The 115,343-nt window shown below is 50.4% G+C and carries 114 protein-coding genes, 1 riboswitch and 1 other annotated feature (1 of these 116 running past the window's edge); of the genes, 21 read left to right on the top strand and 93 right to left on the bottom strand.

Going from position 1 to position 115,343, the window contains the following annotated elements:
- From AC0LWM_RS00005 to AC0LWM_RS00015, 3 genes are all read right to left on the bottom strand, one after another.
- A partial coding sequence (locus tag AC0LWM_RS00005; protein ID WP_474672842.1) for an AAA family ATPase occupies window positions 1-1,638 on the bottom strand: 1,638 nt, incomplete at its 3' end.
- Complete coding sequence (locus tag AC0LWM_RS00010; RefSeq protein ID WP_474672843.1) at window positions 1,635-2,948, bottom strand: metallophosphoesterase family protein; 1,314 nt, start codon at window positions 2,946-2,948, stop codon at window positions 1,635-1,637. The genes AC0LWM_RS00010 and AC0LWM_RS00005, both read right to left, overlap by 4 nt.
- Before the next feature lie 38 nt (window positions 2,949-2,986).
- Window positions 2,987-4,111: a glycosyltransferase family 4 protein gene (locus tag AC0LWM_RS00015; RefSeq protein ID WP_474672844.1), complete on the bottom strand. Its 1,125-nt coding sequence runs from the start codon at window positions 4,109-4,111 to the stop codon at window positions 2,987-2,989.
- Window positions 4,112-4,294: 183 nt separating this feature from the next.
- Between AC0LWM_RS00015 and AC0LWM_RS00020 the strand changes: the two genes are divergently transcribed.
- Entirely contained in the window at window positions 4,295-5,443 is a 1,149-nt protein-coding gene (locus tag AC0LWM_RS00020; protein ID WP_474672845.1) for a GGDEF domain-containing protein, read from the top strand.
- An 11-nt stretch (window positions 5,444-5,454) separates the two neighbouring features.
- Here AC0LWM_RS00020 and AC0LWM_RS00025 read toward each other — a convergent pair whose 3' ends face one another.
- Window positions 5,455-5,658 (bottom strand): helix-turn-helix domain-containing protein, encoded by a 204-nt coding sequence (locus AC0LWM_RS00025; protein ID WP_474672846.1) that lies wholly within the window; start codon window positions 5,656-5,658, stop codon window positions 5,455-5,457.
- Between the two features lie 202 nt (window positions 5,659-5,860).
- Between AC0LWM_RS00025 and AC0LWM_RS00030 the strand changes: the two genes are divergently transcribed.
- Entirely contained in the window at window positions 5,861-6,250 is a 390-nt protein-coding gene (locus AC0LWM_RS00030) for a helix-turn-helix domain-containing protein (protein WP_474672847.1), read from the top strand.
- Window positions 6,251-6,309: 59 nt separating this feature from the next.
- Here AC0LWM_RS00030 and AC0LWM_RS00035 read toward each other — a convergent pair whose 3' ends face one another.
- A complete protein-coding gene (locus AC0LWM_RS00035) occupies window positions 6,310-7,188 on the bottom strand; it encodes a C40 family peptidase (RefSeq protein ID WP_474672848.1) in 879 nt (292 codons plus the stop codon).
- Window positions 7,189-7,343, bottom strand: a riboswitch (cyclic di-AMP (ydaO/yuaA leader). It abuts the gene before it with no gap.
- Between the two features lie 66 nt (window positions 7,344-7,409).
- Window positions 7,410-8,387, bottom strand: coding sequence for a CapA family protein (locus AC0LWM_RS00040; protein ID WP_474672849.1), 978 nt, complete (start codon window positions 8,385-8,387; stop codon window positions 7,410-7,412).
- Window positions 8,388-8,592: 205 nt separating this feature from the next.
- Here AC0LWM_RS00040 and AC0LWM_RS00045 point away from each other — a divergent pair, with 205 nt between their 5' ends.
- The 3 genes from AC0LWM_RS00045 to AC0LWM_RS00055 are packed head-to-tail and all read left to right on the top strand — an operon-like array spanning window position 8,593 to window position 11,569.
- Window positions 8,593-9,465 carry an ABC transporter ATP-binding protein gene (locus AC0LWM_RS00045; RefSeq protein WP_474672850.1) on the top strand — a complete coding sequence of 291 codons (873 nt, stop codon included), beginning with the start codon at window positions 8,593-8,595 and terminating at the stop codon, window positions 9,463-9,465.
- Window positions 9,462-10,178 (top strand): hypothetical protein, encoded by a 717-nt coding sequence (locus AC0LWM_RS00050; RefSeq protein ID WP_474672851.1) that lies wholly within the window; start codon window positions 9,462-9,464, stop codon window positions 10,176-10,178. The genes AC0LWM_RS00045 and AC0LWM_RS00050 overlap by 4 nt, the downstream gene beginning before the upstream one ends.
- 41 nt (window positions 10,179-10,219) lie before the next feature.
- A complete protein-coding gene (locus AC0LWM_RS00055) occupies window positions 10,220-11,569 on the top strand; it encodes an RsmB/NOP family class I SAM-dependent RNA methyltransferase (RefSeq protein ID WP_474672852.1) in 1,350 nt (449 codons plus the stop codon).
- Window positions 11,570-11,713: 144 nt separating this feature from the next.
- Here the strand turns inward: AC0LWM_RS00055 and AC0LWM_RS00060 are convergent, their stop codons facing one another.
- Window positions 11,714-12,802 carry a hypothetical protein gene (locus AC0LWM_RS00060; protein WP_474672853.1) on the bottom strand — a complete coding sequence of 363 codons (1,089 nt, stop codon included), beginning with the start codon at window positions 12,800-12,802 and terminating at the stop codon, window positions 11,714-11,716.
- Window positions 12,803-13,034: 232 nt separating this feature from the next.
- Between AC0LWM_RS00060 and AC0LWM_RS00065 the strand changes: the two genes are divergently transcribed.
- The gene (locus AC0LWM_RS00065) at window positions 13,035-13,130 is read left to right on the top strand and encodes a YjcZ family sporulation protein (protein ID WP_474672854.1); all 96 of its coding nucleotides are present in this window, start codon (window positions 13,035-13,037) and stop codon (window positions 13,128-13,130) included.
- Window positions 13,131-13,193: 63 nt separating this feature from the next.
- Here AC0LWM_RS00065 and AC0LWM_RS00070 read toward each other — a convergent pair whose 3' ends face one another.
- The 4 genes from AC0LWM_RS00070 to AC0LWM_RS00085 form a co-directional block, all read right to left on the bottom strand.
- On the bottom strand, window positions 13,194-13,985 hold the full coding sequence (locus AC0LWM_RS00070) for a Cof-type HAD-IIB family hydrolase (protein ID WP_474672855.1): 792 nt from the start codon (window positions 13,983-13,985) through the stop codon (window positions 13,194-13,196).
- A 34-nt stretch (window positions 13,986-14,019) separates the two neighbouring features.
- Window positions 14,020-14,766: a pseudouridine synthase gene (locus tag AC0LWM_RS00075; protein ID WP_474672856.1), complete on the bottom strand. Its 747-nt coding sequence runs from the start codon at window positions 14,764-14,766 to the stop codon at window positions 14,020-14,022.
- A gap of 3 nt (window positions 14,767-14,769) precedes the next feature.
- Entirely contained in the window at window positions 14,770-16,344 is a 1,575-nt protein-coding gene (locus AC0LWM_RS00080; RefSeq protein ID WP_474672857.1) for an RsmF rRNA methyltransferase first C-terminal domain-containing protein, read from the bottom strand.
- An 89-nt stretch (window positions 16,345-16,433) separates the two neighbouring features.
- Complete coding sequence (locus tag AC0LWM_RS00085; RefSeq protein ID WP_474672858.1) at window positions 16,434-17,279, bottom strand: helix-turn-helix transcriptional regulator; 846 nt, start codon at window positions 17,277-17,279, stop codon at window positions 16,434-16,436.
- Window positions 17,280-17,482: 203 nt separating this feature from the next.
- Between AC0LWM_RS00085 and AC0LWM_RS00090 the strand changes: the two genes are divergently transcribed.
- Both AC0LWM_RS00090 and AC0LWM_RS00095 read left to right on the top strand, forming a co-directional pair.
- Window positions 17,483-18,994: a sulfatase family protein gene (locus tag AC0LWM_RS00090; RefSeq protein WP_474672859.1), complete on the top strand. Its 1,512-nt coding sequence runs from the start codon at window positions 17,483-17,485 to the stop codon at window positions 18,992-18,994.
- Between the two features lie 151 nt (window positions 18,995-19,145).
- Window positions 19,146-20,138 carry a formylglycine-generating enzyme family protein gene (locus AC0LWM_RS00095; RefSeq protein ID WP_474672860.1) on the top strand — a complete coding sequence of 331 codons (993 nt, stop codon included), beginning with the start codon at window positions 19,146-19,148 and terminating at the stop codon, window positions 20,136-20,138.
- A 92-nt stretch (window positions 20,139-20,230) separates the two neighbouring features.
- Here the strand turns inward: AC0LWM_RS00095 and AC0LWM_RS00100 are convergent, their stop codons facing one another.
- Genes AC0LWM_RS00100 through AC0LWM_RS00110 form a run of 3 tightly spaced genes read right to left on the bottom strand, consistent with a single transcriptional unit; the run spans window position 20,231 to window position 22,566 of the window.
- The gene (locus AC0LWM_RS00100; RefSeq protein ID WP_474672861.1) at window positions 20,231-20,641 is read right to left on the bottom strand and encodes a DUF309 domain-containing protein; all 411 of its coding nucleotides are present in this window, start codon (window positions 20,639-20,641) and stop codon (window positions 20,231-20,233) included.
- Entirely contained in the window at window positions 20,638-21,444 is an 807-nt protein-coding gene (yjbM, locus tag AC0LWM_RS00105; RefSeq protein WP_474672862.1) for a GTP diphosphokinase, read from the bottom strand. Before yjbM ends, AC0LWM_RS00100 begins: the two co-directional genes overlap by 4 nt.
- Window positions 21,445-21,462: 18 nt before the next feature.
- A complete protein-coding gene (locus tag AC0LWM_RS00110) occupies window positions 21,463-22,566 on the bottom strand; it encodes a quinone-dependent dihydroorotate dehydrogenase (RefSeq protein ID WP_474672863.1) in 1,104 nt (367 codons plus the stop codon).
- Window positions 22,567-22,746: 180 nt separating this feature from the next.
- Here AC0LWM_RS00110 and AC0LWM_RS00115 point away from each other — a divergent pair, with 180 nt between their 5' ends.
- Window positions 22,747-22,887, top strand: coding sequence for a hypothetical protein (locus AC0LWM_RS00115; protein WP_474672864.1), 141 nt, complete (start codon window positions 22,747-22,749; stop codon window positions 22,885-22,887).
- 2 nt (window positions 22,888-22,889) lie between these two features.
- Here the strand turns inward: AC0LWM_RS00115 and AC0LWM_RS00120 are convergent, their stop codons facing one another.
- The 6 genes from AC0LWM_RS00120 to AC0LWM_RS00145 form a co-directional block, all read right to left on the bottom strand.
- The gene (locus tag AC0LWM_RS00120; protein WP_474672865.1) at window positions 22,890-24,395 is read right to left on the bottom strand and encodes a L,D-transpeptidase; all 1,506 of its coding nucleotides are present in this window, start codon (window positions 24,393-24,395) and stop codon (window positions 22,890-22,892) included.
- Window positions 24,396-24,653: 258 nt separating this feature from the next.
- Window positions 24,654-26,264 (bottom strand): NHL domain-containing protein, encoded by a 1,611-nt coding sequence (locus AC0LWM_RS00125; RefSeq protein ID WP_474672866.1) that lies wholly within the window; start codon window positions 26,262-26,264, stop codon window positions 24,654-24,656.
- A 25-nt stretch (window positions 26,265-26,289) separates the two neighbouring features.
- A complete protein-coding gene (locus tag AC0LWM_RS00130; protein ID WP_474672867.1) occupies window positions 26,290-28,173 on the bottom strand; it encodes a FecR family protein in 1,884 nt (627 codons plus the stop codon).
- A gap of 29 nt (window positions 28,174-28,202) precedes the next feature.
- Window positions 28,203-30,080: a CHASE2 domain-containing protein gene (locus AC0LWM_RS00135; RefSeq protein WP_474672868.1), complete on the bottom strand. Its 1,878-nt coding sequence runs from the start codon at window positions 30,078-30,080 to the stop codon at window positions 28,203-28,205.
- 185 nt (window positions 30,081-30,265) lie between these two features.
- On the bottom strand, window positions 30,266-30,502 hold the full coding sequence (locus tag AC0LWM_RS00140; RefSeq protein WP_474672869.1) for a ferredoxin: 237 nt from the start codon (window positions 30,500-30,502) through the stop codon (window positions 30,266-30,268).
- Between the two features lie 97 nt (window positions 30,503-30,599).
- Window positions 30,600-31,907 (bottom strand): DNA polymerase IV, encoded by a 1,308-nt coding sequence (locus tag AC0LWM_RS00145; protein ID WP_474672870.1) that lies wholly within the window; start codon window positions 31,905-31,907, stop codon window positions 30,600-30,602.
- 146 nt (window positions 31,908-32,053) lie between these two features.
- On the opposite strand from AC0LWM_RS00145, the gene cimA reads away from it, so the two are divergent.
- Window positions 32,054-33,670 carry a citramalate synthase gene (gene cimA / locus AC0LWM_RS00150; protein ID WP_474672871.1) on the top strand — a complete coding sequence of 539 codons (1,617 nt, stop codon included), beginning with the start codon at window positions 32,054-32,056 and terminating at the stop codon, window positions 33,668-33,670.
- A gap of 655 nt (window positions 33,671-34,325) precedes the next feature.
- On the opposite strand, the gene AC0LWM_RS00155 is transcribed toward cimA, so the two are convergent.
- The gene (locus AC0LWM_RS00155) at window positions 34,326-35,012 is read right to left on the bottom strand and encodes an MOSC domain-containing protein (protein ID WP_474672872.1); all 687 of its coding nucleotides are present in this window, start codon (window positions 35,010-35,012) and stop codon (window positions 34,326-34,328) included.
- A gap of 108 nt (window positions 35,013-35,120) precedes the next feature.
- Window positions 35,121-36,116: a cation diffusion facilitator family transporter gene (locus AC0LWM_RS00160; RefSeq protein ID WP_474672873.1), complete on the bottom strand. Its 996-nt coding sequence runs from the start codon at window positions 36,114-36,116 to the stop codon at window positions 35,121-35,123.
- 290 nt (window positions 36,117-36,406) lie between these two features.
- Between AC0LWM_RS00160 and AC0LWM_RS00165 the strand changes: the two genes are divergently transcribed.
- Window positions 36,407-36,556 (top strand): hypothetical protein, encoded by a 150-nt coding sequence (locus AC0LWM_RS00165; RefSeq protein ID WP_474672874.1) that lies wholly within the window; start codon window positions 36,407-36,409, stop codon window positions 36,554-36,556.
- 167 nt (window positions 36,557-36,723) lie between these two features.
- Here the strand turns inward: AC0LWM_RS00165 and AC0LWM_RS00170 are convergent, their stop codons facing one another.
- The 10 genes from AC0LWM_RS00170 to AC0LWM_RS00215 form a co-directional block, all read right to left on the bottom strand.
- Window positions 36,724-37,131, bottom strand: a complete 408-nt coding sequence (locus AC0LWM_RS00170) for a hypothetical protein (RefSeq protein ID WP_474672875.1) — start codon at window positions 37,129-37,131, stop codon at window positions 36,724-36,726.
- Between the two features lie 20 nt (window positions 37,132-37,151).
- Window positions 37,152-37,973, bottom strand: a complete 822-nt coding sequence (locus AC0LWM_RS00175) for a carbohydrate ABC transporter permease (RefSeq protein ID WP_474672876.1) — start codon at window positions 37,971-37,973, stop codon at window positions 37,152-37,154.
- 73 nt (window positions 37,974-38,046) lie between these two features.
- On the bottom strand, window positions 38,047-38,904 hold the full coding sequence (locus AC0LWM_RS00180) for a carbohydrate ABC transporter permease (protein WP_474672877.1): 858 nt from the start codon (window positions 38,902-38,904) through the stop codon (window positions 38,047-38,049).
- The gene (locus AC0LWM_RS00185; RefSeq protein WP_474672878.1) at window positions 38,891-41,191 is read right to left on the bottom strand and encodes an extracellular solute-binding protein; all 2,301 of its coding nucleotides are present in this window, start codon (window positions 41,189-41,191) and stop codon (window positions 38,891-38,893) included. The genes AC0LWM_RS00180 and AC0LWM_RS00185 overlap by 14 nt, the downstream gene beginning before the upstream one ends.
- Before the next feature lie 781 nt (window positions 41,192-41,972).
- On the bottom strand, window positions 41,973-42,467 hold the full coding sequence (gene fur / locus AC0LWM_RS00190) for a ferric iron uptake transcriptional regulator (protein ID WP_474672879.1): 495 nt from the start codon (window positions 42,465-42,467) through the stop codon (window positions 41,973-41,975).
- A gap of 105 nt (window positions 42,468-42,572) precedes the next feature.
- Window positions 42,573-43,529 carry a class 1b ribonucleoside-diphosphate reductase subunit beta gene (nrdF, locus tag AC0LWM_RS00195; RefSeq protein WP_474672880.1) on the bottom strand — a complete coding sequence of 319 codons (957 nt, stop codon included), beginning with the start codon at window positions 43,527-43,529 and terminating at the stop codon, window positions 42,573-42,575.
- 35 nt (window positions 43,530-43,564) lie between these two features.
- Complete coding sequence (gene nrdE / locus AC0LWM_RS00200) at window positions 43,565-45,649, bottom strand: class 1b ribonucleoside-diphosphate reductase subunit alpha (protein WP_474672881.1); 2,085 nt, start codon at window positions 45,647-45,649, stop codon at window positions 43,565-43,567.
- Window positions 45,636-45,995, bottom strand: a complete 360-nt coding sequence (gene nrdI, locus AC0LWM_RS00205; protein WP_474672882.1) for a class Ib ribonucleoside-diphosphate reductase assembly flavoprotein NrdI — start codon at window positions 45,993-45,995, stop codon at window positions 45,636-45,638. The genes nrdE and nrdI overlap by 14 nt, the downstream gene beginning before the upstream one ends.
- A 466-nt stretch (window positions 45,996-46,461) precedes the next feature.
- Window positions 46,462-46,965 carry a riboflavin biosynthesis intermediates N-glycosidase gene (gene ybiA / locus AC0LWM_RS00210; RefSeq protein ID WP_474672883.1) on the bottom strand — a complete coding sequence of 168 codons (504 nt, stop codon included), beginning with the start codon at window positions 46,963-46,965 and terminating at the stop codon, window positions 46,462-46,464.
- A gap of 222 nt (window positions 46,966-47,187) precedes the next feature.
- A complete protein-coding gene (locus AC0LWM_RS00215; RefSeq protein WP_474672884.1) occupies window positions 47,188-47,988 on the bottom strand; it encodes a hypothetical protein in 801 nt (266 codons plus the stop codon).
- Window positions 47,989-48,231: 243 nt separating this feature from the next.
- Between AC0LWM_RS00215 and AC0LWM_RS00220 the strand changes: the two genes are divergently transcribed.
- Window positions 48,232-48,948, top strand: coding sequence for a MerR family DNA-binding transcriptional regulator (locus AC0LWM_RS00220; protein WP_474672885.1), 717 nt, complete (start codon window positions 48,232-48,234; stop codon window positions 48,946-48,948).
- A 22-nt stretch (window positions 48,949-48,970) separates the two neighbouring features.
- Here the strand turns inward: AC0LWM_RS00220 and AC0LWM_RS00225 are convergent, their stop codons facing one another.
- The 10 genes from AC0LWM_RS00225 to AC0LWM_RS00270 all read right to left on the bottom strand — a co-directional run bounded on the left by AC0LWM_RS00225 (window position 48,971) and on the right by AC0LWM_RS00270 (window position 58,625).
- Window positions 48,971-49,513, bottom strand: a complete 543-nt coding sequence (locus AC0LWM_RS00225; protein ID WP_474672886.1) for a DUF1697 domain-containing protein — start codon at window positions 49,511-49,513, stop codon at window positions 48,971-48,973.
- A gap of 15 nt (window positions 49,514-49,528) precedes the next feature.
- Window positions 49,529-50,419 (bottom strand): class D beta-lactamase, encoded by an 891-nt coding sequence (gene blaOXA / locus AC0LWM_RS00230; protein WP_474672887.1) that lies wholly within the window; start codon window positions 50,417-50,419, stop codon window positions 49,529-49,531.
- A 39-nt stretch (window positions 50,420-50,458) separates the two neighbouring features.
- Entirely contained in the window at window positions 50,459-51,634 is a 1,176-nt protein-coding gene (locus tag AC0LWM_RS00235) for an aminotransferase class I/II-fold pyridoxal phosphate-dependent enzyme (RefSeq protein WP_474672888.1), read from the bottom strand.
- Window positions 51,635-51,677: 43 nt separating this feature from the next.
- Window positions 51,678-51,918, bottom strand: a binding site (T-box leader).
- Between the two features lie 58 nt (window positions 51,919-51,976).
- On the bottom strand, window positions 51,977-53,320 hold the full coding sequence (locus tag AC0LWM_RS00240) for an aspartate aminotransferase family protein (RefSeq protein WP_474672889.1): 1,344 nt from the start codon (window positions 53,318-53,320) through the stop codon (window positions 51,977-51,979).
- 31 nt (window positions 53,321-53,351) lie between these two features.
- Window positions 53,352-54,815: a M81 family metallopeptidase gene (locus tag AC0LWM_RS00245; RefSeq protein ID WP_474672890.1), complete on the bottom strand. Its 1,464-nt coding sequence runs from the start codon at window positions 54,813-54,815 to the stop codon at window positions 53,352-53,354.
- Window positions 54,816-54,964: 149 nt separating this feature from the next.
- Window positions 54,965-55,906: a phosphotransferase family protein gene (locus tag AC0LWM_RS00250; protein ID WP_474672891.1), complete on the bottom strand. Its 942-nt coding sequence runs from the start codon at window positions 55,904-55,906 to the stop codon at window positions 54,965-54,967.
- 171 nt (window positions 55,907-56,077) lie between these two features.
- Entirely contained in the window at window positions 56,078-56,776 is a 699-nt protein-coding gene (locus tag AC0LWM_RS00255) for a hypothetical protein (protein WP_474672892.1), read from the bottom strand.
- A 39-nt stretch (window positions 56,777-56,815) separates the two neighbouring features.
- Window positions 56,816-57,511 (bottom strand): HAD family hydrolase, encoded by a 696-nt coding sequence (locus AC0LWM_RS00260; protein ID WP_474672893.1) that lies wholly within the window; start codon window positions 57,509-57,511, stop codon window positions 56,816-56,818.
- A gap of 24 nt (window positions 57,512-57,535) precedes the next feature.
- Window positions 57,536-58,171 carry an NUDIX hydrolase gene (locus tag AC0LWM_RS00265; protein ID WP_474672894.1) on the bottom strand — a complete coding sequence of 212 codons (636 nt, stop codon included), beginning with the start codon at window positions 58,169-58,171 and terminating at the stop codon, window positions 57,536-57,538.
- Window positions 58,149-58,625, bottom strand: a complete 477-nt coding sequence (locus AC0LWM_RS00270; RefSeq protein ID WP_474672895.1) for a GNAT family N-acetyltransferase — start codon at window positions 58,623-58,625, stop codon at window positions 58,149-58,151. Before AC0LWM_RS00270 ends, AC0LWM_RS00265 begins: the two co-directional genes overlap by 23 nt.
- 313 nt (window positions 58,626-58,938) lie before the next feature.
- Between AC0LWM_RS00270 and trhO the strand changes: the two genes are divergently transcribed.
- Together trhO and AC0LWM_RS00280 are read left to right on the top strand one after the other, a co-directional pair.
- Entirely contained in the window at window positions 58,939-59,847 is a 909-nt protein-coding gene (trhO, locus tag AC0LWM_RS00275; protein WP_474672896.1) for an oxygen-dependent tRNA uridine(34) hydroxylase TrhO, read from the top strand.
- Window positions 59,848-59,868: 21 nt separating this feature from the next.
- A complete protein-coding gene (locus AC0LWM_RS00280; RefSeq protein WP_474672897.1) occupies window positions 59,869-60,507 on the top strand; it encodes a helix-turn-helix transcriptional regulator in 639 nt (212 codons plus the stop codon).
- A 35-nt stretch (window positions 60,508-60,542) separates the two neighbouring features.
- On the opposite strand, the gene AC0LWM_RS00285 is transcribed toward AC0LWM_RS00280, so the two are convergent.
- Complete coding sequence (locus tag AC0LWM_RS00285) at window positions 60,543-61,382, bottom strand: phosphotransferase (RefSeq protein ID WP_474672898.1); 840 nt, start codon at window positions 61,380-61,382, stop codon at window positions 60,543-60,545.
- 96 nt (window positions 61,383-61,478) lie between these two features.
- Here AC0LWM_RS00285 and AC0LWM_RS00290 point away from each other — a divergent pair, with 96 nt between their 5' ends.
- Window positions 61,479-62,636 carry a WD40/YVTN/BNR-like repeat-containing protein gene (locus tag AC0LWM_RS00290; RefSeq protein ID WP_474672899.1) on the top strand — a complete coding sequence of 386 codons (1,158 nt, stop codon included), beginning with the start codon at window positions 61,479-61,481 and terminating at the stop codon, window positions 62,634-62,636.
- A 131-nt stretch (window positions 62,637-62,767) separates the two neighbouring features.
- Window positions 62,768-63,196 carry a PH domain-containing protein gene (locus AC0LWM_RS00295; protein WP_474672900.1) on the top strand — a complete coding sequence of 143 codons (429 nt, stop codon included), beginning with the start codon at window positions 62,768-62,770 and terminating at the stop codon, window positions 63,194-63,196.
- 43 nt (window positions 63,197-63,239) lie between these two features.
- On the opposite strand, the gene AC0LWM_RS00300 is transcribed toward AC0LWM_RS00295, so the two are convergent.
- The 8 genes from AC0LWM_RS00300 to AC0LWM_RS00335 form a co-directional block, all read right to left on the bottom strand.
- A complete protein-coding gene (locus AC0LWM_RS00300; RefSeq protein ID WP_474672901.1) occupies window positions 63,240-63,938 on the bottom strand; it encodes a nucleotidyltransferase domain-containing protein in 699 nt (232 codons plus the stop codon).
- A gap of 109 nt (window positions 63,939-64,047) precedes the next feature.
- Window positions 64,048-64,686, bottom strand: coding sequence for a hypothetical protein (locus tag AC0LWM_RS00305; RefSeq protein WP_474672902.1), 639 nt, complete (start codon window positions 64,684-64,686; stop codon window positions 64,048-64,050).
- Between the two features lie 8 nt (window positions 64,687-64,694).
- Entirely contained in the window at window positions 64,695-65,330 is a 636-nt protein-coding gene (locus AC0LWM_RS00310) for a histidine phosphatase family protein (RefSeq protein ID WP_474672903.1), read from the bottom strand.
- 24 nt (window positions 65,331-65,354) lie between these two features.
- Window positions 65,355-66,065: a class I SAM-dependent methyltransferase gene (locus AC0LWM_RS00315; RefSeq protein WP_474672904.1), complete on the bottom strand. Its 711-nt coding sequence runs from the start codon at window positions 66,063-66,065 to the stop codon at window positions 65,355-65,357.
- A 30-nt stretch (window positions 66,066-66,095) separates the two neighbouring features.
- Window positions 66,096-66,635, bottom strand: coding sequence for a GNAT family N-acetyltransferase (locus AC0LWM_RS00320; RefSeq protein ID WP_474672905.1), 540 nt, complete (start codon window positions 66,633-66,635; stop codon window positions 66,096-66,098).
- A 74-nt stretch (window positions 66,636-66,709) separates the two neighbouring features.
- The gene (locus tag AC0LWM_RS00325; RefSeq protein WP_474672906.1) at window positions 66,710-67,291 is read right to left on the bottom strand and encodes a histidine phosphatase family protein; all 582 of its coding nucleotides are present in this window, start codon (window positions 67,289-67,291) and stop codon (window positions 66,710-66,712) included.
- A 108-nt stretch (window positions 67,292-67,399) separates the two neighbouring features.
- Window positions 67,400-68,014, bottom strand: coding sequence for a hypothetical protein (locus tag AC0LWM_RS00330; protein ID WP_474672907.1), 615 nt, complete (start codon window positions 68,012-68,014; stop codon window positions 67,400-67,402).
- A 10-nt stretch (window positions 68,015-68,024) separates the two neighbouring features.
- On the bottom strand, window positions 68,025-68,612 hold the full coding sequence (locus AC0LWM_RS00335) for a hypothetical protein (protein WP_474672908.1): 588 nt from the start codon (window positions 68,610-68,612) through the stop codon (window positions 68,025-68,027).
- 208 nt (window positions 68,613-68,820) lie between these two features.
- Here AC0LWM_RS00335 and AC0LWM_RS00340 point away from each other — a divergent pair, with 208 nt between their 5' ends.
- From AC0LWM_RS00340 to AC0LWM_RS00350, 3 genes are all read left to right on the top strand, one after another.
- Window positions 68,821-70,053 (top strand): sensor histidine kinase, encoded by a 1,233-nt coding sequence (locus tag AC0LWM_RS00340; protein ID WP_474672909.1) that lies wholly within the window; start codon window positions 68,821-68,823, stop codon window positions 70,051-70,053.
- Complete coding sequence (locus tag AC0LWM_RS00345) at window positions 70,043-70,684, top strand: response regulator (protein WP_474672910.1); 642 nt, start codon at window positions 70,043-70,045, stop codon at window positions 70,682-70,684. The genes AC0LWM_RS00340 and AC0LWM_RS00345 overlap by 11 nt, the downstream gene beginning before the upstream one ends.
- A 111-nt stretch (window positions 70,685-70,795) precedes the next feature.
- The gene (locus AC0LWM_RS00350; RefSeq protein ID WP_474672911.1) at window positions 70,796-73,015 is read left to right on the top strand and encodes an MMPL family transporter; all 2,220 of its coding nucleotides are present in this window, start codon (window positions 70,796-70,798) and stop codon (window positions 73,013-73,015) included.
- Window positions 73,016-73,279: 264 nt separating this feature from the next.
- On the opposite strand, the gene AC0LWM_RS00355 is transcribed toward AC0LWM_RS00350, so the two are convergent.
- The 28 genes from AC0LWM_RS00355 to AC0LWM_RS00490 all read right to left on the bottom strand — a co-directional run bounded on the left by AC0LWM_RS00355 (window position 73,280) and on the right by AC0LWM_RS00490 (window position 93,077).
- On the bottom strand, window positions 73,280-73,798 hold the full coding sequence (locus AC0LWM_RS00355; RefSeq protein ID WP_474672912.1) for a GNAT family N-acetyltransferase: 519 nt from the start codon (window positions 73,796-73,798) through the stop codon (window positions 73,280-73,282).
- Between the two features lie 21 nt (window positions 73,799-73,819).
- On the bottom strand, window positions 73,820-74,215 hold the full coding sequence (locus AC0LWM_RS00360; protein WP_474672913.1) for a hypothetical protein: 396 nt from the start codon (window positions 74,213-74,215) through the stop codon (window positions 73,820-73,822).
- 113 nt (window positions 74,216-74,328) lie between these two features.
- The gene (gene mnmH / locus AC0LWM_RS00365) at window positions 74,329-75,363 is read right to left on the bottom strand and encodes a tRNA 2-selenouridine(34) synthase MnmH (protein ID WP_474672914.1); all 1,035 of its coding nucleotides are present in this window, start codon (window positions 75,361-75,363) and stop codon (window positions 74,329-74,331) included.
- 19 nt (window positions 75,364-75,382) lie between these two features.
- On the bottom strand, window positions 75,383-76,435 hold the full coding sequence (gene selD / locus AC0LWM_RS00370; protein ID WP_474672915.1) for a selenide, water dikinase SelD: 1,053 nt from the start codon (window positions 76,433-76,435) through the stop codon (window positions 75,383-75,385).
- An 81-nt stretch (window positions 76,436-76,516) separates the two neighbouring features.
- Window positions 76,517-77,446, bottom strand: a complete 930-nt coding sequence (locus tag AC0LWM_RS00375; RefSeq protein WP_474672916.1) for an ankyrin repeat domain-containing protein — start codon at window positions 77,444-77,446, stop codon at window positions 76,517-76,519.
- Between the two features lie 142 nt (window positions 77,447-77,588).
- Window positions 77,589-77,774: a sporulation protein Cse60 gene (locus AC0LWM_RS00380; RefSeq protein ID WP_474672917.1), complete on the bottom strand. Its 186-nt coding sequence runs from the start codon at window positions 77,772-77,774 to the stop codon at window positions 77,589-77,591.
- Between the two features lie 39 nt (window positions 77,775-77,813).
- On the bottom strand, window positions 77,814-78,011 hold the full coding sequence (locus AC0LWM_RS00385) for a cold-inducible protein YdjO-related protein (RefSeq protein WP_474672918.1): 198 nt from the start codon (window positions 78,009-78,011) through the stop codon (window positions 77,814-77,816).
- 258 nt (window positions 78,012-78,269) lie between these two features.
- Window positions 78,270-78,614 carry a hypothetical protein gene (locus AC0LWM_RS00390; protein ID WP_474672919.1) on the bottom strand — a complete coding sequence of 115 codons (345 nt, stop codon included), beginning with the start codon at window positions 78,612-78,614 and terminating at the stop codon, window positions 78,270-78,272.
- Window positions 78,615-78,714: 100 nt separating this feature from the next.
- The gene (locus AC0LWM_RS00395; RefSeq protein WP_474672920.1) at window positions 78,715-79,146 is read right to left on the bottom strand and encodes a GNAT family N-acetyltransferase; all 432 of its coding nucleotides are present in this window, start codon (window positions 79,144-79,146) and stop codon (window positions 78,715-78,717) included.
- 118 nt (window positions 79,147-79,264) lie between these two features.
- On the bottom strand, window positions 79,265-79,804 hold the full coding sequence (locus tag AC0LWM_RS00400) for an NUDIX hydrolase (protein ID WP_474672921.1): 540 nt from the start codon (window positions 79,802-79,804) through the stop codon (window positions 79,265-79,267).
- Between the two features lie 4 nt (window positions 79,805-79,808).
- Window positions 79,809-80,393 (bottom strand): class I SAM-dependent methyltransferase, encoded by a 585-nt coding sequence (locus AC0LWM_RS00405; RefSeq protein WP_474672922.1) that lies wholly within the window; start codon window positions 80,391-80,393, stop codon window positions 79,809-79,811.
- Window positions 80,394-80,512: 119 nt separating this feature from the next.
- A complete protein-coding gene (locus AC0LWM_RS00410) occupies window positions 80,513-81,043 on the bottom strand; it encodes a GNAT family N-acetyltransferase (protein WP_474672923.1) in 531 nt (176 codons plus the stop codon).
- Between the two features lie 12 nt (window positions 81,044-81,055).
- Entirely contained in the window at window positions 81,056-81,577 is a 522-nt protein-coding gene (locus AC0LWM_RS00415) for a nucleoside deaminase (protein ID WP_474672924.1), read from the bottom strand.
- A 29-nt stretch (window positions 81,578-81,606) separates the two neighbouring features.
- The gene (locus AC0LWM_RS00420; RefSeq protein ID WP_474672925.1) at window positions 81,607-82,167 is read right to left on the bottom strand and encodes a VanZ family protein; all 561 of its coding nucleotides are present in this window, start codon (window positions 82,165-82,167) and stop codon (window positions 81,607-81,609) included.
- Between the two features lie 51 nt (window positions 82,168-82,218).
- Complete coding sequence (locus AC0LWM_RS00425; RefSeq protein ID WP_474672926.1) at window positions 82,219-82,938, bottom strand: metallophosphoesterase family protein; 720 nt, start codon at window positions 82,936-82,938, stop codon at window positions 82,219-82,221.
- A gap of 46 nt (window positions 82,939-82,984) precedes the next feature.
- The gene (locus AC0LWM_RS00430; protein ID WP_474672927.1) at window positions 82,985-83,638 is read right to left on the bottom strand and encodes an adenylate kinase; all 654 of its coding nucleotides are present in this window, start codon (window positions 83,636-83,638) and stop codon (window positions 82,985-82,987) included.
- A 331-nt stretch (window positions 83,639-83,969) separates the two neighbouring features.
- Window positions 83,970-84,863 (bottom strand): TIGR01777 family oxidoreductase, encoded by an 894-nt coding sequence (locus AC0LWM_RS00435; RefSeq protein ID WP_474672928.1) that lies wholly within the window; start codon window positions 84,861-84,863, stop codon window positions 83,970-83,972.
- Window positions 84,864-84,893: 30 nt separating this feature from the next.
- Entirely contained in the window at window positions 84,894-86,144 is a 1,251-nt protein-coding gene (locus tag AC0LWM_RS00440; protein WP_474672929.1) for a copper amine oxidase N-terminal domain-containing protein, read from the bottom strand.
- Between the two features lie 206 nt (window positions 86,145-86,350).
- On the bottom strand, window positions 86,351-86,947 hold the full coding sequence (locus AC0LWM_RS00445) for a hypothetical protein (protein WP_474672930.1): 597 nt from the start codon (window positions 86,945-86,947) through the stop codon (window positions 86,351-86,353).
- 35 nt (window positions 86,948-86,982) lie between these two features.
- The gene (locus AC0LWM_RS00450; protein WP_474672931.1) at window positions 86,983-87,465 is read right to left on the bottom strand and encodes an NUDIX hydrolase; all 483 of its coding nucleotides are present in this window, start codon (window positions 87,463-87,465) and stop codon (window positions 86,983-86,985) included.
- 23 nt (window positions 87,466-87,488) lie between these two features.
- Entirely contained in the window at window positions 87,489-87,713 is a 225-nt protein-coding gene (locus AC0LWM_RS00455; protein ID WP_474672932.1) for a helix-hairpin-helix domain-containing protein, read from the bottom strand.
- Window positions 87,714-88,050: 337 nt separating this feature from the next.
- Window positions 88,051-88,533 (bottom strand): pentapeptide repeat-containing protein, encoded by a 483-nt coding sequence (locus tag AC0LWM_RS00460; RefSeq protein ID WP_474672933.1) that lies wholly within the window; start codon window positions 88,531-88,533, stop codon window positions 88,051-88,053.
- Window positions 88,534-88,626: 93 nt separating this feature from the next.
- Window positions 88,627-89,010 carry a hypothetical protein gene (locus AC0LWM_RS00465; RefSeq protein ID WP_474672934.1) on the bottom strand — a complete coding sequence of 128 codons (384 nt, stop codon included), beginning with the start codon at window positions 89,008-89,010 and terminating at the stop codon, window positions 88,627-88,629.
- Complete coding sequence (locus AC0LWM_RS00470; protein WP_474672935.1) at window positions 88,997-89,587, bottom strand: hypothetical protein; 591 nt, start codon at window positions 89,585-89,587, stop codon at window positions 88,997-88,999. Before AC0LWM_RS00470 ends, AC0LWM_RS00465 begins: the two co-directional genes overlap by 14 nt.
- Before the next feature lie 45 nt (window positions 89,588-89,632).
- A complete protein-coding gene (locus AC0LWM_RS00475) occupies window positions 89,633-90,031 on the bottom strand; it encodes a DUF1801 domain-containing protein (RefSeq protein ID WP_474672936.1) in 399 nt (132 codons plus the stop codon).
- Between the two features lie 84 nt (window positions 90,032-90,115).
- Entirely contained in the window at window positions 90,116-90,643 is a 528-nt protein-coding gene (locus AC0LWM_RS00480; RefSeq protein WP_474672937.1) for a DinB family protein, read from the bottom strand.
- Between the two features lie 195 nt (window positions 90,644-90,838).
- Entirely contained in the window at window positions 90,839-91,936 is a 1,098-nt protein-coding gene (locus tag AC0LWM_RS00485; RefSeq protein WP_474672938.1) for an SGNH/GDSL hydrolase family protein, read from the bottom strand.
- A 13-nt stretch (window positions 91,937-91,949) separates the two neighbouring features.
- Window positions 91,950-93,077: a LacI family DNA-binding transcriptional regulator gene (locus AC0LWM_RS00490; protein ID WP_474672939.1), complete on the bottom strand. Its 1,128-nt coding sequence runs from the start codon at window positions 93,075-93,077 to the stop codon at window positions 91,950-91,952.
- Between the two features lie 106 nt (window positions 93,078-93,183).
- Between AC0LWM_RS00490 and AC0LWM_RS00495 the strand changes: the two genes are divergently transcribed.
- Both AC0LWM_RS00495 and AC0LWM_RS00500 read left to right on the top strand, forming a co-directional pair.
- Complete coding sequence (locus tag AC0LWM_RS00495) at window positions 93,184-94,530, top strand: FAD-dependent oxidoreductase (protein ID WP_474672940.1); 1,347 nt, start codon at window positions 93,184-93,186, stop codon at window positions 94,528-94,530.
- An 11-nt stretch (window positions 94,531-94,541) separates the two neighbouring features.
- A complete protein-coding gene (locus tag AC0LWM_RS00500) occupies window positions 94,542-95,348 on the top strand; it encodes a helix-turn-helix domain-containing protein (protein WP_474672941.1) in 807 nt (268 codons plus the stop codon).
- A gap of 142 nt (window positions 95,349-95,490) precedes the next feature.
- Here AC0LWM_RS00500 and AC0LWM_RS00505 read toward each other — a convergent pair whose 3' ends face one another.
- The 14 genes from AC0LWM_RS00505 to AC0LWM_RS00570 form a co-directional block, all read right to left on the bottom strand.
- On the bottom strand, window positions 95,491-97,485 hold the full coding sequence (locus tag AC0LWM_RS00505; protein WP_474672942.1) for a 3-keto-alpha-glucoside-1,2-lyase-like domain-containing protein: 1,995 nt from the start codon (window positions 97,483-97,485) through the stop codon (window positions 95,491-95,493).
- Between the two features lie 122 nt (window positions 97,486-97,607).
- Entirely contained in the window at window positions 97,608-98,591 is a 984-nt protein-coding gene (locus AC0LWM_RS00510) for a carbohydrate ABC transporter permease (protein WP_474672943.1), read from the bottom strand.
- An 18-nt stretch (window positions 98,592-98,609) separates the two neighbouring features.
- Window positions 98,610-99,515, bottom strand: coding sequence for a carbohydrate ABC transporter permease (locus AC0LWM_RS00515; protein ID WP_474672944.1), 906 nt, complete (start codon window positions 99,513-99,515; stop codon window positions 98,610-98,612).
- A gap of 4 nt (window positions 99,516-99,519) precedes the next feature.
- A complete protein-coding gene (locus AC0LWM_RS00520; protein WP_474672945.1) occupies window positions 99,520-102,087 on the bottom strand; it encodes a DUF5696 domain-containing protein in 2,568 nt (855 codons plus the stop codon).
- 4 nt (window positions 102,088-102,091) lie between these two features.
- The gene (locus tag AC0LWM_RS00525; protein ID WP_474673517.1) at window positions 102,092-104,146 is read right to left on the bottom strand and encodes a YIP1 family protein; all 2,055 of its coding nucleotides are present in this window, start codon (window positions 104,144-104,146) and stop codon (window positions 102,092-102,094) included.
- A gap of 44 nt (window positions 104,147-104,190) precedes the next feature.
- Window positions 104,191-105,048 (bottom strand): carbohydrate ABC transporter permease, encoded by an 858-nt coding sequence (locus tag AC0LWM_RS00530; RefSeq protein WP_474672946.1) that lies wholly within the window; start codon window positions 105,046-105,048, stop codon window positions 104,191-104,193.
- A 19-nt stretch (window positions 105,049-105,067) separates the two neighbouring features.
- Window positions 105,068-105,949 (bottom strand): carbohydrate ABC transporter permease, encoded by an 882-nt coding sequence (locus AC0LWM_RS00535; protein WP_474673518.1) that lies wholly within the window; start codon window positions 105,947-105,949, stop codon window positions 105,068-105,070.
- A gap of 91 nt (window positions 105,950-106,040) precedes the next feature.
- Complete coding sequence (locus AC0LWM_RS00540) at window positions 106,041-108,914, bottom strand: extracellular solute-binding protein (protein WP_474672947.1); 2,874 nt, start codon at window positions 108,912-108,914, stop codon at window positions 106,041-106,043.
- A 112-nt stretch (window positions 108,915-109,026) separates the two neighbouring features.
- Complete coding sequence (locus AC0LWM_RS00545; RefSeq protein ID WP_474672948.1) at window positions 109,027-110,433, bottom strand: extracellular solute-binding protein; 1,407 nt, start codon at window positions 110,431-110,433, stop codon at window positions 109,027-109,029.
- Between the two features lie 33 nt (window positions 110,434-110,466).
- Window positions 110,467-111,909: an N-acyl-D-glucosamine 2-epimerase gene (locus AC0LWM_RS00550; RefSeq protein WP_474672949.1), complete on the bottom strand. Its 1,443-nt coding sequence runs from the start codon at window positions 111,907-111,909 to the stop codon at window positions 110,467-110,469.
- Window positions 111,910-112,012: 103 nt separating this feature from the next.
- Entirely contained in the window at window positions 112,013-112,864 is an 852-nt protein-coding gene (locus AC0LWM_RS00555; protein WP_474672950.1) for a 3-keto-alpha-glucoside-1,2-lyase-like domain-containing protein, read from the bottom strand.
- A 355-nt stretch (window positions 112,865-113,219) separates the two neighbouring features.
- On the bottom strand, window positions 113,220-114,026 hold the full coding sequence (locus tag AC0LWM_RS00560; protein WP_474672951.1) for a helix-turn-helix domain-containing protein: 807 nt from the start codon (window positions 114,024-114,026) through the stop codon (window positions 113,220-113,222).
- A 50-nt stretch (window positions 114,027-114,076) separates the two neighbouring features.
- On the bottom strand, window positions 114,077-114,811 hold the full coding sequence (locus AC0LWM_RS00565; protein ID WP_474672952.1) for a phytanoyl-CoA dioxygenase family protein: 735 nt from the start codon (window positions 114,809-114,811) through the stop codon (window positions 114,077-114,079).
- A gap of 34 nt (window positions 114,812-114,845) precedes the next feature.
- On the bottom strand, window positions 114,846-115,343 hold the 3' portion of the coding sequence (locus AC0LWM_RS00570; RefSeq protein ID WP_474672953.1) for a phytanoyl-CoA dioxygenase family protein. The gene runs 246 nt beyond the window's last position; 498 of the gene's 744 nt are visible here — the last part of the coding sequence; its start codon lies off the right edge, out of view; the stop codon is at window positions 114,846-114,848.

Consider the following 115,343-nt stretch of genomic DNA (forward strand, 5'->3'; position numbering starts at 1 on the left):
GAGCAGCAGCGCGAAGCTGACGGCGGCCGGCACCGCTTGGCCCGTCGCCGCAAGCGCAAGCGGCACGGCTACCGCCGCCGCCGCGCTCAGCCAAACGACCTTGCGCAGTAAGCCGTCCGCCTGCTTCCGCCCCGCTTCCTCCGCTTGCCTGACATCGGCCCGGCGCCGCTGTTCGAATTCGGCCGCATCCCGCTCCCGCCGCCATGCCTCAACCTCGCTGCGCAGCGCGGACCAGAGCTGCTCAAGCTGCGCCTTCGTGTCCGGGATCAGCTCCGCGAACTGCGCCCTTCTGCTCGCTTCCTGATTCCGCAGCGCACCTTCCGCTTCACGATACAGCTGTTCCGCCGCCGCTGCCTGCAACGCCCGCCGGTCGCACTCGCCCTGCACCAGTTCTACTTTCCGCTCCGCCGCGGCAAGCCGGTCCCGAAAGCTTCGCGTCAGCTCCCGATCGGCTACCGTCGCCGAGAAACGGCGCAGCGCCGCATCGTCCCATTCCTGGTTAATTTGCCGAAGCGTGTGCGCGAGACGATTCCCAAGCATGTCCTGCTCATGCAGCAAATCGCGGCATGCGGCTTGACCCGCTTGGTACAGCTCCAATCGCTCAATCAAGGCGGCTGCCGCCGGTTCGGCGGCAAGCAGCGCTTCATCTACGATGATCGCTTCAATCTCCGCCTCGGCCTTGCGCAGCGCATCTTCCAACCGTTGCAATTGCAGTTCGGCAAGTTCTTCTTCCTGCAGCATCGCATCCTGCCTCGCCGCTCCGTCTTCGGGAAAGCTCGCGAACACAGGCAGCTGTTCCAGCTCGCTTATCAGCTCAAGCCGCTGTACCCAATGCTCCCGGACAGCCACCGCCTTGCCGAACAAGACGGCAGCTTCCCGCAGCGCCTCAAGACGGTTCCTGGCCTCGGCGATCGATTGTTCAACCTCGGCAAGCGACCCGCTCTGCTCATTGAAACGTCCAAGCTTCTCCTTGCTGCGCCGGATGTCGGCTTCGGTTTCTTCGATCAGCCGCAGCGTTTGGTTGATATCCTGGTTTTTGCCGCGCGGCTTGAACAGCTGATCGAGCTCTGCCGCAAGCTTCTTCTCCGCATCGGCGATGGGAGCGCCCCCACCGATACCGGCGCTGTACAAATAACCGCTGATCTGCTCCGTCTGCAGCGTGCGGATCCCTTGCAGCTCGCTTAAGCCGATCGCGAACAATTGGCGGTACAGCTCCGGGGAAACGCCTCCCAGAAGATGCTCCAGAAGTTCGCGGCCGCCTATAGCGGCAGACGAGCGATCGACGGCGCCGCCGCCTCGTACGATCGACTCATCGTCCAACCGGGTAACGCGAACATCGCCGCCGGTTTTCCTACTCGAAGCACCGTCGTTCCTGTCGTACCTTTCGATCCGATACAAAGCTCCGTCCTGATCCTCAATATGGATGTATCCGCCGTGCACGCCGCCGCGGACGGGCTCGTACCGCTCCGTTACGTTCGCCCGTGTCGGGAACCCGAACAGCATCGTCCGGATGAAAGCCATCGTTGTGCTTTTGCCGGCCTCATTCCGGCCATAGAACAGCGTCACCGGCGCGCGGAGCTCTTGCTCCTGGTCGCGCAGCGCGCCAAAACCGCCGATATGCAGCTTGCGAATGTTCATCGTTCGTCACCGCCTCCGCCGAGCAGCAGGCCAACCGCGATTTCGGCCGCTTCGTTCAGCCATTCGCGATATTCCTCCGACTCTGGAACCGGCACGAATTTGTTCGTTTTCGGCTGCTGCAGCAATCCCTCCATCGCGGTTTCGACCAAGCTGCGAAGACGCGCGGGCTCGTCCGGCGCCGCCGTTCGCCGCGCCACGCGCAGCAGCTCGCCGATGAAGCTGTCCTGTTCCAGCAGCTCGTCCATCTCGATCGGATAACCGGTCTTGGCCTCGATGGATTCCAGCCACACGAACGGAGCTTTGCCGTCCGTTTCACGCAGCGCCGCCTGATCATCGCGGTGTGTCGAAGCGAGCTCGTGCAGGAACGCAGGCTGTCGCAAACGCTCGTGGAGTTCGCCGCGTCCCGTTAACGTCAATCGGACGACCACAGGTCGACCCTCCGCCGATTCTTTGACAAGCTCCAGCCTATCCTCAAGGGCATTCTTCAACGCTTGTTCGCTAACCAAATCTTCGATCGGCATTTCTTCATGAAACCAGCGAATATCGTCGGTCGCATGGAAAGTCAGCTCCGTCCGGCCCGATTCGTACACATCGACGACGTAGCAGCCTTTAGCCCCGGTCTCGCGAACGCTTCGGCCTTGCGTATTGCCGGGATATACGATCCACGGCCCGTCATGCACGATCACGCGCGTATGAATATGCCCGAGCGCCCAATAATCGATCGGGCCGACCGCAAGCTCCTGCTTCGTGCATGGCGCATAGTTGTCATGGTTCGGATCGCCGGTTGCGTTCGCATGCAGCAGCCCGATCCGGTACAACGATCCGTCCGCTACTCCCGCCTTATCCAGGATGCGCTTCGCCAAGTTGTTCGTCACCGCCGCGGTCGGGTATGAAATCCCGTAAACGCGCGCGAGCGGCGTTCCGTCCTTGCGGCGGACGATACGCTCCTCGGCTTCCGCGGAACCGAAAAAATGCACCGCCGCTGGCCAATCGAGATGCGCCCGCGTCCCGCTTTCGGGATCATGGTTTCCGCATACGACGAAGGCCTGTATGCCGTTTGCGGCAAGCCGCTCCATCCCGCGCTGAAACCGAAGCTGCGCGCGCAGCGAACGGTCCGCGAGATCGTACACGTCGCCGCTGACGAGAACAAAATCGACCTGCTCCCGTATCGCGAGCTCGATCACGTTCCCGAAAGCGGCGAAGGTCGACTCGCGGATACAATCACGAATCGTGGGCGGCACGTGGGCCATTCCGCGGAACGGGCTGTCCAAATGCAGGTCCGCGGTATGTAAAAAACGAAAACGGTTCAAGCGTGCTCCCCTCTTTCACCTGAACGCCGTGGCATCGTTTATTCCCGGTATTCGATGTAAATTTTTTTCAATTGTTGAATCACCCGATTGAGCGAATAGGCTTTCTTCGCTTTGTCGGAGGCGGCGCGCGCCAAATGATAGCGGTAAGCCGGGTCGGCGATCAGCTGCTCCAGCGCATCGCACAGGGCATGTTCGTCCTCCGGCGGCACAAGCAGGCCGTTGATGCCGTTTTCGATTTGCTCGGAGACGCCGCCTACGTTCGTTCCGACGAGCGCGAGCAGGCATAACGCCGCTTCCGCGAACACCGAGCCGAACGCCTCCGCGCGGGAAGGCAAAACGAAAATATCGAAGAACGGCATGAATTCTTCGGGGTGCAGCATGTATCCGTAAAAAATCGTGTCCTCGTACACATTCAGGTCGCTTGCCAGCTTCTCCAGCTCTTCCCGGATCGGCCCGTCGCCGATAATGTGCAGCACATATGGAACGCCGCGGCGTTTCAGCTCCGCGCACGCTTTGATCAGAACGTCAAGACCTTTCGCAGGGACAAGCCGGCACACTGTAATCAACTGGGCCACTTCATTGTCGTGCGGGATCGGCCGAAACCGCTTTTCGTCGTAACCGTTCGGTATGACCGTGACTTCGCCTGGAGCCCGCAGATGCTGGGACAAATAATCCTTGAACGAGTTAGAGACCGTAACGATCCGGTCGACCTTGGCTTCGATTTCGCCGTAAATCGCGGATAAAAAACGATGCTCCGGTCCGCCAGGCGCGATTTTGTTATTCAGTATCAATTCGCGCTCGTAGCTGGAGTGAATCGTAATCAATACCGGCGTATCCGGAAATACTTCCTTGATCGCCAGAGCGGCAATGGGATGGTGCGCATGAATGAGATCGTAGCTCTTCTTGAGCCGGAGCTTCGTCCACCATACATAGTCGCGGTAGGTCTGTATATATTTGTCGACCGTCGCATTTCCGGCGAACGGCCGCCAGTCGAACGTTGAGAATTGTACTTCTTCGGTTCCTTTGCCGCGCACGCGTTTGGGCAGGGAGAACAGCTCCATGTCCCAGCCCAGCTTCAGGAACCTTTCTTGAATATAGGGAACCATGGAGGAAACGCCGCCCGGCTGCTCGGGCGGAAAAAATAACGCCTGTAAAATGTTCAAAGGAATCGGTCCTCCTCGAAGGATTAAAAGTCTGAAATTTCCGGAGGCAACTGCAAAAAGTTCATACGGAAGCACTAGCTTCGCTTCTTTTCGCGCCGTAGGTTTTATGATACACTAGAACATATGTTTCTGCAAAATTTTCCGAATATGTACAACATCCCGTATTCATCAGGAGATTAACCTATGAACATTGCGCAACTGCTGGCAGGATCGCATGGGCAAATGTTTGCGTCTTCCTGCATCATCGTCATTTTGCTGCTCATGCTGATGATGTCGCTCAGGCTTTATTTCAACCGGCGCAAGAAGGCTTATTTGTCATTGATTATCGCCCTCATGCTTATTATCGCACAGCACGGACTCAACATCTACATGGCGATCGGGAGCGAGCCCGCCGGCCTGTTGATCGGCGAGATCAGCCAATTCATCAAGAGCGTATCCTTCATTATGATGAATATGGCGATCTACCAGCTGTATAACCCGACAAAAAGGCGCGCCACCTCATATTTCGTTTTATTCATGTTCGTAGCGCTTATTATCGGCGCCGCGCATTATATCGACGCGATTCGAACCGAAACAAGCTATAGCGGCATCGGCCAGAGCTTATATCTTTTCGTTCTGATCGGCATCGCTTACATGATCGTTACGCCGTTTATCGGACAGCACGGCAAATACCGTACCGCCTTGGTTCTCTATACTGCGGCGCACGGTGCGTACGTTGCCAATATGCAAATGTACCACGCCGATAACCAGGCGTTGTCCGTTGCCGAGCATGTTTTGCCGATACTGTACTATACGTTCATGTTTCTTATTTTGTTCGACCGCGTTGTGGAGCTCATGCAGGCCGTTTACCGGTCTTCCATAACGGACGGGCTGACAAGCCTGTACAATCGGCGATTCTTCTATAATCGGACGGCACATCACATTTCGCAGCAGGGCAAAACTTCGGTCATCTTCTGCGATATCGACAATTTCAAGAAGCTGAACGATACGCAGGGCCATCACAAAGCCGACGGTGTTCTAAAGCAGGTCGCGGCTATCATCGCGGAGGAAACGGAGGGCATCGGCATTCCCGGCCGTTACGGCGGGGAGGAGCTGGTGGCGCTTCTGACTGATCCGAAGGCCGATGCGGCTAAAGTAGCGGAATCGATACGCAGTCGCGTTGAATCCGAATCGATCGTCACGATCAGCGTCGGATACAGCACGTACAAGGCAGGGTTAACTGCCGAGGAATTGATCAAGCAAGCGGACGCCGCAATGTACGAGTCCAAGACAACCGGCAAGAACAAAGTAACCGGGTATTCCGCAAGGAAGAAGAAAGAACATGCAGGCTAACAGCATTTGCATTAACGAAGAACAAATATTTGTTCGAGGTCGGCTTCCAGCGCATGACACAACCGTTTCGCGGCGGCCGGCCCCACTGACTTCGCGGCACGCTCCAGCAAGCTGATATACCCCCGGCTAAGCCCCGTTCGTTCGGCCAGCTCCCGCTGCGTCATTCCTCGGATCAATCGGGTTTTGACAAACTCGTCGTTTACGTAAATTTTCATCTACACCGCCCCTGTTCCCATGCTGTTCCCATTATAACCCACTTTGTTTGCTTTTGCAATCATTTTTGTTCGCATTTGCAATCGACGAGAGAATGCTGGCATTCGGTTCTATGGCGGCATTGTTTCGTGCATGACATCGTGGTATGATGAGGATGTTTACGAATGTTTACTTTTGTATACTCTGGCATACGGAGGGATGTCCATGTACTTTTATAACCAATTGAAAGACATCCGCAAACAAAAGGGTTTCACGATACGCGAGGTCGCTCACCGTTCCGGCGTTTCCGCCGCTTATATTTCGCAGCTCGAAAACGGCAATCGAGGCATTCCGTCACCCGACATTATTCAGAAGCTATCCGACGGATTGAATGTTTCCTATACCGAACTGATGAAAGCCGCAGGTTACCTGGAGGATCGACCTTCTGCCCCTTCATCGTCCGAACCGATTAATTTGCGCCGGTTTATTATGAATAACAATATGATGCTGGACGGGATCGTTTTGACGGATGAGGACAAGGAATGGATCGGCCACATGCTCACCGCGTTATTCTGGAAAAAACAGCAAAGCGAAGATAATAAGAAGGGCTATTAAAAAACCTCTCGTTCCCGGCATAACCGGTTTCGAGAGGTTTTGTTTGATCTTGCTTACGTTTACAAAACACGCTTCGCACCTATGTATTTGGGGCCCCAATAACCGCCGGACAAGCTTTTGATCGCTACTCCGTCGTCCGTTGCCGATATAAATTGATTGTTGCCGACAAAGATGCCGACATGTGAAATGGTGCTGCCCGCGGCGAAAAATACAAGATCGCCTTGTTTCAATTCGGATACGGATTGGCTCAGCTCCGCGTACATTTGTCTCGATGTTCTTGGCAGGCTGATACCATGCTTCTGATAAACGAATTGCACAAAACCGGAGCAATCGAAGCCGTTCGGGCTCGTTCCGCCCCATACGTAACGTGTTCCCAAGTAATTGCTTGCCAATTGTAGCAACTGCTGCTGCTTGCTTACTTCCGCCTTCTGCACCAGCTTCTTCTTGTCCGCTTCCGTCCATAACGGCTTATGTTCCCCGCCGTCGGTAGAAATCATCGCGAGTTCGCTGTTTTCGTTCCACTTGATGTCCACGCCGCCGATCTGCGAGAAGAAGCGAACCGGAATGTACACTACTTTTTGCGTTAGGTCGATGCGGTAGTCGAACGTCACTTTGCTGTCGTTCACAAGGGCATAGTTATCGCCCGTTTTCATGATGACGGATTGGTCGTCCTTCTTCATGATCACTCGTTTTGCGCCGCTGTCGTCCGCTTCCCATTGAATCGTATAACCGAGACTCTCCGCCGTAATTCGGAAAGGCACCTGCAATTTTTCGCTGCTGTCGATATACGCCTCGGTGTCGGACGTATTCATGAGCGAATCGTTGACCTGTACCTTGACGCCGTAAATCGGCTCCGCTGCGTACGATTCGGATGTGGCAAACAAGCCGCCTGCAAAAATTGCGCACGACAAAACAACTGCTTTGGAAAAAGTATTCAATTTGTTCCTCCTTGGTGCCTCCGAGGTTAGTTGACGGATTCGGGAAGAGGTATTCCCTAGCCTGCCGCTTGAACATAAACGGCAAACATTCACCCCAATAAAGAAGTCCCCCGTACCAGAACTTGTGCTGCTCATGGATTCGGCAATTTTTTTGACACTTCGATATTTTAGCACTATATTCCTTCTCGATCAACGCCTAATGATGTGACAATTGCTTACAATCATTTGGCAGGTCTATCGTTTAAGCCTTTGGGCATAAACCGGTTGCCATCCCGCTCTACCCCGTACGATATCGTCTGAAGGTGGCGAAGTCGGTTGTCCACCGCGGTTTTCCCAAGCTTGACCACTTGATTGTCACGGATTTCATATGGCGAAAACTGGATTCCGATGCTGCCGCGATCCAGGACTAATGATAGCAAACCTGTCTCGGCCTTCGCCTTCCGAACATAATTCGGGAACAAAAAGTTGCCGATGGAATATGCAATCGGTTTGCCGCGATAATATTCGAAGCCCTGCAGCGCATGCGGATGGCTGCCGATGACGGCATCCGCGCCTGCATCAATGATCTCCTTGGCGAATTGCCGCTGCCATGTCTCCGGCCGATGATGTCCGGCAACGCCCCAATGAATGTACAATAACAAATAATCGCAGCCTTCCCGTTCCCTGCGAACGGCTTGGATGACTTTATGCTGCTCGTAAGCATTGGCAATGCCTGCCCGATTAGGCCCCGCAAACCACTCCCCTGTCGGCAGAAAGCGGGAGACAGCCATAAATTTAACCTGATATCCGCCGATCGCAAATGTTTTTCCCGCATAAGCTTCCGCTTCGTTATGCCCTCCGCCTACATACGGCAAACCATAATGGTCCAGATGTGCGAGCGTATCGGAGAACCCTTGCTGCAGAAAGTCCATCGTATGATTGTTCGCGATCGATACCAGGTCGAAGCCGGCATCCTTTACGCCTTGCAGCGCGATCGGATCCGCGCTGTAGTTGTATATTTGATTCGTATCCTTGCGGGTGCGATTCGTCACCGAGGTTTCGAGATTCATAAAGGCAAAATCCGCCTGCTGCACTTCGCTCCTTACTTGAGTGAACGGAAATTGCGGCCCATTCTTGCGAATAGCTTCTTTAACGGAGCCGTCCATCATGGCGTCTCCGGCAAAGACGATGCGAACAGGGCGATCATTGCTTGCAGCCATGGCGGCATCAGACTGTACCTGGTACCACCCGCTGAATAACACTCCAATCAGTATGCCGATTCGGATCCCAATAATGAACGAGAGCCCCCTTTCGTAAAAACTTTATATAGCATCTGCACTGGCCGAACATATCATACGATTTTTTGCTGCAAACCTCAGTATGGTATAATAAGCCACATTGGAGATGAGAAGAAAGGCGGACGCTATGAAGGAAATCGTTTCATTAACGGGAATTAGCAAATCGTATCAAGGCACAATCGTGCTCGACGATATTTCACTCACGTTGCTTCGCCATGATACGATCGCGCTGCTTGGCGCTAACGGCTCCGGGAAAAGCACGCTGCTCCGCATCGTCGCAGGATTAACCGCAGCGTCCCGAGGGTCGCGACGTGTCTTCGACGCTTCCGCCATCATCCGGTATGTCCCCGATCGATTTCCGAAAATGAGATTTACCCCTGCGGAATATTTGTACCGATTGGGCCGGATCCAGGGCATGCAGCAGCATGCGCTGGATGAACGGATTGGCGAGCTTTTGCGGTTATTTCGCCTGGAAGGGACCGGCCGGACGTGGATTCGCGACTTTTCCAAAGGCATGCTCCAGAAGGTGGGTATCATGCAGTCCATATTGCTTAAACCCGATCTGCTCATATTGGACGAGCCGTTGTCGGGTCTGGATATCGCCGCTCAAGGTGAATTCATCGAGCTTCTGCGCGAGTTGAAGCTTCAAGGCATCGCGATGATCTTCACTTGCCATGAACCTGAGCTAGCGGAGGCGATCGCCACGAGGCGGCTGACCTTAAGCCAAGGCAAGCTGCATGAAGCAGACCGGCCGATAATCCATATGGCACAGCATCGTTCGATTTTCGAACCGTATGCCGTCATACACGCCAAACTGCCGGACCAAGCCGCCGAGATCGCCTTAAAATCGATGCCGCATATGCGGAGTTGGGAATACCTTGACGGCTTGGCGATCATGCATGTCCTAGCGGATTATAGCGATGCGACGATTGCAGCCATTCTGCAGATGAAAGGCTCAATCATATATATGAGCAAGCAAAGCGAGGAATCGGCATCATGATGAAGCTATGGCGCATCATTCCGCTATTGGCCGTCGATTACGTTCGTTCCTACCGTTATTTCGCATCGTATCTGTTCTATGTCGTCATCGTTCCTATATTGTATACGTATAAGCCGAATCCGGTATTAAGTTCTTATGCGATAAGTTCCGCCTTATTGTTCGTGGTAGCGGCTTGGCTCGGGTTCGGCTATGTACGTAACGAAGACGAAACGCAGGAACAAGTGACGTATTTGCATGTGCAAAATCCAATCTTCTATTTTATAAGCAAAATATTATTTTTGTGGCTCGTATCGTTCCCGCTTGCGCTCTATGCGATCGTGTATCCGATCGTATTCCAAATGTTCGACCGGCCGGTCAGGGCTGGCGATCTGTTCGTGGCGCTGTCAAGCCATGCCGGCCTCGGACTGCTCGGCATCGCCCTCGCCCTGCTGCTTCATCCGCGGCTTATCGCAAAAACCAGCACGGCCGTCAGTTTGTTGTTCTTGATCTTGATTGTATCGTTGGCGCAAAAAGGCATTACGGATGCTTGGCTGCCGGAAGCGTTCCAGGCGGCAGGATTGCTCATCCCGCCTGTCGGCAGCTTGATGCATGCGCTAAACAGCGACACCGAGCTGACCGGCAGTACGTTTGCCCTCATCATGACTAGCCCTTTCATATACGCCACGATCGTATGTGCCTATTATGTGAAACGGATGAAAGACAAATTGTTTTAATTGTTCAAAAATGAATTCCCGCAACACGAAGGAGCCTGTACATGATCTTATTGCCCGAACCTTATGTTGAACGAATCAAAAATCAGCTTCATGAAGAAGCCGAACAATTTTTGCAGAGCTACCGCGAACCGAGGACGTATGGATTGCGGATCAATTCGCTCAAAATATCCGAAAGCGACCAGGCAACCGAAGAGCTGAAACAGCTTTTTGACTTAACCCCGGTGTCCTGGTGTCCGACCGGTTTCTATTACGACGAGGCGGCCAGACCCGGCAAGCACCCGTATCATGCCGCGGGCTTATATTACATCCAAGAGCCTTCCGCCATGTCGGCTGCCGAGCTGCTTGACCCGCAGCCGGGCGAAGTCGTTCTGGATTTGGCCGGAGCGCCCGGCGGCAAATCGACGCAAATCGCCGCCAAGCTGCAAGGCCGCGGCCTGTTGATCGCCAATGAAATTCATCCGGCTCGGGCCAAAATTTTATCCGAAAATATCGAACGGATCGGCGTGCCCAATTGTATCGTGACGAGCGCAACGCCCGATGCCCTGGCGAAGAAGTTCCCGCAATTTTTCGATCGGATCATGCTGGATGCCCCTTGCTCGGGGGAAGGCATGTTCCGCAAAGACCCGGATGCCATAGCGGAATGGTCGCCGGCCCATGTAACGATGTGCGCCGCCCGTCAAACCGATATTTTGAATCAGGCTGCGCTGATGCTTAAACCGAACGGCACGTTAGCCTATTCCACTTGCACCTTCAATGAAGAGGAGAATGAACGGACAATTCAAGCGTTTCTGGAAAATCACCCTTCATTTTCTCTCTTGCGGACGGAACGGATATGGCCGCATCGGGAGCGCGGGGAAGGCCATTTTGTCGCCGTCTTGAGAAACAACGACGTGAATGCTTGGGAATCCACTCGTTCAAATCGGAAAATAGGTCGAGACAAACCGAAAAAAACGAATGAACTCGCTTTGTTCCAAGCTTTCGCCGAGCAGTATTTGAACAACTTTGCTCTCCCTCCGGGCGAACCCGTTCTATTCGGCGAACAACTGTACTGGCTGCCTCATGCCGATGACGGCTCGCTCGGCGCTGCCGATCTGGACGGCCTGCGAACGCTGCGTCCCGGCCTGCATTTGGCCGCCGTCAAGAAGGGACGCAGCGAGCCCGCCCATGCTTTAGCTCTGGCGCTTCGTCAGGACAATGCACTGCAAACCGTATCGTATGCCCCCGGCTCACCGGAGCTTCATGCCTATTTGCAGGGCGAAACGTTGTCCTGCCCGGAATCGCTTAAGGGCTGGGTCGTCGTTTGCGCAGGACAATTCCCGATCGGCTGGGGCAAAGCAAGCCTCGGCCAATTGAAAAATCATTATCCGAAAGGACTTCGTACGTTCGGATAACCGGCCATGCACCCTTACGATCCGGAAAACAAAGAAACGGTATCGCCTCTTCGTCCGAAGATGGGATACCGTTTCTTTACATTTTGGGCCCTTCGCAAAGTACCTGAATCTGCTTCGGAGATATACTCCACTTTGTGGGGCTACTCAGTGGATCCGTTCGACTTCAAACAGCATCTCGTCGATCAGTTCATTTTTATACATGACCGATAGGTTAAAGCTTTCGTAATCACGCTCTTTGTCCAGCTCTCGCATGAGCAGTGATGCGATCCAATCCCGATCGTCGTCCGTGCCCGGGTCGCGGAAATCGATAAACCCCGTCATCTGCCTGCTGCCGATATCGATTGTCGCCGTGCCGATCGGCAATCCGCCGTAAGCTTGTTTGTAGATTTCATAGGTCAACGTATCCCCATCGTCGCGGGCAAGGATGACGGAATATTCGTTATGCCGGCTATCATAAGAGTCTTGATCCTGCAGACCCACCCGTTCTTCTTCGAGCAGATCCAAAATATCTTCATGATCCAATTCGATCGTTTCGATAATTTCGCCTTCGAACTCGTTTTCAATCGTAAAGGAGTCGATTTCATTCTCGTCAAAATCCGATACGAGCAAATCGGTGATCTGCTCGATTTCATCTTCCGTTGGATGCAATCTCCAGTTTATATGCCCAACGACGTAAGACCCGTGCAGGTCCATAAACGCTTCGCACCATAAGAGCTGACGCTCGTCGTAAATATGGTAATGGAGCCGTTCATCAGCTTCGCCAACCAGCACGAGTTCGAAATAGGCGTCCGCTTCGTTCTCCAGCACGTCGTAATCGTTAGGATCCACATCGTTGAATTGGATTTCCTCCCGCTCCGGATATATAACATCCTCATCCTCATTGAAAAGGAATCCTGGGGTTTCCAAAATGGGGTCTTCCATAATTTCATCGATCGTACCTACGTTATTCGAAGTTACAATGACACGTTCGTAGTCGCTGTAAGTAACGAAGATATCGCATTGCTCGGCATTTAACGCCGCGACAACCGACTGCACGTAGTTCTGAAGATGCTCGATCGCAAGTTCCTTCTCATGCGCCGACAGTGACATTTTTTCCAATTGAATCGAACCCGTAACTCTGTCCCATTCCCGGTATACGAGCGTAACGGTGCCCGCATGCCGATCGTTTACGACGATGTCGAGCACTTCTCCGCCAGCTGTTTTCAGATCCGGTCTCAGTACAATATTGGCCATCTGGGCACTCCTTCGCAACCATATTTCAGTTCCATCCTTATCGTGTCCCAACGATTTAGAACTATCCCCCTGAATATGCCTAATTCTTTAAAAATGGGGTAAATGTCCAATCCATCTTCGCCTTGCTTCATACTATACACTATACCGAAAGCAAGAATAGCAACCACGAAGGACGGTTCAAAAATAGGCGATTACATCGCTTTCGGAATTCATTACCGAAGGAGGAATTGGAATGTCTGGTTGTGTAGGTGGAGCTTTCACATCGGTAGGTGTTATTCTTGTACTGTTCATCCTGCTGGTGATTGTATTGAGAGGTTGCTTTATTTAATCATGCATCCCAGCCAAAAAAGCATCGACGCGAAGTCGATGCTTTTTCCTTAGTCCTTTTCTTTTAGGACAAGCAATATTTCTGAAGCGCATGATGTACGCCGTCCTCGTTGTTCGTCGCCGTCGTATCGTCTGCAGCTTGCTTCACCGGTTCCGGCGAATTCGCCATCGCGATGCCGAGTCCTGCAAATTCCAACATAGCGAGATCGTTATAATAGTTGCCGATCGCGAGCACTTCGCTGCGGTCGATGCCCCGGCTGCCTGCCAGAAGCTTCAAGGCGCTTCCCTTCGACGCGAGGGGGTGCATGACATCGATAAAATAATCGCCGCTGCGGATTCGGTTCAGCGGAAGGTGAAGCTCCCGCCAGTCTTGTTCGACGCGATCCATCGTTTCCTTGGTGCCGAAGGCCGTCATTTTCACAAGAGGCTCGCGCAAGTCCGTTACCGAGCTCAATAAAATCGGCTCGGCCAAATACTGCTCGTACATCGCTTTTTCAGTGTCCGAGATTCGTTCCAGGTACATATCGAACGGCGTATTCAGGTCAAAATGGATTTTGTTCTCCCGGCAATAGCGGATCAGCGGCATCGCTTCTTCAACCGTAAACGGGAAATGATGAAGCAGCCGCCGGCCGGCCGATTCGATGGTCGCCGCCCCGTTATGCGTGATCACCGTTCCTTCCAAGCCGAGCATTGCAAGGATGGGCAGCGTGCTGCTTGGGTTTCGCCCGGTGCACAGCACGATTTCCGCTCCGCGCTTCGCCACGGCTTGAACGGTTTCCTTCGTTGACTCGGTTAGTTCATGATGATCGTTAATTAGCGTTCCGTCGACATCCAGCGCTATCAGTTTGTACTTCATCTCTGTCTCCACTCCGCCTTCGTTTGATATACGGTTAAAGCTGACCGTGCTGCTGAAGCTCCGAAAGCTCGGTTTCGGTTAACTCCCGGTATTGCCCCGGGGACAAATACTCATCCAGCAGCAGAGTCCCCATCGTCATCCGTTTCAGGAAAGTCACCTTCTTGCCGACCGATTCGAACATCCGCTTCACCTGATGGAATTTGCCCTCCATAATCGTCAGCTCGATTTTGGATACTGCCTGGCCGCCTTCACCTTGTACCGACAAAATGTTCAGCTTCGCCGGCATCGTTACATAACCGTCATCCAGCGTTACGCCTGCTTCGAAAGCAGCGGCGTCGCTTGCATCCACCATCCCGGCAACTTCGGCAAAATACATTTTGGGCACATGCTTGCGCGGCGACAGCAGATTATGCGCCAGCTTGCCGTCGTTTGTCAGCAGCAGCAGTCCCTCCGTGTCTTTATCCAGCCTGCCGACCGGAAAGGGATTGTAGATCCGATACTCACGCGACAGCAGGTCGATCACGGTGCGGTCGCGCAAATCCTCGGTAGCCGAAATGACGCCTTGCGGCTTGTTCATCATCAAATAAACGAATTCGCGGTAAACGACCCGTTCGCCGTCCAGCTCGAGATGGTCCTCATACGGCTTTACCTGCACGCCGCTGTCGGCGACGGTTTTGCCGTTAACGGATACGCGCCCTTGTTTGACGATTTTTTTAATCTCGCTGCGCGATCCGAAACCCATTTTGCTTAATATTTTATCCAGTCTTTCCGTTGTTTTCATTGATCAAGTCCACCTCCATCCAGCTGGATATTCGTTTTTGATCATGCCGTCGAGCCATTTTCCCCATCCAACCGGAAAACCGTCGATACAGACAAGTCCATATCCTTTCACATTGACGGCATCACTTGTCCTTTCCACCCGCTCCGCCTCATAGGCGACCGTTTCGCCTTTCAAATAGCGAATCGCATCCGCATCGCCTGACGTCAAGTTGAACTTGCGCCGGACTTCATCGCCGCGCAAGCCCATGGCAAGCGCCTGAGAAGGCTCGAACCGATTTTTTTTGAGCGTTCCGAGGTGCCAGCCCGGCCGGACAACCTTCAAGCCGTCCAGCGGAGGGACGTCCGTCGGGGAGATATACAGCTGCTGCCCGTAAACGATCAGCTTGCCTGAATCATGAGGGGCGAACAATAGATGCTCGGCTGCGAATTGTTCATAGGCCTCCAGTTCGTCGCCGGACGATGACGGCTGCGACTTGCCGCCGCCGCGTCCCTGCGGCGCAGCCCCTCCCTTGGCCGTCCGGTTGCCGGATCTGCCCGCTGCCGGCGCGGCACCGGCGGCCATCGTCTGGCCGCGAGAGGCGACGATTGGCCTCGGTTGTTCGCCCGGCATCTCGTCCGGGCTCGCGAGTTCTCCATTATGCCGGAGTACTGCCATAAAGTGGCCTTCGCCCTCGACATGGTGCGGCCACAGCCGCCCTGTCCCCCGTACCGCCTCGACAGCGGAGGCCGAAAAATGCCGGCCGCGCCAAGCCTCGCCCGAGATCCAGTCCGGGCGGCCCGGACGAAACCAACGGCCGGACGGTACCGGAACGATCGTGAACTGCGGATGCCTGTCCAGAAATTCGGCGATCATCGCTTCGTTCTCCTCCGGCGAAAACGTACAGGTCGAATATACGATCGTGCCTCCCGGGGCAAGCAGCCTGGCAGCATGCTTCAGGATGTCCCGCTGCATGATCGAGCATTTTTCGACGGTATGCCTCTCCCATTGGCGCGCCATATCTTCATCCTTGCGGAACATGCCTTCTCCGGAGCATGGGGCGTCGATCAATATTTTATCGAACGCATGGACGAATACTTGCGCGATCGAGCGGGGCTCTTCGTTCAAAATGACGGCGTTGCGGATGCCGGCAAGCTCGATGTTCTTCGCAAGCGCCTTGACCCGATCGGAGTGGTTGTCGTTCGTGACGAGAAGTCCCTGCTGCCGGAGCTTGGCGGCGATTTGCGTCGATTTGCCTCCAGGGGCCGCGCATAAGTCAAGAACCCAATCTCCCGGCTGAACGTCAAGCAGCTCCACCGGCGACATTGCGCTCGGCTCCTGTATATAATACAAGCCGGCATGGTAATAAGGGTGCTTGCCCGGCCGTTCCGATTCCTCGTAATAATAACCTTCGCGGACCCAATGTATCGGTTTAAGCCGGAAGGGCGATTCAGCCGCAAAACGCTCGGCCTCCACCTTCAATGTATTGACGCGCAGCCCATAATACCGGGGGGCGTCATAGGATGCCATAAAGGCATCGAATTCGTCGCCTAACAATCGTTTCATTTGATCGACAAAAGCAATCGGCAGCTGGTTGCCCATTCATGTTCTCCTTGTGCGCCAATTTTTTTCCCTAACTATCAGAATATCATGTTGTATGTCTTGTTGAAAATTATAATTCCATCGAATGCTCATTTCCGATCCCGGAATTGGGTCGGCGATTTCCCGTAATAATGGCCGAACGCCCTCGTGAAGGCGTACAAATCCGAATAACCGATGGACATCGCGATTTCCGTCACCGAATAAGCCGTACCGAGCAGCATCTCCGCCGCTTTGTTCATCTTGAGCCGCTGCAAGTAGCTATGCGGTGTCATGCCGACTTGTTTCGTAAATATCGTCGTAAAATGCGAGCGGCTGACGCCTACATAATCGGCGATATCTTGGATCGACAAGTTTTCCGTATAGTGCGTGTCCATCAAATCGATGCTAAGGCTCACCCAAGCGGTTCTGGCCGGTTCCGCAGATTTTCCTTCCGATTTCGCCATTAGCGAAATCATCTCATAAAGAACGGACATCAGCCGATAATAAGCATCCGTGCGGGGAAGCCTCTGAAAATCCCGAAAAAGCTCTGATCTCAGGTTGAACGCGCCGGAATCCGGCGACTTCAAGTAAGGCTCCGTTTGCCGTACGCCGGCAGCTTGCAGCAACGATTCCGCCTGCCGGCCATCGAATGCGAGCCACATCATGCGCAATGGCGTGTCCGCTGGGACTGCGACGTACGTATACGTAACCTGCGGGAACAAGACGAACATGCCGCCCCGTTCCAATACGACCGAACGGTCGCCGTAATGCACTTGCACCCGACCTTCTTCGATAAAATGAATGCTGTAATATTCTATGATTTTCGGACCCGAACGATAGGTTGGTTTGGCTACGTTTCTCCCCATCCGAAGCGGCCAAATCCCGCCGAGCTTGTCCCGATCGGTTGGCGTATGGAACAAATTCTCCGCAAACTCCTGATCGTATTCCTTCATCATCCGGATAACGTCCTCCGTTTCCAGTAAACACGCAATTCACCGTAATACGAACAAAATGACAACGAATCGAACATCGTGACATTTCGCTGCCGTCCGTTTTATTTTATGATCATCATAACACAATTCATCACAAAGTGGTGCATTGCCTGGAAGCTGATTCAGATACTTTGCGGGGACCGAAATTTAAAAAAGGAGTTGCTTTTGTGAAAAAACCAAACATTCTGCTAATTACAAGCGATCAGCAGCATTGGGATACGATCGGCGCATTCAACAAGGAGCTTCGGACGCCGAACCTCGATCGGCTCGTACGGGAAGGGACGACGTTTACGCGCGCATATTGCCCGAACCCGACCTGCACGCCTACGCGGGCTTCGATCATCACCGGCAGCTACCCGAGTCAGCACGGCGCTTGGACGCTCGGCACCAAGCTGCTTGAGGACAAGCATACGGTTGGTGAAGATTTTCAGGCTGCCGGTTATCGGACCGCGTTGATCGGCAAAGCGCATTTTCAACAGCTGCAAGGAACCGAGCAATACCCTTCCCTGGAGTCTTACCCGTATTTGAAGGATCTGGATTTCTGGAAGCAGTTTAACGAACCGTTCTACGGCTTCGAGCATATCGAGCTGCTCCGCAACCATACGAACGAATTTTTGGTCGGACAGCATTATGCCTTATGGATGGAGGAGAAAGGCTGCGATAACTGGCGAGATTATTTTACCCCGCCCGTCGGCAATATGGATCCGTCCATCCAATATAGTTGGCCGATTCCCGAAGAGTACCACTACAATACTTGGATCGCGGAACGAACGAACGCGAAGCTCGAACAATACAAGGAGAACGACGAATCGTTTTTCCTATGGGCCAGCTTCCCCGACCCGCATCCGCCATATTTGGTTCCTGAGCCTTGGAATAGCATGTACGATCCGGACAAATTGACGATTCCAAGCGTAACGCCCGGCGAACACGATAAAAATCCGCCGCATTTCGGCATGACGCAGCTGGAGAACCCGGATTTTTCGGCATGGCGCGAATCGGGCATGTCGATTCACGGCTATCACTCCCATATCGGCCTGAGCGAGCAAGACCGCAAACAGCTTGTTGCCACTTACTACGGGATGGTCAGCATGATGGACGAATATATCGGACGAATTCTCGATAAGCTGGATGCGCTCGGTTTAGCCGAGGATACGATCGTCGTGTTCTCGACCGACCACGGACACTTCTTCGGACAACACGGACTGCAGGCTAAAGGCGGCTTCCATTACGAAGACTTGATCAAGCTGCCGTTTATCGTCCGTTATCCGAAGCAGGTGCCTGCTGGACGTGTAACCGATGCGATGCAATCGCTCGTCGATCTGGCTCCTACCTTCCTCAGCTTCATCGGCGAAAAAGCGCCGCTGTCGATGACCGGCGTCGATCAAAGCGACGTGTGGCGCGGCGTAAGATCACAAGCGAGAGACCATGTTATTTGCGAATTCCGGCATGAGCCAACGACCATCCATCAGAAAACGTATGTTGACGCCCGGTACAAAATTACGGTTTACTACAATCAAACATACGGCGAAATCTTCGATTTGCAGGAGGACCCCGGCGAACTGAACAACTTGTGGGACGATCCCGGCAGCCGCGACCTCAAATCCGAGCTGCTGCTGAAATACGCCTGGGCGGAGCTCGGCAAAGAACCGCTGGCAATGCCGAGAGTATGGGGAGCCTAATACGCCGCTGAATGTTTCTGCGTTGCCTAGCGGTACCGATCGATCGGACTCGAAGTTTTACCACCGCATTCTATTTTGTTCGCGGCAGCGGCATGGTATGATGGGTTCACTGAGCAAAGGAATTAAGGAGGGAAGGCGAAGCCCGAAGGTTATGTCCGAACATCAATCCAAACCGCCTTGCTGCGCTGCTCCAAGACCGATTGCGATCAAACCGGCCGCAGCAGGACCAATACACACTATCGAACAAGAGTTCAAAGATACGATTGACTCGCACCCCGTTTCGAAAGCTGCCGACGGAATGATTCTGCTTCAAGGCGGCAAATTCCTGATGGGTACGGACGACAGCGAGGGTTTTCCGGCGGACGGCGAAGGTCCGGTTCGCGAAGTCGAACTCAAGCCGTTCTACATGGATCCTTATGCGGTAACGAACGCCAAGTTCGCCGAGTTCGTGCAAGCGACCGGTTATGTGACCGAAGCCGAGCGATTCGGCTGGTCGTTCGTCTTTCATTTGCTTGCTTCCGATTCGGTCCGTTCCGCCGTCACGTCCGTGCCGCGCGAAACGCCATGGTGGCTTGTTGTCGAAGGAGCCAGCTGGCGTTATCCCGAAGGCCGGGATTCCGACGTTGAGGACCGGATGGACCACCCGGCGATACACATCTCCTGGAATGATGCGAACGCCTATTGCAGATGGGCCGGCAAACGTCTGCCGACGGAGGCGGAATGGGAGTACGCGGCACGAGGCGGTCTGGTGCAGAAGCGTTACCCGTGGGGAGACGAACTGAAGCCGGACGGCGAACATCGCTGCAACATATGGCAAGGAAAATTCCCGGTCAAAAATAATGCCAGCGACGGGTATATCGGAACCGCTCCGGTGGATGCTTTTCAGCCGAACGGTTATGGCTTGTACAACGTCGCGGGCAATGTATGGGAATGGTGTGCCGACTGGTTCAGCGCGACCGAGCACGTTAAAGGTTCCTGCATCAACCCGCAAGGACCGCTTGGCGGACAAGCCAAAGTGATCCGCGGCGGCTCGTATTTGTGCCACAAATCGTACTGCAACCGGTATCGGGTTGCGGCGCGCAGCTCCAATACGCCTGACAGCTCCTCCGGCAACATGGGATTCCGCTGCGCAGCCGACGTTTAGGATCTAAGAAGAGCATCTAAACAAAGAAGCTTCCAGACCATTGTGCAACTACACAATGACTGGAAGCTTCTTTTAGTTGAACGGTATTGCGGCTATTCCGTTTGATGATCGCCAGCAAGCAACATCGCCTGAACCGCCGACTCTAATTCCGGATCGAGAATCCTGATATCTAGATCGTAAAACTCAAACGGCGCGGCGTTATATCGCTCCAGCTTCATCGCGTACGCGCCGACCTCCCGCCGGAGCCGCTCCAAATCGATGCCCAGCGCATCGGACGGATATTGCTCCAGCTTCGCCGTTGCCGCCTTCATCAGCTTGATCGCCCCGGCCACGTTTCCGTTCCGAAAATGATACAACCCTACAGCGACCTGCAGCAGCCCTTGATAAAGCTTGCTGCGTCCTTCCTCGAGCCACAGTTCTTCCAACACTTCATGGCATTCGAAATAGTCGCGCTCGATATTAAAATAATAGACGAACTGCACATACAACCGGTCGTAGCTCATTCGCCGCCGTTCGCTTTTTTGGCGCGCTGCAGCGCTTGCTGGATTTGCTGCGACAGCTCGCTAAGCTCCCACGCGTTTTCCTTCTCCCATATTTCGTTGAAGCGAAGCTGGAATTGCACCGCTTCCCTTACTTTATGGAAAAAATACAGCTCCTGAATATCGCTAAGCACTTTGGACACGACATTCGATTTGTCCTCGAACGATTTTTGCGCCTCTACGATGTCGCTGCGAATGCTGGACATTTCATTATCCAGCTGAAACGCCGCCTCGGCCGCTTTTTTGAGCCGCTGCTGAACGTCCTCCGGCAGCCGTTCCTTATATTTGTAATTGAGCGAATGCTCGATCGTCGCCCAGAAGTTCATCGCGAGCGTACGGATTTGAATTTCGGCCAGCACGTTTTTGGAGCCAAGAGCCGTCTGTACCGGATATTCCACGATAAGATGAAAGCTGCGATAGCCGCTCTCCTTGTAGTTCGTAATATAATCCTTCTCGTATAAAACCGTTAAGTCTTTGCGTGCCCGAATCATCGCCGCCACGCGATGAATGTCTTCGACGAACTGGCACATGATCCGGATGCCCGCGATATCCTCGATGCCGGTCTGAATTTGCTCCATCGGTACGTTCAGACGCTTCGCTTTTTCAATTATGCTTGAAATTCGCTTGACCCGGCCGGTCACGAACTCGATCGGCGCATATTCCTCGCGCGCTTTCAATTCCGTCCGCATCGTCTTGAATTTCACTTTCATCTCTTCTACGGCTTGTTCGTAAGGAAACAGAAATTTGTTCCAATCTCTTCCGTCCATACGTTTCATGCCTCCTTATTAAGGCCGATGATCCGCTCCGACCGCTTCGGAAATATGAGTAAATCCGTCGCGTCTTAACCGTTCCCTCAGCCCTTCATGAATTTCCCGGATTAATCCCGGACCTTTATAAATCAAGCCCGAATACACTTCCACCAAGCTCGCGCCGGCCCGTATTTTTTCGTAAGCGTCATCCGCCGAGAAAATACCGCCGGAGCCGATGATCGGCAATTTGCCCGCGGTTTGCTTATAGATTTGCCGGATGACGGCCGTCGAACGCTCGCGCAGCGGCACTCCGCTAAGCCCGCCCGTCTCCTTGGAATTGCCGTGGGTCAGCCCGTCCCGGCTAAGTGTCGTATTCGTGGCGATAATGCCCGAAACGCCGCTTTGATATATAGTATCTACCATATATTCCAATTCAATATCGCTTGAATCGGGAGCAATTTTCACGAGCACCGGCTTAACCTCTCCTGCTCCCGTTTTCGCTTGTTGGATTGCCATTTCGTCTTTCACTGCGGCCAGCAAGCTCCGCAGCTCTTCGCCATGCTGCAAATTGCGCAAGCCCGGCGTATTCGGCGAACTGATATTGACGACAAAAAAATCGCCGTACGGATAAAGCACGCGAATACATTCCCGGTAATCCTGCTCGGCGTCTTCGTTCGCCGTCGCTTTATTTTTCCCGATATTGACCGCAACCGGAATCCGCCGCTCCTTAAGCGACTTCAGCTGCTCGGCCATCGCGTGCGCGCCTTCGTTATTGAAGCCCATCCGGTTAATCAAGGCGAGATCGGGCGGCAAGCGGAACAATCTTGGCTGCTCGTTGCCGGGCTGCCCCTTAGGCGTTACCGTACCAACCTCAAGAAAGCCAAAGCCGATGGATGAGAAGCCGGGCACGGCTTTCCCGTTTTTGTCTAAGCCTGCAGCGAGGCCAATAGGGTTGCCGAATTGGATGCCGAACAAGTCCACGGCCAAGTCCGCCGTCTCCTGCACGCCGTACATGCCGCGAAGCATCGGTAGAAGACCTGGAATTTTGCCTGCTGCGTGCATGCCTCCGATCGTCAGGTGATGCGCTTTTTCGGCGTCCATTCGAAATAAAACAGGTTTTGCTAATGATTTGTATAACATGTTCCACACTCCGGTTCTTCTGTAGACTCTAACGAACAGTTTAACTTTTTCCCGCGCAAAAGAAAAGTGCCTCGCGGCAACTTGCTTGCCGGAGGCCGGGCGTTTCTATAGCAATTTCGAAATAAAACGGTTACAATAAAGTTATATTTCGATATTTTCCGATAGAAAGGTTGATCGCCGATGTCCACCAAAAGAATGCCGCCTTCACACCGTCAAAAACCGAAAGAAGAAGTCAACAAAAAAGCGATCGTATGGATCGTTGCCGTCTTTGCGGTCCTCGTGATCGGCATGACGCTTCTTCTCGTATTAAGTAACGGTTAATTTTAATCCAGCCACTTGTATACTTTATTCGGGTTCGTCTCGTCCTTGACGGGCTTGATTTTGAAAGGACTTTTGCCGGGTGGCGATACGACCGTGTCTCCAGGCAGCACGCCTCTCGTGATCGTCACCTTTGTCCCCTTCGACGCCATGTCGAACAGTTCCTCCACATCCGATTTGCTCATCCGAATACAGCCTAACGATTCGTCCTTCCCGATGCTGTCCTGCTCATCGGTGCCGTGGATCGCGTATAACGTATCCGACAGGGTCATCCCCCGGCTGCCGAATGCTCCATCCGACCTGCCATTCGGGTTCCGCACCTTCTCGCTGATGACGAACTGTCCTTCCGGCGTTTTATTGCCTCCCAGACCCACGACGTAATTCCGTATGATGATATGCCCGCTGACCAGAGCCAGCCGATGATTTTGCTTGTCTACAATAATTTCGTAAGGCTGCGTCAGATCGGTCAACACTGCTTCTTCAGCAGACTTTTGCGGATCAGCCGGTTGCTTGGCGTCAGGCCGGTTCACCGGTACCGCAACGAGATTCGGCTGAGGTTTCGCTGCCGCTTGAACCGCACCTAGCAATTCCGGGAAAACAACCTTCATGTATGCCGTAAACCCCGGAATGACGTTATCCGGATAATTTCCGGTGAGATCCTGAATTGTTTTCGGCCAATTTCCGTTAAGCTTGGCATAATTGCCGATCGCCGTTCGCAAGGTCAGCCTTTGCTCCTGCAGCGTGCTCCACCGTCCGAACGTCTTGATGGCAATTGTCGGATCGTCCGTCTCGCAATCGCACATCGCTTTCGAATAATAACGAACGAACCGGCCCGTGCCGTTCTGCGTGCGCTCCGTCGATACAATCGCCGTCGCAGGCTTCGTCCACAGCCCCCATGAGCCTTCCGATTGCAGCTCCAGCAAATACGAGTAGTCCGCTTTTACGTTTTTTCCGTCCAGCAGCATCGTCTGCAGCGCTGTTTTTGTTTTTTCGTTGCGATCGGCGCCGAACGTCAAATATACCGCCTTCATTCGGGAGGATGGCGACGTCGATAACGGCTGCGGCTGTTCGGGCATCGCCGGCTCAGGTGGTTCCGGGGCCGTTTCTGCGCCGCTCCCCCATACAAAAGCATCATCGACGATAGGTACTTTGGGAGCATCCACTTGCAGAGAAGACAGGACGAAAAACAATAACATGGCGATTAGCGTACGCTTCAGCAGTACGAATGGCTTCGTGTCCGGCTTCGGCCGTGCTTGCCCGCGTTCTTGCAGCAGTTCCTCGAGCGCCGGGAAATTTTTTTTCTCGAACGCTTCGAACACTTCGCCTGCTTGACCGAAACAATAATTCGCCTTCGCTTCCTTCCCGAGCGTTGCGTATTCCTTGCCTAACAAGTACCAGGCCATTTTGTTGTCGGGATGAGCCCTTACGTATTTTTTTAAATATAAAGGATCGTCGATCGGATTATGGTTAAAAAACTGCTGCAGCTGTTCATCGATCGTTTTTTGCTTCATATCCGCCCTCCGCATTCCATTTTACCGAAGTTCTGATTCTTATATCGGAATATCGCGGCGAGTTGTTTACGATAACCCCACAAAGTGGGGCCTGGCTGCGAAGCTGATTCAGGTACTTAAACGTTTGCGAAGCAAACTTGCATCGGAAGCGTTGCTCGGGGACCCCAAAACTTATAAATTCCAAACCTTAAAAAAAACCGAAGATCCCGAAGGACGATAAACGTCCCCCGTATCTTCGGCGCATATTCGCACGTGATGTTACTTAGTTGCTGCGATTTTATCGCGGAGAATTACCGTTTGGTATTCCGCGTTCCATTGCACGTCGAGACCGATCTCCTCCGCGAAGAAACGAACCGGAACATAGACGCGGTCGTTCTTCACATATGGCGCTACATCAAGAGCAATGCTCGTCGCTTTTTGGTCTCCGTCGATCCGCGTCACTTGCTTGTTGCCTGCGACGAGCTCATATACGACATCTCCGTTGCTGATCCGAACGTTTCCTTTGTTCTGTGCGTCTACTTTATAGCCAAGCGTTTCGGTCACGGCCCGCAGCGGAACCATCGTCCGAACGCCAACCACTTCCGGCGCTGCTTCTGTCGTGATGATCTTCTGGCCGTATACGAGCTTAACCGCACGATCCTTCGGCAAATCATTCGGCAGCTGATAGACGGATAACAATCGGATTTTGTTGTTATACGCGTCAGCGATGGCGATCGAGCCGTCTTTCCGCACAACGACGTCCGTCGGCAAATGAAGTTCGGCCGAGGTCGCGACGCCGTCCGTATTCCCATTCTCGCCGTGTCCGGCGAGTGTCGTTACTTGCCCATCCCATAAATAACGAATGGAGTGGTTCAGGCTGTCTGCGATCAGCAATCCGCCTTCAGCGGTAACGGCCAGACCCCGCGGCGCGTTCAGCTGCGCTTCCGCAGCTTTGCCGTCGGCATATCCGCCCGCTGCATAAGGGGCATTCTTCTCGTAAATCGAGCCGTTTGTACTGGCGCCAGCTTGTCCGCCTGCAACAGTCGTCACCGTACCGGCTCTTAAATCAATATAACGAATACGGTGATTGCCCGTATCGCTGACGTACAAATTCCCATTTGCGTCGAGTGCCAGCCCGGACGGTTCGTTGAATAAGGCATCCTGCAAGGCGCCGTCCTTATAATCGCCCGCGGATTCGGCAACGCCCGGGAAGTACTCCACGACGCGCGTCGAGGCTGCGTTCAACGTTGTCACCGCGCCGTCTTTGGCGATTTTGCGGATGACATGGTTTAACGTATCGGCAACATAGATCGTCCCGTCGGCGGCCACCGCAACGTCCTGCGGATGGTTGAACCGGGCTTTATCGCCCGTTCCGTCGGTCAATCCGATTACGCCGTTCCCCGCCACGGTCGTTACTTGCCCGTTCGCATCGATTTTGCGAATCGCGTTGTTGTCCGCGTCGGCGACGTAGATGTTCCCTTGCGAATCCGCTGCAAGTCCGCTAGGTCCTTGGAACAAGGTGATATCCGCTTTGCCGTCGGACAACGCGCCGATCGGAAAGCCTAAACGGTCTTGATCAAACGTGATACCGGCATAGGTCGAAGCGTCCGATAACGTCAGCTTGCGGATCAGTTGGTTGCGTGAATCCGCAATGAGCAGGCTGCCGTCTTGCAAGGCGAGCAAGCTGTTCGGCGTGCGGAAGGTTGCAGATTGCAACCTTCCGTTACCGTTGCCTAATTCGCCGTGCCCCGCAAGTGTCGACACTTCCAATAATGGCAGATTCGACAACACGTTGCTTGCCTGGGACGAACCGTCCGCCCATACCGTCGATCCGCCGATCAGCATCGCCGACACGAGCAGCGACGCGGAAGTTTTCTTAAATCGGTTCATGGTATACTCCTTTGTTTGAAATTGATTAGTTGAGACTTGGCAAACCCGCGATAACCTCATATTCTTTATCGATCTCCGAAGCATCAAAGGATGTCAAGGAACCATCTTGCTTGACGATTAACGCTTCTGCCAAACTGATTTTAAATTGATTAGATCCCCCTTCGGAAGGAAAAGACCAAAACTTAAGCGTCATCAAATCGCCGTTCAGCTCGAAATCATTTTTATCGCCATACTTCATAATGACAATCGTTAATTCCTTCTGCATGCCTTCATTCATTAATGTTTCTTTCGAATGAAGGACACTGCGAGTCTGACCATCTAAATTTAGCAGGTCAGGTGCCAATGTGTTAAAAGACTGCGTTTTATTGAAGTTCAGTCTGCTGTCCATAATAAAATGCAATTCAACAGCATAGAAGCTGTTATTATAAGTACTTCCGCTCACCGTACCTTTTGTGAAATTGTTAAATCTCACCTTCAACCCTTCGCTCGAGCTATTATCCAGCTTGATCGCAGCTTTCGGCAGTACCGGCGGCGTTCCCGGATCCGGGTTCGGATTCGGGTTCACTGTTCCCCCGGAAGAAGAACCTGGATTCGTCACAGGCGGCTGCGGAGCCGGATTGTTGTTGTTTTTATTTTTCAAATACTGTTCTCTCTCGGCCGGAGTCATCTTCGACAATAAAGCTTCTTCCGCTTTTTTCGCCGCTTCTTGCTGTGCTTTTTTGTTCGCTTCCTCAAGTTCTTTTTTGCGTTTTTCGAGCTGCTCCAATAAGCTTTTATTTCGGTCCTTCAGTTCTTTGGCCCGATCGTTTTCTTGTTCGAGTTGCTTTTGCTGCTTCTTTAGCAAATCTTCCTTCTCTTTGCGCTTCTTCTCCTCATCCAGCGTCAACTGAAGTGGCTTCGGATTATCCAAGTTGAGTTTGTGTTCCACATTACGATTTGCTTGATCGACGAGCTGCTGAAGCTCGTTTGATTGGATTTTTTTGGAATCCCGTGCGAACTTGGCAATCAACGAGATGACGTTGGCCAGGTTTTCCTGAAGCCTGTTCAAATCTTGTTCCTTGAATATTTCTCCATCCTGGGTAAATACTCCGTTTTCGACTAGAAGCTTTTTCATTTTTTCGATATATTGGCCGTTCTCTTGCTCGATATCCTGGTAGGTTTGAATCAATGCCCGAATCACTGCAGGATCAACTTGTGCCGCAAATTGCGACGGATCAACGACCGTTTGGTTGGATACGATGTCTCCGTTATTCAGATCGTTAATAAACGTGATCTCTTGCGTTGGATAGATGTTGTAGCCGCCGGCCTGAGTCGACTGGCCGTTACCACCGGGATTCGGGGTTGGCGATGACTTCGTTGTGGCATGCACCACGCCTGCCGCAACCATGACCGAGGTATTGCCCGTCTGCGGATCCACCGTAGTTGTAAGCACCGTACCGCGAACCGCCATGACCGCCGTTGGCGTTTCCACTTCAAATTCATCGTCCGCGTTGGAAATCGATCTCACTTTAGCCGCCATCGAGCCGGCCCACATTTTGACGCCGGATTTTTTGCTGCCGTTTTTGTCAGCCAGATCGGAAATGTACAAATCGGCGTTGCTGCCGATCGTAATCTCGTCATCGCTTTTGTCCCCGCTGGCCAGTTGAATGACGAGCTTGGACTTGTCGCCGGTCGTAATGTAGTCGCCTTGATTTAAGCTCATATTTTTGAATGCTTTGAACGATTTTGCCGCACCGGATTTTTTCACCGATACCGTTCCAGACAACTCTTTGATGATGCCGAGACGAACCGATTTCGCAGCTACCGCCGCGGGAGCCAGAGCCGAAGCTAAAAGTCCGAAAAGCAGCGTGAAGCAGATAACGATAGACATCGTCCTGCTTGTCCGAAATGCGTTCTTTCGAATGGACATGAATCGAACACCTTCCTAACTTGAATAATTTAAATAAGTTCCGAAATCACTTCATACACCATAACCGGCTTCTCTTTCCCTTTGACCTTGATTTCGCCGATCGGATCGATCACGAATAAATCTTTGACTCTCTCGTATGTATGCTCGCTGATCAACAATTGGCCCGGTTTCGCATTAGATTCGAGCCTTGCCGACAAGTTCACCGTATCGCCGATTGCCGTATAATCAAGACGCAAGTCTTCCGAACCGATGTTACCGACGACAGCCGGTCCGCTGTTGATGCCAAGACCGAATTTAACGCCGATCCCATATGTATCGATAAGCTTCCGCTCCAGAAGGTCCGCATGCTTCTTCATCTCCAGCGCCGCCCGAACCGCCATCTCCGGATGGTTGTCGAACGGGATCGGAGCGCCGAATATAGCCATGACCCCGTCGCCGATAAATTTATCAAGCGTGCCGTTGAACTTAAATATCGCTTTGGTGCAAACGTCCAAATATTCGTTCAGCACTTGAATGACTTGCTCCGGCTCAAGACGCTCGGACATCGGCGTAAATCCGCGAATATCGACAAAGATCAGCGTAATGTCGCGGCGCTGGCCGCCAAGCTTGACTTCTTCCCCGCTGGAAAGCAGCTCGTCCACGACGGACTTGGATACGAATCGACCGAATATATTCGTTACCCGGCTGCGCTCCTTGCGTTCGGCCATATAATGCGAGAATAACGACCACACATAAGCGACGGTAATCGCCAGCATTGGGTATACGACCGGAATGATGTAAGATTGAAAGTAAAACACTTGCAGCCAAATTGCCGCATAACCGATCATCATCCCGAGATAGATTAATATGGCGGTCCGCCCGCGGAAGCGCTGAAACAAAAAAACGCCGAGGAACGATACGACAACAAGAATGAGAATGCCCGCTTTCAAATCCAGCTCGACATAAAATCGGCCTTCGACGAGCGATTGCACCATGTTGGCGTGAATTTCCACCCCGAACATCTTCATCGAGCTGTGCTCCGGGGTCAAATATTCGTCCATCAGACCTGTCGTATACGGTCCGATCAGCACGACGGAATCCGCGTAATATTCCGCCGGAATCGTGCCGCTCAGCACATCGATGAACGATTGGGCGTCGTATCCCGATTGCGCATCCTGCTGCTGGTGCGGCTTCGAGAAAAATTCCGTCAACACCTGATTCCGATAATTGACCGGAATTTCCCGATCGCCGCGATAAAATCCGCTGCGCGACGCATTCCATCGTATCTGGTCCTGCGCGTCCAGCAAATAATTCGCCAGCTTCACGCTAAGCGCAGGCAAGACGTTACCTGACGGCTCCGGTACGCCCACGGTCAGCATGCGCACCGTTCCGTCTTTGTCCGGCATGACGTTGACGTGTCCTAACTGATCGGCCTTCGCATGGATCGTTGAAGCCGGGTAATCGATACTCTCCGCCTCGAACTCTCCCTTGGCCTTCTGCTTCGTTACGAAATTGAACTGTACCGGCAAAATAACGTTCGTATATTGTTCCATGATTTCCGCCATCGCTGCATCGTCCGCCGGATCATCACTTGGCTCTGCCGTTACGATATCGAGCGCGACCGCCCGAACCCCGGCTTCCTCCAGCATGCCGATCAGCTGGGCGTATACCGATCTGGGCCACGGGAACTGGCCGATCGCTTCCAGCGATGCATCGTCGATCTTAATAATTTTGATCCGGTCCTCAGGCTGTCGTTCCGCCATGGACTTCGTCCGCAGAAAATCCTTTAACGGACTTTCCGCAAAATTAAAGGCCCCGCCGATCCGTCCCGTCGAAAAAGCAACAAAATACGACGTATAAAAAAGCGTCGAGATGAGTGCAATGACCAATCCAACGGCTGCCGTCCACAGCCATTTGCTTTTTTTCATGACTCCCTCCTCATCGGTGTAGCAAAATCTACTAAATTAATTGTAGAGGGAATGATTTCAATTGACAATTCATTTTTTGTCGAATCATTGAATATGATGTCATCTTCTTCACATGACATGTCATTAAGATCCTCACAACAAAAAATCCTTTCCTGAAAAGGAAAGGATCTGTTGGATAGCCGCAATTATTTATTAAAAGGACTGTCGGCGATTTTGATCGAGTCGGTTGGGCAACCGTCAGAAGCATCTTGCAGGTCGTCATACAAATCTTCCGGAATTTCCGTTGTGCCCGTATTGCCGTCGCCATCGTAAATTACTTCCGCAAGGCCTTCATCGTCGTAATCATAAATATCTGGAGCTGTTGCGCCACATGCGCCGCAAGCGATGCACGTATCTTTTTCAACCCAAGTGAACTTTGCCATATCGTTTCGTTCCCTCCTAAATAATTGCCAGTGCTTAGTATAACCTCACTCCTACAATATAATACAATTCATAAATAATTTCAAACCATTCGTAACATTATTGGGACGGCTCATCTTCGGACGACGACGCGGGTTTGCGCAAATGATCCATTTGCAGCGACGTTCCGCGAATTTTATGATTCCGAATGAGCGCCGACGGATCGTCTCCCAGCATTCCGGCGGTTAACAATGCGCTTTCGCCGAACTTATCGCGGATCTTGTCCATCGCGATGTTCAACTGCTCTTTCTTCGGTTGATTCGGGTACTCGAACAAATCCAATTGAATCGCCGCATCCTCCTTGGCCGTTAAGTTTTGCAAAGTGATGCCAAGCAGCCGGACCGGCTTCCCGCTTTTCCAGTGCAGGCCATACAATCTGCACGCTTCGCGATAAACTTCGTCAGCGCTTTCCGTCGGCACCCGAAGCGTCGAAGAGCGAGTAATCGTCTTCATGTCAGGCGTCCTGATCGTAATTTGCACCGTTGCGGCGACCAGTTTTTGCCGGCGAAGCCTGCGGGCGACTTGATCGGCGAGATTGAGCATGACCCGATGCACATCGGGTAGCTCGGATATATCTTGAGGCAGCGTCGTCGTATGGCCGATCGACTTGCTCTGCTCCTGCAGCGGGTTGACCGGGGAATCGTCGATTCCGTTCGCAGCCCGCTTCAGCCAAGAACCGATGACGCCGAATTGTCCGATCAATTGCCGTTCGTCCGCTGCGGCCAGCTGGCCCAGCGTGTAGATTTGCAGCCGCTTCAGCTTATCCGCCGTACGATGACCGATCCCGAACAGCTCCGAGCACGGCTTATCCCAGAGCAGCGCTGGCACGTCACGGATGCGCAGCACCGAAATGCCGTTCGGCTTCTTCATATCGGAAGCCATCTTCGCCAGCAGCTTGTTCGGCGCAACGCCGATCGAGCACGGCAGCGACAGCTCGGTCCGGATCCGCGTCTGGATGGACGATGCAATATCGAGCGGCGTGCCGAATTGCTTCGATCCCGTAATGTCGGCGTAGCATTCATCGATGGAGGTCGCCTCGACAAGCGGCGTGTAGCTGTTCACGATTTTCATAAATTTCATGGAAAAATCCCGGTACAGATGAAAATCAGGCTGAATCACGATCAGATCCGGGCATAGCTTCATCGCTTTGCGTACCTGCATTCCGGTTTTAATGCCTCGCCTGCGGGCCGTATAAGACGACGTGACGATAATCCCTTTGCGCAGCTCCACGCTGCCTGCTACGGCCAGCGGTTTTCCCTTATATTTGTGCGGTTCCACCGCCTCGTGTACGGAACAATAAAATGCGTTCATATCGATATGCAGAATGACCCGTCCCTTGGGCGGGTAATAATCGCTATGGTCCTTCATGGCAATCCCTCGCCTAACTTGTTACAAATAGCATACATTTGCCTGAAATTCAGGTCAAGCGAAGCAAAACGCTATCTACTTTACACAGGAACCATGTTATAATAGTAAATTATACAATTGGACTAGGTCTTGAAGGAGGACGTTCCATGTCAAACGCCATTTCTATCTTCGATACTACGCTGCGGGATGGCACTCAGGGCGAAGGCATCAGCCTTTCCGCCGAAGACAAAGTAAAGATTGCGCAGAAGCTTGACTCCCTCGGGGTTCATTATATTGAAGGCGGCAATCCGGGAAGCAACGGCAAGGACATCGAGTTTTTCCAGCGCGTTAAACAATTGAAGCTGAATGCGAAAATTACGGCGTTTGGCAGCACGCGGCGCAAAAATTCGGTCGCCGAGCAAGACGTGAGCCTAAACCGGATCATCGAGTCCGGCGTAGCGGCGGCGACATTGGTAGGCAAATCGTGGGATTTCCACGTGCATACTGCTTTGCAAACGACTTTGGAAGAAAATTTGGCGATGATCTACGATTCTTTCGCTTATTTGAAGCAAAAAGGTTTGGAATCGATTTTCGACGCGGAGCACTTCTTCGACGGATACAAGAACAATCCGGAGTATGCTCTGGCTGTTCTGAAAAAAGCGCAAGAAGCAGGCGCGAACTGGATCGTCCTCTGCGATACGAACGGCGGCACGATGCCAGGCGAGATTTCCGAGATCGTCAGCCGCGTTAATGCCGAGTTGGTAACGCCGATCGGCATTCATACCCACAACGATTGCGAGCTGGCCGTCGCGAATACACTTGCAGCCGTTCAAGCCGGCGCACGTCAAGTCCAAGGGACGATCAACGGCTATGGCGAGCGCTGCGGCAATGCGAACCTGTGCTCGATTATTCCGAACCTGCAAATTAAATTGAACTACCGCTGCATCGGCGACCATCAAATTACGCAGCTCACCAACGTTGCCCGTTATGTCAGCGAAATCGCCAACGTCAGCATGCCGATCAATCAGCCTTATGTCGGCAATGCGGCTTTCGCCCACAAAGGCGGCATCCACGTATCCGCGATAATGAAGGATCCAAAAACGTACGAGCATATCGTGCCGGAATGGGTCGGCAACAAACAGCGCGTCCTTGTCTCGGAGCTTGCCGGACAAAGTAATATTATATCCAAAGCACAAGAGCTGAACCTCGACGTCAACGCCGAGCATCCGCAAACAAAGGCTGTCATCGAGAAAATCAAGGACTTGGAGCATCAAGGCTATCAATTCGAAGGCGCCGACGCCTCGCTAGAGCTTCTCCTTCGCCAAGCTTACGGCAACCTGGAAGAAGTATTTACATTGGAATCGTTCAAAATATTCGTCGAGAAGCGGCTCGACCAAAGTGTGTCCTCGGAAGCCACCGTCAAGCTGAGGGTCGGCAACGAAACGGTGTTTACGGTCGCGGAAGGCAACGGTCCGGTCAACGCGCTTGACAATGCTTTGCGCAAGGCGCTTATTCAATTTTTCCCGAATATTGCCGACATGCATTTGTCCGACTACAAAGTGCGCGTCATCGACGAGAAGGACGCAACCGCCGGCAAAGTGCGCGTACTGATCGAATCTACCGGCTTCCAGAATACGTGGAGCACGGTAGGGGTTTCGAGCAACGTCATCGAAGCGAGCTGGGAAGCGCTCATTGACAGTATCCGTTACGCGCTCATCGGCCAAGCGATGGTATCGCAGAACAAAGAAGAGGCGCGCGAGCGGCTCGGCCTGATCAATCACTGAGCCGGATCGGCGGTAGTGTGATTGAGCCATACGGATTATAGTTTGGTCAACCTACGATTATATCGATGATGTTGGGTCAACCAAAGAGCCTATCGATGGTGCTTGGTCAACCTACGAGCCATATCGATGGTGATGGGGTCAACTAAAGAGCTATATCGGTGGTGTTTGGTCACCCTACGAGCCATATCGATGGGGTTTCGCGTCAGCCATAGAGCCATATTGGCAGTATTATGTACCAAAGCTGCAAATGTGCAGTTATTTCTTACGAAAACATCCGAGCGAGCGAAAATACCTGCAAAAGTGCATCAATTTGGTATTAAGAGCCGCTTCGATCTGGCATGTGCGCAAAATAGGTGTATTTTCGCAGGTATCGGCCGGCTTCGAGCAAATCAGAAAAGAATAAATGTACAATTGCAGGTATTTCTGCATCTCCAGGCTAGATAAACAAAAAGGTCTCGTTCGACCGGTTAACCGGCGTTCGAGACCTTTTTGCTTCTTAGATCGTGAGAAATTTCTCACTCAAACGATCAATCTATACTCTCGTTGTTTGGACTACCCGAGCACTTTTCTCACATTTCCGATCATATGAGGGCTTTCCCGGAATTTCGTATGCGGATTTTATTATAGCCGCAAAATTTCCGCTTCCACGGTAGCATTATTTTTGTCCTATCAATCGCTCGGACGCATCGGTCTGCATCCCGTTCAGCCGTTTCGTCGCAGTCTTGCGCCAACTTTCCGATAATACTTCCACCGCAAGCAGCCTGCTCAATCCTTCAGACCCGTCGAGATCGTTATGCATGACGTCGTTGGCATACGCAACCGTCAACGCCTGGGGATGGCACTCAAGCCGCACCAGATCGTCGCCCGGCGACACGACGCCTTCCTGAAGGACGCGGAAGTAGAAACCCGTATATCCCGTATGCTGTACTTTTAGCGGCATGGCGGGATCGCCGTATTTGACCCCGATTTTGAAGCATGGCTGACGCGGCTGGCTAACCTGTACGATGGCCCCGCCCAGTCGAAACGTATCGCCGATGCATACCTGATTTTCCAACAAACCTTGAATCGTCAAGTTTTCGCCGAAAGCGCCGAAGCGAAGCTTCTGACCCAGCTCTTGCTCCCAATAAGGGTAATGCTCGAACGCATAAACGCAAACCGCTTTGTCAGGCCCCCCATGATGAACGCGATCGGCTTGTCCGTCCCCGTCGAAGTTCGTTTGCGTCAGCATGATTGGAACGGTCACCGGATCTTTATAGATGCCCGTAGCCACTTCCTTGTTCTGAAAAGGGACGGTTTTCGGCAAACCGATATTGATGGAAACGACTTCGATTGTTATGGTCATCCCTCTTACCCTCGCCCTCCCGGAAAATATTTCTCCATTATACCCGATGACCACCGCCATGGGAACCGAATAGGCAAAAAAGGATCCGCCTCAGCGAATCCTTTTCCGTTATTCCGATCTATGTTGAATCGGAACCCAGTTTTTCACGCCGTTATCTTCAATAATACCAAGCGTAACGTCCGTAATGTCCGGGTCCTTCAGCAATTGTTCGCGGATTTTGAATTTGATGTCGTCCGCATCGGCGAGCGACAAGCCGGATTTCAGTTCGATCAGGCCGTCAACGTGGTAATAGCGGCCTTCCTGCATGACCCGCATCTGGTAGATATCCGTTACGCTAGCCTCGGCAAAAATAATATCCGCCACCTTCTGCTCGACGTCAGGCGGTGCGGCAACGCCGATTAACCCCACCATGTTGTCGTAACCGATTCGGAATGCGACTGCGATCATCAGCAGACCGATCAATATCGACGAAACGCCGTCCAGCATGGCAAAATCGGTTAACGCCGTCACGACGACGGCAATTAATGCAAGAAGCGCTCCTAGCGAAGCAACCAAATCCTCGTAAAATACAAGCCGAGTCGGAGGCGCCGCGCGGTTTACGTTTTTGAAGGCGCTGCCGATCACGCCGAGCCCTCTGGCTGACGCGCGCGATTCGTGTACGATTTCTTTCATCGCCTTTAACAGTACATAACCGTCTACGGAAAGCGACAGCACCAACACCCCGAAATTGAGCCAGAATCCCGAGGAGTGAACCGGGTTCCGAATCAGATGAATGCCTTCGACAATCGTTTCGTACGCCATAATCGTCACGACGATTACCGCTACCATACAGAACAGGTTAATGACTCGACCGAATCCTGTCGGAAATCGGCGCGTCGGTTTCTTCTCAGCCAAGACGCTTCCCGTAAATACGAAGGCTTGGTTGACGGCGTCGGCGATCGAATGCATCATCGATGCGAACATCGCTCCGTTGCCCGTAATCCCCGCCGCAACGCCTTTCATCGCCGCTAGAAACGTGTTACCGACCGCTGCTGCCGCAGATGACGTATTTCCTTTCTTGATTAAACTCCATAATTTGTCTCGTTCTTCCGGCTCTGGATCCATTGTAAAAAATCGTTCCTCCTAGATTTTTAGATATGACTACAAACAATGTATACGTGGAAAACGCGTTTTGCGTTTCATATCTATCACCCCAATATACTCATAAAAAAAGCCCGCGCCCAGCTGGGCGCAGACTATATATCGACATGCTATCGCAAAGGCTAGTCGACTTTAACCGAACGACTTGGCGCAGACCGCGCTTATACTGTTTTTTCCCGACGCGCTTCGCATGATCGAACAATCGATGCCCTTTAGCGCGCCTGCGACGAACTCCGGCAGGAGCTCCGGGGCACATGCGAAACATGGTGTCCCGTCGCGCGTCGGCTGCTTGGCGATCCGTTCGTCGTACGAAGGTTGGCCCTGGTCCGAAAGAGCGAGGCAGCGCAATCGTCTTGATGCCCGACTCGCGCATCTCCCGCATCCGCCGGATGAACGCCGCTTGATTGCCGCCTTCGTATAAGTCGGAGATGAGAATAAAAAATCTGATCATGCTCCTGCGACAAGATGTTCAATTTATCGTACGTCGAATTTAAGATGATCATCATCTACACATCTTCGGTTCTCATAGGATTGTCCCGTCAACCATTCGGACGTGTCGGTCAGCATCCCGTCATGATTGTAGAACGAAAACTCTCTGATTATTAGACAAGACTGGAGAGGGATAAAGAACAACTGTTTTCGTATTATTGATATTTATAGTAGGATCCATAAAGGCAATCGCTGTAACCGAATGGTCCTGCTGGATAACTTCTATTTCTGTTTTGAACGCATACAGTCCATCCAACCAGTAATTATTACTTTTCTTGATCATGAAAATATACGATTTTCCTTCTTCCTCCTTGATCGCTTCCTTTGGTACTGTAAACTCGTAGAGGTTTCCCCCTATATATCGGCTGCTTATTTCGGTTGTGTTTACTTGGGTAAAGGGGAGCAATTCATACTTGACGCACAAACTGAGTCCGAGCATGAACACAAGAGCAAGCAGCCCGGTCATTTTCCCCAAAAACGGCACCCGCACTTAAGTCCCCCTCCTGTATACTATCGCCCTTTATGTTGAACGCCGGCCAACGAAATTTGTAATCCGTTCATGATATATCGATAGTTCATGCCGTAGATGATGATAATGGGCAGCAAAAACAAGACGGCAGGCACGAAGATTTCAGCCGGATTATTCTCCAGCGACTGTCTAAGCATGATGGACAAAGGCATTAGATCCACGTTAGAAAGAAAAACAAGAGGCTGCTCTATCATATTCCATGAATCGATAAAATAAAGGAGCCCGATGGACCATAATCCATGTTTCATCAGTGGGATCACAACGTGCCATATGAGCCTGAACGTACCCGCTCCATCCACTCGTGCCGCCTCGAAAAGTTCGTAAGGTATGCGTATGATATACAGATATAGCATAACAACCGAGAAAGGAATAAACAATTGTGGGACAATAATCGCTAATGGGCTGTCTAATATTTTGAAATAATGAAGAGTTAAAAAAGATGGTACCATCGTGATTTGAAAAGGCATCATCATAATGATCATGTAAATCGGAATAATGGCGTGGCGGCCTGGTATTTTAAAAACAGATAGCGCTATTGCCGCGGGGAATGCCAGTAATAACTGTCCGATAGTCATGAAGATGGTGTACGAAAATGAATTCAGAAATGCAACTGAAAATTTGAGGCTTTCACCTCCGATATGAGCATAAGTCGAGAAATCAAATTCAAACCGAAAAAGCTGACGATCCGCGTATTTATTAAAAATGCCGGATAAGACTAGCTGTATCGCATCTGTCTTTGTTATAGAGTATACAACCAAGACGAAGAGCGGGAACAGCAATAAGGTTGCCAGTACTGTAATCATAAACAACCGTGTGATGGTGATCGTCCTTATGATTTTCATTGTTTAGCAGATACCACACTTCCTGTATTCTTGCTTAATATTGAAAATAAGCCGAACGATTTGCTCGAATCAATAGGCCAATGATCACGGCAGTAACAGTTGCCATAACCGTTGCCGAAGCTGTTAATGCATCCAGATTAAGCTTTTGAAACTGATTGTTCATGAAGTGTTGGACTAAATAAATCGATTTGGGTGGATAGGCGCCGAACAGAGCGTAAGCTTCCTTGAATATTTTGAAATTAAAAAAGAATCCAAGAACGGCGACAAACAAAATTTCAGGCAGAATAAGCGGTAAGGTCAAATATATGAATTTTTTGGATTTTCCGGCTCCATCAATCGATGCGGCTTCATATAAATCAACAGGCAACGACTGCAACCCTCCGATAAACAGAAAAATCGGGTAAGCACAATATTTCATCAAAAAAATGCTGATGATTGGAATCAATAAAAGTGTACTATCCATCCAATTCTGATAGGGGATCCCTGCCAATCGATAGAGCCCAACGTTGACAAATCCAAAATCACCGAAAAGGAGAGTCCATATGTATGCAATGGAAGCGGTCGGTATCGCGTAATTGATTACAAAAGCATGAAGCACAACGGAGCCGCTTGTTGCATAGCGGTGAACATACATCGCAATTGTGAATGAAACAATGATCAGGAGCGGTACAGTCAACAAGGTTAAGAAGAGTGTATTTCCAGCCGCCAGCCTGAATGCTTCGTTGTTCATCAAGTTCACATAATTGGCAGTGCCGAACCTGGAATCTATCATAAAACTTTGATAGACAGCCCACAGGAAGGGAATGATGTAAAAAATCATCACTCCCCCTAGATGAGGAAGAATCAATAATAACGCAATACCGTGTCTTCTCCGCCATTTATTCTTTTTCATATAACCACAGCTTCTCCTGAATCGTTCGAATAGCGGTTTCCTTATCCGTTGTTCCGTTAATATATTGTTTCGTTGTATCGAATATGGCATTTGCAATTCGATAATCTAAGTCTTGCAGCACGTTCAGATTTTCTACAATCGTTTGCAGTTGCTGAATCGCTTCTTTCCGCTGCTCGGTTGTCCCTAATTGCTCGTTCATATCCTCAAACGTCTTCTTGAATATAAGATTGACCGGATATGCATGCTCCGATAGGAAAATAATGAACTTCAACGCTTCTTCTTTGACTTTGCTGTCTTTATTGATGGCATATCCGTCCTGAAGATATAAGTAATGTTGACCCGATATCTGTGAAGCGGGATTTGGTAGCAATAGCTTTTCTGTAGCAATTAAATCGATATAATTCGGAAAACTCATAGGGATAAACGGCATCACATGAAATAAAGGCTTTTCTTTGGGTGGGTTGGCATAGTCGCTTGGCATACTAACTACCTTCATCATGTCGAGGAAGTCGCTTAGCAATTGTTTTTGCATGTCCAGCTTTCCTTGAGTCTCCAGCAGATCGGATTGAAATGCACTGAAGATTTCGCCGCAGGAAAATTGTATGGGATCCGGACCATCGAAGTACCAGGACTTTACGTCCGGATTTTTTTTCTTCGCTTCCATGGAAAGTTGAATAAGATCGTTCCATTTATATTGAATAGGATTCAAATTCTTCGCCGCCTCCTTGTCGGCAAGATTAACGCTCATCAATATTCTGGCCGGAAAGATCATCCGTTTGCCGTCTATTCTGAAGGCTTCAAGTATGTTGGACAAATATCGCTCCTTCTCCTTGTTCCATAGTTCCGGAGCGATTTGATCCAAATCTGCGAAATATCCTTTTTTGCTATACTCCCGGAAGGGCAATAATTGAACAGCCATAATGTCCCACTCAGATTTGTTCGTGAACAACTGCAGATTGACAAATTGACTATAATCCTCCGGTTTAAATTCTTCGATATCTTTGCGGTAATAGGTGAGATTGATATCGACCTGAGGATTCATCTGTTCGTATTGGGCTATTTTTTGTTCAAGATTGCCCTCGATGAAAGGTACATATAAGGTTACCTTTGTTTTGCTCGCCTTTTCTGCTTCAAGCTCAGCAATACGCTTGGCTCGATCATTTCCCGATAATGTACGGTACGAATAAATCTTATGAATTTGCGGTTCCACGCCGGTAGCAATCATGTAAACAAGCATTGTATCAGGCTGTTCTAGCAAGAAGTATCCGGGTTTAAGAAACTGATCACCCTTAAAGATTTTCGAGTTGTTGGTTCCAGCAGAATATTCATTGAAATCAATGACTTCTCCCAATTCCTTCCCGTCTCGACCGAAAGATAATACTTTGTCGTTCGAAGCAACGAAGATTTGCTGCTTATCTTTCTCGAAATAAACGTTTACCGGCAAAAAATTATCTCTGAACTCGCTGCTCCATTTAATTTTTTTGTTCAATAGATCATAAGTAATAACAAACTTATTTCCTGCCCGGTCTTGAATCAGGGCTATCTCATTCTCGTCTACTATATCAACAGCAATAATTCTTCCGCTTGGCAGCAGCTGTTCACGCTCGTTCATGGCATCAACAGCTTTGGTAGATGGAACCGCAAGTTCTTCGACCGTCTTCCCCTCCCGATCCATAATTTGAATTCCGGTATCGGCTATGAGAATAAATCGATTGTCTTGTGCAATGAGCTTGCTCGATATCATATCGGTGATTTTTTTCGGTTCGTCGAGCGCGATCTTTTGCTTCAATAGGCCTTCTTTGTTATAAACGTAAATCATCTTTCTCCCTAGTGGAAAAGGATGATCATTTTTCTTCACGATTTCGTGATGAAGCACGTACAAATTCGATTGATTATCGACATCATAAACGAGGCGAACACCAATGGTTAACTGGCCATAAGGATCATCCATTTTCTGAACCAATGTTGAGAATTGAACCAAACTGCCCACATCATTCTTGATTGGTTTGATCGTTGTAAATGTGGGATCCGTAAAAGCTAAATGATAGGTCTGATCTTTAGGGTCTATATAGGAACAAATAAACATTTCTTTGTCAACTTGCTTAAGAGAGAGGAATTGCGTACCTTCAGGAAGCGGAATTTCTTTCTCTTCATATAAGGTTCCGTGCTCGTCCTTTGGTGTGTTAACGGTTTCGACCTTTTGATCCGAATCATCACAACCTGCCAGTAATAGAAACAGGAAGAGCAGCGAGTATATCAAATTTCTGATTATATTTTGCTTCATCATCTAATCAACTCCTACCCACAGGATAGAGATTTTTAGAAGAAGGAGCTAACTCAAAAGAGTAAGCTCCTCTTTTTTTGAAACTTATTACAAGGCAATTATACCATCAAGATTTCCACTATAATAACCAGTGTAGGTTATTTCGATTACACACTTAGAACTAGTCCCAGTAGTCCACCAATGATATGGCGAACTTTCCGACGAGGCGTATTTATAAAGTGTTCCTGTATGCGTCTGACCATGGTCAACTAGTTGAACGTATATGGATGGATGATTATTGTCGTTACCCCAACTATAGGAGGATGAGATTAAATTACTATGAGAGTGACTGGAATCGTACGTATAAACTCTCGTCCATGTATTATCGCGCGAGGTATTATAATTGTATATAGTATGCGCGAACGCACTAGTTGAGATGCTTAAGCAGAGCACAGTTGCAAAAACCATACTGATTAATTTCTTCAAAGTTTACCATCTCCTTTTTAATAATTGATGTAATTCTTATAAGAGTGTATCTGGCCAGATAATCCTCTATAAGGTAATTTAATATACAATATAACCCATGTCAATGGATTCCATGTAAATAGTTTCCTATTTTATGGGACTTATTGGGTGAATTGTTGTTCATCAGGAAATAAAATGATGTAAATGATAAATGCCGAAATTCGGTTATTTCTATGGGATAAGGTAACCGGCGTTGGATAGTTGCAAGAAAAAGAGCCTCCACTTTGAGATGAAGGCTCTTCTATCTATCATTATTCCTAGTAATTGAGTCTGCAGCTCCTTATTCCCGCTCACTATCGCCATTCTCCGCCTCGGCCGCGGCTTTTCTTCTGCACATCCGGCATACGCCTTGAAAGTCCAGCCGATGATCGAGGACGTGAAACCCGTACTCGCGCTCCAGTCGCTCTTCGAGCGGCCCCAGCCAGTCGTCCTTGATCTCCTCGACATACCCGCATTTCACGCAGATCAAATGATGATGGTGATGCGCGTGATTGTCGTTGCGCAAGTCAAAACGGGCCACGCCGTCGCCGAAATTGATTTTTTTGACGATATGAAGCTCGCTCAGCAACTCCAGCGTCCGGTACACGGTCGCAAGGCCGATGTCAGGATAACTCGCTTTGACCAGAATATATACTTCCTCCGCGCTTAAATGCTCCTCTTCGTTCTCCAGCAGCACCCGCGCCGTCGCTTCGCGCTGCAGCGTCAGCTTATAACCTTTAGCCGTTAATTGCTGTTTGATTTTATCGATTTGCGTCATAATCGCTTGTGGTTGCATCCTAATTGCTCCCTCTGCCCTGCTCAAACAAGCCCTTGTTTGTAATGATTCCAATCTTATTATAAATTTACGGAATCATTAAAGTCAAAAGGTTTATGACAAATCTCAAAAATCAAAGCGGAAATCGTCGTCGGTCAACGTCTCGACATGGATCGTGCGCACATAACCGTTGCCCTTCTTCGAGAAAAAGTCGTGCTGCTTCGTCCGCGTGCTAATGCCGTTGAGTACGATCGGGTTGATCTCTTCCTCTGCAAACGGAGGCTCCATCCCAAGGTTCATGAACGCTTTGTTCGCGTTATAGCGCAGGAACGCTTTGACTTCATCGGCGAGGCCGATCGAGGCGTATAGCTGCTCCGTGTATTGCTCTTCGTTCTCGTGCAGGTAATGGAGCAATCCGTTCAGCGTTTCCGTGACCGCTTGTTGCTCCTCTTCGTCCAGCTCCGCGAACACCTCCTGCGCAAGGACGCCAACGTATAGCCCATGAATACTTTCGTCGCGCAGAATCAGGTCGATGATTTCGCCGCTGCTCGTCATTTTGCCTTGGCCGGCCAAGTAAAGCGGGTAGAAGAAGCCGCTGTAGAACAAGTAGCTTTCCAGCAGCACCGAGGCGGCCATCGCCAAGTACAAGTCTTTGCGCGTCTCGATGCCCTTGTAATATTGCGAGATCGTCTCTGCCTTCACCTGGAGATGGCGGTTGCTCTCCACCCAACTGAAGACATTGTCGATTTCTTCGGTCGTCGCCAGCGTCGTGAAGATGCTGCTGTACGACTTCGCGTGGATTTGCTCCATCATGCCCATGAAGCCAAGCACCGCTTTACGCTGCAGCCCCTCGACATGCTCCAGTATTTTAGGCATGCCGACGCCGCCTTGAACGGTATCGAGCAGCGTTAAGCCGCCGAGCACCTTCATATAGGTGTCCTGCTCCGCTTCGGACAGCGTGAGCCAGGACATTTTGTCGTCGGACAGAGGAATTTCTTCGTCGGTCCAAAATTGCATTATATTTTGATTCCAGAACATGATCGAAAAATCATCGTCCGGACGGTTCCAATTGACAGCTTTCAATGTTGCTTCCTCCCAATCTCCGTCTACCCTCTAGCTTAAACGGAGCAGCTAATGCATTCCTCGACGGACAACCGGTTCGTCCGCGTGTAATAAAGCGACTTCAAGCCTTTGCGGGCGGCATAGATGTAATAGCGCGCCAGCTGTCTCGTCGTCACGTCACTGTTGACGTGAAGCACGGTGGAGATGCCTTGGTCGACATGCTCTTGAATGACGGAGATCAAATCCAGCACTTTGAACTGGTCCATATGATAAGCCGATTTATAGTAAAAATAATTTTCACGGCTCATATATGGCATCGGGTAATACGTCGTCGAGTTGGCGTATGTGCGCGTTTCGATTTGCTCGACGATCGGCATAACGCTGGACGTCGCGTTCTGGATATACGAAATGCTTTGCGTCGGCGCAATTGCCAGCCGGTACGCATGATACAGTCCATGCTGCCGCACCGCGGCCTTCAGCTCGTTCCAATCTTGCGGAGACGGGATGTGCATCCCTTCGAACAGCGTCTTCACCTTGTCCGTAACCGGACGGAAATCCGTTTCCGTATATTTGTCAAAATATGCGCCGCTTGCGTATTCCGAGCGCTCGAATCCTTCGAAGGAGACGCCGGTCAGCTTGGCGATATCCATGCTTTTTTCGATCGAATAATAGTTCATCATCATGAAAAACGTACGGGCAAAATCTTTCGCTTCTTCGCTTTCGTACGCGATCTTGTTTTTCGCCAAATACCCGTGCAGGTTCATGGCGCCGAGACCGACGGAATGCAGCTCGCGGTTCGCCTTGACAACGCCCGGGGCGTTGGCGACCGTCGTCATGTCGCTGACCGCGGTCAAGGCGATCATCCCTTCGTGCACCGATTCCCGCAGCTTCTTCCGTTCCATGACGTTGACGATGTTGAGCGAAGCGAGGTTGCAGCTAATGTCGCGTCGGATTTGATCCGGCTCGTCGTAGTCACCGATTTCCGATGTCTCCTGAAGCTGGAATATTTCCGTGCACAGGTTCGACATTTTGATCGTGCCGATGCCTTTGAGCGCATGCGAACTGTTCGCGTTGCTGCGGTTCATCATATAAGGATAACCGGACTCCAGCTGGATCGTGGCGATTTTCACCATCATGTCACGGGCGCTCAGCACGACCTTCTTCTGTACGCGATCGTCAGCGAGCAGCACGTCGTACATCTCGTCGATATTCATGTCGTCCAGATGCTGCCCGTAGGCCTTGTACACCGAATAAGGGGCAAAGACGTGCAGCGGTTTGTTTTCTTCGGCAAGCTTATAAAATTTGTCCGGCACGATCAGGCCGATGGACAAAGTTTTGATGCGCGATTTTTCGTCGGCGTTAATCTTCTTGCTGTCCAGAAACTCCATGACGTCCCAGCCGAAAATATTGTAATAAGCCGCTCCGGAGCCTTTGCGCTGCCCCATCTGATCCGCGTAGGAGAACGCATCCTCCATCAGCTTCAGCACCGGCATAATGCCTTTAGCGGCGCCCTCGACGCCTTTGATCGGCTCGCCGCGTCCGCGAAGCTTGGACAAATTGACGGCAACGCCGCCGCCGATCTTCGACAGCTGCATGCAGGTACCGAGCACGTAGTTGATCGAGTTGAGCGCATCGTCCATTTCCAGCAGGAAGCACGAAACCATCTCGCCGCGGCGGCTCTTGCCCGCGTTCAGGAACGTCGGCGTCGCCGGCTGCAGACGCTGCTCCATCATCGATACCGCCAGCGCTCTTGCGGCATTCGCATCGCCCCGTCCGAGATACAACGCCACGATGGCGACCCGGTCAGGGTAATGCTCCAAATATAACGAGCGGTCGTTGCTTTTCACCGCGTAATCGGTATAAAACTTCGAAGCCGCCATATAGGAAGGGAATTCGAAATTATAGCTGTGGGTAATGCGATATATGTCATCGACGTCCTCGAAGGCATAGCGCTTGTAGACATCCTCATAATAGTCGTTGTCGATCATGTAACGTACTTTTTCCGTCGTGCTTGTGAAACGGACGCTCTTCTTGTGCACGTCCTCCATGAACTCCCGGACCGCCTCGCGGTCTTTATCCAATTGAAAAAAGCCGTCCTCGCCTTTTTGCATTAATAAGTTGTTCAGCTCAATATGACGCAACTGCGTTCACTCCCATCAAAAATCGTTCCACGTCTTGCCGCGTTCCGGACAGCTCGAACTTGTTGATGACCGGGACGCCGTATTGCTCGGAAATGCGATCCGCGCTGCGCGCAAAGCCTTCGCCCCAATTGCGGTTGCCGCTGGCAGATACGCCGACGAGCTTGCCGTAATTCCGATTTAAGAAAGAAACAACTTTATCCGGCACTTGGCCGAAGCCCGTCGTGTACGTGACCAGCACGAACGGTTCTTCCAATACCGTCGTGTCGTCAATTTGAACCGTAGGCATGTTTAACTTTCCGACAAATCGTTTCACGTTTCCCGTCTTGGAAGCATATGCAATCACCATGCAGCCCGTCTCCCCTCAATGATTATTAACGCAGTAAAAACGCGCCGTATAGGCGCATTATCCCTTCATATCACGGTTCTCTTAAGATGAACATTTACGATGTTTTCCAACAATATGTAGTGGGTAATTACAAATCTATATCAAGATGTTGCGTTTGTCAATGAAATAAATACCTTTTTTTCTGGTATAAATAAGGGGGAGAAGAGAGCCTCAACTTCGCTGGAAAAGCCAGTAAAACAAGCAAAAGCCGGAGTTTATCCCCCGGCTTTCGACCTGTTTTTACCCAAAAAAATATTTTTTATTCCGTTGGCGATTGTGTCGTTTTTTCGAATCATTTGCAACACGGCACACAAGATGTAGTACGGAGACAATGGCATGAAAATTCGAAAATACATTTTCCAACCCGTGTACCGCATGTACCGGGCAGACCGAGGGCAAATATGTACCGAATTGCTCCTATCAAGGATCACGTATCGAGAGTTCGAGAAGCTTGCCGCTCCCGAAGGAGATCCTCCCGCAGCTGTGTCAAGATTTCTCCCAGCCAATTCGTGCCGCGCCATGTTCGGCGATTCCGGATTCTCGGATCGTCCTCGAGCAAGCCGACACCCCAAATCCGGTCCGTCGGGCTCGCTTCCACCAGCGTTGTCCCTTGCGTCTCCAGCAGCTTTTGCAACAGGTTGGCGTTTTGCGTGAACTTGGCCTTATTGCCGTCGTAAACAATTGATTTGCAGCGCTCTTCCCAAAGCTTCTTATTGAAATTGCGCACCTGCCTGCCAAATTCCTTCTGCTCGCGCGGATGCTGCGCTTTCAGTATGCGCTCCCCCGCTTCCCGATCCTCGAACAATAACGCCTTCATGTACATCATATATTGCTCCGCGCAATTGAATCGGATGCCGTCTACGACAAACAAAGCCGGATGCCACTGCGAGAAAGGCGATTGCGTACGGTAAAAATAAGTGAATTTCTCCATCTCTAGACCTCACATTCGTACGATAAGATTGTTATGATATTACCTTCGCGCTCATGATGGCATCTTCCTTCCCATCGGCGTATTACAGTTTGCATATAATCATACATTCCTGCAGCAATAGGCGAGACGAATAAACAAAAAACCGCGCAAATGCGCGGCTCAAGATTTAGTCCTAATCGAACATGATGCTGTAAAGGATCATGACACTTAACCGTTCACGTTTTATTTTTGCTGGTTTGGAAATGCCGTATCCCCTGCTTCGATTTGTTCCCTGAGCTTCAATCGCTCCTCGGTCTTCAGTATCGGGCAATAATAACATTTGACCCCGCCTTCCCGCTTGTAAACCATACAGCAAGCCGAGCGGACCATGAGCGGCGTACCGGGCTGATACGGGTTGTCGATAAACTTCGGGGTATGTTGAAACGGCTTCCGCTTTCGGTTGAACGTACCGCCGGGCAATCCGCAGAGAAGCTCGAAATCGTCTTGAAGCCGCTGCAGCTCCGGCCCTTCGGGCATCGTCGGCCTGGCGTAATCCATCGTATAAGCCGCGGTAGAACCATATTGGTTCCAAATCAGATCAGGCTTGAATCTTCCCGCGGCGGCTGCCGATTCGATCAAGGGATTCATGTCTTCCTTGAAGAAACGGTCCCATTCCGCTTCAACCGCTTGTCGGCGCCCTTCATCCGGCAATTCCGTCCATCGGATTTCGCCCAGCTTCAAGACATACTGACCCATCTCCCCTAGTGCTTCCAATTGAAACGTGATATTGGTCAATGATAAATCGAGGATTCTGCCGTATAGAGACATCACTCTTTGCTTCATGTCGATTAACCCGTACACAGCGGTTCCGAAGAACGACACGGCCAGCTCCAATCCAGTTCCTTTGACGATTCTCGAGTACTTCGTTAACAGTTCAAGCATAGTCTCCCGGTTCAACAAATCGGCGGCAGGTACGGCATGCCTCGGGAACTCCGATCCTCGGGTTGATATTCGTAAATAAGTTTCGGCGAATGTAAGATCCATTGAATCCCTCCTATTCAATTACGGCCAAGTTGTTCGTTTTCGGAGATGAAACGATTCCTCGTCTTCAGGTTCGAATGACCCGCCGAAGTCTCTTGACCGTTTGGTATTCACATTGTATAACATACATGCAAAACTCAAAGTTCGGATTCGTAACTGCCGTCCATCTAAGGAATCTCTTATTCAAAGTATGAAGTGCAGCTTTAAGGTTATCGTTTAACCCATTCGTTCGATAGGAGGATTATCATGACGATCAAGCCGGCCGATATCGCCAAAAGATTGCGAATCAGCACCAATGCGCTTCGGCATTACGAGGAATGGGGAATCATACCGCAAGTCGAACGTACATCCAATGGGTATCGTATCTATACGGAAGAACATCGGGCTTATTTCGAATGCATCCGCGCAATGCGACTCGGTTTCGGCATGGAGCTTACGGTTGATGCGATGCGTTTGATGGTGCAGAGGAAGTTTGACGAAGCGATGTGGGCGGTCAACGAAGCGCAAGCCGGGCTGAACCGGAAGAAACTGATGGCCGAGAAGACGGTGCAGGCGCTCGATGCGGCGGAATTAGATCAGATGGATACAAGAAAAATCAAGCGTGGGCTGACAATTGGGGAAGTATCGAAGGAAACGTCGATTCCGGCATCCGCAATCCGGCATTGGGAGAAGATGGGGCTCCTCGATATTTCGCGAGATAAGGAAAGCGGATATCGCACGTTCGAACCGAAGCAAGTCCGCAAAATACTCATGATCGGAACATTGCGTTCGGCGGCATGGCCGCTGGACATTGTCAAGCAAGTGATCCGCGAGCTTGACGACAACAATGTCGAGCAAGCCCGCAGCATCGCCCGCGAGGCGCTTCAATCGCTAAATGATGCGATTCGGCGGCAAATTCGGGGCGTCTATTATTTGCATCGGTTGTTGGAAATATCCGATCCTCGGGAATGGGATTGGGTCTAAACCTGAAGATCGTTTAAAACGTTTATTGATGCGATAACTGAACAAGTTTTTTCGTCGTTTCCCAGTTTCGGGAGGTTGCCGTCAATTTCAGCTTTTTCTCCATGAAGTTGTTGGAATACAGCGATTTGCCGTATTGCTGCCTGCACAAAATATAAACCTCTCGACCGACGATTCGGAACTCGTCAACGTCGCTATTGAACGTCATCATATGCTCAACTGCCGCTGCGGTCGGCTTTTCCGACAAGAAGGTGACATATATCTTGCCTTCGCTCGCCATATCGCTGTCAAGAAAAGGATTGCCGCTGATAACGTCCTCGAGTTCTTGCTTGGTTCGCAGAATGACGGGGACATCGTATCCCAACGCGTGACGCAGTTGCTCTTCGATTTTGTTCTTCAACAATACGGCGTCAAGCTCGTCGGACTCGAACAAGACGTTGCCGCTTTGAATATATGTACGCACACGCTGAAACTTCATCGTTTCGAAAATTTCCCGCAGCTGCTCCATCTTGATCAACTTCTGTCCACTCACATTAATTCCCCGCAGCAGCGCGATATAATCGGTCATGGCTCTTTGCCTCCTTCATGTGAGTCCGATCGATTTCAAAATTCGCAGCGTTGTTTCTTTCGCCTGCTGGTTCGAGTCGGATCCCGATCCGTCCATATTCGTCACGTAAATATAGGTTCGGCCTTTCTTGACGACAAAACCTACGAACCAGCCAAACGGCGGTTTGACGCTGCCCCCCGTCTTGCCGTACAACGTATAGTCGCCGATTTCCTCGAGCAGGATCATCCTTTTGACGGTTTGCATCACTTCCTTATTGAAAGGAAGCGTCTCATCGATCAGCTTGCCGAGAAACTCGACTTCTTCCAGCGGAGAGATGCGCAGCGAACTGTTCCGCCAGAACCGGTCGATACCGCCGGAAATATCGTTGTTGCCGTAGCCTATCTTGTCCAACCATTCCTGCATTCGCTTTTTCCCGATATCCCGCGCCATCGCCTGGTAATACCAAACGACGGAGTCATGCATGGCGGATGCCAGCGTGTGGTCTTGATTCCAGCTCGACCTGGACCATTGTTTGCCGTCCCATCGTTTGACTGCATTTTCGCTATCCACGGCACCGGTTTGCAGTCCGATCAGGGCGTTGGCAATTTTGAACGTCGATTGAGGCACCTGTCGGGCCTTGGCCCGCTTCTCGTTGAACATATACGTTCGCTGTGTCTTGGCGTCAAGTAAAATAAAAGTTCCTTTGCTTTTTTGCGTAAAAAAGGACGATACATCCAGTGTATCCCAAGCAATCGGATCTTGTTTTAATGCAGTCTGCGGTTGCTGTTTGACAGCTTGCACTTCTCCGGCAGCCGGCTCTGTGCCTGCGGGAGCAGCCGACTCATTCGAGCAAGCTCCCGTTAATGCAACCATAAGAGCCGAAACCAGCAACATCTTGCGCTTTGCGGTGGCTGAAACGATGAGCATGGCAGGATCGCCTCTTTATCACAGAATATTTCAACCTGGTTAATCCAAAGTTTTAAGGAATGCCGCGATCCGTTCGATCGCCTCTTGCAGCTTGATGACCGAAGTCGCGTACGAGCAGCGGATAAACCCTTCCCCGCCAAGCCCGAACACATCCCCCGGCACGGTGACGACCTTCGCCTCGTGAAGCAGCCGCTGGGCGAACGTCTCGGAGCTTAAACCGGTGTGCGCGATGGACGGAAATACGTAGAACGATCCTTGAGGGTCGTGACAAGGCAACCCGATTTGGCGCAAGCCGTGAACGATTAATTTTCTTCGCTGGTTGTAGGATTCGATCATATGATCCTTCTCCGCCATGCCGTTCCTTAGCGATTCAAGAGCGGCGATTTGGCCTAGAATCGGGGCGCACATGATCGTGTATTGGTGAATTTTCAGCATCGCCTGGATGAGATCGGGATGCCCGCACGCATAACCGACGCGCCAGCCCGTCATCGCAAACGCTTTGGAAAAGCCGCCGATCAGAATCGTCCGTTCCTTCATCCCCGGAATCGAGGCGAAGCTGACATGCTTGCTGTCATACGTAAGCTCGGCGTAGATTTCGTCGGAAATGACGACAAGGTTGTGATCCTCGACGACTTTGGCGATCGGCAGCCAATCCTCGTACGTCATGATGCCGCCGGTCGGATTGTTCGGGTAGCTCAGGATGAGCACCTTGGAACGAGGGGTGATCGCTTCAAGCAGCGCTTCCGCCTTCAGCTTGAACTGATCCTCGGCGAACGTTTCGACGGGAACCGGCTTGCCGCAACCGAGCGCCGTAATCGGCGAATAGGAAATATAGCAAGGCGCCGGCACGAGGATTTCATCATCCGCGCCAATCAACGCACGCAGCGCCAGATCGATCCCTTCGCTGCTGCCGACGGTGACGAGCACCTCGCTGACAGGATCATAGTCGACTTGAAATTCCGTCGATTGATATTCGGCGATCGCTTCACGAAGCTCGATCATCCCGGCGTTCGCCGTGTACGTCGTCCGCCCTTTCTCGAGCGCCCGGATGCACGCCTCCCGAATGCGCAGCGGCGTCGTAAAGTCCGGCTCGCCGACCCCAAGCGAGATCATATCGCTTTTCCCGTCAACCAAATCGAAAAATCGTCGAATGCCCGAAGGCTGCATGTCGCGAACCATCGGCGTCAGCATTTGTTCCATAGTTCCCCTGTTCATACAAATCCCTCCATGTGTTAAAAAACAAAAAAACCCGCCCCAGCAAAGGGACGAGTCTGATTAACCCGTGTTACCACCCTAGTTTCACCCCGATCGGAGCGACACTCGATTCACATATCCAACAATACGTGTTCCGGTTAACGCTGGAAAAGCGGCAGAGCTTACTTGATTCAGCTTGCTTCTCGGAGACGGCTTTCGGTTACTTCCTGAACGTTGGTTTTCAGCAACCCCAACTCTCTGTCAGATCAGATCAATAACTTACTTTTTCTCTTCATCGAATTTATTTGGTTCGTACCGATATGAAATTAAGGCTATTCTAGACACTATTTTTTTATTTGTCAACTACAAATTTTCGTGGTTTGTTCTCAAGCGCGCAAGCACCCGGCTCATCGCACTCAGCGTTTCATCGATCTCCTGCCCGCTATGTACTGCGGAAATATACCACAATCCGTTCGAACGAATGAGTACGCCTTCCTCCAGCATCATCCCGGCAAACCGGGAGTACAAGGCGGCATCGCGCTTATTAAACGCGGCGAAATCCTCGACGACGGGTTCGTCCGTAAACATCATGTGAAACACCGGCCCGGCCTCGTTGACGATCCCCGGGATCCGATGCTCCTGCTGGAGCTCGCGAATGCCCTGTATGAGCTTGCCGGCGGTTTGTTCCATTCGGGCGTAAATCGCTCCTTCGGACCGGGATAGTTCGTCAATTACCGCAAGTGCGGCGGCAACGGCCACGCAATTTCCGTTTAACGTGCCCAGATGACTTACCGATCCTTCCTCAACCAACGCCATAATGTCCGCTTTGCCGGCAACGGCGCTGATCGCAAGTCCCCCGCCCAGTGCTTTCCCGACCGTGACCAAGTCCGGCCGAATCCCGAATTTCTCATGAGCTCCGCCAAGACCTAGCCTGAAACCGGTGATCACCTCGTCCAAAATCATGACGATGCCGAGCTCCTCGGTCAAGGAACGCATCAGCTCCAAATAGCCGGGTCTCGGAACAATACAACCCGAATTGCACATGACGGGTTCGGAAATGACGGCTGCAATGTCGCCGTGATTTTGGCGCAGCGCCTGCTCCAACGCGGCCGCGTCGTTCCACGGCAGCAGAATGACGTCTTCAAGCGCCTTGGCGCTTTGGCCGCCGGTTCCGGGCATAATTTGCTGTTCCGAAGGAGATACCGCCCCCGCACCCGAGCCGGTCTGGCGCATGTCGGAGCTTGGAAACGAGGTGAATACGGAATCCGACCAACCGTGGTAGTGCCCGTGAAATCTGACGATTTTCCGCTTTCCCGTATGGGCTCGCGCCAGCCGGAGAGCCAGCATGACCGCTTCGGTGCCCGATCCGCTGAATACGACTTTCTCCGCACATGGCAATAAGTCCACTAACCGCCGCGCCAGCCGGATTTCTCCCTCGTGCTGCAGCCCGTAGGTCGCTCCCCGCTTCAACGCTTCATGAACGCTTTCCGTAATCGACGGATGGGCATGACCAAGAAGAAGCGGACCGTAAGCCAGCAAATAATCGATATACTCATTGCCGTCCACGTCGCGGATTCTCGGCCCTGAACCCGATTCCGCAAACAACGGCGCCGGTTTCATCGCGCTGCGCAGCGAGCTGGCAACGCCTCCGGCCAATACGGTCTTGGATTGCTCCAAGTGATGTCTGGACTTCGCAAAATCTCTCATAAAATCCCCTCTCTCTTATTTGAATCCCGGGTTAGGTTCCGAAATCAAGCGGATAGACCGGACGACGTACATGCTTGTAATCGAAGTGCCGCAGGTTGGCGCTGCAGCAGCCGGGTGAATCGACGTTTACGACATGCTTGGCAAACGGGCCGAACGCAGTCTGCCACGCGATGGCAGATTTGGCGACAATGATCTTGAAGTCGTCCGGCTGCAATCCTGCCGCGAGGATGTGGCCAAGATCCCAAGGCGCGGTCCTTTTCGACGTGAGCACTATCGTCAAGCCCCCTCCCACCGCTTCAATGACTGCCGAACGCCCCATGTCAGCTTGGTGTCCGGTCATGTACGGACCGATATGGCGATATTGACCGTCGAACAACAGCCGGACCCGCCCGACGATATGAACCGGTTCGCCGTGCAGCGAGTCGCTTTTGCCGCCGACGCGGCCGTCGAACGCTCCCCCGGCGCCGATCCGATACGCATCTTCAACCGCTTCCGGATCGTAAAGGACGATAAGCGCTTTCTGCGAAACGTCTTTCAGCTCAGCCAATACATGCGTTGCATCGCCAGGCGCCCCGCCGCCTACGTTATCGGAGCCTTCGGACAGAATAACCGGCCCCTCCGGTTGAGCCAATGCTTGGGTGACCGCTACACGAGGCTCGATGTAAGAAACATCGAACGTTGACTTGCGCTCGGTTGCCATTCGCACTAACTCGCCCGCATAATGGCGAGCAAGCTCGGCATCCCCATCCGTCGTCACGACAAAGGACATCCCTGCATCCGGCACGTCGCTGTACGGAAATCCGCCGGCTACCGTAACGTTCAGGACGCGCTGCTCGGACTCCATCGCAAAAGCGCGGAGCATCAGCTCCTTCATCGTGCCTGCATCCGTCATCATCCCTTGCGGGACGACGAGCATGCCGGTATGCGCAAAAGCCCGAACCGGCCGAATCTCGCCGCGAACGACTCGCAGCAGCAGCTCGAACGCTTCCACAGCCCGCTCGTACATGTCGACATGCGGATAGGTATCATATCCGACCAATATGTCCGCTAGTTCGACCATTTCCGGGCTGATGTTGCCGTGAAGATCAAGCGTCATCGCGATCGGAAACCCGGCTCCGAACCGCTCGCGCAATCGTCTGAGGCACTCGCCCTCGAAGTCGTGAACGCGTTCCGACACCATGGCGCCGTGCATGATCAGCACGATGCCGTCCACGCCGGAATCGATGGAACGGACGAGAGCGTCGATCAGCGCATCGCCTGCCTCCGCCGTTACCATGCCGCTTGGGGTCGCTGCCGTATACAGCCCCGGCGTAAGCTTCGTTCCATGCGTTTTTGCCGCATCGATGACGCCCCCCATCGAGGTTCTCGTTCCTGCGTAACGGGCCAGGAAAGCTTCATGACCGGCAACCCATTCACCCTGAAAATGATCAAGCGTCGTCAGCCCGGGAGCAAACGTATTCGTCTCATGAAAAATCCCTGCTACGGCGATGTTCATTTCGGCTCACCCGAAGCTGTATGCGCTTCCCGATTGGACGAGCTTTGACCGGCATGAAAGAAAAAAAGTACGAAATGCGGTGCCTCTACATCATGAATTGTTGTTGAAATTGTTGACATGGATCATTGTCCTTTCATCCTGGAATCCACTTACAACCGGCGAAGAATGAGTCGCCTTACGTCCTCGTGCTTGACCGGCTGCTCATCTTCCGTGCCGATCATTTGAAGCAAATTGACCATATCCCGCATTCCTCCGATTCGCTCCCAGTGTTCCGGAAGCTCGTTACCCGAAGTCTCTTGGTAGGCACGGATCAACGCATCTTTTAATCGCGGAGAAAATTGATCCTCATAGCGGAAAAATTGTGCAATATCGGCGATCGGATGTCCCGCCATGGCAAACTCCCAATCGATGACGCTGCTGACCCTCCCTTTATGAATAATGAGATTGGTTGGGCGAAAATCTCCGTGCGTGAGTGCGGCTGCACGATCCATCTGCTGCAGCTCGGCTTTATTATGGTGGACGACACGCTCGATCCGTTCCGATACTTCTTCTCCCAATCGCTCCCTGGCACGGCGGTTAAGAAACAGATCATACCACGAGTCCAAGGGCGGGAGTTCTTCGGCAATATCCAAGCTTTCGTTCAGAAAGCCGATCCTGTCATAACGATGCCGATGGATTTCACCTAGTATCAAACCGATCTCCTCCATGAGCGGCAGCTCCGGGATGTAGCCGTTGCACCATAACTCCAGCAATGTCGATCCTTGCGCAAAATCATAGATCGCAAAAGTCCGTCCATCCAATAGATTCGAATGTTGTTCCATATGATGGAGACGCTGCATCGGTACACGCTCGCTCAGCAATGACCGAAGGCTCGCTTCCTTCATCCAGCTCGAATCTCCGGCAGGAAATACGCGCAAAAGAAACGAATGACCGGCAGCTGTATCCACCCGATAATTCGACGTTCTTTTTCCCTCTGACAACGGTTGAAAGGTTGTGAGCTTGAGATTCGGGTCAAATCGACGCAATAGAGCAGATACCATGTTCCATTCCATCGCATAAAAAGGAATCGATCGTTCCCAGCTATTGTCCATCGCGTTGTATTCTCCTAATGTGTTAGTAGCAGCATCCTCTTCGCTGAATAAAAAAGACATCAAGCGGTTACCTGAATTCTAGGTTGCTTGATGTCTGCCGTTATGTATTTTGATAATTTTGCCTTACGATATCATGTCCGATCGCATGATGTCAATTATTTTATACCTCTTTTATTTTAAAAAGAAAGGTTTGGTCTTGGAATTGTCCGTTTGCTTGCCGGAAGACTCGGAAAGTCCGGTGTCGATGCGGCTTAACAGAAGCCGGATTTGTTGAATATAAAAGCTGTATTCACCGGTTGAATTCAGCCTACCCTGTCTGATTCTGAGCAAGGCCGAGGACATTCCGTCTACCCAGTCCGGTTTACGGGGCTTGGCAGTCGAAACATTAAATTTGCTGTTGAGCAGCGCATGTCCGCTTTTTTTGGCCATATACCATTCAAGCAAGCTGCAAGCAATACGCAGGCATTCGGAAGCAAGCTTAGTCACAATCAAGCCTGCCTCAGCCCCGACTCCGTCTTGATTGTACATGATGCCTAAATTCAAACCCAATAGCTGTACAAAATCTTCCATGGACTGATCGAAGCATGTCATCGACTCGTCCATGATTGCCTTTATAGGATGGTATCGTTCCGAATCGTCTTCAGCCGACGGGTGGCTCAGGATCAGATTCATTCGGTCGAACCAGAGCGCATAAGATATTTTCCCGTTATCCACCGCGGCGATCATCGTACGGAAGAGCAAGTCGTTTCTGTCGGATAGGCCCGACTCCGGATATGCACTCATTCTTGTTACTGCGATCAATCGCCGGATCTGAGCGGATAAAGCCAGCTCCTCTTCAACGGCGGCCATAAGAAGAAGGGACCAGTTCAACTTCCGTCTCCCTCCTCATCGCTCCGCTCATCTTGACTATCAGTTATTCCTATAACTTATGATTCTTTGATGGCGATTAGCACTCGACTCAAATTGCCCGATCAATTCCGACAAGTCATGAATCGTTCCGTCGCGTTCAAATTCACCGTCAAAATACGAATCCTTCTTCCATATCCCTTTCATACCGGCCTGTCTGCTGGCGATGACGTCGTTCTCGGGATGATCCCCCACATAAACGGCCTCCTCCGGTTTCACTCCGAGTCGTTCCGCTGCTCGCAGGAAGATTGCCGGGTCCGGCTTGCGAAGTTGTTCGATTTCCGAAACCAGGATCGCGTCAAAATAATCCTCGATCTGCAGCGCCTTGATGTTGTTGCTTTGAAACTCGCCGAACCCGTTCGTAATGATGCCGAGCTTCATGCCTTGCCTCTTCATGTAAGTTAACATGTCATGGAGATTCGGAAATCCGACGCAGTGGTAGCGGAAGCTCTTCACGTAGTCGTCCAAAAGCTCCTCCCAGGCGACCGGCAGTCGATATTCTTGGATAAGCTGTTGATACACCTTGTCCTTCCATACGTAACCCCGCTTGTCCAACTCGACAAAACGTTGTACGAACTCGTCTTTGTCTATGTTTTGCAATGCTGGAATACGGTCATGCTGCGCGGACACAAAATCTTTTAACGATACATCACGGTCAAGCAATGTCCCATCCAGATCGAAGATGAATGCACGAATCATTCGTACCGCCTCCCAAGTCTCAATTCACTTGTCTAGCATCGCGATGCTCTTAAACAATAAATCATAATAGCTGCTAGAATTGGGTGCAAAATGTTCCCTGCCGACCGTTCGGCGATCTTGAACGATCCGCCCATCCGCTTCGCTCACGACGATTCCTTGGATCTCGATATGCTCCAGCGTCCCATCAATCAGCCGCATAAACTCCGTAATCGGGATGAGAAACAACCCTGAAATTTCGCTTCGCTGGAACGAATACGATTCAAGCGGATCGTCGCATGCGTATAAGAACATATGGCTGAACTCGCGGTCGATCAGATGGGCGCTGACGATGTTTTCTTCCGTAGCACATCCGCAGTATGTCAAATCTTCAATAACCGCCTTGATGCCAAGCTCCTCATGAAGCTCGCGAACGCCGTCTTCAACGTCTTCCCCGGCTTGCAAGTGCCCTGCGCACGAGATGTCCAGCATATTAGGGAATACGTCCTTGTCCTTATGGCGCAGTTGGAGCAGCAAGCTCCAGTCTTCTGGCTTTGACCGGTTCAGGATCCAACAATGAAAGGTCTGGTGCCACAAGCCTTCCGCATGGACGCTGTGCCGGGTTGCCGTCCCGATTTTTACTCGATGTTCGTCGAATATATCAAAAATTTCTTCCGCTGACATTCGTATCCCCATCTCCTTTATTCTCCAGTATCATAAGCAATGTCGGCTCCGCGTACGTTTGCTTGCACCATCTGTATTTGTCTACGATGCTAGGATGTATACCTTCCATCTTCGTTGCAGTTTCAAATCCAAATCGGGCGTAAAATGAAGCAAGCTTCTCGAACGGGATGCAATACAGTTTCCCGAAGCTTAGCTCTTGCGCATGGCGAATGAGGCTGTCGACGACAAAGCTGGCGACTTTGGCTCCCCTGTAATTGTCCAGCGTATAAATGCCGCCGAGCTCGGCCTCTCCTTCTTCAAGCACGACCAATCTGCCTAATCCGGCTTTCTCCCCATCGACTAAGCAGATAAGGACGATGTCCCGATCAAGGTTCGACAGAGCGAAATCGATTGCCCGATATTGTTCGTTAATCCATCCCAGATCTTCTGCGACGGCCTTCCGAATGCTTAACATATGGATGCACAACTCCTTAGTTATCTTTTTCGTTTTCGTTCTCGTTTTCGTTTTCGAAACGAACTTCTAGATCAAGAATACTACGCGGCCGCGCTGCTGCCAATGACAGGAACTATCGATTCTTCCGGCAAGTTATAACGGTACCGATGGGTGTTAAACTTACTTTCTATACATTTATATTGACTAAATCGATGTTATGTTCTACAATAACGCTATGTCATGAAGACACAATATCCGATACGCTTGTATCGTAGTGTCAGCCTGTTGAGATTCTCGGCGGGCTGATCTTTATTTTTCACGAAGGAGATACGAAATGAATAAACAAAGTCCATACCGTATTTTGTTGTATTATAAATTTGTTCCGATTCCCGATCCGGCGCAGTTCGCCGCGGAACACCTGCAATATTGCAAGGAGCTTGGATTGAAAGGTCGGATTCTGATTTCGGAAGAAGGCATCAACGGCACCGTGTCCGGCACGTATGAGCAAACGGAGCAATACATGAACGATATGCACCGCAATCCGCTATTCTCGGATCTCGTCTTCAAGATCGATGATGCGGAAGATCATGCGTTCAAAAAAATGTTCGTGCGCCACAAAAAAGAACTCGTCACATTGCGTTACGACGGCGAGCGCCTGGACCCGAACGAAAAAAGCGGCAAGCGGCTCGCGCCAAAAGATTTCCACGAAATGCTGCAGCGTGACGACGTCATCGTGCTCGACGGCCGCAATAACTACGAATTCGATATCGGCCATTTCCGGAATGCGATCCGCCCGGACGTCGAATCGTTCCGCGATTTCCCGGACTGGATACGTCAAAATATGAACCAAGCGAAAGATACTCCGATCTTGACCTATTGCACGGGCGGCATCCGCTGCGAAAAACTGACCGGCGTGCTTATGAACGAAGGGTTCACGGATGTATATCAATTAGAGGGCGGCATCGTTACCTACGGCAAAGACCCTGAAGTGCAAGGCAGGCTGTTCGACGGCAAATGTTACGTCTTCGACGACCGCATCGCCGTACCGATCAATCAGACGGACGAGGATGTCGTGGTCGGGGAATGCTACCACTGCCATAAACCGGCGGACCGGTATATCAACTGCGCCGACGATTCGTGCCACCGCCAGCATATTTGCTGCGAGGAATGCGATTCGATCTATCAAGGCTACTGCTCCACGGAATGCGAGCATCACGATCATGCCACGCCGGAATACGGTTAATGGAAATGGTGGGGATCAACGTTGAATCAGACATTGGATTTGTCGACTCGCGATAAAATATTGCAAATGCTCAAAACTCAAGGTGAGCTGAGCGCCAAACAAATTACGGAGCAAATCGGCATTACGAGCATGGCCATCCGCCGTCATCTCGGCACTTTGGAGAAAGAAGGACTTATCGCGTCCACGACTTACCGCCAACCGATGGGAAGGCCTTCGGCCGCATACTCGTTGACCGCGCAAGCCGAAAGCTTCTTCCCGAAGAAATACAATACCCTCACGCTCGATTTGCTCGGTGAGCTTGAGGGCGAGGCGGGAGAAGCGATGGTCAATCATTTGTTCGATCTGCGCAAAAAAACGTTGGCCGCGAAATACGCGGAGCGGATGCAAGGCTCCGTGTTCGCCGACAAAGTGTCCGCCTTGGCTGAGCTTCAGAATGAAAACGGCTATATGGTGGAGTTAACTCAAAAGAGCGACGACGAATACGTGTTGATGGAGCATAATTGCCCGATTGCGCAAATCGCGAATAAATACAACCACGCTTGCACTTGCGAGCTCAACTTGTTCGAATCGTTGCTTAACGCCGATGTCGAACGCACGGAATGTCTTGCGAAAGGCGACAGAAAGTGCGTTTATCGGATTCGCAAGCAGCCGAACGCTTAACAGACCAGATCCGGCATATCGGACGGGTCTGTTTTTTATTGCCTTCCGGCGATTCTCTGCAGAAAGTCGTGCATTTCCGCCCACAAGTTTTCCTCACCCTGCGGGATTTCGCTCAATCGTTTGGCGACGGTAGGCGCCGTCCAACGGACCAGTTCATCCACCTGGACATCGCGAAGCTTGCGATATTCCGTCAAATATGCGTCGCAGAACATGAGCCGATTTTCCCGGGCAAGCAGCCATGACGGCGGATCGGGAGGCAAGCTGCGGGATCGTAGAATCACGAGTGTTCGCATCACATCGGCATCCGGATGTCCAACCAAGGCATTCAACCAATCGATAATAATCGGACCGTTCGGGGACATGATAATATTATCGGGATGAAAGTCGTAATGGCAAATCGTGTTCCCTTCCGGCAGCTGCTTCAATGATTCCGCCGCTTCGGAGCGCTGCTCCGCTGTAAGCGTTCGCTCCCGCCCAATGCCGCGACCCAATTCGGCTATTAAATTTGGCGTTATCGCCGTCGTCACCCGATGCAAATCGGCGTGCAGCTTTGCCATAAGTTGTGCATGCGCAAGCAAGCTGCTTTCCGTTGCTTCCATTGATCGCATCAAAGTAGGTCCTTCAATCTTTTCGTATACGATCCCTTCCCCGTCTTCCAGCTTCACGACATCCTTGACGCGCGGCACCGGCAGCCCCATCGCGAATACGATGTTGCTATTTTCGACTTCATTCATAACGCGTTCAGGAGTAACAAAAATTTTGATGACCTCCCGGTCGCCCCATTCGTATATTTCCGCCGTATTGCCTCTTGCGAGCAGCTTCCCTTTCCGCATCGTATCCCCTCCGGCTTCACTACCTTCAAAATTCGTCAACACCGCCTAGTTTCCTCTACACGTTTTCGAAATCATTTGCAACTCCATTCCCGTTTCAACCGTCAAATCTGTATTCCTCGAGATTAAGGAGTGTTGATGATGTTACGCAACATGTCGATCACCGGTTGCGCACTTATCCTGCTGTTCGTGTTACTTTTAGGTGGCCGCCCTATTTCCGTTAAAGCGGAATCTGTCAAACCCAACCCGTTACAATTAACGGACATCAATTTTGTTAACGGCAAGGTTGGGTGGACAACGTCTCGTACGGCCAAAGGCTCCGACATTTGGAAGACGAAGGACGGCGGGAAAACATGGGCCAAACAATCCACGCTGGATCTTCAAATCGGAAAAATCGGCTTCTCCAGTGCAAGTGAAGGCTGGCTTGTCGGAAAATCCGGCTGTCGCGAAGTGAAAGGCGATGTGTTATGTTCCGGCCTTCAAATTAAACATACGATTGACGGTGGGGCGCATTGGAGCGTTCAGTGGAGTGCCAAAGCAGATCGAGTCAACCTTTATCAACAACCCGACAATCTTTACGTCGTGAATTCCAAGCTAGTCTACGCCATAGTCGCCGATCAATACATGCTTGCAACGACGAATGGCGGCAAAACGTGGAAGCGGGTCAGCTTCGGGATCGGTAAGTTTCTGCCGGATACCGCTTCGTTCAACAAGGATGGAAAGCATGGCTGGGTTCTGGGCCGGGCGGGCAAAGGCTGCTCCGCAACAGAAAGGCAAGCGCTCGAGAAATGTGCGATCACCGTATTGCGCACTTCAGACGGAGGGCTGCACTGGAAAACGCAATGGGCGCCGGAAGATTCCGGCTATTTGGCCAACATCGGCATTTCGTTCACCGACTTGAATCACGGGAACATGTTGATCTATGACATGAGTATGCTGCAATCGACACTGTACTCGACTGCCGACGGCGGCAAAACGTGGAAGAAAAAAACGGATATGCGCGGAGGGAGACCTTATACGGTAGGATTGCAGTTTGTTTCAGGCTGGGCGGGCTTTATTCCGCTGAGTACGGGAGCAGGTCCTATTGCTGGCGGATTATTGTCCACTAAGGACGGCGGCCAAACATTCGTGAATATCGGCCCAGCCGATCAAGAGCTTAGCTTCGAGCAAATTCAATTCATGAACGGCAAGGAAGGCTGGGCGCGCATGTTTAATTTCGGGCAGGGCGATTATTTGCTGTATACAAACGATGCAGGGGCGCATTGGAAACGAGTTGAGGTCGGGGGCAAGCGAGCTTAATCCTCCCCCTCCCACTCCTTACAAAGGAATAAAACCGATGGAATCGAATATAATAAACAGCTTCTTATCGAAGCCTATTTATCGTAAAAAAATCGTAGCATGGAAGTTGATCTCAAGAGGAGGAATATCCTATGGCAAACTTATTCAGCGGATTATTCGGCAACCATACGGAAGTATCCGTTCAGGAGCTACAGAACCAGTATGCCCCGTTTCTGATGCAGGACGAGAAAATTCAACTGGGCTTCCGGCTCATACGGGATACTTTCGTCGTGACTGACGACCGTTTGATTCTGATTGATCATCAAGGCGTTACGGGAAGAAAAGCGCGTGTCGTCTCCATTCACTTGGACTCCATCTACGAAGTATCGATGGAAACGGCGGGAACCGGATTTGACGATAGCGAAATCACGATCCACTACATTACTTCGCCTTATCACAAAGCGAATAACATTCAAGTCGCTTCCCATAAATTCGAGTTTGGCAAAAAAACGAGCGCCCAATCGTTTTATGTCGCACTCACGACAATCGCTCACCACAATCTTAAGCGGATCAACGGGTAATATCCATCCGGCTGTATTCATTCCGGAAACGAACCGCTTCCGCCTAACCGCTCCTGAAGCCTGCGAACAAAGGACCGCCGATCGGGGCATAGATTTGATGAACCAATTCTTTCATCGGCTCTTTATCCCGGTTTCTATAATAACAGTCCATAGCATGGAAGTATTGCCCGGCCAAAGCGCTATCGTACCGATGTAAAGCCCGGGCCAAAGTCTTCCCCCTGCCGGTCCACTGGCCGTTCGAGCGCAGGATGAATTCAGCGAGTTGAACGGACAACGTATTCAGAGTCAAGAGCGCTTCTTGCTCATTTTGGGAATCTATGAAATCGTCCAGCAAATCAAAAATATAATATCTCGATGCTTGGATAAAATCTTTGGACAACGGCGCAGGTCCGCGTTCGATAAGCAATCTGGCTTTTTCCTTATATAACGAAGCGTCTCCCTGATCCTTAATGACCAGCCCTTCGAATATCATCGAGGCCAGGATCGGCCTGCCCTTTTCTTTGTCGGACGAAAATTGTGTTGAGACCGAATCATGATTGTAGACAAAGCATTCGATTTTCCAATCGTGCTCCATGAAGCTTTCCCTGTACGGTTCGTAATTCGGATCAATGACGACGATATCCAGGTCCGACGAGTCGGTACCCTCTCCTCTCAGAACACTGCCTGCCAGAAAAGCGACATCGCATTTCGGAAAACGTTTCCGTACAAACTGGTTCGCCGCGTCAATCGGGTTTCCTCTCAAACTGTATCCCCCTCTCATGTACAACACCTTTCGGTAACATAACTCTAGCACGAATATAAAAAAATGGAAATGCGTTTTTAACGAATTCCCATTTTTTTATTCTCTATCCTTAAAGCTGGTTGATAACCTCTTTGAAATAAGCGTACATGATTTTTGGACTTAACATATAATAACCAGGATGAACAAATTCTATGAAAACCATATCTCCCCATTTAGCCGTTCTAGCACCGCTACTAGATATGGAAGCATCGATTTCAAACACTTCGCGTACGATATCGAACGTCCCGCCGCACACGACAAGATCCGGCTTCATGATACGCAACTCGGATTGAAGTAATTCTTTATTCCGCTTCGCATGCTCCCGAATCTCTTGCATGTCGCTTTGGTTGCTTCCTCCGGTTTTCTTTAGATTCGTAATCGCCATGCTCCGAAGGCCTTCGGCGATATGGCGATCGTGAAATGAATTCGTAACATCCGAATGATAAGACGGGAACCGGTTATGCAACCCATAGCTCAGTTCGCCGATTCTCTTCCAAATGGTCAGAAATGATTTCGAGGAGATCTGCTTGTTAATGAAATCGACTAAGGACCACGTCTCCGCTCTCGATTCGTCAATGACTTCTTTTAACAGAAATAGCAGCTTCTTTTCTTGGGTTGCATACACCTTCTCATCGACAATTCCCCCGTACGCGAAATGATAATCATTTTGTATGGTATTGTCATAGAGCTGTCTGATCAACTGATTCATCTTCAGCCTCATCCTTCTATTGGTTCTTCTCGATAGTGTCCAACATCCCCATGCAAAATAATATGAGGCTGCTGCCCCAATATCTCCACCTTGCAGAGACAAGCCGGGTAGATGAAAGGCAAGTTCCAAATATGCTGCAGCGGCCGGTTCTCGAAATAGGCCATCAATAGCTTGACCACGACGGTATGCGTGACGATCAGGATGGATTGGCCTTCGTGTCGGCGCAAGATTTCGTTGAGCAGAGATATCGCTCTTTCCTTGACTTGTTCGAACGTTTCGCTGTTTTCGACTTGGAAATCAGCAGGGTTATGCCAGAAGTGATCGAATTGTTCCGCGAATGCGGCCTTAACCTCATCTTGCGTCCGGCCTTCCCAAACTCCCAAATTGATCTCTTTCAATTCATCGCGTTCATGGATTGCAATCTTTCGATCTTCTCGAATCAAATCCGCGGTATGGTAAGCTCGTGGACTGGGGCTCGAATAGATAACATCCAGATGGTCCGAACGGAGAGCTTCTCCCAGCCACTGCGCTTGTTTTTTCCCCAGCTCCGTTAACGGAGAGTCTTGGTGTCCTTGCATCCGGTGGTGCACATTCCATTCGGTTTGTCCATGCCGGACGATATATAGCGTCGTTGTGCGATTCATGTCGCGGCCTCCTTGCTGCGTATCTTACTCGATCTCTCGCTTCAACTCGAATAGTCGGATCAATCCGTCTCCCCCATACGGTTCATCGCTAAAACTTCTGACAATCTTGAACGGCGACGCATCCAGCTCATTCCGCAGTTCCCGTTCCGTAAACCAACGAACATATCCCGCCGCTTGCGGGAAGCTGTCTCCCCGCTCCACAATGGCAAATCCGGATGCCGGTGATTTATAATAATCTTCATCCATGGCATCGTCTATGTATTCCTCCGGAACGATATACTGTGTCAGTAGACACGTTCCGCCGGGCTCTAACGATTGATACAAATTGCTCATGTATTGATGCCGAAGTTCTTTGGTCGGAATATAGCACAACACCTTGAAACATATTGCATGATCGAACCTCATGCCGGGAGCTAGAGCATCCATTCCGCTTACGCATTGGTAGTTGATCATAAGATCGGATTGGGTGGACAACTGCCTGGCTGCTTCAAGCAGCTCTTCACTCACATCGATCCCGGTTACTTGCAAACCTCGACGTGCCAACCACATGGATATCCTTCCCGCTCCACAGCCAACATCTAATACCGAACCCGTTGTCGGCAGAATGGATAAAAGCGCTTGCTCCGCTAGCGTAGGGCCGGCAGAAGCTTCATCTCTATAATGCCGGATTTGGTCGGGGCGGTTAAACCAATCGACGACGGTATCCAATAGGTACTGTTGTTCATCTGAAATCATGAATCTCTTTCACCTCGTGATTGTTTTCAATTAATCAAATGGCAAGTTGTCAACGCTTTTTCCAAGCATTTTATAATAAAGAACAGTTGCATGCAGCTCTCCGTTGGAGGAACGGGCATACTCCGGTATACGGCCTACTTCCGTATATCCCATCGATTTGTAGAGATCGTTCGATGGATCGCCGGCACGCGTGTCGAGAACGAGCAGAGATCTCCCTTCCAGTTTTGCAGCTTCCTCGGCGCACTGCATCAAGAGACGCGCGATGCCTTTCCGGCGATACTCGGGATGCACCATTAATTTGGCGATCTCCGCCCGATGGGACCCGTTTGCTTTCATGGCCAGATGTAGCTGTATCGTTCCGACGATCCGTTGTTCCTCTACCGCAGTCCACAACAAGACACCCGGGGACAGCACCTGCTCCCAGTATTCAGCTGCTTCTTGAAAACTTAGCGGAGGCAAAAATCCGACGGAAGCGCCATCCGCCACAACGTGAACCAGCAACTCGGATAATTGCAGGAGCGCGCCGCTATCCAGTGATTTGATTTCCGATAAAGCGATATCTTTCTTCATGGTCATCGCCCTTTCACTGTTGATGTTATTCCCTTGTCAAATATCATAACATCAAACAATGAGATTGGCATCCGTCATGAAATTCCAGAGCTCCAACGTCTCGTAACACGAATTAATTTGTTCTCTTCAAATTCCAGCTGATAAATATCCGGCATCGAAAGCGACTGCCAGAACGTATAATGATAACGATCATCAAAATAATTCATCATCAACGTCATAATATCGCCGTGGGTGCCGATCCCGATTTTGTGGCCGCGGCACTGCTCCAGGATGCCTAGCAATACGGCTATCGCTCTGGACTGCGCTTGCCTGCCGGATTCCCCTCCGGGGAAAGCGTAGTCCCAATCTTCATATAGCTTGCGTTTGCATTCGAAAAACTGTTTATTGGAGATCACATACCCCTCATCGGCCAAACGTCTTTCCCTTAAGTCTTCTTCCAAGCGGATATCGAGACCCAACTCCTCCGCTAGATCCTTGATCGTCAGAATCGCCCGATCATACGTACTGGATACCAGAATGTCGATTCCCTCGTCCTTCAATAAGCGAGCTACCTGAGCCGCGTCCTGCCTGCCACGATCCGACAGACCTTTGGTCCGCTCCATACCGGGAACATAAGGCGAATGCGCATGCCGGATAAAATATACCGTCGTCATCATTTCCACTCTGCCGACTGCAGCAATTGGTGACGCATTAGCGCTGCATCCCATCGATAATGAAGTTTCATGTAAACAACCTCCATGTTTTCGTATGACTTGTAGTGTACATTACATGTTGAAATCGTACTTTTTAAATCGCTTGACGATTGAATCGTCTTGCATGGAGCTGAACCAATCGGAATGGATCCATAGCGGAAATCCGGCTATTTGTTCCATTTCTCGAATTGCATGTTCGAGGTCTTCCGTGTTCAACGCATTCATGATCCGGGCAATATGTTCATGTCCAAGAAGTTCGGCAAGAATGGCTACGTCAGCCTCTTTCTCTTCAAGATCATAATTTTCCGCGGCGTACGGGACACACCATACATGACCTGTTGTTTGTTCGCCATTGTTATATACATTCATTTCAACAAAATCCTCGTCGAAACAGGAACAAGTCAATATCGGATAAGAAATATAACCGGACAAAGCTTCTCCGAAAGCTTCCACTTCCCCGCTGGCGAACCAATCATTCAATACGCTTACCCAACCATTTCGAATGACGCCTACATAATATACATTTCTCGATAGATTCGCCTGATGAACGATGAGTTCAAACCCTGATAATTCACCAGTATTAGCCTGAACACGTTTTGGATTGTCCGAAACAAGCTCTTGAATGGCTTGGATCACATGATCTATGTGATTTGTTTTGATATGGATATTTCCGAATTTCGCTCCCATCGAGATCCCCCTACATCGTTCCTTGTCCGTTTTTTATTCTTTTCTCTTCTCTTAGATATTGAAAAAGGCTCAATATTGCAATTGCAATCGAAATCAAAACAAATATCCCCAACGTCCGAAATAGACCAAATAATTGTTTTGAAAAATCGGGCATTAACGTCAAGCGCATGGATTTATCCATTTCCGTATTCTTAAGCAAGGTCTGAATGCTGTATCGATTTTTTTGAGGAACCGTGAAGCTGTACAAAGATTCCCCCTTCACGTCGTCTATCGTATAGGTCATGGAGGAGTCTTCTGCCTTGCTGATTTCTTTATTGGACGGATCGACAATGTGGATCTCGACGAAACCGGGAAATGCAGCTTTACGATACGATGTCATTTGAATGGGACCGTACTGGCGTTTATGTTCTGTATACTCATAAAATATGGAGTACCGCCCTGCCTCCAATTGGATCTCCTTATCACCAGGAATCTCGAGAACTACACGATCCATACCGATAGGATTGTTCAAATAAACAACCAATGTACAAATGATTCCGACTGTCATAATAATTCCGGCGATAATAAAACCCAGGTATTTTCGAAGAAATGGTTTCACTGTATCCCCCTTTTACCTCATTTTCCCTATTTATTATACAAGCTATCTCCCTTACGCACACCAATAAAAAACGCCGGGCAATTTCATAATCCGTACGTATTCTGATACAATGACTATGATTTTTGCATGAAAGGGCATGCACCAACGGACAGGACAGGCATGCGTTTTCCTGGTATAATTCGGGGCGTGACCGGAAAGGGTGAAAAGAATGGAACACGCTCGTCCCTCGCAAGGCGATTTCAATTCCACAGTTGCCGATAAACCGAATGCTTTGCTCGATTCCCGAAGCCGAATCACCGTCTGGCTTGTGGTCGTTTATTTGACCATCGTCAGTCTGCAATGGACAAACCGCTTTGAGTTGATTCCGAGTTTGTTTTTTACGGGTTTATATCTGTTTCATAGTTCGTTATACTGGCACTCCGATTCCTTCACGAAAAAGCGTCCTTGGATTTACCTCGTCCTGCAGGGTCTGCTTGTATCGTGGATCGTCCAGCTAATGCCTAACGCATATCCTTCCATCATTCTAGGGCTGTTTCCGGTCCTTATGGGGCAAAGCGCCGCGATTTTTCATCAGAAAACAAAGGTCGTTTTGGCGTGTTTTTATTACCATGCATTGGCTTTTATAAATATTCTGATCGTTGATAAGCCGATTGCACTTCCTCTGTTTCTTACTTTGCTTTTTCTCATGAACGTGATCGTAACTTCGTATACCCGATTGTTTCAAAGGGAGGTGTACGGGCGCATCCATACCCAGAACTTTCTCCGTGATTTGGAGATCGCCCACCAGAAGGTCGAGGAGCTCACGCTCGTCAACGAGAGGCAAAGAATGGCCCGGGATCTTCATGATACGCTGGCCCAGGGACTTGCGGGTCTGCTCATGCAGATTGAAGCGATCGACGCTCACCTGTCAAAAGGAAACGTGGAACGAGGTCATCAAATTCTGCGTCAAAGCAGGGAAACGGCAAGGAAAACGCTAGCGGATGCGCGAAGCGCCATCGACGGTCTCCGGCTTCGCTCCTCGGCCGCAACCGATTTTTCCGATTCAGTCCGGGAGGAAGCGGACGGATTCTCTTCCGCTACGGGGATACCGGTTGATCTTCGCGTCGAGACCTTACCCCATATTTCGAAGCTGTTTACAGAACATGTACTCCAGATCGTCAAGGAATGCCTGACGAACATAGCCCGTCATGCGGAAGCTTCTCATGTCTGGATTGACATCCATCGATCGGAAGAGCGTATCGTCATCGAAATTAGCGATAACGGAAAAGGATTCGACGTGAATGCGATCGGCCGCCAACCCGGTCATTACGGTTTGATCGGCATGAAGGAGCGGGTTCGCATTCTTGGCGGCGTATTGTCTTTCTCAAGCGCAGGCCAACAAGGAACGACCGTTCGATTGGAACTGCCCGAGAAGAAAGAGGAGGCTAAGCATGAGCAGTAAAATCATGATCGTCGACGACCATTACGTGGTCAGAGAAGGATTAAAACTGATATTGGAAACAAACGATGAATATCAAGTCATCGGAGAAGCCGCGGACGGAGCGACGGCTCTCCGTTTGCTGGAAGAGCTGTCGCCGGACGTCATCCTGATGGATCTCAACATGCCGGTCATGGGCGGGCTCGAGATGATGGAACAGTTGAACGCGAGAGGGATCGACATCCCCGTCGTGATCCTGACCACCTACAATGAAGACGAGCTGATGATTCAAGGTCTGGCATTAGGCGCCAAAGGATATTTGCTCAAGGATACAGGAAGAGACCACTTGTTCCGAACGATCGACTCCGCCTTGCGGGGAGAGACGCTGCTTCAGCCCGAAATCACGGCGAGAGTATTTGCCGTCAAGCAGAAGAAAGAAACGCCGGTCCAATCGACGGAACAGTCGATTTTGTCGGATAAAGAAAAACTCGTGCTGCAAGCTGCCGCCCAAGGGCTTCGGAGCAAGGAAATCGCTTCGGACATGGGCATTTCGGAACGAACCGTCAAAGCGCATTTGACCAGCATTTATAACAAATTAGGCGTGGATTCGAGGTCGCAGGCGGTTGCGATCGCGGTCGAGCGCGGATATGTATAATTGCCCGAAGGTACAATCACGGGCATGCCCGATTGTACGATTCCGGAGCTGCCGCTGCCCTGTATAATGATCTCCAGACCAGACAGAATATTTGGGAAGGAGATTAACAGTATGGCAAAATTATTGTATCGCATCGGCGGGTGGGCGGCCCGGAAACCGAAGTCCGTTATTTTCGGAGGGTTAGCCGTTTTGCTGATTGCCGCACTAATCGGGTTAAGGATGGGGGCGAATTTTTCCAGTGACATGTCGATCCCCGGCACTAAATCCGAACAGGCGGCTAAAGTCATTGGCGAAGAGTTCAAGATAAGCGACACCAAGTATGGAACCGTACAAATCATATTTAAAGCGCCTGACGGACAGACGCTTGAGACGGAATCGATTCATAAGATTATCAAGCAAACGTTGGATGCCGTCTCCAAAGACGAATCGGTTGCCTCGGTGGCAAGTCCTTACGAGGCCGGAACGATAAATCAAACGAAAGAAATTGGTTATGCTAATGTTACCTATCGCTATCCGGCGGAGGATGTATCGGAAACGTCCAAAGAGGTGGTCATGACTAGCGTCGAGCAAGCGCGAGCCCAAGGCTTGCAAACGGAACTCGGCGGCACGGTTACCTTCAGTCCTCTCGAACTCGGCGGAGTTTCCGAAGCCATCGGCATCGCGATCGCGTTCCTCATTCTGATTGTCATGTTCCGTTCCGTCTTGGCGGCGGGGCTGCCGATCATGACCGCGATCATCGGGCTCGGCATTGGAATCATGGGGATCATCATCATTTCGAATTACGCGGACATGTCCTCGGTTTCCCTTACGCTGGCCGTCATGCTCGGGCTCGCCGTCGGCATCGACTACGGCCTGTTCATTATTTCTCGCCACCGGCAAAATCTGTCCGAGGGCAGACCCGTTAAAGAATCGATTGCTATTGCCACGGGCACTGCAGGCAGCGCGGTCGTATTTGCCGGCTGTACCGTAATTATTGCTCTAGTTGGTTTGGCGGTAACCGATATTCCCTTTATTACGATGATGGGTCTAGCGGCAGCCTTTACCGTCCTAACGGCTGTCCTGGTTGCTATCTTTATTGTTCCCGCCGTACTCGGCATGGTCGGCGAGCGAATTCGTCCGAAGACCAAGTCTGGCAAACCGGACAAAAAGTCGGCGCCAGCGACCTTGAACGCCGAGTCGAATGCCTGGGGCCGATTTGTGAGCAAATTTCCGCTGCCGATTGCGATTGCGGGCATTCTGCTGCTGGCGTTCATCAGTCTGCCGGCCTTGCATATGCACACCGGTTTTCCTGACAACAGCATGAAATCCGTAGAAACGACGGAGCGTCGCGGCTACGATTTGCTCGCGGAAGCTTTTGGACCCGGCTACCATGCGCAGCTTGTGGTCGTTGCGCAAGCGAAGGATGCCGCAAATGCCAACGCAGCCATTGCCTCGGCAAGAGAAAGCCTAAGTAAATTGGACAACATTGTCATGGCGACGGAACCGGTCATGAGCCCGGACGGCGATACCGCAATCATCACGGTTATGCCGGGAACCGGTCCGAGCGATCTCAAGACGGCCGATCTGGTGCGGGACGTTCGCAAGCTTTCGGACGAGACGATGCGGCAACATCAAGTGGAACTGCTGGTGACGGGAGCTACGGCCGTTAATATCGATATTACGGACAAGCTGAACCACGCGCTGCCTGTCTTCGCTTCTCTTGTTGTCGGACTAGCCATGGTTCTTCTCGTGATGGTGTTCCGTTCCATCCTGGTACCTCTTAAAGCCGTGCTCGGTTTTCTGCTTACGCTTGCGGCTACGCTGGGATTCGTCGTTTTCGTCGTACAGGACGGCCATATGACCGGTTTGTTTGGTATCCCCGAAGCGGGCCCAGTACTGAATTTTCTCCCGCTGTTGGTTGCGGGAATCTTGTTCGGGCTCGCCATGGACTATGAAGTGTTCCTCGTCAGCCGGATGCGCGAGAAATTTATCCATTCGGGCGATGCGAAAAAAGCGGTGCTCTTCGGTCTGAAGAGCAGCGGAAGCGTCGTTACCGCCGCTGGCTTGATCATGATTTCGGTATTCGCTAGCTTTATTTTTGCCGAAGACACGATGATTAAATCGATGGGCCTTGCCCTTGCCTTCGGCATTCTGTTCGACGCCTTCGTCGTCCGGATGACGATCGTGCCGGCCGTCATGACGCTCATGGGCCGCTCCGCATGGTATTTGCCGAAATGGCTGAACCGCATCATGCCGAATATCGACGTTGAAGGCGAATCGATCATGAACGGGCAAGAAGCTGACCATAAGACGAATAAATCGGACAAAGTCCGCGATGCCAGCAGTTTTTAATCGAAGCGTCTGATGGAAGATATATCCGTGAAAATCCCACTGACACTAACGAAGTGCAGTGGGATTTTTAGCGCCGGCGATTAAAAGACGAACAACGAGCTGCCGACCGATTTATCTAGGCTCCTAATTTTACTCATTGTCGCCCTTAACAGAAACTTTATCGGAGGAGATATTCAACTTGTTGGGTGAATGTACTAGATTAAGTTGACAATCAGGATGCCCTCTTGCAGGGCCCCGGAAACTAAGCCTCAGCCCAGCTTTTTCTCAGACCTGGATCCAAAACCGTTGAATGACCGTGCCGTCAACTACAGCTTCGGAGTCCAATACGCCCCCGTTATTCATGATCGTCCTCGCGGATCCGATATTATCCTTATCGCAAGTCACAAGCGCCCGCTCAATCCCGAGCTCGGCAGCCTTGCTTAAAGCCAGCTTCAACAGCGATGTCGCGTATCCTTTGCGGCGTTCGCTTGGCCGAATCCCGTACCCGATATGCCCACCGATATGAAGCAAATATTCATTGAGTCGATGCCGGATATTGACCGCCCCGAGCAGCTTTCTCTCGTGATTCGCCAACCAGAAGGTGGAGCTGTTGACGGTTCTTTCATCCAGTTTGGCGCTATCTCTTAATTCCGCCAGTCGACCCAGCATCGCGGCAAAATCCTCGTGCTCCCACCGCAAGACAAAAGGAACCATTCTTTCGCCGGTTCGACTCCATTCCTCGATCATATGGATGTATTCTTTTTGGTAGTTGATAGACGGTTCGATGAGCATAAGTTCTACCATCGGATATTCCTCCTAGCCCTTTTAGTTCGCTTGTTTATATATAAATTCGTTAACACTTGCCGAAAATATTAAAATCGCCGATGTAGATATATTACTGATGATTGAAAGTCCGGAGATAAGCCAATAGATAAGCGGGACGTTAGCAATTCCCACTTCCGCAAGCGCGAAGAAGAGACCGAAGACGTCGAAGCATGTCACGAAAATAAAAAACCATTTCGCCTTGCTGCTCCCATAGTAGATAAAAAAACAAACGATGAGCATCAGGATCGAACCGATCAAATTATTAATACCATTCGCCAGACCTAAGACCACATTGGCCAGGATGAACATAACGTTCAAAATCGTGAAAGTTCTCAATAGGATGCCGCCTCGGATCACTTGCCGATCTATGAAGTCTTCCGGTTGGACTTCCTCCATGGAACCACCCCTTTGTCAACCACCTTACCATAAATGGTGGAAACTTACACCAGCGAACAAGCAATAAAACATTAATTCGGATAAAAAAAGCCGCGGAAGCCCGCGGCGATGGTTTAACGTTGATGCTGCATCACATATTGCTTGACCCGCTCCACAGCTTCTTCAAGATTGCTAGCCTGAATATCGACTTGGTCTTGCGCATATTGACTGATCGCGAATTCGTACCTTGGATCGTAATAAGACTCCAGCAGATGCCGCACGGCTTCCTCATAGCGCTCCTGCTCCAGCGCCAGCTCGATTTCTTTGGCGATTGGCGTATGGATCCGGTTTCGAATCCGGGAAAAGGCGACAAGCACTTCCTCCGGGTGTTCCCAAGGCCGATAATCCTCCAGAATATTCCGGACTCGCTCCTCAAGTGGGATCTGAAGCATCAGTTGAGTGCCCGTCTCCTTCTTCTCCATCAGAAAAGCAGGCAATACCGCCTTGCCGATTCGTTTGCTCTCCCCTTCCACCAGAAAAAACGGTTTGTCCCTCAGCTTAATCAACTCGGTGACCAGAAGAGCTTCAAACGTTTTCTGATTGTGAGGCTTTAGGCCGATGCCCCCAAATATCGATCCGCGATGGCCTGCCATCCCTTCCAGATCGATTACGGGGAAGCCCTGTTCCTTCAGCTTCTGCAAAATCGCCGTTTTGCCGGAGCCTGTCCGCCCGTTGATGACGAAGGCATGCTGCTGCAAGCTCATTTGCTCCAGCGCTTCCACAACCCATTTCCGATAGGCTCGAAACCCGCCTGTCAAGCGATAGGCGCGAATGCCCATAAGCGAAAGCACTGTCGCCGTCGTTTTGCTGCGCATGCCGCCGCGCCAGCAGAACACCGCCTTCTGGCCTTGAATCCGCTCGAACGTTTTGATGAAAGCAGGCAGCTTCGCCGATACGATCTCGAGTCCCCGATCCTTGGCTGCTTGGATGCTGACCTGCTTGTAGATCGTTCCAATCTCGGCCCGCTCCGCATCGTTGAATAAAGGAATGTTCGTACTGCCGGGAATTGTTGCGTCTTCGAACTCCGACGGGGAGCGGACGTCGATTAACTGCAGCTGCTTGTTCTCACGCAGTTGGAGAAGCTCTTCGATGGTAATATCTTGAAACAAACTCGTTCGCTCCTTACGTTTATGGCGTCACCGCAATGCGTCCCGGATGCTCTGCCGTCGTTTCGCCGATGATTCCGGCTTCCACGCCGGCTTTCCGCAGCTCGGCAAGAAGTTCCTCGGCTTGTTCGCCCGCTACGGAAATCAGAAGACCGCCCGAGGTGACCGCATCGCACAAGATCCATTGGGCGATCTGGTCAAGCGTGTCGTCATAGGCAACCGAATCCTGCACATGCGCATAATTGTTCTTCGTTCCTCCGGGTACGAAGCCTGCTTCGGCAAGCTCGCGTACACGCGGCAGAATGGGAACTTGACCGTAATGGATGCGTATGCCGACGCTGCTGCCTTTTGCCATCTCAAGGGAATGCCCCATTAGACCGAACCCGGTTACGTCGGTGCAGGCATGCACCTCGAACCGCTCCATCGTTTCGGCGGATTTTCGGTTGAGCGTAGCCATCACCTCGGTGACGCGCTTCACTTCTTCATCGTTAAGCTGGTCTTTCTTGATCGAGGTCGTCAAAATGCCGACCCCGATCGGCTTCGTCAGGATGAGCTTGTCTCCGGGCTTTGCTCCGGCATTCGTCAGCACCCTGTCCGGATGGACGAGGCCGGTAACGGCCATGCCGAACTTCGGTTCGTTGTCGTCGATGGAATGTCCGCCGACAAGCGTAATGCCGGCTTCTTTGCTTTTGTCAGCCGCACCTCGCAATATTTCAGCGAGCACGTCCTTGTCCAGCGTGCGGATCGGAAACGCAACGATGTTAAGCGCAGTTAGCGGTTTGCCGCCCATCGCATAAATATCGCTGATCGCATTGGCGGCAGCTACTTGTCCGAACGAATACGGATCGTCAACGATCGGCGTGAAGAAATCAACCGTCTGCACAAGCGCGAGTTCATCGTTCAGCTTATACACCCCTGCATCGTCGCTTGTATCGATGCCGACGAGCAGATTCGGATTCGGCTCAGGCCGCGGAAGCTTGCGAATGACTTGCGACAGGTCGGCCGGGCCGATTTTGCAGCCGCAGCCTCCTTTGGTGGAATATGAAGTTAGCTTTATTTTTTCCGTTGCCGACACTAGCATCGTTCCCTTCGTCCAAAATAATAAACGTTCGTCGTTTCTGTCCTAATCATAACCGATTTGCCCATAAAAAATCTATTACACCGCTTGAATGGAAGCGCCTGCGGCTAAGAGCTTATGTAACATTTCCGCATAATTCGCTTCGGGTAGTGGGTCGTTCCTGATGCACCATACAAGCATGCCAAGCACCGTTCCGCCATAGTCGTTCGTGATCTCAAGCGGAGCCTTGCGTTCCAGCAGGAAGTTCATTACATCATCCTGACCCTTCCAGACAGCGTAATGAAGAGCCGTCATGCTTTGATAACCCCGCGCTCCCATGTCAGCCCCTCGATTGAGCAAGTATTGGGCCACCTCGAGTCGTTTGTGCATGCAGGCGTATATGAAGGCCCAATCGATCATATCTTGCGAGTGGCGGAACAGCGGTATGAACGAGCCAAGCTTCAGTCCGATATCTCCATCACGGAGACTCCCGTCAGCCTTGAAAAAGCTTTGGACGTGCTCCAGCTGTCCTAATCCGGCAGCCGTATGCAGATTATCGATTTTGGCGCCGCGCGCAGCCAGCAAGTCAGCTGTTGCGGTGTAGCCAAAAGCCAATGCAAAAGCTACGGGCGCCCCGTCATCATCAAGACCATTAATCTTGGCGCCATAATCGAGCAAAACATCGGCTACTGCGCCTTGAACGCCCGCCCGAGCGGGATGCACGCTTGTGACAAGGGCAACAAGCGGCGTATCCCATGACGGTCGTTCATACAACCGTGCAGTCGCATCGACATCGGCCCCGCTCGCCAACAGCAACTGCGCTACTGCGGCCGCGTTCGGCGGCGTTATCTGCCGCTCCATCTCTACGCCATTGGCCGCCACGTAATGCAACAGCGTCGCTCCGTGAGGCTTTGGTGACCGGCTTGTGACCAGCCCCGGATTATGTTTGATCAGATGCTGCAGCGCCTCGAGCTCGCCGGTAATTACAGCTTCTACCGCAGCTTCAAAATCCATTTCCGCCCGATCCATCTATCGGCCCTCCTTGAATATTCGCTTACGATATCACCCCTAGACTAACATTGTAACCGGATGAAGCAAATACAGGACAGAAAAAAAGCGTGCGGGATGCACGCTTTTTCTCGAAGCTCATATTTAATCGGCGCAGGAGTTGTTAGCCTTGAGTCCGGTAAACGACCAGGATATAGCTTCTTTGCTCCGTCGTATCGCGAAGCGATTTGTGACCTGTCGAATATTTAATATCGACCACTTGATCCTCCTGCAAGGTGGCTAGAAACTCGTTCGCTCTTTTTTCTGCCGAAATATTGTTCGTATCCAAAAATTCTTTGATCTGAATCATATGATCTTCCGCCTTTCTTTAAGTTCATTTCATGAGCGGTTAGCTTTTGGGTACTGCGATTTTCGGCAGCATCCTCGTCGTTTCGGACATCGACGAGCCGCAAAGCGGGCAATTGGGCTCCTGCTCCAAAGCGAACTCCACTCTCATCCAGCCGACGCAATCGGCATCGGAGCATTTCCAAACCGGCGTTTCGACCTGAACGGCCGCAGCCGCGTCTTTTTTCGGGAAATAGGCCATGTTATTACCTCCACGGATTACATATTATGGTTTACGAATCTTCACAACAGCCATTAAGAGCATAACGGCATCACCCCTTGACCCCTTCATAAGACATTAAATGTTAAAAATCGCAAAATATGCACGAAGGCATTCCGCCCCATGAAGAGCGAAATGCCTTGTTTTCATTAACTATACCACATTAGGAATCCGTTGTCTATTATGCTGTAATTTAACATTAAATGTATAACGATGTTTTTTGTGGGGTCTTGCTTCATTTTATTCTACTTTTCGTTTCACTGCTCGGCCGATCCAAACACGTGTGCCATAATATGCAATCATCAGTATGACAAAACCACATACTCCAATGATCATATTTACCCAATCGTAGGAATAAACGATGCCAATCGATGTTTCGGTTTGAACATATTGCACGGAAGAGTAGCTGCTGACAATATCGGGAACGTAACTTTCTGCCGTTAAATACGGTTGCAGCATTTTCCACCCAAGTCCCGCTAAACATAAGACGAAAGCGACGAGAAACGATTCTGCAAGCAACCGCTTGTTCACTTTGGGTCTAGCCATAATAAACTTACTGCCGACGGTCATACCCGGCAGCAGCATCCTCCATCTTGATCGAGATGAGAAATCATGCCTGAATATCCATACTGCTATTTATTGTACCATATATAGGATATGATTTGATCCTCAAAAAGATCCAACTTTACATGTGCTTTTTCAAAAAATATCGTTTCTCGCCCTCGGGATATCCTTCTAGAACGCCGAATATTTCAAAACCGTTTTTGATATAAAAGTCGGGGGCTTGGAAGTTGAACGTATCCAGATGAATGAGGCTGCATCCTTTCTCCTTCGCTTTGCGCTCAATTTCCGCGAGCAGCTTCCGGCCGATTCCCGCTTTTCGATGCTGCTCATGAATCCATAATATTTCCACGTACATGACGAAACGGTAGACGCCGGCCAAGACACCTCCTAGCACGTCGCCTTCTTTGTTTTTCACAAGTATATTTACCGGTTCCGATGTTTGCGCAGATGGCGACGCGTGTCGGTTGTACTCCTTCAATCCGTTTCTGACATAGGCCGCGTCCTCGTCCGTGCAAAGGCTTGTCAGCACATAATTGTCCTGTATTTGTTGCATGCTCATCCCTCCATTTTTTCGGTCGATTCTGAAAACATGGATACCAACGTTGATTCGATTATCTGCACTTCTTTATACGGGACAACGCTTTATTTGTTGTGCAAATATCCATTCAATCTTAGTCGAGGGCCTGCCACTTCAGGGCATGTGCAATCTTATACAGCTCAGCCAGGTCGAATCGCCCGATGTCCCGAAATCTTCGTACAGCCTCTTCGATATCCACCACTACAACCATTATCACCTGCTCACCGTCCGGAGGATTGAGAGGTTGATCTGTCAATTGAACTTCACCGTGTCCAACCAGCCTGACAAAATCGGGATGCGGAATATGAGGCTTGTAAGGCTCTGCTGCGCTGGACTTGCATCGGAATTGTCCGAAAATATGATACGACACCAATTCGGCACCCAGTTCTTCCATAACCTCTCGCTTCAAGGCGTCCAGGTAATTCTCCCCTGCCTCCAGCGTCCCTCCCGGCAGTTCCCAGCCTCCATTGACGATTTGCATGATGACATATTTGTCACCGACGGTAGGAACGATGCTGACGTTACTTACTTTCGTTTCATCAAAAGACTCGGTTAACGCAAATATCGATTTGACGGCTCCCCATTCCATGGGTTTGGACAATGCAGGATAATTTTGCTCGTTAAGGAGGCTCACTGTATCACTTCCCCTTCTTAGCAACGTATGTGATGCAATCCGACGTCAGCCTAACGGGCAGACCATTTCTCTCGATGTGGTATGACAAAGGTTTCACGAGCCTTTGGACAACGTCCCAGCCGCTGTACATTTGATCCAATAGCCCCAACAGGCTGTCCGTTGGCAGGTTCACCTCATACATCGGTTCTAGCATTCGTTGCGATTTGATGACCATTTCTCTTACATTCGAGCTGATAATGAGACAGTTCATTCCACTCGGTTTGGTACCCGACACGATTTCACCTAGCTTGCGTTCTAGCTCCGATTCGGAGCTTACATGCTCTAGGGCTGAAACTGCAACGATCAAGTCAAATGCCAGCGGTTCAATGTCGAACTGTTCGATGGAAGACACATGGGGTTCGATATAAGACTGGACGCCGTACTCGCGGCTGTACTGTTCCAGCTTATGAATCGCGGAGCTCAGCAGGTCCACGCAAACCACTTTCCCTTCACGGGACTTTAATGTTTCGGCAATCGGAATGCTGTTTCTGCCGACGCCGCACCCAAGATCCAACACGCTCAAGTAAGGGCGGTCTGCAAGATCCTCCAAAAGATCAAGGATCGTTTGAACGGGCTTGTGCAGCCAAGATCCCGGCTCGAACAATGTATGCCGGGTGTAGCACGCATCGTGATATTTCTTCTCCTCCAGCCGAACCTGCTCGACTCAATTCATAGGTACTCCTTCTCGCGTAAGCGTTGAAAATCACTGTTCAAGATTCCCATGAGGGCTAAGGATTCATAAGCTCCATTCGTCTTGATGCATTCTCTTAATGTCCCTTCTACGATAAAACCGGCCGATTCATATACATGCTTCGCACGTGAATTCGTTTCTTTAACATCAAGCCATAGACGATGTGCTTGCAAATGAAGAAAGACATATTCCTGAATCAATCGAATGGCTTGTTTTCCGTATCCATGACCTTTTTCCGAAATGTTGATTCGTGTCAGCTCGATGCTGTCATTCGGATCCGAGCAACCGAGCAAAATCATATATCCGATGCGTTTCTTTTCGTGATTTTGAATGATCAAATGTAGTTCATCTTCGTTATGTATGGCTTCCAAGTGCCGCTCCAAAGCCCATGCAAAAACATAATCGCGGTTATCCGCATGTCTCTCGGTTTCGATCACATATTCAAGATCCGCGGCCGTCGTCAATCTTAATTGCATTTCCCGTGATTCGATGATGATATCCGAGTTCAATTCCGCGTCTCCCTATATGTTATTATTGAGTGCATCTTTCCAATGCGTGTCCAGGAATCCTCTTTGAACGTTATAATCAGCTAACATCTTGCGTTGTTTCAGTTCAAGGTCTAAGAACGGGGCTTCGATAACTTCAATTTTATTGAACTTTTCAACGAAAAACGAACCTTCCTTCAGTTTTCTTAAGGCTCCGATCTCTTCGTCGTTGGCGGCCCATACTACTTTTCTGATGCCGGATAACAAAATCGTACAAGCGCACATTGGACATGGCTCACACGTCGTATATAATGTCAGCCCTTTCTTCATAATTCTTTTGGTATCGGTGTTAATGATTTCATGTCCGGCATTTCGAATGGCATCTACTTCAGCGTGTGCCGTAGGGTCGGATGTTGTGAACACTCGATTCCTCCCTCTGCTCACAACATTCCCTTCTTGATCAACAATGACGGCACCAATAGGATAGGTGCCCTCTTCCGAAGCTCGCTCAGCCTCCTCAAAAGCCAGCAATAAGAATTTATATGTTTCCTCCATCATGTCACCTACCACATATGTAAATGAAGTCTTCAACTGTTAAAGCTTCCGATCCTGCCGCGGCGGAGAATTACCGATAACAATTTGTACATTCCATATCCCAGCCAAAAACCTACACTATTTAAAATCACGTCATCCACGTCAATGACTCTGCGTTGTATCAAATAATTTTCAGTCAAAATATATTGGGTTGACTCAATAAGTACTGCAATACCTATTCCTATAGTAATAACACGTAAGACATTTTGGGTTCTCTTCAAAGTAATACCGGTCAACAAGCCTAAAGGGAATAACAACAACAAATTCCCTACTATATTCTTAAAACCTATCTTAAAGTAAGGATGGTCAAGCGAGCCTAGTATGCTTTTAAAAGGAATGAAATTCACTGTCGCATGAAAGCCGCTTTGACTATACACCTCAATCGCTCTACTATCTGTTATTACAGGGAACAACGTAACCGAAACCAGCCCTGCGAAATATACTACGGTGAATATACACACAAGTTGATACTTGATCGATTTCTTTCGAAATAGATTGATGAATAATGAAAGCGGAATAAATAAAGTTATGATTAAAAAGAAGGAGTCTTTCATTGTGTACAGAGGCCCCCACCTCTCCCATTCATGATCTTCGACCAATGTTTTTTACATTTCTGCTTTCACAACATATGTCTCATACTCATGGTTCCTATTCATGACCAAACAATTTAACTGCTGTCCGTAAGCACATCCGCCATCTATGCCTATTTTATCCGGACCGAACCAAACATGTGCCGTTCCGTGAATATCAACCGTTCTGGTGTGACCAAATACAACTGTCTTGCCGGCTCTTACAGGAAAATGGATAAAATCATTTTTGATATACATGAAATCTCTCGTCGGCTGCATTCTCCAATCCGAATAACTCGGATTTAATCCCGCGTGTACAAAAATATGAGTTTTGTCCTCGTAATACAAAGGAAGGCTTTCCAGGAATGCAATCTGATGTTGGTAATGTTCGGTGAAAAACGTACTGAGCGCTTCCATACTTAAATATGGGTCGATTGTTTCATTTGAATCTAGGTAGCTTAATAACGTCTGACGGCCGCCATGCTCCATAAATTTATGCAGCACCGCTGGATCTTGAGACCTGGCTAGATCAACCAACCTTTGATCGTGATTCCCCCGAAGAGCAATTGCCCCGTCGTATCTGACCAGGCTCATCACACGTTCGACGACATCTTTGCTTTGCGGCCCCCGATCAACATAGTCGCCCAATAATATCAATTGATCATTCTCGGGATTATAACCTGCTATTTCTAATAGTCGAATAAACTGCTCATAGCATCCATGGATATCGCTTATAACTAATTTTCTACTCCTCATTAGCATATCTCCAGTTCATAGGATACAAGGTTTAGCGGTACGGATACTACCGGTTATCGTTTTCAAACAAAGTCACAATGTCCCGCGATACTCCGTCGATCCCTTGTGTCCCATCAATGATTTGCAGTTTACCGGAAGCCTTATAAAAATCACACAACGCCTCGGTCAGTTCTTTATTGATTTTCAGCCGTTCACGTACCGTAGCTTCCATATCATCTTCACGATGTACCAACACCCCCGAACAAGTATCGCATATTCCAGCTTTCGCCGGAGGATTATTTTCGATATGATAGGTTTGGCCGCATTTCGAGCAGACTCTTCTCCCTGTAAGCCGCTGTAACAATAGATTTTCTTGAACCTCGACGTATAGGACATGATCGATACTTTTAGATTGATGGCTAAGGTAATCATTTAGAGCTGCGGCTTGCCTTGCATTTCTAGGGAAGCCGTCGAGCAGGAAACCCGCCGAACAATCCGGAGCTTCGAGCCGGTTTAGCGTAATTCCGATCGTGACCTCATCTGGAACGAGTTCCCCTTTATTCATATATTGCTTAGCCAAAATGCCTAGTTCCGTCCCGTCCTGATACGCTTTTCTGAATAAATCTCCCGTTGAAATATGTGGTATCCCGAGACTCTCAATTATCACTTTGGCTTGCGTACCTTTGCCCGCTCCGGGCAAACCCAGTAAAATAACTCTCATCGTATCCCCCCCTGTCTTTATTAAAACAGCAGATCACCATCAACGATCAATGCTTATCATGCCCCAATCTTCGCGGTACCCGCTCCATACTTCGATACGGTTGCCATCCATATCGATAAATTCGAAGGTTGTTCCCCAAGTATTCTGGCTATAGTTCTCTACCACAACTCCTTGGCTCTTCAATCTGCTGTGCAATTCATCGATTTCGTTTACGCAAAATCCGAGAATAGGACGCACTCTACCTTTTGCGCATATTCCAGTAATTAACACAACTGTAGCATGGAAAATAAAAAATGGAAATACATTTTGACTGTATCTCCATCTTTAACAATTATTCCGATCTTAAAATATGCTGCAACGTCCGATCAATAGTATTATATTTAAACGTGTACCCCGCCCGCATAAGCCGATCCGGAATAACCCATCTGCTTTTCAAAATCAATTCCGTTTCGGTTCGAATGAGCAATGCCCCCAGCTCTAGCATCCACCGGGGAGAGGGCAATCCAAAGCCGACCTTCATCGCTTGGCGTAGCTGATGCATAAGCTCACGATTCGGAACCGGATGCGGGGAAGAACAGTTGAACACTCCGTTCAATTCCTCTTTTTCCTTCAGAAAAAGAATAATTTGAAATAAATCCTCAACGTGGATCCAGCTAAATTTCTGATTTCCGGACCCTTGCGCCCCGCCAAGTCCATATCGGACTAAATTTCTAAAGGGTGTCATGACGCCTCCGCCCTCGCCGAGTACAATCGCGATTCTTAAGGCAATTCTTCTGGTGTTAGGCAATGGAAACGAAAAGAAGGCGTCTTCCCAAGCTTTGGCCACTTCCACCGAAAAACCCGTCCCAATCTCCCCGTCTTCCTCTGTCATCGGCCGGTCTTCTGCGTGTCGATAAATCGTCGCTGTACTCGAATTTATCCATAGGGAAGGGGGTTGCTCGCATGCGAGAACCGCTTCTCCGAGTATTCGGGTCGTCTCCGTCCTGGATCTCATGATCTCCAGCTTGTTCTTCGAATTGTACCGACAATCCACCGATTTTCCTGCCAAGTTAATCAACATCTCGGAGTTATTCAACGCTTCGATGATTGCCGGTACATCATTCCAAGAAATATGGCCGTCTTGTCTGGAAATGATTCGCACCTCGTAGCCCAAGTCCCTGAATTTTCTTTTGAAATATTGTCCGATAAACCCGGTACCGCCGGCCAAGATCACGCTTTTCTTCATGCAATCAGCTCATTTCTTTCATATCCAAACTTAAGAAGCGGATGTGATCGTAATCGTTTTAAGTTTGTCGTCCCAACGCACTTTTGCGCCGAGCGCTTCGCTGACGAAACGTAGAGGTACCATCGTGCTCCCGTTAAACATTCGCGGGGCCGTTTCTAACGTGATGTCCTTATTATTGATTTTAGCGACATTGTTTGTGATTTGCAGCCATATGGACGTTCCGCCTTTTTTGGCTGTGACCGACTTATTGCTTGCTTTCCAGAGCACCTCAGCCCCTAGCTTTTCAAAAATGGCCCGCATCGGCACAAGCGTGCTGCCGTTAATCATAAGCGGGGGTTGCTCGAAGATCAAATAATCCCCGTCAACGACAACGGTGATCCAATCTTCCAGGATCAACGGCTTAAACTCAATGCCCGTTCCGGTCAGCTTCTTCCGCGCTGCGGATACTTCGGCGATCGTTTTCTCGCGCTGCTGCAAAATCGAATTTTTGGCGTTCAGCCAGGCGTCGCGAATTGCACGAAGCGAGTCATTTTTGCGTTTTTGGACAGCCTTCTTGGTGTCGGTAATCCGCTTGTTCATATCGGCTTCCGCTTTGGACAGAGCCTCGGCCATCCGCTTCTCCGCCTCGTCCTTTGTAATATCGCCATCCTCGTAACGGTCCATAATACTGCCTGCTGAGTCAATGGACGATTCGTCCTCGAAGCGATCCATGATACTGCCTGCTGAGTCGGGATCTGCATCGTCATCGTACATATCGATGGCGCTGCCTGCCGAATTCGGGTCAAGCGTGTCATCGTAAAGATCCATCGCATCGCCTGCCGAATCGGGATCTAAACGATCCTCAAAAAGATCCATCGGCCCACCGGCGTTGTCCGGGTCCATCGTATCCTCGTATAAATCCATCGGATCGCCCGCTCGATCCTTATCCGTCGTCTTTACATAGTCTCGAAACGCGTCGCTATTTTCATTGTAGCTTAGTTTCAACTGACGGATATCATTCTCCAATATCTTCGTCATCTCGTCGAGGTCTGCACGGGCAAGCTGCAATAGATTGTTATAGACCGTAGTCATTTGGTTGCGATAAGTGTCATATAAATGTCTTTCTTCCCGAAGATAACGATTGTATGTATCCCGGTGTTTCTTCTCAAAAGCAGCGTATTGCTCGGACATCCGATTAATGAAAGAAGTATCCGCAGCCGATGCATAATGGGAAGTTAGGCCGAAGCTTAATGAGAAAGCAAGCGAGCCGATCAAGAGCTTATTCGTCGTTCTTCTGTTCATGATAACCCTCCAATGTTTCATGCTCATTTGGCAAAAGGTTCAACAACTTTGAAACTATTTACCATTAATGAATTATAATACTATACGTTTCAAATGATAAACATAGGAACCCGGAGGGAAAAAAATAGTTATCTTGTCCTGGGTCGACGACGAAGAAAGGCCTATGAACGATGCTCTAATCTATGGTCTTCGATCAGTTGTTGCTCTTATACGATCGATAGTTTGTCCACACAAATTTTAACCGATTTTTCAAGCACTTGTAGCACCCCGCGAAAATCCAAAATCTCCAGATCCTGCGCTTTGGCCTCATCCTTCTTCGCAAAATCGACGGTTAGATCGTTGATCAATTCCGGAAGGAAGCTATAATCGATCTCGTCCATAACGACGGGCTTTACTTCAAGCGGTTTGAGCTTCAGCGCATAATGATCGATTAATTTGCCGTTTAATCTCCAGAAGTCCCGGTAGTACATGGCCTGCGCTTCTTTTTTTTCCGGTTGGGGCAGCCACTTGATTTTCGGAACATACACCTCCTCGACCCAGACCCAGTCCGAGATGAGATGATAATAATATCCCAGATGAAAAGGCTGTATGCTCCGGCTTAAGTATTTATCCCTGAATCCCTCAAAATCCGCATATGCTTTCCCTTCCGTATCCACTTTCACAAAATGGGAGCGGCTTTTCGGTTCGTTCATGTTCTTGTGAACGTCAGGGGCAATTCCTCCAATCAGGAATTGATCCTCTTGGATCCCCAGTTCCTTGGCAATTAATGACGAGATACAATAATGCATGACTCGTGATCCCATATCGATTCTCCTTCATCATGTTGTGCCGCGGCGGTCTATACCGTCCTCTTTACTTTTAATTCAAACTGGGGGTGCGTTACGTATTCCATATACGATGGGCTTCCGTTAAAATCCAGATAGGCTTGGTAGCGGGCACGGATCGCCGGAGTTTCCACAAGGTCAAGTACTTGATCCTTATGAACCCAGCGGCTTTCGGGTGTTTCTTCCGATGTAGACAACTCACCGCCAATCGGCTTGCACGCAAAGTCAATGATGACTTTGGTCGGTACATCTGTTATGCCGTCAACCCATTTGAATGATGACGTATTCGAATAGATGCCGATTACATGCGCAACAACCGTATCGATCCCGCTTTCCTCTTTAATTTCTCTGCTTAAGGCATCGATCAGGTTTTCGCCCTCTTCCACTTGTCCGCCCGGATATTCCCATCCGCGATGGTGCGTCTTGACCAACAAAATATTTCCTTGTCCGTCTTCTACGATTCCGCCTACCGCAACAATATGAGTTGGCATAGCCATACGCATACCCCCTGAACGCTTTTTCAATTCTTATTTTCTGAAAAAGAAAGTCCATTCCGCTCAAGCTCTTGCCGAATCTGTTTAACAGCTTTGGGTCCTATGCCATGCAGCTGCTTCAACTCATCTTCGCTGATCTTTGCGATGTGTTCCAATGTTACTAACCCGGAATGGGTTAGCGCACGCAATGCCGGCTTGGCTAATCCGCTGGGGAGTTCGCCTGCTTGCGGCTTATTCTGATTTTGTCCCATGCTGGTTCCTCCTCGTATATGAACACTTGTCATCTATATGCACTAACGAGTTCCCCCGTGAATTAGTTTCATGGATTATGAATCATCATAGTTTTTTCTTTTTGTCTCTTTCCAGTGCTCTATCTACAGCTTCCTTGGAATAGTCCCTCCTTGGAAGTTTGTGATTGATGTTGATCAGCAGAATAATAACAATAAGCAATAGAAAAATGATGATATAGTTGATCTCAAACACCACCTTTGATTATACCGGACTTTTAGATTATCCTACCCATAAAAATCCTACCCATAAAAAATAGACATCAAGTTTTGCACCCGATGTCCTCTTATGAACTTCGATCTATTTATTTTCCATATATAATTCTAGCAGCTTTGCAACCGGAACACCGTTGATCGTTAAACCTTCGATGTTACAATTCTCAAGCTTTACATCGGTAAAATTGCAATCGGTCATAACTCCGTTACGGAAATTGCAGTTCGTAAATTGTACCGAATTCGGGTTAGGCTCGGCGAATGCATCGCTAGAATTCACAAACCCAACATTCCGAATCTGTGCGCCGCCCCATTGCGCCCCGTCAATCACCAAGTTTGATAGATTCGCATCGCTGATTTTCCCGTTCACCATGTTCATGTCATTAAAATGACAAGACTGGAGATCTGCGCAAGAGACGGTCACATGTGGAAGGGAAATGTCATGGAACACAACTCTTTCGGCATAACAATTGTTGAATTCGGAGTTGGAAATATTCGAGTTGATGACTCTCAGTTTCACCTTCGGATCTCTTTTATCCAAAATTTCATGCAACTGCTCGGTTTGCTCCATTAACTTAACCTTCTTTCATTGTAGTTATTTATTATTACTTACCATCAATTAACATTAATGTATCATAAAATAAGAAGTAATAGAAACATATTTTTACTGTTTATATGGATGAATAGCATGTAAAACTCCCGTTCGCCTAGCAATGACTAATTCGACTTCTTGATCCAGCGCGTATCGATCCATCTCTTCCGCTGTAGGGACCCGCACTCTTCTAAATTTCCCATCCGCTCTGATTATGCTAATGATACTGCCATCGATGTAAACGATTTTCCCTTTGATCTTCAGGTCATCCTTTAATATCATGTCCAAACTAATGAGTATCGCGAATCCTGCGAAGGCTGCCAGCATTAAACTAAAAATAATAACAAAGATAGCTGAACCACGATTCCAACTTATAACAATTTGAGAAATCGAGAACAAAATGAAAACCAATGAATAAATCAATTGGAACTTCAGCGATTTTTCATATTTTTTCAACAGGTACCCTCACGATCGTTGCCCATTTTTCCGGCTCAGGCGCGCACCAATGGATGATGATGTCACGCCGATCCCCGGTCATTCGATAACCATGTTCGTCGACGTAAGTCTTCAGTTCTTCATAGGTCCTCAAAATATCGTCGCGATGCCCTTTATGCAGCTTCTGTACGCAAAGTCCTTGTTCCATGCTAATGAGTTTGGTCTGCGGAACGTATTGGTTTTTAAATCTTTTCTCGATCCGGCCACGCGCCTCTTCATACATGTCATATTGGATGAGATCGGGCACTTGCATCAGCTCGGTATAGGACCATTGACCGTCTTCGTGGCTCTTATGCCATATATATTCATGCGGCATCAATGTAAACTGGTATCCCACCGTTGTTTTTGTTATATTTTTCAATTGGTTAATTAGTTTGTAAATGGGCCATCCGTCTTCCTCGGGCAGTCCCATCCAGTTTAAGCGGCATCTACCTTCGAGTGTAATGAATTGAAAGGCAGGTATATGAATAAATTCAATCGAATCCGCTTTCAATTCATAGTAGTCTCTTAAAATTTTCTTATGATCGTGTACCTTCATCGTTAGATCCCCCTCTATCGGAATTACCCGACAATGGCATGCATACTACGAGCTTGTCGCTTGAATCCACTTCGCGACGACTTCCGCAAGCTTCTCTCGGTTTGCTTCAACATCTTTCATTCCGGTGAATTTTACGATGGCTCTGTCACCGGAAGCCCATTCCAATAATCCTGTAGCATCATCGAACAGCGGCCCCGGCTCTTGCCGGTCTATTTTTTTGGCGCCGCAATGGAAAATAAGTCGAAAGAATCCTTTCCCTTGCAGATTGAATGTGATGCGATCTTCGTTATTGAAGCAAAAGCTCGGGGCATTCCATTGGATATGCTCCGTGATTTTCTCATTCACGCCCAGTATAACCTTGCGAACTTCTTCAATTTCCTTCTTAAGCGGGTGATCGAGATTGTTCAAATATTCAACGACTTGTAGGTGTCCGGACGGTTTCATCGAGTTTTTCACTCCTTCGCTTCATCACTTCATCGTTCATCGCTTCATCGTTTATATCTGGGCATTTTACCGATCCTAATCTTGTTACACCTTCAATCTCTTTCTTATCATTCGAATCTGGCCCCGATGATTAATTTCGTCTTCAAACACGTGAAACCACATAAAATAATAATTAGCCGGGTTGTTTTGCCAGAACGGTTCTTCATGATGCAACCAATCATCGTTAACTGTTCGGAACAATTCATAGGTTCTTTGTCTCACGCTGTTCATCCGGTCCAAATAATAATTCAAATCATTTCCTTTGATTTTCTCTCGTCCGTTATCACCTAAATCTAGTGCCGCTCCCCATTCGGATAACTCTTCTTCTGTTAAACTTCTTTTCTCGAACGTGCGAGCTTGATAGGCATGTTCAACTGCAGCAAAGTGGAATAGTAATGCCCCGATCGAATTACTTTCAGGATCGAGCAAAAAATCCAGCTGCTCCGCAGTTAAATTCCTGACGGCTTGAATCGTCGTATGTCTCGCGTAGTTCATCATCGATAATAAACGGCTAATTTGGGGCGTATAACCAGGCATATCGGTAATGAGAAATAATTTTTCCATGTCGATCATTTGATTACCTCTCTTTCATTCCAATTATTAACACAACTGTAACACATATGTTACGAAATGGAAATATCGAATTACAGAGCTTTTTCCCCACAAAATAAACGCTGCGGCCGAATGGTAAAAAGATCGACCATTGCGATAAAAGCAAAAAATCCCCCGCGATTTCTCGGTGGATTTGAAAAGCCTATCTCGATATTGCTATCGAAGGATGCCAACAAGCGCCAATCGACAGTTTGTTCCTGTACATCCTGGAAAGTCGCCATGAATGACCTCCAGCTCGAATCGATGTGGGCCTTCGGTCAAATCGTCGGCAATCGTGTACATCCGGAACCAGCCGTCATCTCCGCACCAATCGGGACGATCCCGAACCGAAACCTGCCAAGGACCGTGATCCAATCGATAACGGAATTCAGAGGAGGTTTTACCGAAGTCGAACCCTAAGGTTAAGCCGCGGCCGGTAAAATCGAATGTCAATTTCGCCCCGACAGCCGCCGTTTCCAGAACCTGATCGATCCATTCCAAATGCGGCCAGCGTCGAATCACCCAGGGACCGTCGGTTTCAATCTCGGAGAACGGCAGCCGATAGGCATGTTCCCAATGGTCGGGATTCAACGGTTCAGGCAGTGTGCTGAAAACATCGGATAACGCCACGGTACGCCTGTCTGACAGTTCATTCTCCAGAAATGCAATAACGCTATGAGCATAACTCAAACTGCCTCGCTGCGTCGGGTGCAAGCCGTCAGGCAGCCATTCCTCCCATCGCATTCGGCCCCGATTCACTTCTTCCAGCGCATACAAGCCCATCCATACTGAACTGATTCTGTAGCGCTCAGCCAGCTGCTCGAAATCCATGATGGATTCAGGCACTTTGCCCGCGATCATATCGCAGTAGAAGGCTTGACGGAACGTATGGACAAGCACGACATCCCTGTGTCCGTCCTTCAACAGCTTTCGCAGCAGCCCCTCCCGAGTCCGCATTCGTCTCTCCCTGGGCTCGTCATGGTCGTTCACGGAATAATCCACAAACACCAAGTCACACTCGCGTTCGATCAGATCGCGCTCGGCGCGAAAAACGGCCAACTCGCTGCCTGTCGCCCCGATGGCGGCATTCTCCACATTGAGCCGTACAAGCGGATGCTTCTCTTTGATCCAAGCGATCACCGGCTCAGGCCAGTTATGGCGAGGCCGTGCATCCGTAATTGAGCCGCCGATAAAACCTACCCTCAGCACGCCGGAAGCGAGCGCTTGCCGCGTATTCCGGAGCAATCTCCGGTGGTTCCATATTTGCCCATTCATCGTATCGACCCCTTCACGTATGAGTTGAAGCTTCCGTAGTTTCTCGCTCTTTGGCGCCCAAGACCGGACGAATTGTATTTCCTTCGATAAATTGAACTTGTAGACGAATGTGCTCATAGTTGTGATTCGGATTGGCGATGCGCCATATGATACGTTCCGCAGCGCGGTGGCCCGTAGCCCGAACGGGCAGCAGAGGACGAGACACGTCAGGGTTAAAGCTGCTGTCTTCGTAACGAAGGCTTACCAGCGAGCAGTCTTGCGGGATGCTGATGCCGAACTCGCTGCACGCATAATAGATCCACGCCAGGTCGTAGTCGATCGTATTCAGAATTGCGGTAGGCTTTTGCTTGGCGAGGCATCTCTTCCATTCCTGGAGCCAACGCTCTCGGTCCATGAATTGATCGGAAACCTGATGATATCGATTATAGGTACCCGTGACGTGAAACGACCGATCGACGGCAATGCCTGCGTACTCCATCTCTTCCTGAAAGGCAAACCAGCGCAGGCGGTATCCTCGATATCCGAGGTGATGCGGCGTTTCGCCCACGTACAAAATATTCCGGTGGCCTTGCTCCAGCAATCGGCGAACGGACTGCCTGACGGCATCCTGCACATCCCAGATCACACTATCGACTTGAGCTCCTGTCGGTGGAAAATTGAGCAAAATTTTCGGAACATGGGTTTGCAGCAGCCTTGCTTCCAGCGATTCCGGGATCATATGCGAAATGAAAATTCCGTCCGCATGGAGCAGCGAATGCTCCTCGAGCCAATCCGTCCAGTCGGTTGCCGATGCAAATTGTTCCGGCATAAATACGACATCCACCCGATATTGAAGCGGGTCGAATCGGTCACGAATGCCCTGAAGAATAAGCTGATGCGTCTCCGTCAGGAACTGTTTGTCGGAAGCGACAATAAACAAAAAGCGGCGAGCGCCCTTATGAATCCACCCCGTTCCGTCCAACAGCGCGTTTTCCTGCTGCTCTCTTGTACGGTACCCCTTCTCTTCGGCCAGTTTCATAATGGCTTCCCTTGTTTCCAGCGACATGCCGGATTGCCCGTGCAAAGCTTTGGATACGGTATTTCGGCTTACTCCGAGCTGCTTGGCTAACTCGCCGATTGTAATCCCACTCTTTTTACGCATGATGATCCTCCTTATGATGACAATTAAATGACAACTAAACGCAAGTTGTCAAGTTGTTTATAATGATGCATATCACGATTGTTAATGCAAAGGGGAAGATGGCATCATGGAAAGAAAAATGGTTCCGGGAGAAGCTTTGCCTATATCCCATACGGTCGATGTCGTTGTTGTCGGAGGCGGTCCCGCCGGCGTTTCGGCAGCCGTTGCCGCAGCTAGAAACGGGGCCCTTACATTGCTGATCGAACAACGGGGGTTTATGGGCGGGATGGCTACCGTTTCGCTCGTTCCCGCGTTTTGTCCCTACACCGATCGCGAAAAGCCGGTAATACGCGGTATCGGGATGGAAATATTGGAGAAAATGAAACAGCGATGCAGCGATCAATATCGGGAATGGTACAACGATCTATTGGATTGGGTGCCGATCGATCCGGAAGTATTGAAATGTGTTTATGACGATATATTGCAAGAAAGCCGCTGCAGTATCCTGTATCACACGTTCGTCGGCCAAGTGATCTTGAGTGCCGATAAATCGTCCATTGAAGGCATTGTGATTCTGAATAAGTCCGGACGGTCGATTGTTTCGTGCAATTATGTTATTGATGCGACAGGGGATGCCGACGTGGCCTACCTGGCCGGCGTTCCTTTCCAGAAAGGCGGCGACGGTGGCGAATTGCAGCCGGGTACGATGTGTTATTTGGTCACCAATGTAGACCGAACCAAATTCGATGCCTATTTGCGAGAGCATGGGGACACAGGCCAGCTTCACAAGGCTGTCAGCCTCGCCCAGTCGCGCGGCGACCTGCCGCCAGGGAGAAAAGAGGCCTCGGGAATTGCCTGGTTGTCCAACACGGTTGCCGGACTCAATTTCGGACACGTATTCGGCATCGACGGAACAAACGCGGAGGATTTGACCCGGGGAGCGATCGAAGGAAGAAGAAATGTACAGACGCAGCTCATTTTTTTGCGGAAATATGTTCCCGGCTTCGAAGAAGCTCAACTGATTAGCTCGGGCGAACAGATCGGGATACGCGAAACTCGTCGCATCGTAGGGGATTACGTGTTGCAGGCAAATGATTTTGTGAACATGGTCAGCTTCGATGATGACATTGCCCGAAACGCTTATTTTATCGACATTCATTTGACGACCAGCGACGATCAGACGACCATTCGACAACTGCCGGCCGGTCAATCGCACGGTGTTCCATATCGCTGTCTTCTCCCGCTAGGCATTACGAATCTATGGGTTCCCGGACGGGCCGCTTCGTCGGATCGAATTGTGCAGAGCTCGCTTCGCGTCATGCCCAACTGTTTCGCCATGGGGCAAGCCGCCGGGATAGCCGCCAGCATGGCAAACGAAAGGCGTATCCATTCAAGGCAAATCAATGTGAGCGAGTTGCAGAACAAATTGGTCGAACAAGGTGCATGGCTCGGTGAAAGCTACATCAGTCGATAGGGGGACTTCTGTTGAAAGCAATTCACGATATTACGCTAACGTTAAAATCCGTCGTCTACGACGATCGGGTCAAACATTTGCAGCTTGCCAAGAAAGAAGCGCGGCATCAAACGCTTATCTTTGTCACAAGCGGCAAGGCAACCTATTGGCTGAACGGAACGGAAATCGAGCTGAATAAAGGCGATGTGCTGTACATTCCATCGGGAGAAGCCGTAGGTTTCAACGCGAACGGCCATCATAATCATCAGAAGTATTCCATCCATTTCAGCTCAACGGAAGATGCGGATCAATTGCTGACCGCCTTGTTCTCAACCAGCGATTATTATAAATGTCATATGCGCAACTTCGATTATTTCAAACAACGCTGCTCCATGCTGTTACAGCAGTGGTCCGACTCTTCGCCTGGACATCATATCATCTGCCAGGGTATTTTGCTGGAATTGATCGGACTGATCCTCAAGAACGCAGAGGAACCTCAACATAATTCAGCCAAGAAACAGTATTTCATCAGCCAGCTCCAGAACTATATCGTCACGAATTGCTGCAAGTCGATTCGCCTGACCGATCTGGCTGATTATATCGAACGCTCTCCCAATTACGTTACGAAAATCTTCAAGGATGTACTGGACCAATCTCCGATTGAATACATTCATCAAGTGAAAATTGCCAAAGCTTTCGAATTATTGCAAACGAACAGTATGACCGTTTCCGATATTTCCGATCACTTGGGCTATTGCGAGCTGTCTTATTTTCACCGCATCTTCAAAAAATTTACCGGCGTCACCCCATCGTCTGTCCAAAATGCCATAAAAAAATGACAACACGGCTGTCATGCGACAATAACAAATAAGCTTGCAGATAATATAGATGCCGCGGTAATCGACTAGATCTATAACAGATTAACGCGGCATCCTGAAAGCTCAGTCTTAATTTCACCTAATCGCTATCGCCGGTGCACAATTATTGCACGCTTACCTTGCTGCCGGCTACAACGGTGTTGGCCGGGAAATCCGTAAAGAGCCATAGACTCGGCGTATCCTTGATGTTGCTGACGGCTACTTCGAAGCTTCCTGCCGGGAATTGGCCCGATTCAATCACCACCCGGTTGCCGTCGACGGTTATGTTCGATATGGCTATGCTCTGTTGTACGTTGCCCATGAAGAACGTATAATTGACCGCCGTCTTTGCGGTTGTTTCGTCAATCCGCTTGTTGAAGCTGATCATAACCGAGCCGCCCGCTAACCTGGTCGCTCGTTTCGGCTGCGGTTTGTCCGAATACATGTAACCCCCGATATGGTACTCGTACGTTGTCCAGGTTGCATAACCCCGTTGTGCCGCCTCGATATTGTACTGCTGTTGCCACAAAGCCGACTTAATCATCGTCCGCAGCGATCCATTGTCTGCCTGCAGACCGACCGGGATACACGGCTGCAAGGTCCGAAGCTGACTGACGAACGGCTGATACGCTTGCATATAGCTTGGGGGCAATTGCGACTCCGGCTTGATCCAGTCAGGCCAATGCGTCTGGAAAAAATGAATGTCCGGGTTCACCTTCGCCGCCATCGCTCCGGCATCGTTCCCCTGCAGCTCCCGCAGCTTCGCGACCGAATTCGGCCCGCCATCGATGGCGAGGCTCCACGTCGCGACCAATATATCCGGACGCGCTTGCCGGACTCCGCCTTGCCCGTTATAGATCTCGTTCAAGAAGTCGTTTACGCCATCCACCCTGAAGTCGATCCATTTTTGATACAATGCAGCATTGTTCAAATAATAGTTCGGGGAACCGGAGTTGACGAAATCGGGAATAGCCGAATTGTATTTGGCCGCAAAAGCCGCTTGCGCAGCGGGACCCACATCGCCGTAAACCCCGGTTTGCAAACCGTTCCATTCCGGAAAAAACGCTTCCATAATTTCGATGCCGTCAAACGGATAGTCGTTCACGATTCTGGCAAGCTGGGTTTTCTTCCATTGGACATAATCCGGGTTGAACATGGAGAAGAACGTAAATCCTACAACTCCTGACGGATTGATCAGCCCCATCTTCCAGTTCTCCCAACCAGGAGGAAACGAAAAAGCCGAATACGTTCCATTGCCAAAAACGACAAGCCAAACGGCAATTCCCCGAGCGTGAAGGGCATCGATCAAACCGCCTTTCACATCGTATTCGTTCACGACGATATAATGGACCGTCCGGTACCCGGCCAACTCAATCTCTTCCGCAATGCTGTCGTACGATCTGCCGGCATAATACGGCCAGCTTGGATCGATCTTGATCGATGCGCCGGTCATCGCGATCGTTTGCATGTCTGCGGGGTTTTTCGGAATTTCCGTTACAACGACGTTATCGAATTCCGCTGACGTTTGCCATGTTCGAAACCCGATTTTACCGCTGCGAATCGGGAATGCATCCGTATAGTCGATGCTGGGCGATGATTCTTGATTAAAGTATATTTTGATATGATTGCGTTTGACATCGATTTTGACATGATATAACGTGTTGTCGAGAATCGATTTCTCGGCATTCGTTAAGACAGTCCACGTCCCATTATGAAACTTCATCAGTTCCAGACGTTTGTTGCTTGCTCCATTCAGCCAAGAGTTGCTGCGAATCGACAGCACGTAATAATTGTTCAAAGTGGACTGTACGCGAAAAGCCATCGCCGCATCGCGATGTCCGCCAGTCACTTTCACGTCGGCTTCAAACGTGTAATCCGTCCAGCAATCATTTCCCGCCAAGCTTTGAGCAGCGACTCCGGTATTGGCATCGCTTTGCGCATAAACACCGGACGCCGCCGTCCAGCTTCCCCCTACGGGCGACCAATTGGCGGCACCGTTACTGAAGTTGTCTTGAAATAACACGCTTGGATCGGCCATCGCATACTGCTGTTGCCCTACCGTTAGAAGCATCATGATCATGGCTAGCAAGATTACCTTTTTCATCGCTAATTTTCCCATACCGCTTCTTCCTCCTCATTTCATCGTTGTCTCAAATCGTTGAAACGGAGATCAATTCTCTTGTATCCTTCTATAGCCTCACCCCCTTTCAATCCTCTAGTTTCATTCCAAATTAAAATTCGTTAACCGACGATCCCCGTTCGCTCCACGCTTTCAACGAAATACTTCTGAACGAATAAATACAGGATAAAAATCGGAGCAATGGCAAGCAGCGTCCCCGTATTGATCAATAGCGACGAGTAGGCGACTCCCCCGACATACTCCGGTCTGACGTGGGACGGCAGCACAAGCAGCATGCCCGATAGCGTCGTCGAGTTAGCCATATACAAGTTGACAAAATAGTTATCGTTCCACTGCCAGACGAAGGAGAACAGCAGCACTGTCGTAATCGCCGGAACCGCATTCGGCAGCATGACCTTGGCGAATGTCTTCAGCACCCCCGCGCCGTCAACATAGGCCGCTTCCTCCAATTCCTTCGGCAACCCCCTGAAGAACTGCCGAAATATAAAGATGTACAAGCCATTTTTCATTCCCATGGCGAGCGCGGCTGAGATATAGAACGGCCAATAGCTCTCCAGCAAATTGATCCCGCCGCTGCCGGTAAATAAGTTGTATAGCCCGAATACATCAAAGAAACGGAAGTGCAAGTAGGTCGGCGCCATAATCGTCTGCGGAGGGATAACGATCGTAAAGACAACAATCGCAAACAGTATTCCGCTTCCCTTGAAACGCAGCTTGGCGAAGCTGTACCCGGCCAGAGCGCAGGCAACGAGCTGCAGCAGCGCTGTTCCCGCGCTTAGCACGAACGTATTGAGAATCGCCGTGAAGTAATTCAAATACTCGATCACGATTTCGAAGTTATGCAGCGTGAGATGACGCGGAATCCAGACAATCGATGAATCGAACACATCGGATTTATCCTTGAACGCAATCGACAGCTTCATGAAAATCGGGTATAAAATGATAAAGCTGATGCCAAAAATGAGCACCGTACGGACGGTGATCCATAACACATGTTTCAGCTTATCCATCGGGTTGTACCGGACAACCCATCCGGCAACCGAAGCCCCGGCTGTACGGCCGACAGCTTTCCAGTTTCCCTTCATATCCGTTCTCCCCGTTCATTAATCGTAGTAGAATACCCTTTTCGAGATGATGTAGGTCGAAATGATCAGAATAAGCGAGATGACCATGAAATATACCCAAGCCATGGCCGAGCTCACGCCAAAATCCAATTGCTGAAAGGCGGTAGAGCGAATTTTTTCCGTCACTTGATTGTGATAGAACGAATCGACGATGGAATAAATCGTGTTCGTTAATACAAAAGGCGTCATCATCGGAAACGTAATTTTCCAGAATACCTCGTAGCCGGTTGCCCCTTCGATTTTGGCTGCTTCGTAAAGCGCCGGGGAAATCGATTGAAGTGCGGCCAAAAAAATAAGAATTTGCACACCCGACGCGCTGACGATCTGATAAATCCGTTCGACGGCGCCGGCCAAGTAATTGACGATTTGCGCGTTCATCCCCGATTGAAGCAGCAGCGGCCCGATATCGATGCTTCGTAAACCGCTGGCATAATTGCCACCCATATCATCGCTGACGGATCCGATCAGTGAAGCCAAATAATTGCCGCTATCCAGAGTCGCGATGGCTCCGGACGCAAGAACGACGGGGAGGAAGATCACGGCTCTCGCAAACGCCCTGCCCCTGAATTTTTGCGTCAGCATGCTGGCCGCAAACAAGCTGAAGAAAATGATAAGCGGCACGTTGAGCACCATATCCGTCACGGCATTCGTCAACACCCGGACAAACCAGGGATCGACAAAAAAGACATAGCTGAAGTTTTCCCATCCGATGTACCGGATCACATATCCTGCCGGTTCGATCGTCAGCTTGCTGAAGCTGAACCGAATCGACTGATAAAGCGGAATAACCAGCAGAAACATAAATCCGCATAGCCACGGAGCTAGAAACAATACGCCGAACCACGCTTTTTTCTGCTCCAGGCCGATTGTCCGCTTTTTTGACATACGTTCACCCCTCTACAACATAATGCTCAGGTTCAATCGTTAAGCCGTCGACGGCAGCTAGTCGCTCGCCATAGTTGACCGTTACCGTGACCCCATTCTCATATTGGGTCCGGAAAACGTCTTCAGCCAGCTTTTCATGGGAAACGATCGTTTGCCCTCTAACCCGTTTCAATACCGAATTGACTTCATCGTAGGCTTGCACCGCTTCACCGAACCATTGCTCGAAGTCATTTGCATAAAGATCGTTATATTGCGTTTTGTTCAATACCGACGGATGCTCAAGAATCCAGCTGTAATATACGTTGGCCCCGGTCTCAACCGATCTCAGCACCTGAGTCCGCAGATTCTGATCGAATGCCGTATTATAAGATTTACCCGCATATTCGATATAGCCGTGAAACACCATCTGAACAAACGGGATCGATTCATCCGCCAGTTGGAACCGGTTGCTTTCCAGCGGGACATTCAGCACGTGCGAAGCATAGGGAATTGCATACGCGTTGCCCCCGCTCAACATCATATTCGGCGCTTGATTGGCGATTCGCCGCAGCTGGCTTGCTATCATTCGTTCGGCATCCTGCCTTGTCAATTCCCTACCCGGCTTGAAATCGGAGTGAAGCTGATCGCCGAGATCGCGCAAGGAGATGGATCCCGGATTTAATGCTTCATATGATGTTAAAAACTTGCCCACAACAGCATCCAGCCGATTGGGCGACAGGAGGTAATACGAATAAGCGTCGCTTTGTCTCTCGTAAGTCGCCGGATTAAACGGGAACATCTTCGCATATTTGCGGGAAATTTGCTGAATGGCATCCGACGACGGTTGGAAGTCGCCGCCATACGCTTCAAGAAATGCGACATCCGGATATAACGCGCCGCCGCTGTTCGCCAGCTTATCGCCTAGGTCGTTCCACTCGTGTGTCGATCCAATCGCATTTTCAAGCTTTACTTTGTTCGGAAATCGATGGCGGATTCCTCCATTGAACCAACCTTTATAATTCAAATGAACGTTACGGATTCCCGCTTCATTCAACCGGTCGAGCAGCAGGTTGGTTTGGGCGATACTGCTGAGCGAAACCATCCCCTCGTACGGAAATCCGGCAAAATTTTTCTGTTTCGGAATCGCCCCGGCCAGCTCGACATAAAAAGGCGAATCGGCGATCGCCTTGTCTTGCTTCTTAAGACCAAACTTGTTCACTATATAATTGCGGTAATACGCCGCCATCCCGGAGTAATTCGCCGCACTGTCATCAAGAAAGGCATAGCGGATCTGCAATTCGCCCTCATATTTCCGCTTCGGCGTCTTGATCATCTTGTCTTGACTGTTCAATTGCACGGTATCGCTTGGCAAAATCACAAATTGGCTGCTCACGAGATTGAAGCTATGTTTCCTCCCGCTTATGTCGGCGGTAATTTTCGCAAGCGCATCGCCTTCCTCGATCATGGCAAAAAACGCGTGGTTGTTTCGCTTCATCCCAAAAACGGGCAGTCTTGCCGATTCGTATTCGTTCATTTTTTCTTCTTTGGAGATGGCGCCGTCTTCACCATACAATGGCACCATAATCGGTTGGGCCAGCTTCCTGCCGTTGTTCAAACGGATAAGCGCACCCGAGCCGTCGGGTACGAAGATATAGCCTTCATCCTTCGTTCCGGCCGCTCCGAAATTTTCAAGCAACGAGATGCTCTGAATTTTATAAGGCTTGCTTTCTTCCAGGCTCTTCGTATCTAACGAAGCGATCAATTCACCGCCGTCGAGCTTATATCGTACCGCTGCCGTTAGCTTGGCGCGTCCCCCGGCTTCTGTGCCCTCCACCCTGTTCTCCTCATGGTCGAACGCGAGATCCTCGTCGGTATACCCTGCTTTATCCAGAATCGCCACAAGTTTCTTCACAAGCGACCGGGGAATTTCACGCCTTTCGTATACATCTTCCCCTTCAATCCATTTGTAACGGACTTTTAACTGTTCCGCATCGCTTTCGTCAAGCCGATTGAGCAGGTTCTCCTCGAATCGCTTCTTGCTGATTTTTTGCGGAAACGATTCGATCCCTCTCTCCGGATTGCCGAAACGGTAGGTTACGATAACGCTGTCCTCCGATTGCGTGATGTCAAACTGTTTATATTGGACGCTATCGTTAAAGCTATCGTATTCCTTCGCCGTTCCTTCGCCGGTTAAATAGACGAGCGACAACTGCGAGGACAGCCTTCCCTTCAAATGAGGCGTCGCGAGCGGATCTTCGCTGAGTCCTCGCGGATTCGAAAGCCACAATTGTCCGCTGTCCTTCGTCAGCACGGCAATTTCCGCATTTGTCCTGTTGATGTATAAGCGAAGCGACTCGTTCTCCAGCACGGCTTCCATCCCGGGCAATTGCGGATGGGCCTCCGCGGAAACCTTCATCAACGTTGCTTTCGACCCACCAGATTTTACGATTCCCGGCGCACTCGCAGGCGTATCGTCATCAATTGGGGCTTCCGGATCGCTATCGGCAAACGGCCACCACACGCCGACAATCGTCGAAACAAGCACTAAGAGAAGGGAAACCGCTGTAATGTAACGTTTTTTGTAAGCTGTCACCGAATCACCCCTCCCCGATCCTGAATGTGATCTCTCGATAGATTGTTGTAGCGAACACTAGCATTTGCTGCAGCAATGCAAAAAACAGCATCGCCAAAAAGATAAAAATCCCAATGACAACCAACGTCAGCAGCATCGTGACAAGGGTCTTCGATACGCTATATTGGTGTACCGTTTGCATGCCTGCGAACAATAACCAGGCAACCCAGCCAAAGGCGACGGATTCGAGCAAATAATAAAACGACGCTTCCTTCACGGTTAACATATTGGACAGCAGGATAAGCGGAACTTGCATGAGCACAAGCGGAATAAGGGCATATCCGGCGGCGACAAAAATCTCTTTGAATTTCCCCTCCCCATCCATGAGGGTCGTCAATGACCAGTTCGCGATGCACCATAGGAAAAACGGCAAAACGATAAATTTGATTTCATCCAGACTGTTCACTTCATCCGTTAACCTCATATTGAAGATAAATCCGGAATACTGCCGTTTTATTATGTACAGTAAGGTTAGAGTGGCCAGAATCAACAACGCGAGCCAGACTTTTCCCTTCTTCTCGTACTTCAGCTCCCAGAAGCCGTTAAAAGGATGGAATATCGTATACCAGGCCATTCGCCATATTCCCGGCTCCGGAATCCGCCTTGCTTTAGCCAGCTTCACGGCTGCGATCAGCACCAGTAATGCCGCCGCAAGCGCTGCGGCGATTGCATTGAAATGCTCCCACAGGAAGTCTTTGCGGTATCGCTCGAATGCCCGGGAATAATACCCCTTGTGCATACCCAGCTCAAAATCGGTCATCGCTGCAAAATTGTTGCCTTTCCTCATCTCGGCTTTGCCGACGCCCAAATAAGCGATTTCCAAGTTCGTATTTAACTTCTGAGCTTCCATCCAAGCTCGGCTTGCTTTATCCTTCTCCCCGAGGTCACTGTAGATGACCGCATCGCGGATCGTCTTGCCGTAACGCGTTGGCTTGAAGACGGAAAGCTGGTTCAATCCTTTATCCAACACGACGATTTGCTCGCCCTTCATAGCGATGGCAACCGGGGTTTTGAAATTGCCGAACTGTTCGCCGAGATGGCCGAACAGAAACAGCAATTTCCCGTCCCGATCGTAGGTGAATATACGCCCTTTCTTGCTGTCGAGAATGCTGTACATCCCGCTCAGGTCCACCGTGACGTCCGTCAATGCCGAAGATCCGCTGCGGGTGCCTGACAAACTCCACTGGACGTCGCCTTTCGGCGAATTGTATCCTTCGCGCCGAAGCACATCGAAACCGGACGGATTGAGCCGCTTGACCGGCTCATTCGACATCACTTCGCTTGTTGTCGCATAAATAAAGCTGTCCTTGTCTAAATCGAGGTTGTTGAATTCAACCGGAATATTCAGCTGCATCTGTTCCCGTTGCCTCTCCGTCATTATTCGCTTCCAGAACAAATCGACGGCGTTAAATTGCACCTTGTTCGTCCCGATGAACCTGGTGAATTTTCCGTTTTCATCGAGTTCCAATATCCCGTCGAACGTCCCTTTGCTGACGACATATAACCGACCGGCCGTATCGACGGCAAGCTTGATCGGCGTATAGACAAAATTGGCGCGAAATAAATCCGACTGAGGCGCTCCGATCACCCTGACAAGCCGTCCGTCCCGCGCCAGCTCGACGATCCGCTGATTGCCGGTATCGGCAACGAATAGATGGCCTAGACGATCGATAAAGACGCCTTCGGGTTCACGGAACGTATCTTCCTTCTCTCCGTTTCGGAACGAATCGACGATGCGCACCACATTCCAATCCGGGTCCAGACAAACGATGCGATTATTTCCGGTATCGGCCACATACACATATCCGTCCTCTGTGATGAATAGATCTTCCGGCGACTTCAACGGTCCGGCATTCCATTGTTCGCCGTCAAATTGCCGAATCGGCGCATACGGGACCGGGGCGGGCTCGGCAAGACCGAAGCTGGAATAGTTATATCCTTCGTAAGGCGCGCCCCATGTCGTCTCCGCAGGCCCGACCGCTAGGAACAGGAGCAGGAAGAGCAGCGTCAGCTTGCGCATTCGGTTCACGATAAGCTCCCCTTTTCAATCAATCTTTGAATCTCTCAATCTTTCATGCCTGAGGTGGCCATAGTTTGTATGATTTTGCTTTGTGACACGATAAATATCGTAATCGGCACGGAAATCATGATCAAAGTCGACGCCATCGAAGGGCCCGTCCGCACGATCCCGCCCGCCAAAATTTGTCCGAGCGCATAATCGATTGTTTTTAACTGCTCGCTGTAAATATACATCGATCCTATGGCGCCGCCTGCTCCCCACAAGTTCTGGAACGAAAAGATGATGAGGGTAAGCCATGCCGGCTTGACGCTAGGCATGACAATGCTCCAAAAAATCCGAAACTCTCCGCAGCCATCGATTTGCGCCGCCTCCAGCAATGCGTCGGGTACCCCTTCCATAAATTGCTTCATCAAGTAGAGTCCGAGGGATGATCCAATCGCCGGGATGATGACTGCCCACAATGTATCAATTAATCCGAGCCATGACATGGTCATATAGTTTGTCACTTGGGTCACCGTGGCGGAAAACATCAGCGACAGCATCACGATCGCAAACAAAGCGCCTCGTCCCGGAAACTTCCGCTTGGCCAGCGGATACGCCGCAAGCGAAGCGATAAGAACATGCCCCGCCGTACCGATGACGGCTATGCATAACGTATTGAACAGGTACCTTGTCATCGGAACCCATGTGCCGCTAAGCAAATGGTATAGTTCTACGAAATTGCCGAGCGTCGGATTTCGAACGAAAAATTTCGGCGGAAACATCAAAATCTCATTGATCGGCTTAAAGGCGTTATTGATGACGAATATGAGCGGAAGCACCATAAAATATCCGAGAGCAGCCAAGACGACAAATAAAGCCAAATCGCCGTACCAGGACCGGCTCACCTTCCTTTTCCCCATGCGCAGCGCGATCCTCATCTCAATCACCAACCTTCTTCAGCAGCCAACGAACGAGAAGATTCGAGCCCAGCATCAAACCGAACAATACGGTTGCGATCGTTGAAGCATAACCCATCTCGTACCGAATCGAACCGTAATCCATCAGGTGGGTGACGATCGTATGCCCCGCATATTGCACGCTAGGGAATCCAGCCAGCGCAACCGCCACTTCCGCCACGCCGAACGAAGCCGTAATTTGCATGACGGCACCGAACAGCAGCATCGGCTTCATCGAAGGCAGCGTGATGAACCACAGCTCTTGCCAACGGTTGCGGATGCCGTCGATCGCCCCGGCCTCGAACAGTGTTTTATCCATCCCTTGCAGGCCGGCGATAAATGCGAGAAAGCTTGTGCCGAGACTAAGCCACAATTGCACGAGAATAATGATCGGCATGACGTATTGTGGCGTTTGCAACCACAGAATCGGCTCCATGATGATCCGCAGCTTAAGCAGCAACGAATTGATGTAGCCGTAGGAATCGCTGCTGAACAGGAGCGTCCATACGATAAACGCGCTGCCCGATAACGACGGAGCATAAAAAACCAGGGTGACAAATGCCCGAACTTTCGGAGAAAATTCGTTGATGATCCAGGCGATGACAAAACAAGCGATGTAACTTGCCGGTCCGGTAATGATAGTGAACAACAGCGTGTTTTTGAGCGCGATCAAGAAGACTTCGTCTCGTACGAACAGGCGCGCATAATTTTGCAAGCCGACCCAGCCGGGAAACTCCAGCATGTTAAAATCCGTGAAGCCGATGATGATCGACAAAAAAACGGGTAACACGGTAAAAGTGAAAAAAATCAGAAAATACGGCAGCAGCATCACGTACAGCGTCTTCTGCCGCTTCGCCTCCTTCATCTTGCCGCCAAGCCGGAGGCGCAGCGCGCCGCCCGCCGGTTTGGCTTCCGCTATGTTTCTGCTTAATTGAACGATTCGAAAGCCCTCCCTTCTACTCCGTCGGCAAATGGAATTCCTGTCGCTTGATCGCAAGCTCTTCGTTAATGATGCGGACATAGTTTTCCAGTGTTTCCCCCGGATCGCTGCCGCCTTGCACAACTTCGTAGAATGCATTCGTCAAATGCCGCTGCAGCGAATAACTGCCCGGCACGGCCGGTGCCCCGACGACCCATTGCAGTTGCTCGACCAGCCGCTTATAATCTTTGGCCGCCCATGGCAGTTGCTTCAGCGCCTCAATATTGGCCGCAGGATAACGGGCCGACTCGCCGAGAATGGCTTCCAACTCCCGGCCGAACATGACTTGCGCTTCCGTATCGGTCCACCATTTCATAAATTCCCATGCGGCCGTTTTGTTCTTGGCGCTTCGAAACATGACGGTCCCGCTCGAGACGGACAATACCTCCCGATGGAGCTTTCCGTCCGAACGAAACGTTCCCGGCACCGGAACGAAGTCCCATTGACCGCGTATTTCCGGCGCGAAAATCGTCAGAAAGTTGAATGCCGTATAATCGGCGATGCCGATCGGCATTTCCCCCGTCCGGAACCGGTTGATGAAATCGAATTGGATCGGCAGCTTGTAGTTCGTATACAGCTCCGTCCACCTTCGGAACGATTCTACGCCAACCGGCGAATCGAGATCGGTTGCCATGCCATCGCCTCGGTAATACTGGCCGCCTTTCTGGTACAGCATCATTTCCAGCACAGGGGTCGGCGCCATGCCAATGTCCATGTTGTGCTTCTGCAATTGAGGAACGATATGGTAAAAATCTTCCCAAGTTTCCGGTACGCGTAGCCCTAACGACTCGAAGATGTCTTTGCGGTAAAACAGCATCGGGAACGTTTGCGTTTCCGGCAGCGCATAAATGCCGTCTTTGAATGCAAATCCGGGGAATGCGCTATCCATGAACCGCCCCTTCACCTCAGGAAAATCCGGGAACTGCTTCAAATCCTGAAGCGCGTTACGCATCGCGAAATTAATCACATCCACCGCCGATATCGCCACGTCGGGATTTTTCCCCGCCAGCGTCGCCGGCAGCAGCACGGCTGGATTGATCAACTGCAGGTTAACCTCGATGCCCGTCTGCGGCGTGAACATCGAATCGATCATCGCCCGCAGCAGCTGCGCCTGGTCCCGTCCGGCCGCGATCCATACCGTAATCGGGTCTTTCCCGCCGGTGTCCCCGATGCCATTGTAGTCTTCGGAGAACGAAGAGGCGAACGACAGCAGCTCATGCTTCAGCGCGCTGAATACCCCTCCGTCGGCTTGCGGCGTTTCTACATTCGGAGACTTGACGAACAGATAGTCTATTTCGAGCGGCTGCTCATTGACGGTAAGAAGCCATGTTCCCAGCGAGCTGACGTTGTCCTTGAACGCCTTTAATCGACGCGATAACGTCTCCGGCTCACGGCTCAGATCTTCCAATTGGTAGGCGGTCGTTCGCAAGATCGTCGAGCTGCCGCTGCGGCTGCCGGCCATTCGGTCCATCCGGTCCGCCGCTTCATTCAATCGCTTGCTCTGCTCCAGGAACACGTCCCCGATTTCCGGAATTTGCTTGCCCAACCGGTAATCGCGGAATTCGTCGGGCACCGCGCCCGTTAAGACGAGCACCTTCAAATAAAGGGCGTTCAGTTCTCGTATGCTTGAACGCACCATCCGGATCGTCTCGGACAATTCCCCCATGGATACTTCCAGCTTCAACCGGTGCTTGCCTTTCGATAAATAAAACCGATAAGGCTGATCATCGTCGCTCAGCACCCCGGCTTGCCAGCCTCCGTCATACGGAAACGGGAGTGCGTTCGCTTCGAGGAAGGGAACTTTGCCGTCGATATAAAGCCTGCGGACGACGCGGGTACCTGCAGCCTTGTTTTGTTTATAGCGAAGACCGATTTCATACAATCCGTCCTCGGGAATATCCAATTCCCAATCCAGCCATTGACCCGGCAGCTTCCAGTTCGAGCCGCCGATCGTATTCATTCTGATTTTGGAAACGTGATACGGCTCCGTTGCCGGGCTGGACCGATCGTTTATTGGATACAAGGACGGATTCGATTTGCGGATTGCGTCTTCTCCCTGTACCTTGACGAACAAATCCCGGGTTTCCGAATACCCTTCCGCACCGTACATTTGTTTCAATTCGGCATACGAGGGAAGCTTCTCTTCGGGAATAAGCTGCAGCGAATCAATCGCCATCGGCTCTCGAAGGGAGACAAGGGTTATGCGATGCTTGCCCCGGGAGAAATAAAACGATAACGCTTCGCTGTAATAACCTTCCGCATCCCGCAATACCGCCTCTTGCCATTCCGGCCGCTCGGTCTGCCGTGGCCTCAAGTCATTGCCCCGGCTGTCTCGTTCCACTACTGACAGTACATTGCCCCATACCCGTGTCAATACGAACCGATTCGCTTCTTCGAACGGGGCCGCTCCGTCAATATAGAGCTCCCTCTCGATTGGGGACGTATTGCCTTCGACGGGAAAGTAGCGGATGCCGATCTGGTATAGTCCTTCTTCCGGTACGTCGACGTCCCAATGGATTGAGCCGCTATCACCCGTCCATACGACAGGGCTGCCCGCGCCTTCAAAAGCATCCGACACGATCGGCTGCATTCCTTCCGCACCAGCGAACGATTCCGCTTCGATGACAACCTTCTCCGCCGGATGGGAAGAGTCCGAATATCGGGCAATATACTGTTCGTACCGAAGATGAGCCTCCACATCTCCTTTCGGTTCCGCCTGCCCCTCCGCCGCTCCCCTTTGCGGCGCAAGGTTCTCGCTTCCTGTCGTATGCTTCGCCGGAACGAAGACCATCGTTAACGACAGAATGGCGACCGATAAAAGGACAGCAATCTTGTGTGCGTACCTTGCCATGTTCTGCTCGTAAGCTCCTTTCCCATCAGGTCGTCAAAAATATATGGAAAGGGGGCCTTGCCCGGGCAATTTTCCCGCCAGCCCCCCGACTTCGTCATTTTTGCGTTCTGGCTCACTTCTTCGATTGGTTCAACGCCTCATCAAGCGTCGCTTGCGCGGACGTGTTGATTTTTTCCATCGCGGACTCAGGCGCTTCTCCTTTGCTTGCCGTCGCCCAAACCGCTTCCTCCCATTGCACTTTTGGCACCCCAGGGAAAAATAACGGCTGTACCTTCTCGGAAACGGCCAAGATGGCATCCACATCTTCCGGATCGGCCAACAGCTGTTCCTCCGCATACGATCTTCTTGCCAATTCTACCCGATCCCACAACTGAAGCTCCTGCCAGATGATCGCAGCTTCCTTCGGCCGCTTGCTATTTGACGGCATGTAATACATCGGAAAGTTTTCAATCGCAATTTTATAGTCGGCATTGGACGCGTCCGGTCCTTTCGGAACCGATACGAAACCGAATTCATCGGTCATTGCTTTCTTATTTTTCCCTTCCCACGTTTCGCCTGTCGTCATCGCTACTTTGCCGGAATCGAACAGGGCTACCGAGTCGTTCCAGTCATCCATGCTCCCATGTTTATTCGGAGCTATGACCTTGTACGTGTTGAACATATCGCCTAGGAAACGGAGCGCTTTTAACGCTTTTGGCTCTCCGGCGGTAAATACCCACTTGCCGTCTCTTAACTCGATCAGACTTCCGCCATTCGCATAGGTCAGATGTCTGGCCAAAAACGGCGCATGATTGGCAAAACCCCATTGATCCGTCACTCCGTCCCCGTCCGTATCTTTGGTCGCCTTCTTCATCATGTCCAGGAACGTATCCCAATTCCAGTTGCCTTCCTTCTCCATCTGGTGAGGATCGGGCAATCCTTCGCGTTTGAACAGCGCTTTGTTGTAATAAATGCCTGCGCCTTCGCTCACCGAATTTTTGAATCCGTACATTTTTCCGTTAATATTTCCGAAGGTTTTGATGCCTTTCGGCCATTTCGGGTCATTGAAGTCGAAATACTCGTCAATCGGACGAAGCAATCCTTCATTGATGAGCGGCATCGCATGATATAAATCGAGCAATACGATATCCGCAACCGGTTCTCCGGAAAGTCCGGCTGCTGTCACCATCTCGATGCTTTTGCCCCACGGCACGGTCACCCAATCGATTTTTACGTTGTACTTTTTCTCCACTTCGTTTTGCCGCTCAAGCTGCAGTGCGCCTTCCTGCGTTTCGTCCGTCGGACCTTTGCCCCAAGTCAAAATTTTGATCGACTGACCCTTCATATCAATCGCCTGCTCCGGTTCCTTCGTCGGCTTAACTTCTGCGGCAGGCGTTTCCTGCGTCTCCTTCTTCGTATCCGGTTGTTCTGCCGCCTTGGACGTATCCGGTTCCTTTGATGCACCGGATGGGCTGCATGCAGTGACGATTACAAAGGATAATGCCAGCAGCATCAAAGCTAACGCTTTTATTTTTTGCATAGGAATGCCCCCTCGTAGGATGAATTTCATGGTTTATTGCACTCGGACTTTCGTGCCGTTCGGAATTTCATTTGCCGGAAAATCTTTGTACAGCCACAAGTCAGGCGTATCTTTAATGTGGTGTAACGCAATATCGAAAGCGCCATCCGGGAAACGCTCCGAACTAAGAATAATTCGGTTGCCGTCGACGGTTATGTCGCCGATGAGGACGTTCTGCTGCTTGCCATCTTGCCAAAATTCATAATTGGCGGCGTCCTTGGCCGTCGTTTCGTCAATCCGCTTGTTGAACGAGATCATGAGAGTGCCGTCATCCTGCCGTATGGCTTGCTTCGGCTCCGGTTTTTCGCTATACATGTAACCGCCGATATGATACTCGTACGTCGTCCAAGTCGCATACCCGTACCGCTTCGCTTCAATATTGTATTGTCGCTGCCATTCGGCCGACTTGATCATCTCCTTGACGGAACCGTTGTCCGCTTGAACGCCGATCGGAAGATCGGGATTTTGCGAACGCACTTGATCGAAGAACGGCTGATACGCTTTGATATAATCGGGGGGCAGCACCGATTCCGGCTTATACCAATCCGGCCAATGCGTCTGGATATAATGAAGATCCGGCTTTACTTTCGCAACCATTGCCGCCGCATCATATCCTTGCATTTCCCGGAGCTTCGCGATCGAATCCGGCCCGCCGTCGATTCCGAGACTCCAGGTGGCGATCAGTATGTCCGGCCGAGCTTCCCGCACGCCGCCTTCCCCGTTAAAGATTTCGTTCAAAAAATCGTTAACGCCTTCCACCCTGAACTCGATCCATTTTTGATAGAGCTCGGGATTGTTTTTGTAATAACGTGAGGACTCTTGGTTTACAAAATCCGGAATGTCCTCATTGTATTTCTCCAGAAACAATTTTTGTGCATCAGGTCCGACATCGCCGTATACGCCGGTTTCGAAACCATTCCATTCCGGGAAAAACGATTCCATCACTTCCACACCGTCAAACGGGTATTTGGATACGACTCGCGCCAGCGAGTTCTTCTTCCATTCGACGTAATCTTTGTTGAACTGGGAAAAAAACGTGTATCCATCCACTTTGGAAGGCTGGAGCAGTCCCATCTTCCAATTTTCCCAACCTGCGGGAAAAAAGGCCGTCGAGTACGTGCCGTTCCCGAACACCACCATCCAGACAGCAATCCCTCGCTTGTGGTACGCGTCGATCAGCTCGCCTTTGATATCGTTTTCATTCACAACGACATAATGAACGATCTTATACCCCGCAAGGTCAATTTCTTCGGCAATGCTGTCATATGACCTGCCTTTATAATAGGGCCAACTTGGATCGACTTTTATTGAGGCACCCGTCATGGCACGCGTTCGCATATCGGATTGATCCTCGTTGCTCACTTCCTCTCCTTCACGCGACGTGCTATCGGGTTGTACCTCTTCATGTGTTTGGTCGTTTGTTTCTTTGTTCGTCATACGGTCCTCACCCTCTTGCTTGCTTGATGTACACGCGCTTAGTAGGAGTACAAATAGAAATGCTATAACAACAATCCATCGTCTGCTCGTCCATCCGGGATCCTTAGTGCGCATTGCTTTTTCTTTTTCCGCGAATGGCCAAGAAAATCAATAATCCCGATAGCGCGATCAATACCACATACATGCTAATGCCGCTATCGCCCGTCTTCGGATTCACGGCTTTGCTTTCACTGGAATCGTTCGTTGTGGATTCACCTGTTTCGGATTTGCCCGATGCGGATTTGTCCGTTGCGGCTTCGCCCGTTTTGCCCGTAGCTGCCGGAGCTCCCTTCGAACCGCTCAGTTTCGAAACGACGACATTGTCGAATGACGCAGTCGACTCCCACGTCTTCAGACCGATTTTGCCGCTAACAATCGGATTGTCGTCCGTGAAATCGATAGCCGGAGTCTCCTCATTGTTGAAGTACACCTTCACGTTTTTTCCCTTCACTGCGATCTTCACATGATATAACGTGTTGTCCTCAACGGAACGCTTCGCGCCGGCGAGCACGGTCCAATTCCATTTCTGCAGCTTCATCAATTCAAGGTGATTATCCCCTTCAAAGGAATTGCCACGAATGGCAAGCGTGTAAAATTCCGTGTCCATGTTCACGCGGAACAACAGATCTGCATCATATCCGCTAGTTATTTTTACATCGGCCTCGTAAGTATAATCGGTCCAGTCGAAATCCCCTGCGTAAGTTTCCGCTGCCGCACCTTTTGTATTATCGTTTTGCGTATATTCGCCGGACAAGACTTCCCATTTACCGCTCGTAGCGGTCCATTCTTTGGCCCCATCGTTAAACTCGTCCTTAAACAACGTACCCGCTTCCGCTGCTGCTGCAACTTGCCCCATCGTCATTAGCATCCATGCAACGACCACCAGAACAACCTTATTTACAGCCCATTTTTTCATTCCAATTCACTCCCTGTTATGGTTTTTGCAATACCGTCATTGCCCCCACATTTACCGCTTGCATGAAATGCATCATCCATTTATGCTTTGGTACATCCCTCCTGCGATTCCTTTCATTTCTGGCCTCCCCCTCCTCGGTTAACCCTTGTTTGCAATTCTCCAAGGCATGACGCGAAGCACAACCTAACTTTAATACGATCGATTTCGAATATCCATGAAGATAACCACTATTTATTGAATGATTCAATGCTACTCCAAATTCATATAAAGGCTTTTCAAGTCCGCGAATGATTCATTGTCCACATAGCAAAAAATCCCCCGATTTCTCGGGGGAATGGACAGGCTCCAGCTGCGGTTATTGCGGACTCCAGGACTGTTTCCTGATCTCCGAAGGCGGCAGCCCGGTTTGCTGCTTGACGAGCCGGGCAAAATGAAAGGAAGTCTTAAAACCGCAGCGGTATGCGACTTCCGTAATGGAAAGTCCCGTGTGACTCAGCAGTTCTACCGCTCTTAAGACGCGGTAATGCCAGACGTACTTGATCGGCGTAGTTCCCTCATACTGCCGGAAGAGCCGAACGAGATGCTCCGGAGACACTCCGGCATGCGCGGCCAGCCCTACGAGAGCAATCTCCTCGGCGAATCGGTCATGGATAAATTCCTTGGCCCTGCGTATGGAGGGGTGCGCATCGATGTGCTTGGCGCTATTGCGCATGGACATAAACAGCTGAAGCGCAGCATGTCCCATACTGCGCATCATCGCGCTGGTCATTTCGTGCTCCGACCTTAGAGCGAGCATGAGATCCGTCAACCGGTTCAGCTCCTCGGTGATCGGCACACAAAATGGCAGCTCGTCTAGCCAATCCCGATCCTCGATCGCCAATCCTTCCAGATGGACGGAAATCCAGCGGTGCCATGTTTCTTGATCCGTCGCGAAATTGAAATATTCAAGATGTCCCGGCAGCAAAATTACCGCATGTCCAGGCTTCACCGCATGACTGATGCCGTCAATCGTAACCTTCATGCTCCCGGTGTGGAGCAACACTAGCTGCACATCGAGCTGCGTCCGCGGTCCAAACGTGCCTCCTGGAGGATAAATAATGGAGCCGGCCGCTCCAAAAGTAATGCGATCATAAGGGAAAAGAACTTCAGGTTTACTATTCATGCCGCGCGTTTCTGATCCGGAGGACTCGAATACCAGAAACATGCTCCTTTCTAGTAAAGCGGAAATCTATTGCGATAATGCAATAGGTTCGCATCCTCCCGGATGTAGTGACAGACATAGGAACGGCGCCAGCGATCCTTGCTTCGGTTCTTGGTGGAGGAGTGGATAAGCAGTTCATGGAAGAATAGAATATCGCCTTTCTCCATGATAACCGGAATTTGCTTGCTTGTATCGACGCCTTCCGTCTCATGCGTTGTGGATTCATGCTCCTCCAAATTTTTCACCGCCCCATGCGGCAAAAGACCGAGCTTGTGCGTGCCGGGCATTACCCACAAGCAGCCGTTTTCTTCGTCGACCCTCTCTTCCATCGCAATCCATGCCGCTATCATCGTCATCGGATCGTCTTTAATGTAGTAATAATCCTGATGCGCCGCCTGACCCGGAGAGCCCGGCTCCTTGTAGAAAAACATGCTCTGCACGCAAACCGCTTCCTCCCCCATCAGTTGCGCTAGGCCGCCACGTACGATAGGAAGCTTCATCATTTGTCTTGCGAAGCTGTCATGCTCGTGCGCATTGAAGAGACGGACCGAAAACTTCTTATTTTCCGGGCAGGCTGCCCATTCCGGCATCGGGCTTTGATTACGGATATCGTAAATATGTCCATTAAAAGCATCGATCAAATCGTCGCTGCAGCCTTTCTTCAGAAGGAGGTAACCATTTTCTTGAAAGAAAGCGATTTGTTCCTCCGTGAACGGATTCAGCCTTTCCTTCGTTGCGTTTACCAATTTAAATCCCCTCTCAGCGCAAATGTGTTGTTTTCTAGTAGAGCGGATATTTCACGCGCGAATCTTCCCCGTACATACTCTTCGCATCCTCTCGGATGTAGTGACAGACATAAGAACGGCGCCAACGATCCTTGCTGCGGTTCTTGGTGGACGAATGGATAAGCAGTTCATGGAAGAATAGAATATCGCCTTTTTCCATAATGACAGGAATTTCTTGGCTTAAATCGATACCTTCCGTCTCGTCTGTCCAGTTCTCATGCTCATCCAAATTTTTCACCGCACCATGCGGCAGAAGACCTAGTTTATGTGTGCCCGGTATCACCCACAAACAACCGTTTTCTTCATCGACCTTCTCTTCCATCGCGATCCATGCCGCAATCATCGTCATCGGATCATTCTTGATGTAGTAATAATCCTGGTGTGCTGCCTGACCATGAGAACCCGGTTCTTTGTAGAAAAACATGCTCTGCACACAAACCGCTTCCTTGCCCATCAACTGCGCCAGTCCGCCGCGAATGACAGGCAGCTTCAT

Source organism: Paenibacillus sp. sgz302148, assembly GCF_056120465.1.

Excerpts from the sequence above, each read along its gene's own strand:
- AC0LWM_RS00020 (WP_474672845.1), top strand. The coding sequence starts at position 4,295 with ATGAACATTGCGCAACTGCTGGCAGGATCGCATGGGCAAATGTTTGCG.
- AC0LWM_RS00025 (WP_474672846.1), bottom strand. The coding sequence starts at position 5,658 with ATGAAAATTTACGTAAACGACGAGTTTGTCAAAACCCGATTGATCCGA.
- AC0LWM_RS00030 (WP_474672847.1), top strand. The coding sequence starts at position 5,861 with ATGTACTTTTATAACCAATTGAAAGACATCCGCAAACAAAAGGGTTTC.
- AC0LWM_RS00040 (WP_474672849.1), bottom strand. The coding sequence starts at position 8,387 with ATGGCTGCAAGCAATGATCGCCCTGTTCGCATCGTCTTTGCCGGAGAC.
- AC0LWM_RS00045 (WP_474672850.1), top strand. The coding sequence starts at position 8,593 with ATGAAGGAAATCGTTTCATTAACGGGAATTAGCAAATCGTATCAAGGC.
- AC0LWM_RS00050 (WP_474672851.1), top strand. The coding sequence starts at position 9,462 with ATGATGAAGCTATGGCGCATCATTCCGCTATTGGCCGTCGATTACGTT.
- AC0LWM_RS00055 (WP_474672852.1), top strand. The coding sequence starts at position 10,220 with ATGATCTTATTGCCCGAACCTTATGTTGAACGAATCAAAAATCAGCTT.
- AC0LWM_RS00060 (WP_474672853.1), bottom strand. The coding sequence starts at position 12,802 with ATGGCCAATATTGTACTGAGACCGGATCTGAAAACAGCTGGCGGAGAA.
- AC0LWM_RS00065 (WP_474672854.1), top strand. The coding sequence starts at position 13,035 with ATGTCTGGTTGTGTAGGTGGAGCTTTCACATCGGTAGGTGTTATTCTT.
- AC0LWM_RS00070 (WP_474672855.1), bottom strand. The coding sequence starts at position 13,985 with ATGAAGTACAAACTGATAGCGCTGGATGTCGACGGAACGCTAATTAAC.
- AC0LWM_RS00075 (WP_474672856.1), bottom strand. The coding sequence starts at position 14,766 with ATGAAAACAACGGAAAGACTGGATAAAATATTAAGCAAAATGGGTTTC.
- AC0LWM_RS00080 (WP_474672857.1), bottom strand. The coding sequence starts at position 16,344 with ATGGGCAACCAGCTGCCGATTGCTTTTGTCGATCAAATGAAACGATTG.
- AC0LWM_RS00085 (WP_474672858.1), bottom strand. The coding sequence starts at position 17,279 with ATGATGAAGGAATACGATCAGGAGTTTGCGGAGAATTTGTTCCATACG.
- AC0LWM_RS00095 (WP_474672860.1), top strand. The coding sequence starts at position 19,146 with ATGTCCGAACATCAATCCAAACCGCCTTGCTGCGCTGCTCCAAGACCG.
- AC0LWM_RS00100 (WP_474672861.1), bottom strand. The coding sequence starts at position 20,641 with ATGAGCTACGACCGGTTGTATGTGCAGTTCGTCTATTATTTTAATATC.
- yjbM (WP_474672862.1), bottom strand. The coding sequence starts at position 21,444 with ATGGACGGAAGAGATTGGAACAAATTTCTGTTTCCTTACGAACAAGCC.
- AC0LWM_RS00110 (WP_474672863.1), bottom strand. The coding sequence starts at position 22,566 with ATGTTATACAAATCATTAGCAAAACCTGTTTTATTTCGAATGGACGCC.
- AC0LWM_RS00115 (WP_474672864.1), top strand. The coding sequence starts at position 22,747 with ATGTCCACCAAAAGAATGCCGCCTTCACACCGTCAAAAACCGAAAGAA.
- AC0LWM_RS00120 (WP_474672865.1), bottom strand. The coding sequence starts at position 24,395 with ATGAAGCAAAAAACGATCGATGAACAGCTGCAGCAGTTTTTTAACCAT.
- AC0LWM_RS00125 (WP_474672866.1), bottom strand. The coding sequence starts at position 26,264 with ATGAACCGATTTAAGAAAACTTCCGCGTCGCTGCTCGTGTCGGCGATG.
- AC0LWM_RS00130 (WP_474672867.1), bottom strand. The coding sequence starts at position 28,173 with ATGTCCATTCGAAAGAACGCATTTCGGACAAGCAGGACGATGTCTATC.
- AC0LWM_RS00135 (WP_474672868.1), bottom strand. The coding sequence starts at position 30,080 with ATGAAAAAAAGCAAATGGCTGTGGACGGCAGCCGTTGGATTGGTCATT.
- AC0LWM_RS00140 (WP_474672869.1), bottom strand. The coding sequence starts at position 30,502 with ATGGCAAAGTTCACTTGGGTTGAAAAAGATACGTGCATCGCTTGCGGC.
- AC0LWM_RS00145 (WP_474672870.1), bottom strand. The coding sequence starts at position 31,907 with ATGAAGGACCATAGCGATTATTACCCGCCCAAGGGACGGGTCATTCTG.
- cimA (WP_474672871.1), top strand. The coding sequence starts at position 32,054 with ATGTCAAACGCCATTTCTATCTTCGATACTACGCTGCGGGATGGCACT.
- AC0LWM_RS00155 (WP_474672872.1), bottom strand. The coding sequence starts at position 35,012 with ATGACCATAACAATCGAAGTCGTTTCCATCAATATCGGTTTGCCGAAA.
- AC0LWM_RS00160 (WP_474672873.1), bottom strand. The coding sequence starts at position 36,116 with ATGGATCCAGAGCCGGAAGAACGAGACAAATTATGGAGTTTAATCAAG.
- AC0LWM_RS00165 (WP_474672874.1), top strand. The coding sequence starts at position 36,407 with ATGCGAAACATGGTGTCCCGTCGCGCGTCGGCTGCTTGGCGATCCGTT.
- AC0LWM_RS00175 (WP_474672876.1), bottom strand. The coding sequence starts at position 37,973 with ATGATTACAGTACTGGCAACCTTATTGCTGTTCCCGCTCTTCGTCTTG.
- AC0LWM_RS00180 (WP_474672877.1), bottom strand. The coding sequence starts at position 38,904 with ATGAAAAAGAATAAATGGCGGAGAAGACACGGTATTGCGTTATTATTG.
- AC0LWM_RS00185 (WP_474672878.1), bottom strand. The coding sequence starts at position 41,191 with ATGATGAAGCAAAATATAATCAGAAATTTGATATACTCGCTGCTCTTC.
- fur (WP_474672879.1), bottom strand. The coding sequence starts at position 42,467 with ATGCAACCACAAGCGATTATGACGCAAATCGATAAAATCAAACAGCAA.
- nrdI (WP_474672882.1), bottom strand. The coding sequence starts at position 45,995 with ATGGTGATTGCATATGCTTCCAAGACGGGAAACGTGAAACGATTTGTC.
- ybiA (WP_474672883.1), bottom strand. The coding sequence starts at position 46,965 with ATGGAGAAATTCACTTATTTTTACCGTACGCAATCGCCTTTCTCGCAG.
- AC0LWM_RS00215 (WP_474672884.1), bottom strand. The coding sequence starts at position 47,988 with ATGGATCTTACATTCGCCGAAACTTATTTACGAATATCAACCCGAGGA.
- AC0LWM_RS00220 (WP_474672885.1), top strand. The coding sequence starts at position 48,232 with ATGACGATCAAGCCGGCCGATATCGCCAAAAGATTGCGAATCAGCACC.
- AC0LWM_RS00225 (WP_474672886.1), bottom strand. The coding sequence starts at position 49,513 with ATGACCGATTATATCGCGCTGCTGCGGGGAATTAATGTGAGTGGACAG.
- blaOXA (WP_474672887.1), bottom strand. The coding sequence starts at position 50,419 with ATGCTCATCGTTTCAGCCACCGCAAAGCGCAAGATGTTGCTGGTTTCG.
- AC0LWM_RS00235 (WP_474672888.1), bottom strand. The coding sequence starts at position 51,634 with ATGAACAGGGGAACTATGGAACAAATGCTGACGCCGATGGTTCGCGAC.
- AC0LWM_RS00240 (WP_474672889.1), bottom strand. The coding sequence starts at position 53,320 with ATGAGAGATTTTGCGAAGTCCAGACATCACTTGGAGCAATCCAAGACC.
- AC0LWM_RS00245 (WP_474672890.1), bottom strand. The coding sequence starts at position 54,815 with ATGAACATCGCCGTAGCAGGGATTTTTCATGAGACGAATACGTTTGCT.
- AC0LWM_RS00250 (WP_474672891.1), bottom strand. The coding sequence starts at position 55,906 with ATGGACAATAGCTGGGAACGATCGATTCCTTTTTATGCGATGGAATGG.
- AC0LWM_RS00260 (WP_474672893.1), bottom strand. The coding sequence starts at position 57,511 with ATGATTCGTGCATTCATCTTCGATCTGGATGGGACATTGCTTGACCGT.
- AC0LWM_RS00265 (WP_474672894.1), bottom strand. The coding sequence starts at position 58,171 with ATGTCAGCGGAAGAAATTTTTGATATATTCGACGAACATCGAGTAAAA.
- AC0LWM_RS00270 (WP_474672895.1), bottom strand. The coding sequence starts at position 58,625 with ATGTTAAGCATTCGGAAGGCCGTCGCAGAAGATCTGGGATGGATTAAC.
- trhO (WP_474672896.1), top strand. The coding sequence starts at position 58,939 with ATGAATAAACAAAGTCCATACCGTATTTTGTTGTATTATAAATTTGTT.
- AC0LWM_RS00290 (WP_474672899.1), top strand. The coding sequence starts at position 61,479 with ATGTTACGCAACATGTCGATCACCGGTTGCGCACTTATCCTGCTGTTC.
- AC0LWM_RS00295 (WP_474672900.1), top strand. The coding sequence starts at position 62,768 with ATGGCAAACTTATTCAGCGGATTATTCGGCAACCATACGGAAGTATCC.
- AC0LWM_RS00305 (WP_474672902.1), bottom strand. The coding sequence starts at position 64,686 with ATGAATCAGTTGATCAGACAGCTCTATGACAATACCATACAAAATGAT.
- AC0LWM_RS00310 (WP_474672903.1), bottom strand. The coding sequence starts at position 65,330 with ATGAATCGCACAACGACGCTATATATCGTCCGGCATGGACAAACCGAA.
- AC0LWM_RS00315 (WP_474672904.1), bottom strand. The coding sequence starts at position 66,065 with ATGATTTCAGATGAACAACAGTACCTATTGGATACCGTCGTCGATTGG.
- AC0LWM_RS00320 (WP_474672905.1), bottom strand. The coding sequence starts at position 66,635 with ATGAAGAAAGATATCGCTTTATCGGAAATCAAATCACTGGATAGCGGC.
- AC0LWM_RS00325 (WP_474672906.1), bottom strand. The coding sequence starts at position 67,291 with ATGATGACGACGGTATATTTTATCCGGCATGCGCATTCGCCTTATGTT.
- AC0LWM_RS00330 (WP_474672907.1), bottom strand. The coding sequence starts at position 68,014 with ATGGGAGCGAAATTCGGAAATATCCATATCAAAACAAATCACATAGAT.
- AC0LWM_RS00340 (WP_474672909.1), top strand. The coding sequence starts at position 68,821 with ATGGAACACGCTCGTCCCTCGCAAGGCGATTTCAATTCCACAGTTGCC.
- AC0LWM_RS00345 (WP_474672910.1), top strand. The coding sequence starts at position 70,043 with ATGAGCAGTAAAATCATGATCGTCGACGACCATTACGTGGTCAGAGAA.
- AC0LWM_RS00350 (WP_474672911.1), top strand. The coding sequence starts at position 70,796 with ATGGCAAAATTATTGTATCGCATCGGCGGGTGGGCGGCCCGGAAACCG.
- AC0LWM_RS00355 (WP_474672912.1), bottom strand. The coding sequence starts at position 73,798 with ATGGTAGAACTTATGCTCATCGAACCGTCTATCAACTACCAAAAAGAA.
- AC0LWM_RS00360 (WP_474672913.1), bottom strand. The coding sequence starts at position 74,215 with ATGGAGGAAGTCCAACCGGAAGACTTCATAGATCGGCAAGTGATCCGA.
- AC0LWM_RS00375 (WP_474672916.1), bottom strand. The coding sequence starts at position 77,446 with ATGGATCGGGCGGAAATGGATTTTGAAGCTGCGGTAGAAGCTGTAATT.
- AC0LWM_RS00380 (WP_474672917.1), bottom strand. The coding sequence starts at position 77,774 with ATGATTCAGATCAAAGAATTTTTGGATACGAACAATATTTCGGCAGAA.
- AC0LWM_RS00385 (WP_474672918.1), bottom strand. The coding sequence starts at position 78,011 with ATGGCCTATTTCCCGAAAAAAGACGCGGCTGCGGCCGTTCAGGTCGAA.
- AC0LWM_RS00390 (WP_474672919.1), bottom strand. The coding sequence starts at position 78,614 with ATGCTGCTGCCGGGTATGACCGTCGGCAGTAAGTTTATTATGGCTAGA.
- AC0LWM_RS00395 (WP_474672920.1), bottom strand. The coding sequence starts at position 79,146 with ATGCAACAAATACAGGACAATTATGTGCTGACAAGCCTTTGCACGGAC.
- AC0LWM_RS00415 (WP_474672924.1), bottom strand. The coding sequence starts at position 81,577 with ATGATGGAGGAAACATATAAATTCTTATTGCTGGCTTTTGAGGAGGCT.
- AC0LWM_RS00420 (WP_474672925.1), bottom strand. The coding sequence starts at position 82,167 with ATGAAAGACTCCTTCTTTTTAATCATAACTTTATTTATTCCGCTTTCA.
- AC0LWM_RS00425 (WP_474672926.1), bottom strand. The coding sequence starts at position 82,938 with ATGAGGAGTAGAAAATTAGTTATAAGCGATATCCATGGATGCTATGAG.
- AC0LWM_RS00430 (WP_474672927.1), bottom strand. The coding sequence starts at position 83,638 with ATGAGAGTTATTTTACTGGGTTTGCCCGGAGCGGGCAAAGGTACGCAA.
- AC0LWM_RS00435 (WP_474672928.1), bottom strand. The coding sequence starts at position 84,863 with ATGAAGAAAAGCGTGATCTTGGCCGGCGGTACCGGGTTTATCGGACAA.
- AC0LWM_RS00440 (WP_474672929.1), bottom strand. The coding sequence starts at position 86,144 with ATGAACAGAAGAACGACGAATAAGCTCTTGATCGGCTCGCTTGCTTTC.
- AC0LWM_RS00445 (WP_474672930.1), bottom strand. The coding sequence starts at position 86,947 with ATGGGATCACGAGTCATGCATTATTGTATCTCGTCATTAATTGCCAAG.
- AC0LWM_RS00450 (WP_474672931.1), bottom strand. The coding sequence starts at position 87,465 with ATGGCTATGCCAACTCATATTGTTGCGGTAGGCGGAATCGTAGAAGAC.
- AC0LWM_RS00455 (WP_474672932.1), bottom strand. The coding sequence starts at position 87,713 with ATGGGACAAAATCAGAATAAGCCGCAAGCAGGCGAACTCCCCAGCGGA.
- AC0LWM_RS00460 (WP_474672933.1), bottom strand. The coding sequence starts at position 88,533 with ATGGAGCAAACCGAGCAGTTGCATGAAATTTTGGATAAAAGAGATCCG.
- AC0LWM_RS00470 (WP_474672935.1), bottom strand. The coding sequence starts at position 89,587 with ATGAAGGTACACGATCATAAGAAAATTTTAAGAGACTACTATGAATTG.
- AC0LWM_RS00475 (WP_474672936.1), bottom strand. The coding sequence starts at position 90,031 with ATGAAACCGTCCGGACACCTACAAGTCGTTGAATATTTGAACAATCTC.
- AC0LWM_RS00480 (WP_474672937.1), bottom strand. The coding sequence starts at position 90,643 with ATGATCGACATGGAAAAATTATTTCTCATTACCGATATGCCTGGTTAT.
- AC0LWM_RS00485 (WP_474672938.1), bottom strand. The coding sequence starts at position 91,936 with ATGAATGGGCAAATATGGAACCACCGGAGATTGCTCCGGAATACGCGG.
- AC0LWM_RS00490 (WP_474672939.1), bottom strand. The coding sequence starts at position 93,077 with ATGCGTAAAAAGAGTGGGATTACAATCGGCGAGTTAGCCAAGCAGCTC.
- AC0LWM_RS00495 (WP_474672940.1), top strand. The coding sequence starts at position 93,184 with ATGGAAAGAAAAATGGTTCCGGGAGAAGCTTTGCCTATATCCCATACG.
- AC0LWM_RS00505 (WP_474672942.1), bottom strand. The coding sequence starts at position 97,485 with ATGGGAAAATTAGCGATGAAAAAGGTAATCTTGCTAGCCATGATCATG.
- AC0LWM_RS00510 (WP_474672943.1), bottom strand. The coding sequence starts at position 98,591 with ATGAAGGGAAACTGGAAAGCTGTCGGCCGTACAGCCGGGGCTTCGGTT.
- AC0LWM_RS00515 (WP_474672944.1), bottom strand. The coding sequence starts at position 99,515 with ATGTCAAAAAAGCGGACAATCGGCCTGGAGCAGAAAAAAGCGTGGTTC.
- AC0LWM_RS00525 (WP_474673517.1), bottom strand. The coding sequence starts at position 104,146 with ATGCGCAAGCTGACGCTGCTCTTCCTGCTCCTGTTCCTAGCGGTCGGG.
- AC0LWM_RS00530 (WP_474672946.1), bottom strand. The coding sequence starts at position 105,048 with ATGGGGAAAAGGAAGGTGAGCCGGTCCTGGTACGGCGATTTGGCTTTA.
- AC0LWM_RS00535 (WP_474673518.1), bottom strand. The coding sequence starts at position 105,949 with ATGAAGGAGGCGAAGCGGCAGAAGACGCTGTACGTGATGCTGCTGCCG.
- AC0LWM_RS00540 (WP_474672947.1), bottom strand. The coding sequence starts at position 108,914 with ATGGCAAGGTACGCACACAAGATTGCTGTCCTTTTATCGGTCGCCATT.
- AC0LWM_RS00545 (WP_474672948.1), bottom strand. The coding sequence starts at position 110,433 with ATGCAAAAAATAAAAGCGTTAGCTTTGATGCTGCTGGCATTATCCTTT.
- AC0LWM_RS00550 (WP_474672949.1), bottom strand. The coding sequence starts at position 111,909 with ATGACGAACAAAGAAACAAACGACCAAACACATGAAGAGGTACAACCC.
- AC0LWM_RS00555 (WP_474672950.1), bottom strand. The coding sequence starts at position 112,864 with ATGAAAAAATGGGCTGTAAATAAGGTTGTTCTGGTGGTCGTTGCATGG.
- AC0LWM_RS00560 (WP_474672951.1), bottom strand. The coding sequence starts at position 114,026 with ATGAATAGTAAACCTGAAGTTCTTTTCCCTTATGATCGCATTACTTTT.